This is a genomic window from Nocardia sp. NPDC051981, assembly GCF_040680715.1.
In the GTDB taxonomy this organism is placed as follows: domain Bacteria; phylum Actinomycetota; class Actinomycetes; order Mycobacteriales; family Mycobacteriaceae; genus Nocardia.
This window is the reverse complement of sequence record NZ_JBFAXK010000002.1, coordinates 57,503-171,217: the sequence shown is the minus strand read 5'-3', so window position 1 is coordinate 171,217 and position 113,715 is coordinate 57,503. Positions and strand designations below refer to the sequence as shown.

The 113,715-nt window shown below is 68.2% G+C and carries 111 protein-coding genes and 4 pseudogenes (1 of these 115 running past the window's edge); 60 read left to right on the top strand and 55 right to left on the bottom strand.

From position 1 onward, the window contains the following. Positions 1-328: 328 nt before the first annotated feature. On the bottom strand, positions 329-1,123 hold the full coding sequence (locus tag AB0L60_RS04740; protein WP_364607286.1) for an enoyl-CoA hydratase/isomerase family protein: 795 nt from the start codon (positions 1,121-1,123) through the stop codon (positions 329-331). A gap of 122 nt (positions 1,124-1,245) precedes the next feature. On the opposite strand from AB0L60_RS04740, the gene AB0L60_RS04735 reads away from it, so the two are divergent. Then, entirely contained in the window at positions 1,246-2,307 is a 1,062-nt protein-coding gene (locus AB0L60_RS04735; RefSeq protein WP_364607283.1) for a glutathione S-transferase C-terminal domain-containing protein, read from the top strand. Here the strand turns inward: AB0L60_RS04735 and AB0L60_RS04730 are convergent. Together AB0L60_RS04730 and AB0L60_RS04725 are read right to left on the bottom strand one after the other, a co-directional pair. Then, on the bottom strand, positions 2,283-2,702 hold the full coding sequence (locus AB0L60_RS04730) for a VOC family protein (protein WP_364607280.1): 420 nt from the start codon (positions 2,700-2,702) through the stop codon (positions 2,283-2,285). The genes AB0L60_RS04735 and AB0L60_RS04730 overlap by 25 nt on opposite strands. Before the next feature lie 4 nt (positions 2,703-2,706). After that, positions 2,707-3,546 (bottom strand): helix-turn-helix transcriptional regulator, encoded by an 840-nt coding sequence (locus tag AB0L60_RS04725; RefSeq protein ID WP_364607278.1) that lies wholly within the window; start codon positions 3,544-3,546, stop codon positions 2,707-2,709. Positions 3,547-3,675: 129 nt separating this feature from the next. Between AB0L60_RS04725 and AB0L60_RS04720 the strand changes: the two genes are divergently transcribed. From AB0L60_RS04720 to AB0L60_RS04710, 3 genes are all read left to right on the top strand, one after another. Beyond that, positions 3,676-4,392 (top strand): hypothetical protein, encoded by a 717-nt coding sequence (locus AB0L60_RS04720; protein ID WP_364607276.1) that lies wholly within the window; start codon positions 3,676-3,678, stop codon positions 4,390-4,392. After that, positions 4,389-5,336, top strand: coding sequence for an ABC transporter ATP-binding protein (locus AB0L60_RS04715; RefSeq protein ID WP_364607274.1), 948 nt, complete (start codon positions 4,389-4,391; stop codon positions 5,334-5,336). The genes AB0L60_RS04720 and AB0L60_RS04715 overlap by 4 nt, the downstream gene beginning before the upstream one ends. Before the next feature lie 79 nt (positions 5,337-5,415). Next, the gene (locus AB0L60_RS04710; RefSeq protein WP_364607271.1) at positions 5,416-6,204 is read left to right on the top strand and encodes an ABC transporter permease; all 789 of its coding nucleotides are present in this window, start codon (positions 5,416-5,418) and stop codon (positions 6,202-6,204) included. Here the strand turns inward: AB0L60_RS04710 and AB0L60_RS04705 are convergent, their stop codons facing one another. After that, positions 6,205-6,738: a VOC family protein gene (locus AB0L60_RS04705; RefSeq protein ID WP_364607268.1), complete on the bottom strand. Its 534-nt coding sequence runs from the start codon at positions 6,736-6,738 to the stop codon at positions 6,205-6,207. It lies immediately after the preceding gene. A gap of 142 nt (positions 6,739-6,880) precedes the next feature. Between AB0L60_RS04705 and AB0L60_RS04700 the strand changes: the two genes are divergently transcribed. Beyond that, on the top strand, positions 6,881-10,627 hold the full coding sequence (locus AB0L60_RS04700; RefSeq protein WP_364607265.1) for an ABC transporter ATP-binding protein: 3,747 nt from the start codon (positions 6,881-6,883) through the stop codon (positions 10,625-10,627). A gap of 112 nt (positions 10,628-10,739) precedes the next feature. Beyond that, on the top strand, positions 10,740-14,531 hold the full coding sequence (locus AB0L60_RS04695; protein WP_364607262.1) for a multifunctional oxoglutarate decarboxylase/oxoglutarate dehydrogenase thiamine pyrophosphate-binding subunit/dihydrolipoyllysine-residue succinyltransferase subunit: 3,792 nt from the start codon (positions 10,740-10,742) through the stop codon (positions 14,529-14,531). A gap of 177 nt (positions 14,532-14,708) precedes the next feature. Here the strand turns inward: AB0L60_RS04695 and AB0L60_RS04690 are convergent, their stop codons facing one another. Then, on the bottom strand, positions 14,709-14,831 hold the full coding sequence (locus AB0L60_RS04690) for a hypothetical protein (RefSeq protein ID WP_364607259.1): 123 nt from the start codon (positions 14,829-14,831) through the stop codon (positions 14,709-14,711). 253 nt (positions 14,832-15,084) lie between these two features. On the opposite strand from AB0L60_RS04690, the gene AB0L60_RS04685 reads away from it, so the two are divergent. Beyond that, positions 15,085-15,774 (top strand): PadR family transcriptional regulator, encoded by a 690-nt coding sequence (locus AB0L60_RS04685; RefSeq protein WP_364607256.1) that lies wholly within the window; start codon positions 15,085-15,087, stop codon positions 15,772-15,774. A gap of 14 nt (positions 15,775-15,788) precedes the next feature. Next, positions 15,789-17,285: a DHA2 family efflux MFS transporter permease subunit gene (locus AB0L60_RS04680; RefSeq protein WP_364607253.1), complete on the top strand. Its 1,497-nt coding sequence runs from the start codon at positions 15,789-15,791 to the stop codon at positions 17,283-17,285. A gap of 99 nt (positions 17,286-17,384) precedes the next feature. Here AB0L60_RS04680 and AB0L60_RS04675 read toward each other — a convergent pair whose 3' ends face one another. Further along, on the bottom strand, positions 17,385-18,959 hold the full coding sequence (locus AB0L60_RS04675) for a molybdopterin-dependent oxidoreductase (protein ID WP_364607250.1): 1,575 nt from the start codon (positions 18,957-18,959) through the stop codon (positions 17,385-17,387). Positions 18,960-19,016: 57 nt separating this feature from the next. On the opposite strand from AB0L60_RS04675, the gene AB0L60_RS04670 reads away from it, so the two are divergent. Further along, the gene (locus AB0L60_RS04670) at positions 19,017-19,142 is read left to right on the top strand and encodes a hypothetical protein (protein WP_364607247.1); all 126 of its coding nucleotides are present in this window, start codon (positions 19,017-19,019) and stop codon (positions 19,140-19,142) included. A gap of 1 nt (position 19,143) precedes the next feature. Here AB0L60_RS04670 and AB0L60_RS04665 read toward each other — a convergent pair whose 3' ends face one another. Further along, complete coding sequence (locus AB0L60_RS04665) at positions 19,144-19,572, bottom strand: VOC family protein (RefSeq protein ID WP_364607244.1); 429 nt, start codon at positions 19,570-19,572, stop codon at positions 19,144-19,146. 124 nt (positions 19,573-19,696) lie between these two features. Next, positions 19,697-20,257, bottom strand: a complete 561-nt coding sequence (locus AB0L60_RS04660) for a CGNR zinc finger domain-containing protein (protein WP_364607241.1) — start codon at positions 20,255-20,257, stop codon at positions 19,697-19,699. An 88-nt stretch (positions 20,258-20,345) separates the two neighbouring features. Here AB0L60_RS04660 and AB0L60_RS04655 point away from each other — a divergent pair, with 88 nt between their 5' ends. Next, positions 20,346-21,245 carry an alpha/beta hydrolase gene (locus AB0L60_RS04655; RefSeq protein WP_364607238.1) on the top strand — a complete coding sequence of 300 codons (900 nt, stop codon included), beginning with the start codon at positions 20,346-20,348 and terminating at the stop codon, positions 21,243-21,245. Positions 21,246-21,321: 76 nt separating this feature from the next. On the opposite strand, the gene AB0L60_RS04650 is transcribed toward AB0L60_RS04655, so the two are convergent. From AB0L60_RS04650 to AB0L60_RS04630, 5 genes are all read right to left on the bottom strand, one after another. Continuing rightward, positions 21,322-21,519, bottom strand: a complete 198-nt coding sequence (locus AB0L60_RS04650) for a hypothetical protein (RefSeq protein WP_364607235.1) — start codon at positions 21,517-21,519, stop codon at positions 21,322-21,324. A 166-nt stretch (positions 21,520-21,685) separates the two neighbouring features. Next, positions 21,686-23,482 carry a long-chain fatty acid--CoA ligase gene (locus AB0L60_RS04645; RefSeq protein ID WP_364607232.1) on the bottom strand — a complete coding sequence of 599 codons (1,797 nt, stop codon included), beginning with the start codon at positions 23,480-23,482 and terminating at the stop codon, positions 21,686-21,688. A gap of 112 nt (positions 23,483-23,594) precedes the next feature. Then, entirely contained in the window at positions 23,595-24,512 is a 918-nt protein-coding gene (locus tag AB0L60_RS04640) for an alpha/beta hydrolase (RefSeq protein ID WP_364607229.1), read from the bottom strand. A 28-nt stretch (positions 24,513-24,540) separates the two neighbouring features. Further along, positions 24,541-25,371 carry an SDR family NAD(P)-dependent oxidoreductase gene (locus AB0L60_RS04635; RefSeq protein ID WP_364607226.1) on the bottom strand — a complete coding sequence of 277 codons (831 nt, stop codon included), beginning with the start codon at positions 25,369-25,371 and terminating at the stop codon, positions 24,541-24,543. A 32-nt stretch (positions 25,372-25,403) separates the two neighbouring features. Beyond that, entirely contained in the window at positions 25,404-26,924 is a 1,521-nt protein-coding gene (locus AB0L60_RS04630; protein WP_364607223.1) for an NAD(P)/FAD-dependent oxidoreductase, read from the bottom strand. A 114-nt stretch (positions 26,925-27,038) separates the two neighbouring features. Between AB0L60_RS04630 and AB0L60_RS04625 the strand changes: the two genes are divergently transcribed. Further along, positions 27,039-27,665 (top strand): TetR/AcrR family transcriptional regulator, encoded by a 627-nt coding sequence (locus AB0L60_RS04625; RefSeq protein WP_354833769.1) that lies wholly within the window; start codon positions 27,039-27,041, stop codon positions 27,663-27,665. Positions 27,666-27,956: 291 nt separating this feature from the next. Here the strand turns inward: AB0L60_RS04625 and AB0L60_RS04620 are convergent, their stop codons facing one another. Both AB0L60_RS04620 and AB0L60_RS04615 read right to left on the bottom strand, forming a co-directional pair. Next, on the bottom strand, positions 27,957-28,619 hold the full coding sequence (locus AB0L60_RS04620) for a Crp/Fnr family transcriptional regulator (protein ID WP_364607219.1): 663 nt from the start codon (positions 28,617-28,619) through the stop codon (positions 27,957-27,959). Positions 28,620-28,795: 176 nt separating this feature from the next. Beyond that, entirely contained in the window at positions 28,796-29,767 is a 972-nt protein-coding gene (locus AB0L60_RS04615) for a glycine betaine ABC transporter substrate-binding protein (RefSeq protein ID WP_364607216.1), read from the bottom strand. Between the two features lie 357 nt (positions 29,768-30,124). Between AB0L60_RS04615 and AB0L60_RS04610 the strand changes: the two genes are divergently transcribed. From AB0L60_RS04610 to AB0L60_RS04575, 8 genes are all read left to right on the top strand, one after another. Continuing rightward, a complete protein-coding gene (locus AB0L60_RS04610; protein WP_364608498.1) occupies positions 30,125-31,021 on the top strand; it encodes an ABC transporter substrate-binding protein in 897 nt (298 codons plus the stop codon). Between the two features lie 15 nt (positions 31,022-31,036). Next, on the top strand, positions 31,037-32,182 hold the full coding sequence (locus tag AB0L60_RS04605) for an ATP-binding cassette domain-containing protein (RefSeq protein WP_364607213.1): 1,146 nt from the start codon (positions 31,037-31,039) through the stop codon (positions 32,180-32,182). After that, positions 32,179-32,820, top strand: a complete 642-nt coding sequence (locus AB0L60_RS04600) for an ABC transporter permease (protein ID WP_364607210.1) — start codon at positions 32,179-32,181, stop codon at positions 32,818-32,820. The genes AB0L60_RS04605 and AB0L60_RS04600 overlap by 4 nt, the downstream gene beginning before the upstream one ends. A gap of 70 nt (positions 32,821-32,890) precedes the next feature. Continuing rightward, positions 32,891-33,601 carry an ABC transporter permease gene (locus AB0L60_RS04595; RefSeq protein ID WP_364607207.1) on the top strand — a complete coding sequence of 237 codons (711 nt, stop codon included), beginning with the start codon at positions 32,891-32,893 and terminating at the stop codon, positions 33,599-33,601. A gap of 50 nt (positions 33,602-33,651) precedes the next feature. Next, positions 33,652-34,074, top strand: a complete 423-nt coding sequence (locus AB0L60_RS04590) for a CBS domain-containing protein (RefSeq protein ID WP_364607204.1) — start codon at positions 33,652-33,654, stop codon at positions 34,072-34,074. A 59-nt stretch (positions 34,075-34,133) separates the two neighbouring features. Beyond that, complete coding sequence (locus AB0L60_RS04585) at positions 34,134-34,805, top strand: response regulator transcription factor (RefSeq protein ID WP_364607201.1); 672 nt, start codon at positions 34,134-34,136, stop codon at positions 34,803-34,805. After that, entirely contained in the window at positions 34,802-36,163 is a 1,362-nt protein-coding gene (locus tag AB0L60_RS04580; RefSeq protein WP_364607198.1) for a HAMP domain-containing sensor histidine kinase, read from the top strand. Before AB0L60_RS04585 ends, AB0L60_RS04580 begins: the two co-directional genes overlap by 4 nt. Positions 36,164-36,291: 128 nt before the next feature. Further along, on the top strand, positions 36,292-36,624 hold the full coding sequence (locus AB0L60_RS04575) for a hemophore-related protein (RefSeq protein ID WP_364607195.1): 333 nt from the start codon (positions 36,292-36,294) through the stop codon (positions 36,622-36,624). A 69-nt stretch (positions 36,625-36,693) separates the two neighbouring features. Here the strand turns inward: AB0L60_RS04575 and AB0L60_RS04570 are convergent, their stop codons facing one another. Both AB0L60_RS04570 and AB0L60_RS04565 read right to left on the bottom strand, forming a co-directional pair. Then, the gene (locus AB0L60_RS04570; protein WP_364607192.1) at positions 36,694-36,906 is read right to left on the bottom strand and encodes a DUF397 domain-containing protein; all 213 of its coding nucleotides are present in this window, start codon (positions 36,904-36,906) and stop codon (positions 36,694-36,696) included. Next, complete coding sequence (locus AB0L60_RS04565) at positions 36,903-37,784, bottom strand: helix-turn-helix transcriptional regulator (protein ID WP_364607189.1); 882 nt, start codon at positions 37,782-37,784, stop codon at positions 36,903-36,905. The genes AB0L60_RS04570 and AB0L60_RS04565 overlap by 4 nt, the downstream gene beginning before the upstream one ends. Positions 37,785-38,146: 362 nt before the next feature. Here AB0L60_RS04565 and AB0L60_RS04560 point away from each other — a divergent pair, with 362 nt between their 5' ends. Both AB0L60_RS04560 and AB0L60_RS04555 read left to right on the top strand, forming a co-directional pair. Continuing rightward, positions 38,147-38,620 (top strand): hypothetical protein, encoded by a 474-nt coding sequence (locus AB0L60_RS04560; protein ID WP_364607186.1) that lies wholly within the window; start codon positions 38,147-38,149, stop codon positions 38,618-38,620. A 546-nt stretch (positions 38,621-39,166) separates the two neighbouring features. Further along, complete coding sequence (locus AB0L60_RS04555; protein ID WP_364607183.1) at positions 39,167-40,303, top strand: NAD(P)/FAD-dependent oxidoreductase; 1,137 nt, start codon at positions 39,167-39,169, stop codon at positions 40,301-40,303. Positions 40,304-40,434: 131 nt separating this feature from the next. Here the strand turns inward: AB0L60_RS04555 and AB0L60_RS04550 are convergent, their stop codons facing one another. Beyond that, positions 40,435-40,821 carry a cupin gene (locus AB0L60_RS04550; RefSeq protein WP_364607180.1) on the bottom strand — a complete coding sequence of 129 codons (387 nt, stop codon included), beginning with the start codon at positions 40,819-40,821 and terminating at the stop codon, positions 40,435-40,437. A gap of 243 nt (positions 40,822-41,064) precedes the next feature. Here AB0L60_RS04550 and AB0L60_RS04545 point away from each other — a divergent pair, with 243 nt between their 5' ends. Continuing rightward, a complete protein-coding gene (locus AB0L60_RS04545) occupies positions 41,065-41,709 on the top strand; it encodes a TetR/AcrR family transcriptional regulator (protein ID WP_364607177.1) in 645 nt (214 codons plus the stop codon). A 113-nt stretch (positions 41,710-41,822) separates the two neighbouring features. Here the strand turns inward: AB0L60_RS04545 and AB0L60_RS04540 are convergent, their stop codons facing one another. Beyond that, positions 41,823-44,219, bottom strand: coding sequence for a LuxR C-terminal-related transcriptional regulator (locus AB0L60_RS04540; RefSeq protein ID WP_364607174.1), 2,397 nt, complete (start codon positions 44,217-44,219; stop codon positions 41,823-41,825). A gap of 314 nt (positions 44,220-44,533) precedes the next feature. Next, a complete protein-coding gene (locus AB0L60_RS04535) occupies positions 44,534-45,121 on the bottom strand; it encodes an XRE family transcriptional regulator (protein WP_364607171.1) in 588 nt (195 codons plus the stop codon). A gap of 87 nt (positions 45,122-45,208) precedes the next feature. Between AB0L60_RS04535 and AB0L60_RS04530 the strand changes: the two genes are divergently transcribed. Further along, complete coding sequence (locus AB0L60_RS04530) at positions 45,209-46,237, top strand: alpha/beta hydrolase (RefSeq protein ID WP_364607168.1); 1,029 nt, start codon at positions 45,209-45,211, stop codon at positions 46,235-46,237. 283 nt (positions 46,238-46,520) lie between these two features. Here AB0L60_RS04530 and AB0L60_RS04525 read toward each other — a convergent pair whose 3' ends face one another. Continuing rightward, positions 46,521-47,183 carry a GntR family transcriptional regulator gene (locus AB0L60_RS04525; protein ID WP_364607165.1) on the bottom strand — a complete coding sequence of 221 codons (663 nt, stop codon included), beginning with the start codon at positions 47,181-47,183 and terminating at the stop codon, positions 46,521-46,523. Between the two features lie 51 nt (positions 47,184-47,234). Continuing rightward, positions 47,235-48,650 carry an MFS transporter gene (locus tag AB0L60_RS04520; protein ID WP_364607162.1) on the bottom strand — a complete coding sequence of 472 codons (1,416 nt, stop codon included), beginning with the start codon at positions 48,648-48,650 and terminating at the stop codon, positions 47,235-47,237. Positions 48,651-48,821: 171 nt separating this feature from the next. Between AB0L60_RS04520 and AB0L60_RS04515 the strand changes: the two genes are divergently transcribed. The 7 genes from AB0L60_RS04515 (at position 48,822) to AB0L60_RS04485 (ending at position 56,745) form a co-directional block, all read left to right on the top strand. Next, on the top strand, positions 48,822-49,733 hold the full coding sequence (locus AB0L60_RS04515) for a dihydrodipicolinate synthase family protein (RefSeq protein ID WP_364607159.1): 912 nt from the start codon (positions 48,822-48,824) through the stop codon (positions 49,731-49,733). 41 nt (positions 49,734-49,774) lie between these two features. Then, on the top strand, positions 49,775-51,238 hold the full coding sequence (locus tag AB0L60_RS04510) for an aldehyde dehydrogenase family protein (protein WP_364607156.1): 1,464 nt from the start codon (positions 49,775-49,777) through the stop codon (positions 51,236-51,238). A gap of 26 nt (positions 51,239-51,264) precedes the next feature. Further along, positions 51,265-52,455: an FAD-binding oxidoreductase gene (locus AB0L60_RS04505; RefSeq protein WP_364607153.1), complete on the top strand. Its 1,191-nt coding sequence runs from the start codon at positions 51,265-51,267 to the stop codon at positions 52,453-52,455. Further along, entirely contained in the window at positions 52,452-52,766 is a 315-nt protein-coding gene (locus AB0L60_RS04500) for a (2Fe-2S)-binding protein (protein WP_364607150.1), read from the top strand. Before AB0L60_RS04505 ends, AB0L60_RS04500 begins: the two co-directional genes overlap by 4 nt. Next, complete coding sequence (locus tag AB0L60_RS04495) at positions 52,763-54,235, top strand: FAD-dependent oxidoreductase (protein ID WP_364607147.1); 1,473 nt, start codon at positions 52,763-52,765, stop codon at positions 54,233-54,235. The genes AB0L60_RS04500 and AB0L60_RS04495 overlap by 4 nt, the downstream gene beginning before the upstream one ends. Further along, positions 54,235-55,236: a proline racemase family protein gene (locus AB0L60_RS04490; RefSeq protein WP_364607144.1), complete on the top strand. Its 1,002-nt coding sequence runs from the start codon at positions 54,235-54,237 to the stop codon at positions 55,234-55,236. The genes AB0L60_RS04495 and AB0L60_RS04490 overlap by 1 nt, the downstream gene beginning before the upstream one ends. A 63-nt stretch (positions 55,237-55,299) precedes the next feature. Then, a complete protein-coding gene (locus AB0L60_RS04485; protein WP_364607141.1) occupies positions 55,300-56,745 on the top strand; it encodes an amino acid permease in 1,446 nt (481 codons plus the stop codon). Positions 56,746-56,889: 144 nt separating this feature from the next. On the opposite strand, the gene AB0L60_RS04480 is transcribed toward AB0L60_RS04485, so the two are convergent. Beyond that, positions 56,890-57,507 (bottom strand): hypothetical protein, encoded by a 618-nt coding sequence (locus tag AB0L60_RS04480; protein WP_364607138.1) that lies wholly within the window; start codon positions 57,505-57,507, stop codon positions 56,890-56,892. 337 nt (positions 57,508-57,844) lie between these two features. On the opposite strand from AB0L60_RS04480, the gene mraY reads away from it, so the two are divergent. Continuing rightward, entirely contained in the window at positions 57,845-58,921 is a 1,077-nt protein-coding gene (mraY, locus tag AB0L60_RS04475) for a phospho-N-acetylmuramoyl-pentapeptide-transferase (protein WP_364607135.1), read from the top strand. A gap of 237 nt (positions 58,922-59,158) precedes the next feature. After that, on the top strand, positions 59,159-59,932 hold the full coding sequence (locus tag AB0L60_RS04470) for an ATP-grasp domain-containing protein (protein WP_364607132.1): 774 nt from the start codon (positions 59,159-59,161) through the stop codon (positions 59,930-59,932). A 96-nt stretch (positions 59,933-60,028) separates the two neighbouring features. On the opposite strand, the pseudogene AB0L60_RS04465 reads toward AB0L60_RS04470, so the two are convergent. Together AB0L60_RS04465 and AB0L60_RS04460 are read right to left on the bottom strand one after the other, a co-directional pair. Continuing rightward, a pseudogene (locus AB0L60_RS04465) lies at positions 60,029-60,255 on the bottom strand (IS30 family transposase); the annotation flags it as partial. Between the two features lie 61 nt (positions 60,256-60,316). Beyond that, a pseudogene (locus AB0L60_RS04460) lies at positions 60,317-60,442 on the bottom strand (helix-turn-helix domain-containing protein); the annotation flags it as partial. Between the two features lie 249 nt (positions 60,443-60,691). Here AB0L60_RS04460 and AB0L60_RS04455 point away from each other — a divergent pair. Then, positions 60,692-61,108 carry a hypothetical protein gene (locus AB0L60_RS04455; protein ID WP_364607129.1) on the top strand — a complete coding sequence of 139 codons (417 nt, stop codon included), beginning with the start codon at positions 60,692-60,694 and terminating at the stop codon, positions 61,106-61,108. Positions 61,109-61,700: 592 nt separating this feature from the next. On the opposite strand, the gene AB0L60_RS04450 is transcribed toward AB0L60_RS04455, so the two are convergent. Then, positions 61,701-62,102 carry a heme-binding protein gene (locus tag AB0L60_RS04450; protein ID WP_364607126.1) on the bottom strand — a complete coding sequence of 134 codons (402 nt, stop codon included), beginning with the start codon at positions 62,100-62,102 and terminating at the stop codon, positions 61,701-61,703. A gap of 116 nt (positions 62,103-62,218) precedes the next feature. Between AB0L60_RS04450 and AB0L60_RS04445 the strand changes: the two genes are divergently transcribed. Beyond that, positions 62,219-63,070 carry a helix-turn-helix transcriptional regulator gene (locus tag AB0L60_RS04445; protein ID WP_364607123.1) on the top strand — a complete coding sequence of 284 codons (852 nt, stop codon included), beginning with the start codon at positions 62,219-62,221 and terminating at the stop codon, positions 63,068-63,070. A 299-nt stretch (positions 63,071-63,369) separates the two neighbouring features. Here AB0L60_RS04445 and AB0L60_RS04440 read toward each other — a convergent pair whose 3' ends face one another. After that, a complete protein-coding gene (locus AB0L60_RS04440) occupies positions 63,370-63,831 on the bottom strand; it encodes a hypothetical protein (protein ID WP_364607120.1) in 462 nt (153 codons plus the stop codon). A 49-nt stretch (positions 63,832-63,880) separates the two neighbouring features. After that, complete coding sequence (locus AB0L60_RS04435) at positions 63,881-64,354, bottom strand: nuclear transport factor 2 family protein (RefSeq protein WP_364607117.1); 474 nt, start codon at positions 64,352-64,354, stop codon at positions 63,881-63,883. A gap of 61 nt (positions 64,355-64,415) precedes the next feature. Between AB0L60_RS04435 and AB0L60_RS04430 the strand changes: the two genes are divergently transcribed. After that, positions 64,416-65,003, top strand: coding sequence for a TetR/AcrR family transcriptional regulator (locus AB0L60_RS04430; RefSeq protein ID WP_364607114.1), 588 nt, complete (start codon positions 64,416-64,418; stop codon positions 65,001-65,003). 26 nt (positions 65,004-65,029) lie between these two features. Here the strand turns inward: AB0L60_RS04430 and AB0L60_RS04425 are convergent, their stop codons facing one another. Further along, positions 65,030-65,257, bottom strand: a complete 228-nt coding sequence (locus AB0L60_RS04425) for a hypothetical protein (RefSeq protein ID WP_364607112.1) — start codon at positions 65,255-65,257, stop codon at positions 65,030-65,032. 376 nt (positions 65,258-65,633) lie between these two features. On the opposite strand from AB0L60_RS04425, the gene AB0L60_RS04420 reads away from it, so the two are divergent. Next, positions 65,634-66,080, top strand: a complete 447-nt coding sequence (locus tag AB0L60_RS04420; protein ID WP_354833680.1) for a DUF4189 domain-containing protein — start codon at positions 65,634-65,636, stop codon at positions 66,078-66,080. Positions 66,081-66,703: 623 nt separating this feature from the next. Further along, positions 66,704-67,174: a hypothetical protein gene (locus AB0L60_RS04415; RefSeq protein WP_040863499.1), complete on the top strand. Its 471-nt coding sequence runs from the start codon at positions 66,704-66,706 to the stop codon at positions 67,172-67,174. Between the two features lie 211 nt (positions 67,175-67,385). Here AB0L60_RS04415 and AB0L60_RS04410 read toward each other — a convergent pair whose 3' ends face one another. Next, positions 67,386-67,811, bottom strand: a complete 426-nt coding sequence (locus AB0L60_RS04410) for a hypothetical protein (RefSeq protein WP_364607109.1) — start codon at positions 67,809-67,811, stop codon at positions 67,386-67,388. A 77-nt stretch (positions 67,812-67,888) separates the two neighbouring features. Between AB0L60_RS04410 and AB0L60_RS04405 the strand changes: the two genes are divergently transcribed. Further along, positions 67,889-68,509, top strand: a complete 621-nt coding sequence (locus AB0L60_RS04405; protein ID WP_364607106.1) for a gamma carbonic anhydrase family protein — start codon at positions 67,889-67,891, stop codon at positions 68,507-68,509. 360 nt (positions 68,510-68,869) lie between these two features. Here AB0L60_RS04405 and AB0L60_RS04400 read toward each other — a convergent pair whose 3' ends face one another. Together AB0L60_RS04400 and AB0L60_RS04395 are read right to left on the bottom strand one after the other, a co-directional pair. Then, entirely contained in the window at positions 68,870-69,529 is a 660-nt protein-coding gene (locus tag AB0L60_RS04400) for a response regulator transcription factor (RefSeq protein WP_364607103.1), read from the bottom strand. A 34-nt stretch (positions 69,530-69,563) separates the two neighbouring features. Next, the gene (locus AB0L60_RS04395) at positions 69,564-70,724 is read right to left on the bottom strand and encodes a histidine kinase (RefSeq protein ID WP_364607100.1); all 1,161 of its coding nucleotides are present in this window, start codon (positions 70,722-70,724) and stop codon (positions 69,564-69,566) included. 140 nt (positions 70,725-70,864) lie between these two features. Between AB0L60_RS04395 and AB0L60_RS04390 the strand changes: the two genes are divergently transcribed. Then, complete coding sequence (locus AB0L60_RS04390; RefSeq protein ID WP_364607097.1) at positions 70,865-71,746, top strand: sterol desaturase family protein; 882 nt, start codon at positions 70,865-70,867, stop codon at positions 71,744-71,746. Positions 71,747-71,809: 63 nt separating this feature from the next. Here AB0L60_RS04390 and AB0L60_RS04385 read toward each other — a convergent pair whose 3' ends face one another. The 4 genes from AB0L60_RS04385 to AB0L60_RS04370 form a co-directional block, all read right to left on the bottom strand. Further along, entirely contained in the window at positions 71,810-73,018 is a 1,209-nt protein-coding gene (locus tag AB0L60_RS04385) for an NADP-dependent malic enzyme (RefSeq protein WP_364607094.1), read from the bottom strand. A 523-nt stretch (positions 73,019-73,541) separates the two neighbouring features. Further along, entirely contained in the window at positions 73,542-75,098 is a 1,557-nt protein-coding gene (locus AB0L60_RS04380; RefSeq protein WP_364607091.1) for an FAD-binding protein, read from the bottom strand. Positions 75,099-75,149: 51 nt separating this feature from the next. Continuing rightward, on the bottom strand, positions 75,150-75,416 hold the full coding sequence (locus AB0L60_RS04375; RefSeq protein ID WP_364607089.1) for a hypothetical protein: 267 nt from the start codon (positions 75,414-75,416) through the stop codon (positions 75,150-75,152). Further along, positions 75,413-76,267 carry a PHP domain-containing protein gene (locus AB0L60_RS04370; protein WP_364607087.1) on the bottom strand — a complete coding sequence of 285 codons (855 nt, stop codon included), beginning with the start codon at positions 76,265-76,267 and terminating at the stop codon, positions 75,413-75,415. The genes AB0L60_RS04375 and AB0L60_RS04370 overlap by 4 nt, the downstream gene beginning before the upstream one ends. Before the next feature lie 71 nt (positions 76,268-76,338). Between AB0L60_RS04370 and corA the strand changes: the two genes are divergently transcribed. Then, on the top strand, positions 76,339-77,409 hold the full coding sequence (gene corA, locus AB0L60_RS04365; protein ID WP_364608495.1) for a magnesium/cobalt transporter CorA: 1,071 nt from the start codon (positions 76,339-76,341) through the stop codon (positions 77,407-77,409). A 146-nt stretch (positions 77,410-77,555) separates the two neighbouring features. Next, entirely contained in the window at positions 77,556-79,118 is a 1,563-nt protein-coding gene (locus AB0L60_RS04360; RefSeq protein ID WP_364607085.1) for an alpha/beta hydrolase, read from the top strand. Between the two features lie 17 nt (positions 79,119-79,135). Here AB0L60_RS04360 and AB0L60_RS04355 read toward each other — a convergent pair whose 3' ends face one another. The 3 genes from AB0L60_RS04355 to AB0L60_RS04345 are packed head-to-tail and all read right to left on the bottom strand — an operon-like array spanning position 79,136 to position 81,195. Beyond that, on the bottom strand, positions 79,136-79,711 hold the full coding sequence (locus AB0L60_RS04355) for a suppressor of fused domain protein (RefSeq protein ID WP_364607082.1): 576 nt from the start codon (positions 79,709-79,711) through the stop codon (positions 79,136-79,138). Positions 79,712-79,715: 4 nt separating this feature from the next. Beyond that, complete coding sequence (locus AB0L60_RS04350) at positions 79,716-80,207, bottom strand: general stress protein (RefSeq protein WP_354833658.1); 492 nt, start codon at positions 80,205-80,207, stop codon at positions 79,716-79,718. A gap of 52 nt (positions 80,208-80,259) precedes the next feature. Further along, positions 80,260-81,195: a CoA ester lyase gene (locus AB0L60_RS04345; RefSeq protein ID WP_364607078.1), complete on the bottom strand. Its 936-nt coding sequence runs from the start codon at positions 81,193-81,195 to the stop codon at positions 80,260-80,262. Between the two features lie 61 nt (positions 81,196-81,256). Here AB0L60_RS04345 and AB0L60_RS04340 point away from each other — a divergent pair, with 61 nt between their 5' ends. The 10 genes and pseudogenes from AB0L60_RS04340 to AB0L60_RS04295 form a co-directional block, all read left to right on the top strand. Further along, positions 81,257-82,582, top strand: coding sequence for a CBS domain-containing protein (locus tag AB0L60_RS04340; protein ID WP_364607075.1), 1,326 nt, complete (start codon positions 81,257-81,259; stop codon positions 82,580-82,582). Beyond that, on the top strand, positions 82,579-83,166 hold the full coding sequence (locus AB0L60_RS04335) for a DUF1003 domain-containing protein (protein WP_364607072.1): 588 nt from the start codon (positions 82,579-82,581) through the stop codon (positions 83,164-83,166). Before AB0L60_RS04340 ends, AB0L60_RS04335 begins: the two co-directional genes overlap by 4 nt. 138 nt (positions 83,167-83,304) lie before the next feature. Beyond that, a complete protein-coding gene (locus AB0L60_RS04330) occupies positions 83,305-84,768 on the top strand; it encodes a lytic murein transglycosylase (protein ID WP_364607069.1) in 1,464 nt (487 codons plus the stop codon). Positions 84,769-84,926: 158 nt separating this feature from the next. Further along, positions 84,927-85,814: a lytic murein transglycosylase gene (locus AB0L60_RS04325; RefSeq protein WP_364608492.1), complete on the top strand. Its 888-nt coding sequence runs from the start codon at positions 84,927-84,929 to the stop codon at positions 85,812-85,814. Positions 85,815-85,914: 100 nt separating this feature from the next. Beyond that, on the top strand, positions 85,915-87,051 hold the full coding sequence (locus AB0L60_RS04320) for a P-loop NTPase (RefSeq protein ID WP_364607066.1): 1,137 nt from the start codon (positions 85,915-85,917) through the stop codon (positions 87,049-87,051). Between the two features lie 158 nt (positions 87,052-87,209). Further along, positions 87,210-87,629, top strand: coding sequence for a DivIVA domain-containing protein (locus AB0L60_RS04315; RefSeq protein ID WP_364607063.1), 420 nt, complete (start codon positions 87,210-87,212; stop codon positions 87,627-87,629). Continuing rightward, positions 87,626-88,198, top strand: a complete 573-nt coding sequence (locus AB0L60_RS04310) for a DNA-3-methyladenine glycosylase I (RefSeq protein ID WP_364607060.1) — start codon at positions 87,626-87,628, stop codon at positions 88,196-88,198. Before AB0L60_RS04315 ends, AB0L60_RS04310 begins: the two co-directional genes overlap by 4 nt. A 165-nt stretch (positions 88,199-88,363) precedes the next feature. Continuing rightward, positions 88,364-88,531, top strand: a complete 168-nt coding sequence (locus tag AB0L60_RS04305; RefSeq protein ID WP_083869218.1) for a DUF3117 domain-containing protein — start codon at positions 88,364-88,366, stop codon at positions 88,529-88,531. Between the two features lie 189 nt (positions 88,532-88,720). Then, a pseudogene (locus tag AB0L60_RS04300) lies at positions 88,721-88,963 on the top strand (putative RNA methyltransferase); the annotation flags it as partial. 453 nt (positions 88,964-89,416) lie between these two features. After that, a pseudogene (locus tag AB0L60_RS04295) lies at positions 89,417-89,983 on the top strand (methyltransferase domain-containing protein); the annotation flags it as partial. Here AB0L60_RS04295 and AB0L60_RS04290 read toward each other — a convergent pair. Next, on the bottom strand, positions 89,955-90,893 hold the full coding sequence (locus tag AB0L60_RS04290; protein WP_364607056.1) for a LysR substrate-binding domain-containing protein: 939 nt from the start codon (positions 90,891-90,893) through the stop codon (positions 89,955-89,957). The pseudogene AB0L60_RS04295 and the gene AB0L60_RS04290 overlap by 29 nt on opposite strands. Positions 90,894-90,962: 69 nt before the next feature. On the opposite strand from AB0L60_RS04290, the gene AB0L60_RS04285 reads away from it, so the two are divergent. Next, on the top strand, positions 90,963-91,472 hold the full coding sequence (locus AB0L60_RS04285; RefSeq protein WP_364607053.1) for a GNAT family N-acetyltransferase: 510 nt from the start codon (positions 90,963-90,965) through the stop codon (positions 91,470-91,472). A gap of 12 nt (positions 91,473-91,484) precedes the next feature. On the opposite strand, the gene glgA is transcribed toward AB0L60_RS04285, so the two are convergent. Further along, positions 91,485-92,654 carry a glycogen synthase gene (glgA, locus tag AB0L60_RS04280; protein ID WP_364608489.1) on the bottom strand — a complete coding sequence of 390 codons (1,170 nt, stop codon included), beginning with the start codon at positions 92,652-92,654 and terminating at the stop codon, positions 91,485-91,487. Positions 92,655-92,801: 147 nt separating this feature from the next. Between glgA and glgC the strand changes: the two genes are divergently transcribed. Both glgC and AB0L60_RS04270 read left to right on the top strand, forming a co-directional pair. Then, positions 92,802-94,016 carry a glucose-1-phosphate adenylyltransferase gene (gene glgC / locus AB0L60_RS04275; protein ID WP_354833640.1) on the top strand — a complete coding sequence of 405 codons (1,215 nt, stop codon included), beginning with the start codon at positions 92,802-92,804 and terminating at the stop codon, positions 94,014-94,016. A gap of 126 nt (positions 94,017-94,142) precedes the next feature. Continuing rightward, the gene (locus tag AB0L60_RS04270; RefSeq protein ID WP_364607049.1) at positions 94,143-95,327 is read left to right on the top strand and encodes a hypothetical protein; all 1,185 of its coding nucleotides are present in this window, start codon (positions 94,143-94,145) and stop codon (positions 95,325-95,327) included. A gap of 222 nt (positions 95,328-95,549) precedes the next feature. On the opposite strand, the gene AB0L60_RS04265 is transcribed toward AB0L60_RS04270, so the two are convergent. From AB0L60_RS04265 to AB0L60_RS04245, 5 genes are all read right to left on the bottom strand, one after another. After that, complete coding sequence (locus AB0L60_RS04265; protein WP_364607046.1) at positions 95,550-95,768, bottom strand: hypothetical protein; 219 nt, start codon at positions 95,766-95,768, stop codon at positions 95,550-95,552. 213 nt (positions 95,769-95,981) lie between these two features. Continuing rightward, the gene (locus AB0L60_RS04260) at positions 95,982-97,643 is read right to left on the bottom strand and encodes an ABC transporter permease (RefSeq protein ID WP_364607043.1); all 1,662 of its coding nucleotides are present in this window, start codon (positions 97,641-97,643) and stop codon (positions 95,982-95,984) included. Then, positions 97,640-98,575, bottom strand: coding sequence for an ABC transporter ATP-binding protein (locus AB0L60_RS04255; protein WP_364607040.1), 936 nt, complete (start codon positions 98,573-98,575; stop codon positions 97,640-97,642). The genes AB0L60_RS04260 and AB0L60_RS04255 overlap by 4 nt, the downstream gene beginning before the upstream one ends. Positions 98,576-98,608: 33 nt before the next feature. Beyond that, positions 98,609-99,241, bottom strand: coding sequence for a TetR family transcriptional regulator (locus tag AB0L60_RS04250; RefSeq protein WP_364607037.1), 633 nt, complete (start codon positions 99,239-99,241; stop codon positions 98,609-98,611). 229 nt (positions 99,242-99,470) lie between these two features. Further along, positions 99,471-100,118, bottom strand: coding sequence for an O-methyltransferase (locus AB0L60_RS04245; protein WP_354833627.1), 648 nt, complete (start codon positions 100,116-100,118; stop codon positions 99,471-99,473). A 233-nt stretch (positions 100,119-100,351) separates the two neighbouring features. Here AB0L60_RS04245 and sigE point away from each other — a divergent pair, with 233 nt between their 5' ends. From sigE to AB0L60_RS04220, 5 genes are all read left to right on the top strand, one after another. Beyond that, on the top strand, positions 100,352-101,044 hold the full coding sequence (gene sigE / locus AB0L60_RS04240; protein ID WP_354833625.1) for an RNA polymerase sigma factor SigE: 693 nt from the start codon (positions 100,352-100,354) through the stop codon (positions 101,042-101,044). Positions 101,045-101,136: 92 nt separating this feature from the next. Further along, on the top strand, positions 101,137-101,541 hold the full coding sequence (locus AB0L60_RS04235; RefSeq protein ID WP_354833623.1) for a hypothetical protein: 405 nt from the start codon (positions 101,137-101,139) through the stop codon (positions 101,539-101,541). 10 nt (positions 101,542-101,551) lie between these two features. After that, positions 101,552-103,099 (top strand): trypsin-like peptidase domain-containing protein, encoded by a 1,548-nt coding sequence (locus AB0L60_RS04230; RefSeq protein WP_364607032.1) that lies wholly within the window; start codon positions 101,552-101,554, stop codon positions 103,097-103,099. A 176-nt stretch (positions 103,100-103,275) separates the two neighbouring features. Further along, positions 103,276-103,713 (top strand): Sec-independent protein translocase protein TatB, encoded by a 438-nt coding sequence (gene tatB / locus AB0L60_RS04225; protein WP_364607029.1) that lies wholly within the window; start codon positions 103,276-103,278, stop codon positions 103,711-103,713. Between the two features lie 59 nt (positions 103,714-103,772). Continuing rightward, positions 103,773-104,609 carry a hypothetical protein gene (locus AB0L60_RS04220; RefSeq protein ID WP_354833617.1) on the top strand — a complete coding sequence of 279 codons (837 nt, stop codon included), beginning with the start codon at positions 103,773-103,775 and terminating at the stop codon, positions 104,607-104,609. A gap of 89 nt (positions 104,610-104,698) precedes the next feature. On the opposite strand, the gene AB0L60_RS04215 is transcribed toward AB0L60_RS04220, so the two are convergent. The 6 genes from AB0L60_RS04215 to dapE all read right to left on the bottom strand — a co-directional run bounded on the left by AB0L60_RS04215 (position 104,699) and on the right by dapE (position 111,060). Further along, on the bottom strand, positions 104,699-105,622 hold the full coding sequence (locus tag AB0L60_RS04215; RefSeq protein WP_364607025.1) for a glucosyl-3-phosphoglycerate synthase: 924 nt from the start codon (positions 105,620-105,622) through the stop codon (positions 104,699-104,701). Next, the gene (folP, locus tag AB0L60_RS04210; protein WP_364607022.1) at positions 105,619-106,494 is read right to left on the bottom strand and encodes a dihydropteroate synthase; all 876 of its coding nucleotides are present in this window, start codon (positions 106,492-106,494) and stop codon (positions 105,619-105,621) included. The genes AB0L60_RS04215 and folP overlap by 4 nt, the downstream gene beginning before the upstream one ends. 74 nt (positions 106,495-106,568) lie before the next feature. After that, positions 106,569-108,338: a long-chain-acyl-CoA synthetase gene (locus AB0L60_RS04205; protein ID WP_364607019.1), complete on the bottom strand. Its 1,770-nt coding sequence runs from the start codon at positions 108,336-108,338 to the stop codon at positions 106,569-106,571. A gap of 82 nt (positions 108,339-108,420) precedes the next feature. After that, on the bottom strand, positions 108,421-108,972 hold the full coding sequence (locus tag AB0L60_RS04200) for a TIGR00730 family Rossman fold protein (RefSeq protein ID WP_364607016.1): 552 nt from the start codon (positions 108,970-108,972) through the stop codon (positions 108,421-108,423). Then, positions 108,966-109,769: a TIGR00730 family Rossman fold protein gene (locus AB0L60_RS04195; protein WP_364607013.1), complete on the bottom strand. Its 804-nt coding sequence runs from the start codon at positions 109,767-109,769 to the stop codon at positions 108,966-108,968. The genes AB0L60_RS04200 and AB0L60_RS04195 overlap by 7 nt, the downstream gene beginning before the upstream one ends. Positions 109,770-109,944: 175 nt before the next feature. After that, the gene (gene dapE / locus AB0L60_RS04190) at positions 109,945-111,060 is read right to left on the bottom strand and encodes a succinyl-diaminopimelate desuccinylase (RefSeq protein WP_364607010.1); all 1,116 of its coding nucleotides are present in this window, start codon (positions 111,058-111,060) and stop codon (positions 109,945-109,947) included. Positions 111,061-111,157: 97 nt separating this feature from the next. Between dapE and dapD the strand changes: the two genes are divergently transcribed. Then, on the top strand, positions 111,158-112,120 hold the full coding sequence (gene dapD / locus AB0L60_RS04185) for a 2,3,4,5-tetrahydropyridine-2,6-dicarboxylate N-succinyltransferase (protein WP_364607007.1): 963 nt from the start codon (positions 111,158-111,160) through the stop codon (positions 112,118-112,120). 59 nt (positions 112,121-112,179) lie between these two features. Here dapD and AB0L60_RS04180 read toward each other — a convergent pair whose 3' ends face one another. From AB0L60_RS04180 to AB0L60_RS04170, 3 genes are all read right to left on the bottom strand, one after another. Beyond that, positions 112,180-112,494, bottom strand: a complete 315-nt coding sequence (locus tag AB0L60_RS04180; protein ID WP_364607004.1) for a hypothetical protein — start codon at positions 112,492-112,494, stop codon at positions 112,180-112,182. A 104-nt stretch (positions 112,495-112,598) separates the two neighbouring features. Next, complete coding sequence (locus AB0L60_RS04175; RefSeq protein ID WP_364607001.1) at positions 112,599-112,967, bottom strand: PPOX class F420-dependent oxidoreductase; 369 nt, start codon at positions 112,965-112,967, stop codon at positions 112,599-112,601. 34 nt (positions 112,968-113,001) lie between these two features. Beyond that, positions 113,002-113,715 carry the 3' portion of an acyl-CoA synthetase gene (locus tag AB0L60_RS04170; protein WP_364608486.1) on the bottom strand. The gene runs 696 nt beyond the window's last position, so the window shows 714 of its 1,410 coding nt (coding positions 697-1,410); its start codon lies beyond the right edge, outside the window — the gene reads right to left on this strand; the stop codon is at positions 113,002-113,004.

Here is a 113,715-nt window from a genome sequence, read left to right as displayed (position 1 = left end):
CCCTGCAGGCAAGAGTGACTATATGATGCAGATCACATCGGTGGGCGGATTGTCGGCAAACGGATGTCAGGCTTTCACACCACGGAAACAGATCGCCGCCCGGTCGACCCCACGTTCCCCCGATCGAGCCTGCGGAAACATCGATTTTGCGGTGGCTTCGCAACAGTCGCACCGGGATTCCCCGCCGGGCGGTCTCGTGCCACCCCCGATCCCATACCAGTGCAGGTAACAGGCTTGACACGCCCGGGCGGCAGCCGACACGCCCGGACGCGCACGGTCGATCCTGTTCTTCGAGCAGAAGCGCGGCCGCGGCCCGGCCGATCGACGCCTACCGACCTGTGTACGTGGCCTTTCCGGGGCCGACCTCGAGGAAGCTGCGCACCGCCCCCCGCAGATCCGCGGTGCCGAAAAGTTGCCCGGACACCTCCGGAGTCACCGAATCCGCGTGCGCCACACCACCGGAGCGCCAGGCCTCGATGATCGCCTTGGTGGCGGCGTGCGCGCGGGTCGGGCCCTCGGCGAGCCGGGCCAGCAGCGCCCGGGCCGCGGTGTCGACATCCTCGTGCACCGCATTGACCACCCCCCACTCGGCCATGGTGGCGGCGGAGTAGGTGTCACCGGTCATGACGAACTCACGGGCGCGGCCGGAACCGGCGCGCTCGGCCAGCCGCTGCGGGCCGCCCATCGACGGAGTCAGGCCGACCACGGTCTCCACCAGGCCGAACTTGGCCTTGGGCGCGGCCAGGATGATGTCGCAGGCCAGCGACATCTCGAAGGCCGCGGTCAGGGTCAGCGAGTGCGCGGCGAAGATGACCGGGCAGGGCAGCGCCTCGAGCGGGTGGATGATGCGCGCGAACAGGGTCCGCCACAGCTGCGCGCCCTCCTCCTCCGATAGGCCGTCGAAGACGTGCACGTCGACGCCACCGGAGACCAGCTTGCCGTCGGCGCGGATCAGCAGCGCCCGGGGCGGATTCGCCGACAGCTCGTCGATATCCGCGGCCAGCGTGTCCATCAGGGCCTTGTCGAAGAGGTTCAGCGGCGGATTGTCGATGGTGAGGATCGCCGCGTCCGCGCCGCCGTCGGTGACGATGCGCTCCAGGCGGGTGGGCTTCGAGTCAGTCATGACCCTGAATGTATGCGGACGCTTACTTCTGCAAAGGGTCGAGCACGAAATCGGCGATGCCGACCGAGTAGTAGATCAGCCAATGGCCGCGAACCCGCCCCGGAGCGAAGCGGAGGGGCAAAATGAACACAGTGACCTCGAAATCCGAGCCGGGGACCTACGTCGAACCGGGCGAATTCAAACGCGATACGAACTACATCGACACGCGGATCACCGCCGACGGCCGAGACGGGTATCCGGTCGAGCCCGGCCGGTATCGGCTGGTGGCGGCGCGGGCTTGTCCATGGGCCAACCGCACGCTCATCGTGCGGCGGCTGCTCGGACTGGAATCGGTGCTGTCGCTGGGACTGTGCGGGCCCACCCACGACAAGCGCAGCTGGACCTTCGACCTGGATCCGGGCGAGGTGGATCCGGTGCTGGGCATCCACTTCCTGCAGGACGCCTACTTCAAGCGGTTCCCCGACTATCCGCGCGGCATCACCGTGCCCGTCATCGTGGACCAGCGCACCGGCGCGGTCGTCACCAACGACTACGCGCAGATGACGCTCGACTTCTCCACCGAGTGGGCGGAATACCACCGGCCCGGCGCACCGCGGCTGTATCCGGAAGACCTTCGCGCGGAGATAGATTCGGTGAACCGCCGCGTCTACACCGAGGTCAACAACGGCGTGTACCGGTGCGGGTTCGCGGGCGGGCAGGACGCCTACGACGCCGCCTACGACCGGCTCTTCACCGCACTGGACTGGCTGTCCGAGCGACTGGCGACCCAGCGGTACCTGGTGGGCGACACCATCACCGAGGCCGACGTCCGGCTGTTCACGACACTGGCCCGGTTCGATCCGGTCTATCACGGCCACTTCAAGTGCAATCGGCAGAAACTCACCGAGATGCCGGTGCTGTGGGCCTACGCCCGCGACCTCTACCAGACCCCCGGGTTCGGCGACACGATCGACTTCGTGCAGATCAAGCAGCACTACTACATCGTGCACGCCGACATCAACCCGACCCGGGTGGTGCCCAAGGGGCCCGAGCTCGGCAACTGGCTGACCCCGCACGGCCGGGAAGCCTTGGGCGGCAGGCCCTTCGGCGACGGCACCCCGCCGCCCCCGCCGGTTGAGGCCGAGCGCGTGCCCGCGGGACACGCCCCGGCCCGACCCGGCTACTCGCCGGCCGCGCCCCGGTAGGTGCCGAAGCTCCAGTAGACGCCTTCGGGGTCGCGGCAGGTGAAACCCCGTGACTCGTAATCGGTTTCATCGCGCAGCTCGCGGGTGATGGTGGCGCCCGCAGCCTGCGCCCGGGCGTACAGGGCGTCCGCGTCGTCGACCGCGATGTACACCGAGCCGACGCCGGGCGGCTGGCAGTCCAGTGCCATGCCCTCGCGGACGCCGCCGAGCATGATGGCGCCGCCGCCCGGCCAGGCGAGTTCGGCGTGCGCGACGGTGTCGCCCTCGTCGTAGCGGGCGGTGGTCTCGAAGCCGAAGGCCCGCTCCAGGAATGTGATGGCGGCCGGGGCGTCGCGGTAGACCAGGGTCGGCCAGACGACGGTGCCGGTCGCGATGGGGGTTGTCGTTTCGCTCATGGGACTAGCCTCCGGTCTCGGCGGCCTGCTGGTCTTGGACGAATGGGAACTCCTCGCGTTCCCGCCACACCGACGGCGGCATGCCCGCGAGTTCCCGCCATTCGCGGGCCATGTGCGCCTGGTCGTAGTACCCGGCGGCGGCCGCCACCTCCGCGAGCGAGGGCAGAATCGGGTCCCGCAGCAGGCGGTGCGAGCGTTCGAAGCGCGCCACCCGGGCGGCGTCCTTGGGGGTGATGCCGAATTCGGCGCTGAAGCGGCTGCCGAGATGTCTTCGGCTCCAGCCGATCTCGTCGGCCACGGCGGCCACCCGCACCGCCGGGCCGGGGCCCGACAGCAGCGCCCAGGCGTGGGTCAGCTCGGCATCCCAGCGCACCGGATCCACCTGGCGCAGCAGGATTTCATCGATGACGGCGAAGCGCCGCGGCCACGAGCGCACCGACGACAGCCGCTCCCGCAACTCCGTCGCGCGCGGCCCGAGCACGTCGGCCAGATCCACGATCCACGACCCGAGCGCCGCCGCGGGCATCCCGAACAGCGCCCGGCAGCCCAGCGGCGTGAGGTTCAGCTGCACCCCGTGCTGGAACCCGTTGTGCGCGATCACCGCCGGCCGCACCGTGAGCCCGCTGGCCAGCATGTCCCAGTGACCGCCCGCCTGCTCCGGATGCGAGGACACCGGCACGTGGATGGGCTCGTCGATGGTGATGATCACGGTCAGCGCCGCCGCGGGCATCCCGACATGCGTACCCGGCGCGAAGCCGTGCAGCAAATAGCCCTCGTATCCGAGGACGTACGCGCGTAATCGCGGGTCGGGCACTCCCGACGCGCCTTCGGACACGCCTGCCACGCCGTCCACCCTAGGCCGATGATCTCCGGCGTGGGACCCTCCCGTCCGGAACCGGTCTATCTCGCGAATCGTTGTCGAGGTGCCATAGAGTTCGGTCTGGAGGACCGCACGAAGAAGGGGTTGTCGTCGATGTTCAAGACCGGGCTCGAAAAAGCGGTCGTCTCGTTGCTCGACAACGGGTCCCAGGTACAGGCCCCGGCTGTCACGAAATACGTGGGCAAGCTGCGGGATGCGCATCCGGGTGAGACGCCCGGGCAGATCATCGCCCGCATCGAGAAGCTCTACCTCAATACCGTGACCACCTCCGGCACGGCGGTCGGCGCGACCGCGGCGGTGCCGGGCGTCGGGACGGTGGCGTCGCTGGCGGCCATGAGCGCGGAGACCGCCTTCTTCCTGGAGGCGTCCGCGGTGTTCACCCTGGCGGTGGCGGCCGTGCACGGAGTCGCGCCCGAGGACAAGGAGCGCCGCCGCGCCCTGGTGCTGGCCGTGGTGCTCGGCGAGAGCGGCATGGAGATCGTGCAGAAGAGCGTCGGGCACTCGGCCGCGAACTGGGGCGGGCTGCTGGCGGGCAAGATCCCGGGCCTGAGCGCCATGAACGATTCGCTGCTCAAACGCTTCATGATCCAGTTCATCGCCAAACGCGGCGCGCTCATGGTCGGCAAGGTGATTCCGGCCGGAATCGGCGCGGCCATCGGCGGATTCGGCAACCGGGCGATCGGGCGCGGCGTGGTCGACAATGCCCGCAGGGCGTTCGGCGCGCCGCCGCTGACCTGGCCCCAGCCCCTGGTCATCGACGCCGATCCGCTGCCCGCGGTGGAGGCGCCGACCCGGGCCCGGCAGCCGTGAACGCGCGGCCGCTCGCCTTCGCCGCCGGGGGCCTGACCAAGACGTTCGAGAACGTCACCGCGGTCGAGGACGTGAGCTTCGTGGTGCCCGCCGGCAAGGTGGCCGCCCTGGTGGGCCCGCACGGCGCGGGCAAGTCCACGGTGCTGCGCATGCTGCTCGGACTGCTCACCCCCACCGCCGGCACCGCGAGCGTGGGCGGACCCGGCTCCGGCGTGCGGGCCGGACGCCAGGTGGTGGGCGCCATGCTGAATCCGCGCGGCCTGCACCCGGCCCGCCGGGTGTTCGCCCAGCTGCGCGTCTATGCCTCCGCCGCAGGCGTTTCCGATGCCCGGGCGGAGGAACTGCTGGCGCTGGTGCGGCTCACCGAGGCCGCCGACCACCGCATCGGCGGCCTGCCGGAGGGCATGCGGACCCGGCTGGCGCTGGCCGTCGCGCTGCTCGGCGATCCGCCGCTGCTGGTGCTCGACGATCCGGCCACCGGGCTCGATATCGGGGAGACCGCCTGGCTCAACGACTATCTGCGCGGCCACGCCCGCCGCGGCGGCACCGTGCTGCTCACCTCTCGCATGCTCAGCACCGTGCTGCCCATCGCCGACGAGCTCCTGGTACTGGACCGCGGCCGCATCGCCTACCAGGGCAGCCCGGCCCGGCTGCGCCGCAGCCACCCGGACCGGCTGCTGGTGAAGGCCTCCAGCCCGATCGCGCTGGCCACCACCCTGGCCGCACAGGGCTTCACCGACGCGGTCATGCGGCCCGACGGCCGCCTCGCCATCGCGGAAGCCTCGCTCTCGCAACTGGAATCGGCCGCCTCCACGGCCCGCGTCCAGCTCACCGAGATCACCCCCGAACACATTCATCCCGACCAGGTCCTGGCCGCCCTCACCCACAGCGGACCCCCGTCGCCCGCGTACCCGGGCCCGGCCGCCTACCGGAGCTACCGGTGAAGTCGTTGCGCCACACCGCTATCCGCCATGGGAGCACGGTCCATCGCCGGGCCGACGACCTCCCACGAAAGGACATTCGATGATCCTCACTGTGCCGCCGGTGGTGGCCCGGGCCGCGAATTCCGAAGTGCGGAAGGTGACTTCGGTGCGGTCGAACTGGCTGATCGGCGGCGGGGTCATCGTGGCGGGCGTGATCGCGTTCGTGGCGCTGGGCACCGGATTCCAGCCCGGCGACCAGCATGCGCAGGGCTTCAGCTCCGGATCCGGCTGGGCGGCGCTGCTGACCACCTGGGTGCTGGTGCTCACGGTCGCGGCGGCGGCCACCTTCGGGGCGCTGGGCGCCGGCACCGATTTCCAGTCCGGATCGCTGGCGATGAGCTCGCTGTACACCCCCGACCGCACCCTGCTGCTCGGCGCGAAACTCGCGGTGGCGGGGGCGTTCTCGCTCGGCACCGTGCTGCTGATGGAGGTGCTGGGCGGGGCCGCCATGCGGCTGGCCGGCGGCTCCCGGGTGCCCCTGGACGGCGGTTTCTTCGGCGTGCTGATCGGGGTCGCGCTGGCGGCGGTGTGCTGGGCGGTGATCGGCACCGCGATCGGTGTCGGGCTGCGCTCGCCCACCCGGGCGCTGGCCGCCGTGCTGGGCTGGGCCGTGCTGGAGCCGCTGATCTGGATCACCGCGCGCGCCATCGGATTCGGCGGGCTGGCGGCCATCCTGCCGGTGTCCTCGACGGTCGGGGCGATCAGCGGCGGCCGCTACGCCAAGAGCGCGCTCATCGCGCCGACCCCGGCCGCCATGGCGCTGCTGGTGCTGTGGAGCGCCGCGGCGGGTGCGGCCGCCTGGTGGATGCTCACCCGCCGCGACCTCTGATCAGGCGCGGCCGGAGAACAACCGCCGCCACACCTCGTGATCGGTGCGCGGACCGCCGGGAGTGTCCGCGCCGTACTTCGCGATGAGGCCCGGCAGGTCCAGTGGGAGGCTCGGCGCGGTCATGGCGGCCAGCTCCGCTTCCACCGCGGCGTCGGGAACCAGCCAGCAGACCTCGAATTCGATGCCGTCGGGGTCGGCGGCGTAGAGGGCCTTGGTGGAGGCGTGGTCGGACGCCCCGGTGAGCGCGCCCGCCGCGACCAGGGCGTCGCGCACCCGCTGCAGTTCGCTCAGCGTGTCCACCTCCCAGGCCAGGTGATAGAGGCCGACCCGGCCGGTGCGGTGCGGGACCGACGGGTCCGGCGACTGGAACAGGCCGAGGTCGTGGTCGTTGGCCGACCCGGCCGCCTGCAGGAACGCCCCGCCCGGGAAGCCGCCGGGCAGCCGGCGAAAGCCCAGCACCTCGCTGTAGAAGGCGACCGAGCGCTCCAGGTCGGAGACGAACAGGACGGCGTGATTGAGACGCTGAATCGGCATGGGGGCGACTCCGTTTCGAAGGACCGTGACCATCCAGCCGACCACGGCGTGCCGCGCCGCACAAGCCACCGTCCCGGCACACTGGTCAGGGCGGCACGACGACGGGAACAAAGTGGGGGTGGGGAGACGGTTGTTCTCCGGGATGACTTCGAAGGATGTAAACAGGGTGCGTGGCTGGCTGCGCAGGTTGTGGGAGCGTTGCGCCGGGCACCCGTGGGTGCTGTCCGGGCTGGGGCTGGCCATCGTGCTCGGCGCGATCGTGGAGGTGACCGGGCCGCTGCTGGCCAAGCGCGCCCTCGACGGCGCGACCGCCGGGAACACCGGCATCATCGCGGCCATGGCCGTGGCGCTGGGCGTGCTCGCGGTCGGCCGCTTCCTCGCCTCCTTCGGGCGGCGCATGCTCGCCGGGCGGCTCGCCCTCGACGTCCAGCACGAACTGCGCGTGGATCTGCTGTCCGCGCTGCAACGTCTGGACGGGCCCGGACAGGACGGGCTGCGCACCGGGCAGGTCATCTCGCGCTCGATCAGTGACCTGACCCTGGTGCAGGGCCTGCTGGCCATGGGCCCCTGGTCGGCGGTGGCGGCACTGCAATTCGTGCTGGCCGCGGGCGTCATGCTGTGGCTCTCGCCGCCGCTGGCCCTGGCCGCGCTGCTGGTGGTGCCGGTGCTGGCGCTGGTGGTCTACCGGGTGCGGCCGCGGCTGTACGCGGCCACCTGGTCCGCGCAGCAGCGCGCCGCCGACCTGGCCCAGCACGTCGAGGAGACCGTCACCGGCGTGCGCGTGGTGAAGGGCTTCGGGCAGGAGGCCCGCATGGTCGACGTGCTCGAGCAGCACGGCCGCACGCTGTACGCCGAGCGCATGCGCGCCGCCCATATCGACGCCCGCTTCAGCCCCACCCTGGGATCGATTCCGCAGGCCGGGCAGGTCGCGGTGATCGCGGCGGGCGGGCTGCTCGCCTTCCACGGCAGCATCGGGCTCGGCACCTTCCTGGCCTTCGTCGCCTACGTGTCGACGATGACCAACTCCACCCGGATCGTGTCGTACGTGGTGGTCATGGCGCAGCTGACGCGCGCGGCGGCCGAACGCGTGAACCAGGTCATCGACAGCGCGCCCGAACGCATCGATCCGGAGCACCCGGTGGCGGTGCCCGAGGGACCGCTCGGCATCGAAATCGACGATCTCACCTTCGGTTTCGAGCCCGGCCGGCCCGTGCTGCGCGACTTCACGCTGAACATCGCACCCGGCGAGACGGTGGCCGTCATCGGCCCGGCGGGCTCGGGCAAATCCACCCTGAGCCTGCTGCTGCCCCGCTTCTACTCCCCCGGCTCCGGCCGGATCACCCTGTACGGCAAGGACTCCCGCGCCGACATCGCCGACCTGCGCGCCGCCGACCTGCGCTCGGCGGTCGGCGTGGTCTTCGACGAGGCCTTCCTGCTCTCGGACACCATCGCCGCCAATATCGCCCTGGGCCGGCCGGATTCCACCGAGGCGGAGATCCAGGCCGCCGCCGAACAGGCCGCGGCCGACGACTTCATCAACGCCCTGCCCGACGGCTACGAGACCGTGGTCGGCGAACGCGGCCTGACCCTCTCCGGTGGTCAGCGCCAGCGCATCGCGCTGGCCCGCGCCCTGCTCGCCGACCCGCGCATCCTGGTCCTCGACGACGCCACCTCCGCGGTGGACGCCGTCACCGAGGCCGCCATCTTCGCCTCCCTCCCCGCCGATTCCGCACGCACCACCCTCATCCTGGCCCACCGCGAATCCACCCTCGCCCACGCCGACCGCGTGATCCGGCTGCCCGCACCGGAATCCGGCGACGAGCAGGTATCGGTGATTGCGGACGCGCGGGACGTGATCGCGGAAACGGCTGCCGGAGGCCGGCACCCGGTCGATCGGGACACCCCGGCGGAGGTGCGGCGGGTGCTGGGGAAGCTGCCGCCCGCGACCGAGCGGCCGGGGCTGGACGCGGCCGAGCTGCGCCGGCCCGACCCGGGCTTCCGGCTGAGTCATGCGCTACGGCTGGTGAAGTGGCTGGTCGCCGGCACCATGGTGCTGCTCGCGCTGAACGCGGTGGTGGGCGTGGGCTTTCCGTCCGTGGTGCGGTACGCGGTCGATTCGGGCGTCGGCACGCACAACGGCTGGGCGCTGGTGCAGGCCACCGTGATCGGGGCCGTGCTGGTCGGGCTCGGCTGGCTGGTCGCCTCGACCTCACTGTTGTGGAGCAACCGGGCCGGGGAGCGCGTGCTCTTCGGGCTCCGGGTCCGCAGCTATGCCCACCTGCAGCGACTCGGGCTCGACTTCTACGAGCGAGAACTGTCCGGCCGCATCATGACCCGGATGACGACCGACATCGACGCTCTGTCCACCTTCATGCAGACCGGGCTGCCGGACGCGCTCGTCGCGCTGCTGACGGTGGCCGGCATCGCGGTGGCACTGCTGGTGATCGACTTCCAGCTGGCGCTGGTCGTGTTCGTGACGCTGCCGCCGTTGCTCCTGGCCACCTGGTGGTTCCGCAAGGTCTCCGATTCCGCCTACAGTGCGGCGCGGGAACATTCGGCCACCGTGAACGCCGACTTCGCCGAGAATGTCGCGGGTCTGCGGGTGGTGCAGGCCAATCGGCACGAGGCCATCTCCGCGCGCCGGTTCGCCGGGTACTCCGACAATTTCCGGGTCAGCCGGATGCGGGCCCAGCGGGCCATCGCCACCTTCTTCGCCTTCGTCGGCATGTGGGCGGATCTGGCGCTGGCGTCGGTGGTCTTCACCGGGGCGTGGGCGGTCGCGCACGGGTCCACCACGCCGGGCACGCTGGTGGCGTTCGTGCTCTATCTGCAGCTGCTGTTCGGGCCGATCATGCAGCTGTCGCAGCTGTTCGACGGGTATCAGCAGGCACGAGTCGGGTTGCGACGCATCGGAGGACTGCTGCGGACCCGGTCCTCCATCGCGCCGGATCCCGCGGACGCGGCGCCCATCGACGGGCGGCTGCGCGGGGAGGTCGTCTTCGACAATGTCCGCTTCCAGTACCCGGGCGCGGTGCGGCCCGCGCTCGAGGGCGTCAGCCTGACCATCCCGGCGGGCGGCAGCCTGGCGCTGGTCGGCGAGACCGGCGCGGGCAAGTCGACCATCGTGAAGCTGCTCGCCCGGCTCTATGACATGCCCCGGACACCGGATGACCACACAGCCCGGACAACGGGTGACGGGAATCACGAACTTTCCGGCAGTGTTACGCCGTTCTCCATAGCGGATATGCATGACAGGGGCCATGATCCGGACGGCACCGGCGCAATTCGCGTGGACGGCGTCGATATTCGCGACTATCGGCTCGCCGAGTTCCGCTCGCGGCTCGGCGTGGTCCCTCAGGAAGCTCACCTGTTCACCGGCGACATCGCCAGCAACATTGCATTTGGCAAACCTTTTGCGAGTCCCGGGGAAATCGAGGCGGCCGCCGCCGCGGTCGGGGCACTGGACACCATCACCGCCCTCCCCCAGGGCATGCGGCAGCCGGTCGGCGAACGCGGACGCGGGCTCTCCGCCGGTCAGCGGCAGCTCATCGCCCTGGCCCGCGCCGAACTGGTCCGCCCCGATCTGCTGTTGCTCGACGAGGCCACGGCCGTGCTGGATCCGGCCGCCGAGGCATCGGTGCTGGTCGCGAACGAATCGGTAACGCGCGGCCGCACCTCGGTCATCGTCGCGCACCGGCTGGCGACCGCCGCCCAGGCCGATCGGATCGCCGTCGTGCAGCACGGCCGGATCAGCGAAATCGGCAGCCACGACGAACTCCTCGCGGCACAGGGCGCTTACTCGCGCTTGTGGGCTGCGGCGCAGGCGACGGAAGGAATATTCTCGGGCGAAGACGAGTCGTCATCAGAGAATGTGTCCGCTCGGTGGTAGCCATGCCCGACGGCGAACAGGGGTGGGCATATCCTCAGTGGGGGCGCATCGGCGCGCATCCGCCGATTACCCGTGCCGGGCACGTCACAAACGTCGCAGCGCGAAGAACGAAATGAGGCGAACACCTGCTGTGAGCAGCTCAACAGACCAGTTCGGACAGAACCAGTGGCTTGTCGACGAGATGTACCAGAAGTACAAGCAAGACCCCTCGTCCGTCGATGAGAGCTGGCACGAGTTCCTGGCGGACTACACGCCGGAGAACACTGCCGAGATTGGTAACAACAGCCAGGCGGCCGCCGCCGTCGCTCCGGCACCCGCCGCAGTGCCTACTGCCCCCGGACCCGCCCAGAGCGCCCCCGCCGTGAATTCCACCCCCGTCGCCACCCCCGCCCCGGCCGCCCCCGCCCCGGCTCCGGCCCCCGCCCAGGTGCGCACCCCCCAGACCACTCCCGCCCCCAGCTCCAACGCGGCCCCGACCTCGGGCGGCCCCAAGCCCACCGCCGAGGACGAGACCAAGGTGCTGCGTGGTCCCGCCGCGGCCGTCGTCAAGAACATGTCGGCGTCGCTGGCCGTCCCCACCGCGACCTCGGTGCGTGCCATCCCGGCCAAACTGATGATCGACAACCGCCTGGTCATCAACAACCACCTGGCCCGTACCCGCGGTGGCAAGATCTCCTTCACCCACCTGCTGGGTTACGCCATCGTGCAGGCCATCAAGGCCTTCCCGAACATGAACCGGCACTTCGCCGAGGTCGACGGGAAGCCGAACGCGGTCACCCCGGCGCACACCAATCTCGGTCTGGCCATCGACCTTCCGGGCAAGGACGGCAGCCGTGCGCTGGCGGTCGCGGCCATCAAGAACGCCGAGGGCATGACCTTCGCGCAGTTCCACAGCGCGTATGAGGACGTCGTGCGCCGCGCCCGTGACGGCAAGCTGACCAACGACGACTTCACCGGTGTCACCATCTCGCTGACCAACCCCGGCACCATCGGCACCAACCACTCGGTGCCGCGCCTCATGCTGGGCCAGGGCGCGATCATCGGCGCGGGCGCCATGGAGTACCCGGCCGAGTTCCAGGGCATGAGCGATCAGCAGCTCGCGGAGATGGGTATCGGCAAGCTGATGACCCTGACCTCCACCTACGACCACCGCATCATCCAGGGCGCGGAGTCCGGCGACTTCCTGCGGACGGTCCACAACCTGCTGATCTCGGACGAGTTCTACGACGAGATCTTCCACGGCATGGGTGTCCCCTACGAGCCGGTGCGCTGGCGCAAGGACATTCAGGAACGCGGCATCGACAAGTCGACCCGCGTGCAGGAGATGATCAACGCCTACCGCAGCCGCGGCCACCTGATGGCCGACACCGATCCGCTGCGGCTGGTGAAGGACAAGTTCCGCTCCCACCCTGACCTGGATGTCACCCAGCACGGCCTGACCCTGTGGGACCTGGACCGCGAATTCAATGTCGCGGGCTTCCACGGCCAGGAGCGCATGAAGCTGCGCGACGTGCTGTCCATCCTGCGCGACGCCTACGCCCGCCACGTGGGTGTGGAGTACACCCACATCCTGGATCCCGAGCAGCTCAAGTGGATTCAGGACCGCGTGGAGCAGAAGCACGCGAAACCCACTGTGGCCGAGCAGAAGTACATCATGTCCCGGCTCAATGCGGCCGAGGCGTTCGAGACCTTCCTGCAGACCAAGTACGTGGGCCAGAAGCGCTTCTCGCTGGAAGGCGCCGAGTCGGTCATCCCGATGATGGATGCCGTCATCGACCAGTGCGCCGAGTACGCCCTCGACGAGGTCATCATCGGTATGCCGCACCGCGGCCGCCTGAACGTGCTGGCCAATATCGTCGGCAAGCCCTACTCGAAGATCTTCACCGAGTTCGAGGGCAACATGAACCCGGCCGCCACCCACGGCTCCGGCGACGTGAAGTACCACCTCGGCGCGCGCGGCACCTACCTGCAGATGTTCGGCGACAACGAGATCGAGGTCTCGCTGACCGCCAACCCCTCGCACCTCGAGGCCGTCGACCCGGTGCTGGAGGGTCTGGTCCGCGCCAAGCAGGACCTGCTCACCAAGGAAGACATCGTCACCAAGGGTGAAGAGGCGCGGTCGTTCTCGGTCGTGCCGCTCATGCTGCACGGTGACGCGGCCTTCGCCGGCCAGGGCGTGGTGGCCGAGACCCTGAACCTGTCGGGTCTGCGCGGCTACCGCACCGGTGGCACCGTGCACATCGTGGTGAACAACCAGATCGGCTTCACCACCGCGCCGGAGTACTCGCGTTCCACCGAATACTCCACCGACATCGCGAAGTTCATCGGCGCCCCGATCTTCCACGTGAACGGCGACGACCCGGAAGCCTGTGTGTGGGTGGCCAAGCTGGCCGTCGACTACCGGCAGAAGTTCAACCGCGACGTGGTCATCGACATGATCTGCTACCGCCGTCGCGGCCACAACGAGGGCGACGACCCGTCGATGACCCAGCCGGGCATGTACGACGTGATCGATACCAAGCGCTCGGTCCGCAAGGCGTACACCGAGAGCCTGATCGGCCGTGGCGACATCTCCATGAAGGAAGCCGAAGACGCCCTGCGTGACTACCAGGGTCAGCTGGAGCGGATCTTCAACGAGGTGCGCGAGCTGGAGAAGTTCCCGCCGGAGCCGTCGGAGTCGGTCGAGGACGAGCAGCAGCTGCCGCCGAACCTGGTGACCTCCGTGGACAAGACGGTGCTGCAGCGCATCGGCGACGCGTTCGTGAACGTGCCCGAGGGCTTCAGCGTGCACCCGCGCGTCAAGCCGGTGCTGGAGAAGCGCCGCGAGATGGCCTACGAGGGCAAGGTCGACTGGGCCATGGCCGAGCTGCTGGCCTTCGGCACGCTCATCGACGAGGGCAAGGCCGTCCGCCTGACCGGTCAGGACTCCCGCCGCGGCACCTTCTCGCAGCGGCACTCGGTGATCATCGACCGCAAGAACGGTGACGAGTACACCCCGCTGCACAACATCGGGTCGAAGAACCCGGGCTGGTTCGCGGTGCACGACTCGGCGCTGTCCGAGTACGCCGCCGTCGGTTTCGAGTACGGCTACTCGCTGGGCAACCCGGACGCACTCGTCCTGTGGGAGGCGCAGTTCGGTGACTTCGTCAACGGCGCGCAGTCCATCATCGACGAGTTCATCTCCTCCGGTGAGGCCAAGTGGGGTCAGCTCTCCGAGGTCGTGCTGCTGCTGCCGCACGGTCACGAGGGCCAGGGCCCGGACCACACCTCGGGTCGTATCGAGCGCTTCCTGCAGCTGTGCGCCGAGGGTTCGATGACGGTGGCGGTCCCGTCCACCCCGTCGAACTACTTCCACCTGCTGCGCCGCCACGCCCTGGACGGCATCCGCCGCCCGCTGGTGGTCTTCACCCCGAAGTCCATGCTGCGCAACAAGGCCGTGATCTCCGAGGTCGAGGACTTCACGGACAACAAGTTCCGCACCGTGCTCGAGGAGCCCACCTACGAGTCGGGCGACGGCGACCGCGCCAAGGTCAAACGCGTGCTGCTCACCTCCGGCAAGATCTACTACGAGCTGGTGGCCGAGAAGAAGAAGCACAACCGCGACGACGTGGCCATCGTGCGCGTCGAGCAGCTGTACCCGATTCCGAAGTTCCGCCTGAACGAGGCGCTGGAGCAGTACCCCAACGCCGTCGATCTGGCGTGGGTCCAGGAGGAGCCGGCGAACCAGGGCGCGTGGCCGTTCTTCGGCCTGAACCTGCCGGAGATCCTGCCCGCCCGCTTCGGCAAGCTGCGCCGCATCTCGCGTCGCGCCATGTCGGCCCCGTCCTCGGGTTCGTCCAAGGTGCACGCGGTGGAGCAGCAGGAGATCATCGACGAGGCTTTTACCGCCTCCCCGGGACTTTAGCGCCCGGCCAGGAGCCGTTGACCGCCGTGCACGCGTGCCGGCGGTCACGTGCCGAACCGATTTCGGGGGTGCCCGAGGAGTTACCCTCGCCTCCCGAAATCAGTTGTTACGTATGAATGAACAGGAGCCCCGGCGCTTTCAGCGCCGGGGCTCGCTGCTTTTCCGTTGCCAGAGCGCTTACTTGTCCTGCGCGTCCGCTTCACCCTTGGCGGAATCGTTGGCGCCCTTGAGGTCCCAGACCGCCATCATGGCGGCGATGCCCTCGGCGGCTGCGTCCTGGGTCGATTCCTGGTCGGACATTGCGTGCACCTCTCTCTGCTACTTCCGTAACGAAAGTTGATGCTACCGGCCGGAATTACTTGCGGCCTGTCGGGAAATGGCCTGCGACAAGGCATTTCGCCAAAGTCGTGATGGTCATCACAGCGAGGGACGGGCGGCGGGGGCGGGGATTGCCCTCGACATCCTCCGCATCGTATATTCCACGTGGAATATTTGGTGCGGAGGATGTCGGTGACCGGCGCTAGCGTCGAACGGTCACGAGAACGGAGGACCGGTGACGAAACGGCAGGCGATACCAGCGTTGACGCCTTTGGCGATCGCGGTGCTCGCACTGCTCGAAGAACGGCCCATGCACCCCTACGAGATGTATCAGCTCCTGATCAGCCGCCACGAGGACGAGCTGGTGAAGATCAAGCCCGGCTCGCTGTACCACACCGTGGCCCGGCTGGCCGAGCAGGAGCTGGTCCTGGCCGAGGGCACCGATCGCGCCGGTAACCGGCCCGAACGCACCACCTACCGGATCCGCACGGCCGGCCGCGCGGCGCTGCGGGCCCGCATCTCGGAATTACTGCGGCAGCCGGTGAAGGAGTATCCGATCTTTCCGGTCGCGCTGGCCGAGGCACACAACTTGCCCGCGGGCGAAGTCGCCGCCGTGCTGCGCGAACGGATCGCCTGGATCGAGAGCCGGATCACCGAACTGGAGGCGCTGCGCGAGTGGGCGAGCAACCGCCAGGTCCCCAGGCGTTACTGGGTGGCCATCGACTATGTCCACGACCTGTCCGTGACCGAGGCCCGCTGGCTGCGCGGGTTCATCGACGACCTGGACAGCGGCGCACTGGAGTGGGAGCCCTTCGATGCCGAAGGCGAACGCTGCGCCATCCCCGAGGAAAACAAGGGCCATGACTGGGGCGCGGGCCTCACCGCCGAGGACCTGGCCGCCGTCCGCACCCACCACCCGAGATAGGAAACCCGAATTCCATGTCCACTCAACGTAATCCATGGCTGGCGCTGTACGCGCTGGTCGTCGGGTTCTTCATGATCCTGCTGGACATGACCATCGTCGCGGTGGCCAATCCGGCGATCATGAAGGACCTGCACGCCGATGTCTCCCAGGTCATCTGGGTCACCTCCGCCTACCTGCTGGCCTACGCGGTGCCGCTGCTGGTCACCGGCCGGCTCGGAGATCGCTTCGGCCCCAAGAACATCTACCTCGGCGGCCTGGTCGTGTTCACCCTGGCCTCGCTGTGGTGTGCCGAGTCGACGAGCATCAACATGCTGATCGCGGCCCGCGCCGTGCAGGGCCTGGGCGCGGCGCTCATGACGCCGCAGACCATGGCGGTCATCACCCGCACCTTCCCGCCGGACAAGCGCGGCGCGGCCATGGGTCTGTGGGGCGGCGTGGCCGGTCTGGCCACCCTGGTGGGCCCGATCCTGGGCGGCGTGCTGGTGGACTGGCAGGGCTGGCAGTGGATCTTCTACGTGAACGTGCCGATCGGCGTCATCGCCTTCGCCCTGGCCTTCTGGCTGGTGCCGTCGCTGCCCACCAACGAGCACAAGTTCGACCTGGTCGGCGTGGCACTCTCGGGCGTCGGCATGTTCCTGCTGGTGTTCGGCATCCAGGAGGGCAACAGCCACCACTGGGACGCCTGGATCTGGGCCATGATCATCGCCGGCGTGGCGGTGCTGGCGCTGTTCATCGTCAACCAGGCTCGCAATACCGGTGAACCGCTGGTGCCGCTGAGCCTGTTCAAGGACCGCAACTTCGCGCTGTCCAACCTGGCCATCGCGGCCATGGGCGCGGCGGTGACCAGCGTGTTCGTGCCCGCCTACTTCTATCTGCAGCAGGTACACGACATGACGCCGACGCGCTCGGCGCTGGTGTTCGCGCCCATGGCGATTCTGACCGGTGTGTTCGCGCCGATCATCGGCAAGATCTCGGACAAGGTCGCGCCGCGCGTCATTCCGACCATCGGTTTCGCGCTCTTCGCGGCGACCCTGTTCGGGTTCGGCGTCCTGATGAAGCCGGACGGCTCGATCCCGCTGTTCATGATCGTCGGCGGCATCTCCGGTATCGCCAATGCCTGCATCTGGGCGCCGCTGGCCACCACCGCCACCCACAACCTGCCGGTGCAGCAGGCCGGTGCGGGCGCGGGCGTCTACAACACCACCCGTCAGATCGGTTCGGTGCTCGGTTCGGCGACGATCAGCGCACTGCTCTCGGCTCGCATCTCGGCGCAGGGCCTGCCCAGCGGCCCGATCGGCGAGGGCGGCGGCGGCAAGAGCCTGAGCAGCCTGCCGGCCGAGGTCCGAGGTCCCATTCTGGAGAAGCTCAGCACCGCGCTGAGCCAGTCCATCTACCTGCCCGCCCTGATCCTGTTGATCGGCGTCGCCGCCTCGGCGCTGTTCATCGGGCACGGCAAGGCGGAGGGCGATGAGCGCGACGATATGGCGAAGGCCGATATCGGGGTGCACTGATCCGCTGATATTCGAAAAGCGCTGCCCGCCGGGGCTTTCCCGGCGGGCAGCGCTGTCCGTGCGGTCGGAGCGGCAGGCTCGCTGAACTCCGCTGTGCCCTCAGCCGATTCGCACGGTGAGCGAGGGATATCCGGTCGCGCCGTCGGGCACGACGTCCTGCTCCCTGTCGGTCTGGGTCTCCCCGGTGCCGTCGGTCGCACGCGCCCACACCGTGTGCACGCCGGTGCTGCCGGTGGCGTCCCAGTCGTAGGCCCACTGCACCCAGGTGTCGATGGACGGGGCCACCGCCAGCCGGGCGGGTCGCCAATCCCCTTGGTCGATGCGGACTTCCACGCCGCGAATGCCGCGATGCTGCGCCCACGCCACGCCCGCGATGGTGACCTTGCCCGGGGCGATGGTGCCGCGGCCGCGGGGGGTGTCGATACGGCATTCGGTCTTGATCGGGCCCTTGGCCGACCAGCCGCGCTTGGTCCAGAACGCCTCGGCGCGATCGAATCTGGTGATCTCCAGCTCGGTCACCCATTTGGTGGCCGACACGTAGCCGTACAGCCCGGGTACCACCAGCCGCGCGGGATAGCCGTGCGCGGTGGGCAGCGGTTCGCCGTTCATGCCCACGGCCAGCATGGCGTCGCGGCCGTCCAGCAGCACGGCGAGCGGGCTACCCGCGGTGAAGCCGTCGATGCTGCGCGAGAGCACCATGTCGGCGTCGGGGTGCGGACCGGCGGCGGTGATCAGCTCGTCGAGCCGATAGCCGAGCCAGCGGGCATTGCCGACCAGATCGCCGCCGACCGGATTGGACACGCAGGCCAGCGTGACCAGCCGTTCGATGGGGGTCTTGGCGGCGAGATCGGCGTAACTCAAACGGATCTCGCGATCTACCATGCCGTGGATACGCAGTGACCAGTCGTCCTTGCTGACCTGCGGCACGGTGAGTGCGGTGTCGATGCGATAGAAGTCGGCGTTCGAGGTGAGATACGGCGTCAGGCCTGGAATCCGCAGATCCGCGCCGGGCTCGATGGACGGCTCCGCGCCGGTGGGCGTCGGCAGCTGCACGTCCGCACGCTCGGCCGACACATCCCGCGACCGCAGCCCAATGATCCGTCCCGCGATACCGCCGACCGCCGCGGCCACGCCCGCGATCACGATCCCGCGCACCACCAGCCGCCGCTCCACCGCCAGCTCGGCGGGCGAAAGCCGCTGCGGCTCGGCCGTTTCCGCGTCCGCGGCGGTCGCGGCGAATTCGCCGAACCGGGTGACCCGGCCGATCAGGCTGCGCAACACCAGGATTCCGGCGACCATGCCGAGAATGGAAGGGAAGGCCCAGGTCCAGGTCGCATTGGGGCGACCGAGCGCGGCGATGGTGGACAGCAGCCCGAAGATCGCGAACAGGATCGACCCGAGCGGCCGCCGCTCCCGCTCCACTATCCCGGCGACCGCGGCCAGCACCACCGCGACCACACCCATGCATACGAACAGCAGCACTTTGTCATTGGTGCCGACCAGGCCGATGATCCACTCCCGGAACCCGTCCGGCGTATGGTCGACGATCCACGCTCCGACCGCCTGCAAGGGCGTGCTGTCGGGGCTGACCAGCACGGACACCAGCTCAGCCACACCCAGGGTGACACCGCCGGCGACAATTCCGCAGGCCGTCCGTAATCCGCGATCCGCCACGAAACCGACCCTACTGCGCGGGTCGGCTCGTGGAACGGCTCGAAGGATTACGGAAGCGTGACGCCCGGGGGCCGCAGCGCCACGGCGGCGATCACGGCCATGACCAGCATGGCTGCCACCCGCCACCGCGAAGGCGTGGTGCAGGCCGGTCACGCTGAGGTCCGGCCCGGCGGGCAGGAGTGAATCACATCTGCGCGCTGCCGGTGTAGTTGATCATCCACGGCACCGAGAACTTGTCGGTGACCATGGCGAACGCCTCGGCCCACTGCACCCGGTCCAGCGGCATCGACACGGATCCGCCCGGCGCGAGCTCGTTGAACAGCCGCTCGGCCTCGGCGGCCGACTCGACCTCGACCTGCACGGTGAAACCCGGCTTGGAGTTGTCGATCTCGCTGCCGGGCGGGCAGTCGGAGACCATGAGGATATTGGTCTCGCTCAGCGGCAGCTGGGCATTGGCGACCCGGTTCAGCACGTCCTCGGGCATCTGCGGCGGGGTCTCACCCATATCACGGAAACGGACGATGGTCGCCTCGCCGCCGAAGACGGACTGGTAGAAGGTGATGGCCTCTTCGGCATTGCCATTGAAGAGCAGGTACGGGTTCAGCGCGGGCATGGGTTCCTCCTCGATCGTTTTCGGGCAGGTGCGGCTGCACCCGGAAGGTAGGACTCGGGGGCCACGCGAAAATCATCGGCCCCCGCCGGGGAGATTCGGGTGAACCGGCGGGGAATTCGGTGAATCAGTCGGTGGCCCGGTGGCGCTGGTAGTAGCGGGCGACCCGGACGCGGTTGCCGCACCGCTCGGGCGAGCACCACTGGCGGCGCGGATGTGCGGGCAGGAAGAGCATGACGCAGTCCTCCGCACCGCACTGCCGCAGGCGATCGATGGCCGGATCGGTGAGCAGGGTCGCGGCGGCATCGGCCAGGTGCGCGGCCAGCCGGGCGCCCGGATCGCCGAGACGCGCCACGGTTTCGGTGACCGCGTCGCCGTTCCAGTCCAGGCGGCGGACGGCGGGCGCGGCCGATTGCGCCTCGGCGAGGCCGCGCAGTGCGGCGGCCGGCGGGCGGCGGCCGTGCAGCATCGCGTCCAGCGCCGCGGCGGTGTGGTCGCGCACCGCGCGGACGGCGGCCAGGTCGGCCCCGGTGAGGTGCTGGGGTGGCGGCTCGGGTAGGCGATCGGCCTCCAGGCGCAGCCAATCCGCCAGCTGCTCAGGGGTTTCCAGCAGGTCGGCACCGGTGGGCCGAGTGTTCACCAGGTCCAGTGCGAGGGGTTCACCGATCAACGGTTCGAGATCAGCCACGTCGCTAATGCTACCTCGAGCCGTTGACGCATTAGCCGGTCTCGGCGTAGAACTAATGCAACATCGCCGACAGAAAGCATGTGAAGCCGTGAACGCACCCACTCAGGTCCTACACCCGCTCTCCGCCATCCGGCACGGCCGCCTCGAGGTCGATGGCGTCGAGGTCTTCTACCGGGAGTCGGCGCCCGCCCGCGCGGACGCCCCGGTCCTGTTGCTACTGCACGGTTTTCCCACCGCGTCCCACCAGTTCCGCCGCCTCATCGACGCCCTGGGCGACCGCTACCGCCTCATCGCCCCCGACTATCCCGGTTTCGGAAACACCGTCGCCCCCGCGGATTTCGATTACAGCTTCGACCACCTGGCCGACATCGCCGAGGGTTTCGTCCAGCGGCTGGGCCTGACCAGCTTCACCATGTACATCTTCGACTTCGGGGCGCCCATCGGCCTGCGCCTGGCCACCCGGCATCCGGAGTGGATCACTGGTCTCATCGTCCAGAACGGCAATGCCTACGAAGCCGGTTTGTCCGAGGCCGCACAGGGTTTCGTGGCCCTGCGCCCCGACCATGAGGGCGACGAGGAGGTCATCCGCGGCCTGCTCACCCTCGAGGGCACCCGCGGCCAATACGAGACCGGCGTCCCCGACCCGGCGCTGCTCGACCCCGATGCCTGGACCCTGGACCAGCACTACCTCGATCTCCCCGGCCGCAAGGAAGCCCAGGTCGCCCTGGCCTTCGACTACAAGTCGAACGTGGCGCGCTACTCCGAATGGCAGTCCTGGCTCCGCACCTACACTCCCCCCACCCTCATCACGTGGGGCGCGAACGACCCCTTCTTCCCCGCCCCGGGCGCGCACGCCTACCTGGCCGACCTCCCCGATGCCGAACTCCACCTGTTCGATACGGGCCACTTCGCCCTGGAAACCCATGTCTCCGAAATCGCCGGGCTCATCACCGATTTCCTCGACCGGCTACCCACACCCGCACGGTGAGGCGAGAGACCTCGCCCCTGCCATGACGACAGGCCCCGCGCGGGCGGGGCCTGTCGAATGATGTTGGCGGCGTGGATCAGTGGGCCTCGCGGGGCGCGTGCGGGAGCAGGAAGGCCAGGCAGAAGGCCGTGACGCCGAGCCCGATGCCGATGAGCGTGACGTGCTCCATGCCGATCAGCGCATTGCCGCGCGGGGTGCCGCCGAGGTGGGTGAAGTGGTTGAAGAACACGGTGCCCAGCACCGCGACGCCGAGCGCGCCGGCCAGCTGCTGCACCGATTCCAGCAGCCCCGAGGCCGAGCCGACCTCGTCGTCCTCGATCTCGCCGATGATGATGCTAATCCGCGGGCCCCTTCGTGCACTTGCGGCCGTGACCTGGGAACGCGAAGGGGCCCGCGGAAATCCGCGGGCCCCTTGCCTTTCCGGATGTCTCCGGAGCCGATCAGGAGTTGTAGATCGCGTCCACGTCGGCCGCGTACTGCTTCATGACGACGGCACGCTTGAGCGACAGCTTGGGAGTGAGCTCGCCGCCCTCCTGGGTCCAGTCGACCGGCAGGATGCGGACCTTCTTGATCGCCTCGGCGTGCGACACCAGCTTGTTGGTGGCCGCGACCGCGTCATTGATCTCGCCGACCAGGGCCGGGTTCTCGATGACGTGCTCGATCGGGGTGTCGGCGGGAATCCCGTTGCGCGCCTTCCACGCCGGCAGAGCCTCCGGGTCGAGGGTGACGAGCGCGCCGATGAAGGGCTGACCGTCGCCGACCACCATGACCTGGCTGATCAGCGCGTTCTGGCGCAGTGAGTCCTCGAGCATGGCCGGGGAGACATTCTTGCCGCCGGCGGTCACCAGGATTTCCTTCTTGCGGCCGGTGATCGAGACGAAGCCCTGCTCGTCGATGGCGCCGAGGTCACCGGTCTTGAACCAGCCGTCGGCGTCGAAGGCGTCGGCACTGGCCTCGGGGTTGTTCCAGTAGCCGCCGAACACGACCGGGCCGCGGATCAGCAGCTCGCCGTCCTCGGCGACCTTGGCGCCGTGGCCGGGCAGCGGGCGGCCGACGGAACCGACCTTGATGAACTTGGGGGTGTTCACGCTGACGGCCGCGGTGGACTCGGTGAGACCGTAGCCCTCGTAGATGGTGACGCCGGCGCCGCGGAAGTAGTGGCCCAGGCGCGCGCCCAGCGGGCCGCCGCCGGAGACGGCGGACTCGCACTGACCGCCCATGGCCTCGCGCAGCTTGGCGAAGACCAGCTTGTCCAGCACCATGTGCTGCAGCTTGAGCACGATGTTCGGGCCGCCGTTCTCCAGCGACTGGCTGTACTGGATGGCGATCTCGGTGGCGTAGTCGAAGATCTTGCCCTTGCCGCCGTCGTGCGCCTTCTGCTTGGCGCCGTTGAACACCTTCTCGAACACGCGCGGCACCGAGAGGATGAAGTGCGGCTTGTACTGCCCGAACTGCTCGACCAGGGTGGACCAGTCGGCGGTGTGGGCCACGGTGACACCGGCGTCGAAGGCGGCCAGCGCGACCGCGCGGGCGAAGACGTGGGCCAGCGGTAGGAACAGCAGCGACTTGCGGCCGGGCAGCAGGAACTCGCTCATGGCGGAGCGGTCGGCGGCCGACTCGGCGTACAGGTTGGCGTGCGAGAGCATGACGCCCTTGGGCCGGCCGGTGGTGCCGGAGGTGTAGATGAGGGTCGCCGGGGAGGCGGCTTTCACCTGGGCGCGGCGCTCGTGCACCACGGCGTCGTCGAGGTCGGCGCCGCGGGTGACGAGGTCGGCGATGGCGCCCTTGTCGATCTGCAGGACTTCCCTCAGGCTGTCCAGTCCGCCTTCGATTTCCGCGATCGTGGCGCGGTGCTTGTCGTTCTGGACGACGGTGAGCTTGGTGGCCGAGTCCTCGAGGATCCAGCGCGCCTGCTCGGCGGAGGAGGAGTCGTAGATGGCGACGGTGCAGCCGCCGGCCGCCCAGATGGCGAAGTCGAGCACGACCCACTCGTAGCTGGTCTGGGCCATGATGGCGACGCGGTCACCGAGCTCGATGCCGGAGGCCACCAGGCCCTTGGCCACCTCGGTCACGGTCTTCGCGAACGTCGCCGCCGTGACGTCGTTCCAGCCGCCCTTGCCATCCGGGGTGTTGAAGACGACCAGGTTGGGGGTCTTCTCCGCATGCCGGAACGCGCCGTCCGACATGTTGGCGTTCTCCGGAATGGTGTAGGTAGCCGGGACTTCGAACTCTCGCATCGCTGCCCTTCCACAGTGGGTTTACTGGCGGGTAATCTACGCCACGCTCAGGGGTAACTCCCGGCGGACCGTCCGAACCTGTTATCGGACGGTCGCACGTTATGTCTTTTCCCTATCCTATTGACCGGCTCTGTGCTGGTCGAAGGGCATGCCCCCGGAGGAACTGCCCGAGCTCGGCGGTCACGGCCGCGGCGGGGGCCACGAGACTGGCCTGCAGCTGGGCGACGTGCCACAGTCCGCGGGTCTCGGTGAACTCGACCGGCACCCCGACCGCCCGGAGCTGCGCGACCAGCCGCGTGCACTGGGCGTGCAGCAGTTCGTCCACGTCGGCCTGGACATAGGTGGGCGGCAGCCCGGACAGGTCGGCGAGCAGCGGCGCGTACCCGGTGTCGGTGCGGTCGCCAGCACCCAGGTAGGCGGCGGCACAGGCCCGCGACCACGGCTTGTTGATGACCAGATCGCGGTTCCGGACCGGTAGCTCGTTCGGATCGGCCCAGGGCGCGATCAGGCCGAGTGCGGCCGGAACCAGCCGGTGCCGGTCGCGCAGCCGCAGCGCCAGCGCCAGGGAGAGCCCGCCGCCTGCCGAATCACCGGCCACCGCAATGCGTTCCGGCCGGTAGCCGGCGGCCACCAGGTCCAGGAAGGCCGCCTCGGCATCGTCGAGCGCCGCCGGGAACGGGTGCTCGGGAGCCAGCCGGTAGTCCAGAACCTGGACGGCGCAACCGGTTTCCCGCGCCAGATAAGCCGCCAGCGACCGGTGCGTGGCCGGCGAGCAGACGGTGTAACCGCCGCCGTGCAGGTACAGCACGGTGGCGTTGTCGGAGACCGGCCCGACCGTCACGCGTTCGGCGGGGCGGCCACCGAGTTCGACGTGCTCCACGTGGGTGCCCCGCGGCGCGCGCTGCGCCACCGAGCCCCAATCCATCAGCGCCCGTTGGACGCTGAACGGCAGCCGGTGGTTGAGCATGATCCGGAAGAGCAGATTCAACACGGCGCGGACGATGGGCAACGGCGGTGTCACATCGGGCATGACCGAGCGTCCTTTATTCGTCTCTGGCTTACGGCAGGAAGCGCTGCTGCACCACGGCGGAGATGCGCTGGTAGTACGAGGCGGTGGTGCGCACGAACAGGTCGAGGGCTTTGGCCTCCCAGCCGATGAGCACCCGGCCGTGACCCTTGCGAACGGCCTCGGTAATGGTCTGCGCGGCCATTTCCGGGGTGTGCAGGGCCAGCTTGCTGTCGAAGAGAGCGGCCAGGTTCTTCTGGTTGAGACCCTCGGAGACGGTGGCATTGCGGGCGACCGCGGTCTTGATGCCGCCGGGGTGCACGCAGGTCACCTTGACCGGGGTGCCGTTCATGAGCATTTCCTGGCGCAGCGCCTCGGTGAAGCCGCGGACCGCGAATTTGGCCGAGTTGTAGGCACTCTGACCGGGGACCGCGATCAGGCCGAAGAGGCTGGACACGTTCACCACGTGGCCGTCGCCGGATTCGATGAGGAACGGCAGAAACGCCTTGGTGCCGTTGACGACGCCCCAGAAGTCGACGTCCATGATGCGCTCGATGTCCTTGAAGGCGGTGTCGAGCACATCGCCGTGGTGGGCGATACCGGCATTGTTGTAGATCTGGTTGACCTTGCCGAAGTACTTCTTCACGTCATCGGCGTAGAGCAGCACGGCCTCACGCTCGGCCACATTGAGCCGGTCGGATTTGACCTTGACGCCGTATGTCTCGCAGCGTCGCACGGTTTCGGCGAGGCCCTCGTCGTCGATGTCGGACAGCGCCAGGTGTGCGCCGCGCCGGGCCAGGTTCTCGGCCAGGGCGCGGCCGATGCCGGAACCCGCACCGGTGATCACGCAGACCTTGTCCTTGAAGTAAGCGTCATTGCTCACGGTTACCGCCTTCGGTTGTCTGGGTTGGGTGACTAGTCGGCCTGTGCGACAGGCTCGGTGGTCGTGTCGTACGCCGAGACATCGAAGTGCTCGAGCAGGGTGCGGAACCGGAAGGTGAAATCCGGCCACAGTGTGGTGTTGTTGCCGTGCTTGTCGAGATACCAGGAGGCGCAGCCGCCGGTGCTCCACACCGCACCTTCCAGTTTGCGCTGCAGGCCGGCGTTGTATTCGTCCTGCACGTTCTTGCGGACCTCAACGGTGCGCAGGCCCAGCTTGTCGAACTGCGCGATGGCGTCGGAGATGTAGTTGATCTGCGACTCCAGCATGAACACCATCGAGGTGTGCCCCAGGCCCACGTTCGGGCCCAGCATGAAGAACATGTTGGGGTAGTTGTTGATGGCCGAGCCCTTGTAGCCCTGCTGGCCGATGGCGTCGAAGACCTCGGAGAGCGTGCGGCCGTCGCGGCCGGTGACGGTGTCGTAGACCGGCGAGTCGGTGACGTGGAAGCCGGTGGCCACGACGATGGCGTCGACCTCGCGCTCGGTGCCGTCCTTGGTGACGATGGAGCCCGGACGGATCTCCTTGATCCCGTCGGTCACCACGTCGACATTGTCGCGGCTCAGCGCCGGGTAGTACTCGTTGGAGATCAGCATGCGCTTGCAGCCGATGCGGAAGTTCGGGGTGACCTTGCGGCGCAGCTCCGGATCGCGCACCTCGGCGAACAGCTTGGCGCGGGCGATGGCCTCGAGGCCGAGCATGGCGGGCGGGAACTTGGCCAGCCCGACCACCTGGGTCTCGCGGGCGGCGTAGATCCCGGCGCGGTAGAGGCTGCGCAGCGCGGGGATGTGCTCGAGCGCGAACTTCTCCGGGGCCAGGTACTCGCGGTCCACGCGGGGCAGCAGCCAGGGCGCGGTGCGCTGGTACACGTCCAGGTGCGCGACCTGGCCGGCGATGCTGGGGACGATCTGGATGGCGGAGGCGCCGGTGCCGATGACGGCGACGCGCTTGCCGGTCAGGTCGGAGTCGTGGTTCCAGCGGGCGGAGTGGAAGATCTCGCCCTGGAAGTCGTTGATGCCCTTGATGTCCGGCAGGTTGGGCTCGCAGAGCGCGCCGACGGCGGAGACCAGGATGTCGGCGGTGAAGGGGCCCTGGCTGGTCTGGAGCTCCCAGCGGGCGTCTTCGGCGTTCCACCGGGCGCCGGTCATCTCGCAGTCGAAGATGTGCTGGTCGCGCACGCCGTACTTGTCGGCGACGCCCTGGATGTAGCGCTGGATCTCCGGCTGCTTGGAGAACGAGCGGGACCATTCCGGGTTGAGCGCGAACGAGTAGGAGTACAGCTGGGAGGGCACGTCGCAGGCCGCGCCCGGGTAGGTGTTGTCGCGCCAGGTGCCGCCGACGTCGCTGCCCCGCTCCAGCACGAGGTAATCGGTGCGCCCCTGCTGGCTCAGCCGGATGGCCAGGCCCAGGCCCGAGAACCCGCTGCCGACGATGATCACGCGGGAGTGCCGGACCGGCCGGTTGCCGACAGCTTTGTCTGTAACCTTGCGACTCATGTATCCGAGCGTAGGGTCTTATTGAGCGAGAGTCAACAGTATTGACTCACGTTCAGTAAGGCCTGGGACATGACAAGATGACCTGACGTTGGACCGATGACCAAGGAGCGCGCCGTGAGCAGCAGACCGGACAGCCGGGGCAAACGCGTGCGCCTGAGCCCCGCCGAACGTCGCGAGCAGTTGATCACACTCGGCGCCCGCATGCTGGGTGAGCGTGCCCTGGACGACATCTCCATCGGCGAGATCGCCGAGCAGGCCGGCATCTCGCGCGGCCTGCTGTTCCACTACTTCCCCACCAAGCAGGATTTCCACCTCGCGATCATCCAGCACGCCAATGCCGAACTGCTGGAACGCACCTCGCCCGACCCGACGCTGGCGCTGTTCGACATGCTCCGCGACTCGGTCGAGCGCTACATCGACTACGTCACCGAGAACCGCACGTCCTACCTGGCCCTGCTCCGCGGCCCGGCCAGCGCCAGCCCCGAACTGGTCGCCCTGGTCGACGCCACCCGCATGGCCCTGGTGGACCGCATCATCGCCGAGGCCCCCATCCCCGCCGACGACCCCGACCGCCCCCGCCTGGGCCTGGCCGTTCGCGGCTGGATCGCCTTCGTCGAGGAAACCACCCTGACCTGGCTCCGCGAGGAACCCATCACCCGGGAGTCCCTGGTCGATATGCTCGTCGCCTCGCTCCCGGCCCTGGCCCTCAACGCGGATCTCGCGGCGGCCCTGCGGCAGTGACGCGGGAACCTAACGAACTCTGACCGCGAACGCGGTCGCCGCGTCCCGGTCCGGCCACCGCCCCGTCACGGCGGCGACGATGAGCGCGGCCGCCACTGAGCTGTGGACAAGGGTCAGTGCGCGATAGAGCTCGTCGACCGCTGTACATCCGGACGGTATTTCGGGTGCCGACATCGGTCACACCTCCCGAGGGTTTTGCCCCAGATCCATGATGGGGAGACTCCTCGAGGGTGACACGGTGCGGGTGTACGAACGCCTGAAAAATCAGGTCTCTCAGAAGGATTTCGGGAATCACTCATCCAATTCCGCGAATCGGCGCAGTTTTTCGAGGTCCCGGACGTGGACGTGCCGGTTGTTCAGGCGCACCAGGTCGGCCTCCCGCATCTCGCGCATGGCCAGCCCCACCGCGTCCACACCAGCGCCGACGAGATTGCCGAGCTCCTCGTAGGACAGTCGCACGGTGATCTCCCACCCCGCTTCCGCACGCCGCCCGCAGGATTCGACGAATTCGACCAGCAGACGCGCCAGCCGGATGTGCACGTGGCAGCCGCCGAAGTCCAGGCGCCGCTGATCGGACCAGGCCAGCCGGTCCGCCAGCGAGCGGCACAGCACCAGCGAACCGTCCGGATGGGATTCCAGGAACGCCATGAACACCGATCCCGGAATGCGGTGCGCGATGGTGGCGGTGCACACCGTCGCGGTATTGGACCGTGGCGAATCCGGTACCAGCGCACCCAGTTCGCCGATCACGTCGCCGCTGACCCGGATCGCGAAGAGCTTGCCGTCGGCGGCGGTGATCTTCACGCACGCCGACAGTGTGCGATCCCGCGAGCGCAGCAGGTACACCGTGGTGCCGGGTTCGCCCTGGCGCATGAGCACGGTGCCCGGCGGGCAGTAGGTCTGCACGCCGAGCTGGAGCAGGTCCTGGCGGCTGCGCGCGCACAGCCGTTCCATGAAAGTTCCCGTAGGCCAGGGCCAATCGCCCAGATGCCCGCCGCCTGGTGGGTTCACAGTCGTATCCGGTTCCGTACCGCCGTGGGAAGCTGCCCCGATCCATCCACGGTAGGCGAGCGAAACCGGTTGCGACGCAGGGGACGCCGAGGTGTTACGGATTCACGACCGGACGGGGGTCACAGAGCGTGCGCGTCGAGCCAGACCCGGGCGACGGCTGCGGGGACGGCGCCCTGGTCGCGGACCTGGTGGATCATGTCGGCCAGGTCGGTGGTGGTGAGTTCGCCGGCGACATAGTTGAGTTTGCGGAGTTGCTGGTCGGTCAGGGCGGATTTGCGCATGACCGGGAGGACCATGGCGGCGCGGAACGCGTAGTCGGGGTCGGCGAGTGGGGCGAGGCCGGCGCCGCCGTCGGGGAGGAAGGCGGGCGGGCCGGGTAGGACGGCCAGCTGGATTTCCCCGTCGGAGAGGGCTTTTCGCAGGTCGGCGTCGGTGTCGAAGGTGACCGGGTGGGTGATCGCGCAGTGGTAGACCGTGCGCAGCGGGTCCAGGACGTCGCGTTGCGGGTCGAGCGGGGCGCGCAGGGCGTCCAGCGGCGAACCGGTGTCGATACCGATGATGAGCTCGGCGCAGCGCGCGCCCAGGTCCTTCAGCGAGGATGGCAGGCCGTCGAGGCGGGCGGCGGCGACCACGGTGGGGCGCAGGTCGGTGCCGTCGGCGGCATCGGAGTCGACGACGCCCTCCGGAAGCGCCTTGGACAGAGCCGGATTCACCTCGTCCGGTTTGGTGGCGGTCGCGGTGGAGTCCAGAGCGGTCAGCAGATCTCCGCTGACATCGCCGAACAGCGCGATTCGGTCGGCGTCGAGAGCCGCGAGCAGATCCGTGCGCTGTCCGATCCGATCCTCGACCCGGGTGCGCAGTCCGGTGCGGGCCAGCGCGCCCGCGTAGATCTCGGCGATCATCATCGATTCCACCGAATTCCCCGCTCCCACTGTCAATACCGGTCCGGTGCCCGAGCTGCCGCAGGCCACCGCGGCCGCGGCGACCGCGACGACCAGCAGCGCCGACCCGAGGCGGGGCCGCCGCGCGAGGCGGAGCGAGCGGACGCGACGGCCGAGGGCGCGCGGTGCGGAGGAGTCTGTGCCGGACACGCGCAACAGTCTGCCGCCCCACCCCTCCCCCGCGCGAAACCGACCCGCGCATGAGCGCACCGCGGAGTTCCGCGCAGCTCGAGCCGAGACGTTCCGCCGCTGGAAACGACCCGGCAGGATGGCTCGACCGTATCCGCCAAATGCACGAAACCGACCACAGGTAGGCAACGTTCGCAGGAACAGCCGGGCAATATGGACAGTTGAGTCTGTTTCAGGGGTGGAATCCGCCCCGCCCGCGCAGGCACCCCGCTCGGAAGGACGACAGTGCACTCGCTCATCACCACCCGCGCCGACGGCAGGCGCACCGCCCGGACCGTACTCCGAATTCTGGCCGCGTCGGTGGCGCTGGCCGCGGCCATGGCGCTGTCCGCCTGTGGCGGCTCCAAGTCCAATCCGCTCGGCGGTGGCGGCGACTGCGGCAGCGACGCCAACAAGGTGACTGTCGGCTCGGCCAACTTCCCGGAATCCGAGACGGTGGCCGATGTCTACGCGGAAGCGTTGCGCGCCAATGGTTTCGGCATCGAGACCAAGCTCAATATCGGCAGCCGCGAAGCCTACGTGCCCGCGCTGAAGCAATGCGCCATCACCCTCATCCCGGACTACACCGGCAATCTGCTGCAGTACCTGGACAAGTCGAGCACCGCCACCACCCCGGACGAGGTGAACGCGGCACTGGCCAAGGCGCTCGGCGATCAGCTCGCCATCGGCACCCCCGCGCCCGGTGAGGACTCCGACGCCGTCGTGGTCACCAAGGCCACGGCCGAGAAGTGGAGCCTGACGAGCATCGCCGACCTGGCGGCGCACTCGGCCGAGGTGAAACTGGCCGCGCCCGCGGAGTTCTCCGAGCGGCCCGGCGGCCTGCCCGGCCTGAAGAAGAACTACGGCCTGGACATCGCGGCCGCGAACTTCGTGCCGATCGCCGACGGCGGCGGCCCCGCCACCGTGAAGGCGCTGACCGAGGGCCAGGTCACCGCGGCCGACATCTTCACCACCTCCCCCGCTATCGCCGCCAACAACCTGGTGGTGCTGACCGACCCGAAGCACAACTTCCCGCCGCAGAACGTGGCGCCGCTCTACAACACCGCCAAGAAGAGCGACAAGCTGACCAAGGTGCTCGACGCGGTGTCGGCGAAACTGACCACCGCCGAACTCATCTCGCTCAATACCGCCGTCTCCGGCAGCAGCAAGACCGAACCGGCCGCCGCCGCCAAGCAGTGGGTGGCCGCGCAGGGGCTCGACAAGCCGATCGTCTAGGGAGGGCCGAACACGGTGTCCGCCATCGAATTCACCGGCGTCAGCAAGACGTATCCGGACGGCACCACCGCCGTCCACGACCTCGACCTGCGCATCGAATCCGGGTCGTTCACCGTGTTCGTCGGGCCGTCCGGCTGCGGCAAGACCACCTCCATGCGCATGATCAACCGCATGATCGGCCCCACCACGGGCACCATCACCGTTGGCGGGCAGGACATCTCGCGCAGCAATCCGGTCGAGCTGCGGCTCGGCATCGGCTACGTGATCCAGAACGCGGGCCTGCTGCCGCACCGCACCGTGGTCGACAATGTGGCCACCGTGCCGGTGATGCGCGGGCAGTCCCGTCGCGCGGCCCGCCGGGCGGCGCTCGAGGTGATGGACCGGGTCGGGCTGGATCGCGGCCTGGCGCAACGCTATCCGGCACAGCTGTCGGGTGGCCAGCAGCAGCGCGTGGGCGTGGCCCGGGCGCTGGCCGCAGACCCGCCGATCCTGCTGATGGACGAACCGTTCAGCGCCGTCGACCCGGTGGTGCGCACCGAACTCCAGAACGAGATGTTGCGGCTGCAGGCCGAACTGCACAAGACCATCGTCTTCGTCACCCACGACATCGACGAGGCCATCAAGCTCGGCGACCACATCGCCGTCTTCGGCCCCGGCGGCTACCTCCAGCAGCACGATGTGCCGCGGACCGTACTCGCCCAGCCCGCCACCGATTTCGTGGCCGGCTTCGTGGGCCGCGACCGCGGCTACCGGGAGCTGTCCTTCCGGACCGCCGATACCGTTCCGCTGCACGGACTCTCGACGGTCACGCCGGAGGAGGTGCCCGGCATCCGGCTGGCGCTGGGCGAATGGCGGCTGGTCATCGACCGGGCCAAGCGGCCCATGGGCTGGATCGACACCACCGGCGTGGAGGGCGTGCGCGCCGGGCACGCGCTGACCGACAGCATGGCCGCGGGCGGCTCGCTCTTCCCACAGGACGGCGATCTGCGCCAAGCGCTCGACTCCGCCATCTCCTCGCCGTCGGAAATCGGTGTGGCGGTGGATGATTCCGGGGCGGTGGTGGGCGCGATCTACGCGCGCGACGTGCTGGAGCAGCTGCACCGGCAGCGCACCGCCGAGGAGGCCGAACGCAATCGGGTCTTCTTCGAGGAGCCCCGGTGAGGTACCTGATCGACAATTTCGACGAGATCACCGGATACGCCCGCACCCATCTGTATCTGGCCCTGCTGCCGCTGCTGCTGGGCCTGGTGATCGCGATCCCGGCGGGCGCGCTGGCGCATCGGGCGCGCTGGCTGCGGCGGATCACCACCACGGCGGCCAGTGTCGCGTACACGATTCCGTCGCTGGCGCTGTTCGTCATTCTGCCGCCGCTGCTGGGCCTCGGCGTCATCGATCCGCTGAATGTGGTTATCGCGCTGACCATCTACTCGGTGGCGCTGCTCATCACGGCGGTCCCCACCGCCCTGGATTCGGTGCCCGCCGACACCCTCGACGCCGCCGACGCCATCGGCTATCCGCGCTGGCGGCGGGTGCTCACCGTCGACTTCCCGCTCGCCCTACCGGTTTTCATGGCCAACCTGCGGGTTGTGGCCGTCACCAATATCTCGATGGTGACCGTCGGCGCGCTGATCGGCGTCGGCGGGCTCGGCAAGCTGTTCACCCAGGGCTATCAGCGCGACTATCCGGACGAGATCGTCGCGGGCATCATCGTGGTGCTGGGGCTGGCCCTGATCGTGGACCGCCTGCTGTATCTGCTCGGCCGGGTGGCGACGCCGTGGCTGAAAGGGCGTGCGGCATGAGCGGTCAGGCCGCGGAGGAGGCAGCTCGTGTAACCACGCAGCTTCCCCGCCCATGCCGAATGGAGTCAGCATGAACCTCTTCCTGGATGCCTGGCGCTTCCTCACCGACGGCGCGAACTGGTCCGGCCCGGCCGGCATCGGACGCCGCATTCTCGAACACCTCTGGTACAGCCTCCTGGCCGTGGGCCTGTCGGCGGTGATCGCGGTGCCGATCGGGCTGCTGATCGGGCACACCCGCCGCGGGTCGGCGCTCATCGTCGGCTTCGCCAACTCCATGCGCGCTTTGCCGACCCTGGGCGTGCTGACCTTCGTGGTGCTGCTCATGGGTCTGGGCCTGACCCCGCCGCTGCTGGCGCTGCTCACCGTCGGCATTCCGCCGCTGCTGGCGGGCGCGTACGCGGGCATCGCGAATGTGGACCCGATCGTGGTCGACGCCTCGCGGGCCGTGGGCATGAGCGAAGCCCGGGTGCTGCTGCGGGTCGAGCTGCCCAATGCCATGCCGGTACTGCTCAGCGGCCTGCGCGCGGCCACCCTGCAGGTGGTGGCGACCGCGACCATCGCCGCGTACGTGAACCTGGGCGGGCTGGGCCGCTACATCTTCGACGGCATCAGCCTCTACCGCTACGACAAGGTGCTCGTGGGCGCGATCCTGGTGGCCGCGCTGGCGCTGATTCTGGACGGTCTGCTGGCGTTCGTGGTGTGGCTGAGCGTGCCGGGAACCGGCCGGTTGCGGCGGGTCACGGGTCGCTTCAGAAACGTGCGCATTGACCTTCCGGTGTGATCGGGGTCACGATGTCTCCTGGCACACCCATCCCGAGACAGGAGGTTGCAGTGAAGGCTCGCGACATCATGCACCGGAGTGCGGAATGCATCCCCGCTGATGAAACCCTGGATCGCGCCGCTCAGCTGATGCGCAACATGGACGTCGGCGCGCTCCCCATCTGTGAGGGCGACACGCTCATCGGCATGCTCACCGACCGTGACATCGTCGTGCACTGCGTCGCCATGGGGCACGACCCCAGCCGGGTCCGAGCCGGCGATCTGGCCCAGGGCCGCGTCTGGTCGGTCGATGTCGACACGGATATGAGTACCGTCCTGGACGTCATGGAGCAGAACCAGATCAAGCGCATGCCGGTGCTCGACATGCGCAAGGGCAATCAATTGGTCGGCATGATCTGTGAGTCCGACCTCGCCAAGAACATCACCGACAAGCAGCTGGCCGAGTTCATCACCGCCGTGGCTGTCCCGCACTAGAACCAGGGAGGCGTCCCGGTTCGCAGCGGATTCACAGGCGCAGGCCTGAGAATTGCCGGGTGCAACCGGGACGCATTCTTGTCATCGAAGACGCCGAGGCCATTCGGGCCGCGGTAGGAGCCGGACTGTCCGCCGCCGGGCACGAGGTGCTCACCCGTGCGGACGGCGGCTTGCTGGAACAGGACCTGGCCCAGTTCCGGCCCGATGTCGTGGTCCTCGATGTGATGCTGCCCGGCCGCGACGGTTTCGCCCTGCTGGAATCGGTGCGGGCCCGCTCGGCGGCGGGGGTGGTCATGCTCACCGCCCGCGACGGCGTCGAGGACCGGGTGCGTGGACTGCGCGCCGGCTCCGACGACTACGTGGTGAAACCCTTCGACCTCGTCGAACTGGTGGCGCGAGTGGACGCGCTGCTGCGGCGGATGGGAAAACTTCAGAGCCGCATCGTGATCGGCGACCTCGAGGTGGACGTGGACGCCGGCGGCGCGCGGCGAGCCGGGCACGAGCTCACCCTGACCGCCACCGAATTCAAGCTCCTGGCCTACCTGGCCGCGCAGCGGGACCGGGTGCTCACCAAGACCCAGATCCTCACGGCCGTGTGGGGATACGAGGACTACGACCCCAACCTGGTCGAGGTGCACGTGAGCGCGCTGCGCCGCAAACTCGAGGAACACGGTGAGCGGGTGGTGCACACCGTGCGCGGCCTCGGCTACACCCTGCGGGTGCCGCGGTGAGGACGGTCTCGCTGCGCGGCCGCGTAACCCTCACGGCCGCACTGGTTTCCGGCATCGTCCTGGTGCTGGTCGCGCTGAGCGTGCACGCGCTGTTCGGGGTGGTGGTGACCCGCAGCGAGAACACCGTGCTCACCGACCGCGCCCAGCTGGCCAGACAGCTTGCGCAGGAAGGGGTTTCGCCGGAGAACCTGATCACCCGGGTGGACACGCATTCGGTGCGGGTCCGGCTGGTGCTGCCCGACGGCCGCACCTTCGGCAGCCTCGACCACCGGCTGGCCGAGGACAGCACCACCAAGACCCGCCTCATCAAACTCACCGGGCCCGGGACGCTCAACGACAGCCGGCTCACCCTGCAGGTGGACACGCCGCTGATCGCCCGGGTGCAGTCGCGGCTGGGACTGCTGCTGGCCCTGGCCACCACCGGGGCCATCGCGGTGATCTCGCTCGCACTCTGGCTCGGGGTGCGCCGTGCGCTCGCGCCCCTGGACGCCATGACCCGGCTGGCCCGCGATATCGCGCACGGCCACCTCGGCCGCCGCCTCGAGCCCTCCCGCACCGACACCGAATTGGGCCGCACCGCAGCCGCTTTCGACGAGATGCTCGATGCCCTGGAGGGCGCGCTGCGCGATACCGCCGCCGCCGAGGCCCGCGCCCGCGCCTCCGAACAGCGCATCCGGGTGTTCGTCGGCGACGCCGCCCACGAACTGCGCACCCCTATCACCGGCGTGCGCTCGCTGGCCGAAGCGGTGTTCCAGCAACCCGCGGACACCGATCCCGAGGACCGCCAGCGCATGCTGCTGCTCCTGGTCCGCGAGACCCAGCGCGCGGGCCGCCTGGTCGACGACCTGCTGGACCTGGCCCGCATCGACGCCGGCCTGCAGCTCCGGCTCGAACCGGTGGACCTGTACGAGCTGACCGCCACGCATCTCGACCGCATGCGAATGCTGCACCCGCACACCGAATTCCGGCTCACCGGCGAGGCGGCCACGGTGCCCGCCGATCCCGAGCGCATCACCCAGATCCTCACCAACCTGTGCAGCAATGCCTGCCAGGCCATGAAGGACGACGGCGGCGTCACCGTCGAGCTGCGCGCGTATGCCGATGCCGTCGACGTTGTCGTCTCCGACAGCGGCCCCGGCATTCCGGCCGGGGATCGCGAGCGTATCTTCGACCGCCTGGTCCGTCTCGACCATGCCCGCCATCACCGCCCGGACGGTTCGGGTCTGGGCCTGGCCATCGCGCGCGGCCTGGCCCGGGCGCACGGCGGCGATCTGACCTGTGCCGACCCCGCCCCCGGCACGACCGGAGCCGTCTTCGTCCTCCGCCTGCCCCGCAGCGCACCCCCGGCTCGCCCGTGATCACCGGGGTTGCCGAGGTTGCCGGAGTATGGCTGAAGATCACCTGAAGATGGCCGTCCGATTCAGGCCGCCTTCAGTTTTCGCGGGCAGATTCGGTGGGGACCACAACCCACGAACCTGGAGTGAGAATGAAACGCACCCTTGCCGCGGCCCTGGTCGGCGCCGCCGGAGCGGCCGCCATCGCCCTGGCCGTGCCGGGTACCGCCTCCGCCGACACGCCGCAGTGCAGCCCGCAGGCCGCCGCCGCGGCCCGCGCGGACGCCGCCCCCAAGGTGGCCGCCTACCTGGCGCAGCACCCGGATGTGGCCGCCGAGATCGCCAAGGTGAAGACCCTGCCCAAGGACCAGCGCCGCGCCGAACGGCAGGCGTGGCGGCAGGCCAACCCGCAGGAGGCGCAGGACCTGAAGGCCGCCCGCCAGGCCGTGATCGACTACCACCAGGCCTGCGGACGCCACAGGTAAGCGGTCACCACGTCAGGGCCCGGTCGAAATGACCGGGCCCCATGCGCATTTCGGCGCGCTTCCGATCGATCAAACGCGGGACAGATCGAACTTCCCCGCCGTGACCGCGCCCACGAACGCATCCCACTGACCGGCGGTGAAGACATGCGCCGGCCCGGCGGGATTCTTGGAGTCACGGACACCGACCCGGCCCCCGACCAGGAACGCGGCCTCGACGCATTCCTTACTGCCGCCGCTTCTGCTGCTCTTGAACCAACGTGCACCGTTGAGTTCGTAGTTCACGCGTTGTACTCCCTTGCTATCTCGCGCACCAGATCTCTGCTGCTCGACTCATCCAGCGCAGCCCGCTGGAGGACTCTGTACGCCTCGATGTAGCGGTCGACGACATCGTGCTTCTCCGAGTACATGTCGCTCGAGTAGCCCTCGCTGTAGATCGTGGTCGGCGCGATGGGCTGGCCACGTCCATCCGGTCCGAAATCGATGATCACGAATGGTCCGGTCTGATCACCGGTCGGCATCCCGGCGGAGAACGGAAGGATGCGGAGGGTCACATTCGGCAAAGTACTTGCCTCGGCGAGACGTTTGAGTTGGTCTGCCATTATCTTCGGCCCGCCGATCACTCTGCGCAACGCAGTTTCTCCGAGCACCATGTTCAGCTGAGGCTTCTTGAGGTTGTGGGTGAGGAGGCGCTGCCGCCTCGCCTTCAACTCCAATCGCCCTGCGAGAGCGGCTTCTCCGTCCTCCGGGTTAGCGGTGTAGGCCAGTACGCGTGCGTAGGGACGCGTCTGGAGGAGTCCGGGGATGAGGTCGGGCTGGTAGGTCGTCAGCATCGTGGCAGCGGATTCCATATCCACGTAGATGCGGAAGTCCTCCGGAAGAACGCGGCTGAACTCGTGCCACCATGATTTCCCGGCAGCGGTTTCCGCGAGACCCCTCAGGTGCGCGGCCTGGCGATCGTCTATCTGGTACAGCCGGATCAGGAGGTCCAGATCGGGACGGCGGATCTTCGCGACCTCTCCGGCCTCGTGTCGCTGGAGCTTGCTCTTGCTCCAGTCCATCTGTCTGCCAGCCTGTTCCAAGGTAAACCCGGCCTCCTCACGGGCCGACTTCAGGTACCGGCCGAGCTGGCGGCGGGTGAGAGTGCTTTCGCTTTCGGACATGGAATTTCCCGTTCTCGGGTCATCATGTTTCCCGCTCCGAGACGACGATGATTCCCGAAGCGGGAAAATCATCTCACGATCTGAGGGTCGAATCCTGGTGAAACAGTGAGAAAATCCGGATTCCCGCTTTTCACTTCCCACGTCCTCGTCGCCTCGATGCACTTGACGCATGACAACCCAGCAACCGAGCAAGGAGCCCGAGCACACGAGATCCTGGGTCGACGACGACTGCCTGAACGGTTCGATTCACCCCATCACCCGGGCGCGGGCCGAAGGCATCAGCGCGATCCACGCCAACTGCGAGCCGCCGTGCCCGCGCGCGGAGAGCGCCCGAAAGTACCTGACACGGGAAGGAATTCACCATGCCGGTGCAGCGCATGACCGGTGAGAGTCCGGTCGAACGGCGGATGTGGCTGTACCGGGAGCTCTACGGTCTGCCCTGTCGGATATCGGGCACCCGAATCACGCTGTCCACCAGCGATGTCAGCGCGATCAATGCGCCGAGCGGCCTGGCCGCGCTGATCGACGATGAACTGTTCTGGAGCAAGAAGGTCACGCCGATCCTGGACGAGGGCACCGGCACCGGCGACCTGATCCTCCTGGCCGCCCCGAGCCCCCTCGACATGACCGGCTGCGCCGCCGATCTCCGCCGCCGCGCGCAGTGCGAGTTCCTGCCGCCGGGAAAGCAAATCACCCTCCCCTCCACGCTCCCGCCCAACGGACCCGAGCCCCACTGGTTCAGATACCCGCAGTCGGAGAGCCTCCAGCCCATCACTGCGGTCCTACGCGCGATCCGCATCGTCCTCCGCGACATCCCCCGCACCTACCCCGGCTAGCCACGAGAGGACGCCATGCTCACCGAAATCATAACCACCACAACAACTTTCATGTTCCTCGCATGGCATCTCGCCCAGACCGGCCGACGATACCTCCCCAGCCCACGCCTCCCCGACCACCACTCGGTCGCCGCCATCCGATCCCGCATCGAAGGCGAAAAGCGCGTCGCCGCAGCCTCGAGACGCGAGGCCGCCCTATTGGCGACCCAACTCACGACCACAACATGACAACCCACCCGACCGCCACCCCAGAACCGTTCCACCTTCGGCATACAAGGCTTGGGCAACGGCGTCCACGGCGGAATCAACATCTTGTTCGGCGGGGCCTACGGAGGCGGCGGCAAACCCCTTCGGATCCGACCAAGGAACCTGGTGGTATCAACTCGGCAAACAGATCGGCACTTGGAGCCAGAACTGCAACCAGCGCGGAAACCGCACCTGCTACGACGGCAACACCCGTACCCCTGCGGATAGAGCTACCGCCCCACGAAATTGTGCCTTCGGCAGGTCCTGTCCACCGCGAACCCTCAGGCGCATACTCGAACGATGCACACCGTTCTGATCCTGGGTGCGGGATTCGGTGGGCTCGAACTCGCCGCCAGCCTGTCCTGGTCCGTGCCGGACGAGGTCCGGGTGACACTCCTCGACCGCGCCGACGGATTCGTATTCGGTTTCTCCAAGTTGGACGTGCTGTTCCGGGGCCGCACTCTCGACGACGTCCGGATTCCGTACGACACTCTCGACCTTCCGGCCGTGGAGTTCCGGCGCGAAACGGTCACCGCGATCGATCCCGCCAACCGAAAGGTCACCACCGACCGTGGCGGGTACGCGCCGGACACGCTCGTCGTCGCGCTGGGTGCGGAGTACGACTGCGGCGCCACCCCCGGATTCGTCGAGGACGGTCACGAGTACTACTCGCTCGAGGGAGTTCACCGGCTGCGTGAACGCCTCGACGCCTTCACCGGCGGCACCGTCCTGCTGTCGATCCTCAGCGTCCCGTTCAAGTGCCCACCGGCACCGTACGAAGGTGCATTGCTGCTCCACGAGGAACTCGTGCGACGCAACCTGCGCGGTGCGACCCGCATGCGAATGCTCACCCCGATGGACTCCCCCATCCCGGTGTCCCCCAGCTCCAACACCGCGATCGTCGGCGCACTCGCGGACCGCGACATCGAGTACACGACCGGAACGCGGGTGCGCGCCCTGGATCCGGCCACGCACACCGCGTCGACGCGCGGTGGCGACCTCGCCTATGACCTGTTCGTCGGGGTCCCCCGCCACCGGGTTCCGGATGTCGTGCAGGCCTCCGGACTGACGGAGGGCGGGTTGGACGGCTGGATCCATGTCGACGCGGCCACCCTTGCGACCCCGTACCCGGGGGTGTACGCGCTGGGCGACTGTGCGGACGCTCCCGTCCCCCGGGCGGGCGTGTTCGCCGAGACGGCGGCACGGACCGTCGCGGCGGACATCATCGCCCACCTGCACGACAGCCCGCACGAGGGCAGATACCTGGGACAGGGCACATGCCACATCGAGTTCGGCGGCGGCCTCGTCGGAAAGGTGGAAGCGGACTTCCTCTCCGGCCCGGCCCCGGTGGCTCCGTTCCTCGGACCATCCGTCGAATTCGCCAGGGAGAAAGCGGAGTTCGCAGCAGACCGCCGCAGGCGCTGGTTCGGGTCGTGAGATGAACGGCCCGGCCCGCCGTCCCACCCGCTGCGGTCGGCGCGATGCCGCCAGCCTGCTTGCGTGCGGTGAACTTCGGCAACAGCAGCTCTGCCGGCAGCGGCACCCGCCGGCGAACGCGCTATGAGTCGTCACACCGCGCAGCGCTCCAGTTGGGTACCGCGGCGCGGACCGATCGACATCAGGTCGCTCGGCTCGTCGAGTTCCAGACGGTGCCAACGGCCGCGCGGTACGACGTAGGCACGGCCGGCTGTCAAACGGACGAGATCCTCTGTCGCGCCGACGGTCTCGGGCCGGAGATACATTCGGATGCCGCCGGTCAGCACGCTCACCAGTTCGTCGCCTGCGGGATGCATCTCCCACAGGTCGCCATGGACATCCGCATCGGTCTCGGCGTGGAACATGGCTACCGTCCAGCCGTCCATATCGCCCTGCATGCGGCGTTGCTCGGTCAGCAGTCGCCCGTCGGCGAGTAGTCGCACGCCGCGCTCGAACAAGTTGACGACGTCGGATTCCATTGGTGTTTCCCTTCTTTCGAGTCGGTCCGCCGCGGGGAGTCGGCAGTTGGAATCAGTGTGCTCAGCAGGGCGCGGTGGCCGGGATAGCCAATCCACCTGCCAGCGAGGCCTTCCCGAACGCCAGTCATGAACCGTGCCATGGCGATCGCACCCGGCGCAGCAGATCCGAGCACTTTGTATACACGTACACAAAGTACCCGACGCATCCTCTACATGTCGATACCCTCGTGCCAAGATGATCGAGTGAGCACCCGCACCGGACGCCCCTCCCGCCTGTCGCGCGCTCAGATCGTGTCCGCGGCACGCGACCTCGTCGAGGCGCAGGGCGTCGAGACGCTGACCATGCGCCGCCTTGCGACCGAACTGGGCGCGACCCCGATGGCCGTATACCGGCACGTACGCGACAAGCAGGAACTACTCCTGCTTGTCCTCGAGGACATCGCCGCAGGAATGCGCCGCCCCGAACTCCCCGTCGACCCGCGGGACCGCGTCGTGGTCACAGCGCTGGCCATGCACGCCACCCTGGCCGAGGTGCCCTGGATCGTCGAGGTCCTCACCGGCGACGAGTTCTTCGCCCCCGCAGCGCTCTGGTACAGCGAGACGATCGTCGACGCCGCCATGACCTGCGGCCTCAGCGCCGACGACGCGGTATACGCCTATCGAACGATCTGGTACTACACCGCGGGGAACCTGATCGTCCGCGCCTCCACAGCCAGCCGTGACACGGACCGGATCACCTTCCGCGACAAGGTGTTCGCCGAATTGGACCCGGAAACCCTGCCGCGCTTGGCCGCACTGGGCGCACGTTACGTGGAACTCGCCGCCAGGGACACCTACGAGCAGGGTCTGCGCGCCCTGGTCGCGGGTTTGCTCGCACCGCCCACCTGAACCCGCACCGCATACCGCGCTGACCGAACCAGCCAGTGCGAGCGCTCCAAAGATCAACGAGCTCAGATCATCTCGCCCGACCGGGCCCGCCGGCACTAGCAGCGGGCACGCGATCAGCTCTCGCGCCGGGCCGCGTCCACGATCCACGCCGCGATCTGAGCGCGAGAGGTGAACCCGAGCTTGGTCAGGATGTGCTCGACGTGGGCATCTGCGGTGCGCTGGGAGATCACCAGGCGGGATGCTATCTGCTTGTTGGTGAGCCCTTCGGCGACCAGGTCCGCCACCTGGCGTTCGCGTTTGGTCAATGTCGTCCCGCCGGCCGACGGGGTGCCGGTCGATTGTTCTTCGTTCAGCGCGTAGGCGACCACGGCGTTGATTCTCATTGCCTGGCCGCGTCGCCACGCCGCATCGAAGCGCGTTTCACCGAGCGCGCGGCGCACGACACGCTCGCAGTCGAGGTGGGCCTCGACCATCTGCGGGAAGTAGATCGCCACGCCGGGGGCGGTCTGCATCATGTTTGCCGCGGCGCCCATCAGCACGGCGGATCGCTGGTCGTCGGTGCCGGCCGCGAGCCACGCCAGCACTTCGAGATCGAGCGCCGCGACGAGCAGGCTGCGCATGCACTGGTTGAGCCGCAGCGATTCCCGCAGCAAATCCTCTGCGCGGGCGCCCTCACCCTGCTGCCACGCCGCGATCCCGGTCATCCCCAGAACGGTCGACCGGAACAACGACTCGCCGCACGCCTCGGTAATGGACAGGATCCGCTGATGGCACTCGGCCGCCCGCCTGGAGTCGCCCTGCTGCGCGTGCGCCACACCGAGCAACAGCAGCGCGACAACGTGCAGACATCCTCGCGGGTCGGAGCTCAGCACCCCGATGGCTCGATCGATACACGACACCGCGCGCGCGGGCTCCTCGAGATAGAGAGCCAGATCACCCTCCGCGAAGGCGATCAGTGCCTGGTTCATGGGCGTGGGATCGCGCTCGGCGAGCGCACGCCCCTGCGCGAGCAGGGTGGCTGCCGTCTCGAGGTCCCATTGCCGCGTGGCCATGAAGACGCTGGCGTGCAGCGCCCGGACCCGGTCGGTTGTCGAACGTGCGCAGGGATGGGCCAGGGCGCGATCGAGCCAGCGGCGGCCTTCACCGAACAAGCCACGGAAACTCCAGAACACGAAGGAGGCGGCGGTGATGCGCAGCCCCGCTTCGGCTGACTGCTCGGTCTGGTCGGACATGCAGAATTCGAGCACCGCACGGATGTTCCCCTGCTCGCGGTCGAGCCGGGCCATCCAGTCGAGTTGCCGGTCGCTGATCAAGTCGGCCTCGGCATCGAGCACCAGCCGTCGGTACCAGTCCCGGTGCCGCCGCCGCAGATCCTCGTCCGCGCCGGCCTCCCGCAGCTTGTCCTGCCCGTAGGCCCGTACGGTGTCGAGCATCCGGAAGCGGACCGCACCCGCGGGTTCTTCCCTGATCACAACCGATTTGTCCACCAGCCAGGACAGCACATCGAGCAGCTCTGCCGCCTCGGTATCGGCACCGCACACCGCCTCGGCGGCGTCGAGTTCGAAACCACCGGCGAACACCGACAACCGGGCCCACAGCCGCTGCTCGGCCGGAGTGCACAGCTGATAGCTCCAGCCGATGCACCACCGCAGGGTCTGCTGCCGGGTCGGCGCGGTGCGGTGGCCCCGGGTGAGCAGCGCGAACCGGTCGGTGAGCCGCTGCAGAATCTGGTCCGGCGACATGGTGCGCATCCGGGCCGCCGCGAGTTCGATCGCCAGTGGCAACCCGTCCAGCCGGGAACAGATCCCGACCACCGCGGCCTTGTTCTCCTCGGTCAGCGCGAATCCGGGCACGACCGCCGCGGCGCGATCGCCGAACAGCACCACCGCATCGTATTTGCGCAGCTCTCGCAGCGTCGGCTCGCGGCCGGCGGCAGGAACGCTCAGCGGTGACAGCCGCCGCACCGCTTCTCCGCTGATGTCCAGCGGCTCGCGGCTGGTGACCAGGATCCGCACTCCCGGACACCCTGACAACAACGTCTGGGCCAGGCTCGCCATCGACTCGGCAACCTGCTCGCAGTTGTCCACGACGAGCAGGGTTTCACGGGATCGCAGAAACTCGACCAGAGTGTCGTGGACCGGCCGGGCCGAATCGACCCGCACGCCGAGCGAGGCGGCGACGATGGGAGCCACCAGCGACGGATCACGCACGTCGGCCAGATCGATCGCCCAGACTCCATCGGCGAAGTCGCATCGAACAGCCGAGGCCGCCTGCAGCGCCAGCCGGGTCTTGCCCACGCCGCCCATTCCGGCCAGCGTCACCAGCCTCGACACGGTCAGCAGGTTCTTGAGCTCGGTCAGCTCGGCGCGCCTGTTGACGAAGCTGGTCAACTCGGGCAGCACATTGCCGCCGCGGCCTATGCTGCGCGACGAGGTTCCGACGGCACGCAACTCCTCCGCTACCGTCATGCTCACGTCACGGCGGGTACGGTTCGCGGCGTCGTCGATCATCAGCCGCGCGCAATCCTCTCGGTATTGCTGTGAGCACCGGACATGATCAACTCACCTTTCGACGGTGCCCAGCCTATCGCCCGTGACGAGCGGACATCCAGCTATTCGACGGTTGCGGGCACGGCTATCCACGGATGCCTCCGCGCCGACCGCGAACACCGGGAAGCAATCCCATGGCGTCGATATCCGAGATCCTCACCCTCGTACATCGCGACCCCGACCGCGGACGGCGCGATGCCACCGACGGCGGCATGGCCGCGTTCCGCACAGCGGACCTGAACGTCCTCCATTGGCTCGAGAAGATCCGTTGGCGGTCAACGGTTCTCGTGCTGGTCGGCACGCACATGCGCGCGCATCCCTTGGAGGCCGAACAGGATGAGTAGTTCGACCGTTCCGCCGTCGGCGCTGCCCAGCCAGTGCGGCAACGAGGTGTCGAACTCTGCGGCTTCACCGGGCGGCAGTGTCAGGTCGCGTTCGCCGACCACCAGCCGGAGGCGACCGTTGAGCACGTACAACCATTCGAAGCCGTCGTGCTTCTGCGGTGTCGGGTCGAGCGGTTCCGTCTGGGCGGGGATGACCATTTTGAACGCCTGTATGCCACCCGGTCGCCGGGACAGCGGCACGAAGGTCATCCCGGACCGCCGGATCGGCTTGAGGTGGATCCGCGGATCACCGGTGCGCGGGGCGCCGACGAGGTCGTCCAGGGGAACGTCGTAGGTGCGGGCCAGCGGCAACAGCAACTCCAGGGTGGCGCGGCGCTGCCCACTCTCCAACCGGGACAGCGTGCTCTCCGACACCCCGGTCCGCGTCGCGAGGTCGGCGAGGGTGATCCCGCGGGCGCGGCGCAGCGCACGCAGTCTCGGTCCCACTGCGTCGAGCACATCGTCGATTTCGCGGTCCACGAGGCCATCTTGCCGGAACCGCAAGTTTGCGTGCCAGATCCGGATGGCCGCGGCGAGACTGGGCGCGCCCCGACCGAAGGAGTCCCGATGAACGCCAGCACTGCGAAGCGCCTGACACGCCGCAAAGACACCCCGCCGCCTCGCACGGTGGCGGTCGCCGCGCTCGCCCTGCTGATCACGATGGGCGCGGCGGCCTGCGCTCCGGCCGCCTCCGATGTCGCCCCCTACGCTGTCGCCACCCAGGGCGACCCCGCGTTCGAGAGCACCTTCCGGCACGAGTTCGCCGACGTCGATGGTGTCCGTATGCACTATGTGACCGGAGGCAGCGGCTCGCCGGTGGTGCTGATCCACGGTTGGCCGCAGACCTGGTACGGCTGGTGGCCGATCATGCCGGCACTCGCCGAAGGACACACCGTCTACGCCGTCGACCTCCCCGGACTGGGCGACAGCACCGGCTCACCGACCGGCTACGACAAGGCCACCCTGGCCCGGTATGTGCACGCCCTCATCGCCGATCGGCTCGGAGTGCGGGATGCCCGCGTTGTCGGGCACGACTTCGGCGCCGCGGTGGCCTTCGAGTACGCCGCCCAGTACCCCGCCGACACCGCGCGCCTCGGCTACCTAGACCTACCGCTACCCGGGCCCGCGATCGACGCGCCGACCTACCGCTCATTGAGCTGGCACATCGCCTTCCACTCCCAGCGTCGAGTCCCCGAAACCGTCGTCGGCGACCACGTCCGCGAGTACCTGGCCCTGTTCTACCCGCAGGTCTCCTTCGGCGGCACGGCATTCGGCGGCGCCTCGGACCGATCGCCCTTCACCGACACCGAAATCGACGAGTACGCAAGAACATACAGTCGGCCCGAGAAACTGGCGGGCGGCTTCGACCTCTACCGCGCCCTGGACAAAGACGTTCGCGACACCGTGGCAGCAATACCCACTTCCGTCCCGACCCTCCTCATGACCGCTCAGGGCCAACTCGACGCGATCCGAGCGACCGTCGCACCGCGCATAACCAATATCGTGCGCGCGGTCGACGTGCCACACGCAGGGCACTGGCTCGTCGAGGAGAACCCCCAATTCGTCGCGGCGGAACTACAGCACTTCCTCTCCTGACGACCCCACCCGAACTCCCCTCCCCTTTCGACATATATCGCTTGCGGCAAGATCCGGGAGTGCCGCACAATAGGCGGCCGATGCCAGGGACCTGCGGAAATGCGGAAGCAGCAGCGACTGGGCGGGAGAGAACCGGGCGAATGGTGGCCGAAATCGGTTCCGGCGATGTCACGCAACCCTCGTTTGAAATCCTCGAGGGTGGGTGGTTCCGCGCGACCACCTCGCCCGCTGGTTCGGCAAGCCCGCCAACTGATTTCGACCGGGCAGCCGAAAGCCCGGTTCGCTACTCCTGGGGCATCGCCCAGCGGCCGCGGGCCTGCTGGATGTGGTCGCGCAGGAAGTGTTCGACGGCGTCCTGATCGCGGGATTCGAGGAGGTCGACGATTGTGAGATGCTCGCGGGCGACGTCGACCAGTTCGCCTTTCTGGGCCAGGGAGGCGAGGCCGAACAGGCGGGTGTGGTCGCGCAGGTCGGCGACCAGGGCGTTGAGGCGCGGGTTGTCGGCGTAGCCGAGCAGGGTCAGATGGAAGATCTGGTCGGCCGCCGTGTATTCCACCAGGTCTCCGCTTTCGGCACCTTCGACGATCTTCTCGGCGAGGGCGCGCAGGTGCGGTATATCCGATTCGGGAATCAGCGGGGTGACCTCGCGGACCACCGGCGGTTCCAGCAGCAGCCGGATGCGGGTGATGTCGTCGAGGTCTTTCTCGGCCACCTCGGTGACCCGGAATCCCTTGTTGGGCACAATCGAGATGAGGTTCTCCCGGGCCAGATCCTGCATGGCCTCGCGGACCGGGGTGGCCGATACTCCGAACCGCGCGCCGAGCGTGGGTGCGGAATACACTACGCCGGGCTCCATTTCACCGGCGATGATGGCCGCGCGCAGTGCCCGCGAGACCTTCTCGCGCAGGCTGACCTTCTCCACCTGGGTGAACTGGTCGATACTCACGTGGTCGGCTCCCGTGCCCGTGATCGATGGATTCGATCGGTTCCCGACATTCTATGCCATGTCACGTTGCATAGCCGTCACGCCCTCGACACCCGGCCCGGAGTCGGCGCATGCGGCCTCGGCATCGACCGACCGCAGCGACTTGCCCGCGGTCTCCTTGGCCAGCCCGACCGCCAGCACCGAGATCGCCGCGGCCACAATCAGATACAGCGAGATCGGCACCGAGCTGTGGAAGCGGTCGAACAGACTGATGGCGATCAGCGGGGCCAGCGATCCGGCCAGAATCGGCGCGGCCTGATAGCAGAACGACAGGGCCGTATATCGCACATGCGTGGGGAACATCTCGGTCATGAGCGCGGAATACGGTGCGTAGGTGAGGGATTCGACGGCCAGACCGAGGGTGATGGCCACGATGATGACGGCGTAGTTTCCGGTATCCATCATCGGGAAGGCCAGGAAACCCCAGCCGGCGGTGAGCACGGCCCCGGTGAGATAGACCGGCCGCCGCCCGATCACATCCGACAGCAGGCCTGCCGCCGGAATCATGAAGAAGTGCAACAGGTGCGCCACCAGCATCAGCGCCAGGATCGGCGCGGTGTCCACGTGCACGGCGAGCTTGAGATAGGTGATCGAGAAGGTCACCACCAGGTAGTAGAGGATGTTCTCGGCGAAGCGCGCGCCGATGCCGATCAGCACCTGTCGCCAGTGATGGCGCAGCACTTCGACGATGCCGAGCGCGTGGCGCCGGTCGGCGTCCAACCGCTGTTGCGCCTCGCGGAAGATCGGTGCGTCGTCGACGCTGGAGCGCACCCAGTAGCCGATCAGCACGACGACGGCCGACAGCCAGAAGCCGATCCGCCAGCCCCACGAAAGAAACTGCGCGTCGGACAGATTCGCCGACAGCACCAGCATGACCACGGTCGCCAGGACATTGCCCAGCGGCACGCCCGACTGCGGCCAGCTCGCCCAGAACCCACGCCTATGGTCGGGGCTGTGCTCGCTGACCAATAGCACCGCCCCGCCCCATTCGCCGCCGAACGCGAAGCCCTGGATCAGGCGCAGCGTCACCAGCAGCACCGGGGCCCAGTAGCCGACCGTGGCGAAGGGGGGCAGGCAGCCCATCAGGAACGTGGTGATGCCCACCACGACCAGGCTCAGCTGCAACAGCGCCTTGCGTCCGACGCGATCTCCGAAGTGCCCGAACAGGATTCCACCGAAGGGCCGGGCCAGGAACCCGACGGCGTAGAGCGCGAAGGCGGCGATGATCCCGTCGACGGCATTACCGTTGGAGCGAAAGAACACCTCCCCGAAGACCAGCGCGGATGCCGTGCCGTAGAGGAAGAATTCGTACCACTCGGCGACCGCGCCGACCATGGCCGCGGCCACGATCCGGCGCAGTCCGGTCGGCGAGGTAGTCGGGCTCGGATCGGATTGCCGTGCTGTCGCGGAGTCGTCAACTGCGGTCATGCGCCACCCTCATCTGTGATGTGTGACATTGCACCATAGGGTGGTGATCCGGATCACGCAAGTGGTTGACCGGGCATGACTCCATCACTTACCGTCAGTGCAATGTCACACGTCACATGGTGACAAGCGGCCGGGGCGCTCACCCCGGACTCTCACCCGATGGAGGCTCACATGTCCGAAACCACCACGTCGCCGGCGAACAAGCCCTGGCACGGGGTGATCGTCGCGACCACCCTGCCGTTCACCGAGGATCTCTCGGTCGACTACGACGCCTACGCCGAGCACGTACGGTGGCTGGCGGCCAACGGCTGCCACGGCGTGAGCCCCAACGGCTCGCTCGGGGAGTACCAGACCCTCGACGACACCGAACGCGCCCGGGTGGTGACCACCGCCATCGAGGCCGCACCGCCAGGCTTCACGGTCATGCCCGGCATCGCCGCCTACGGCGCGCTGCAAGCGCGTAAATGGGCCGAGCAGGCCGCCGAGGCCGGCGCCCAGTGCGTCATGCTGTTGCCGCCCAACATCTATCGGGGCAATCGGGAGGTCGTCCTCGATCACTATCGGACGGTGGCCGCGGTCGGTCTACCCGTCGTGGCCTACAACAACCCGATCGACACCCGCATCGACCTCACCCCGGACCTGCTGGCCGAACTGCACGCCGAGGGGCTGATCGTCGGCGTCAAGGAGTTCACCGGCGATGTCCGGCGTTTCTACGAAATCAAGGAACTGGCACCGGAACTCGACGTGCTGATCGGTTCCGACGACGTGGTGCTGGAACTGGGCATCGCGGGCGCGGTCGGCTGGGTGGCCGGCTACCCCAACGCCATTCCGCAGGTGACCGTCGAGCTGTACAACGCGGCGGTCAACCGCGATCTGGACAAGGCCCTGCCGCTGTACCGGGAACTGCATCCGCTGCTGCGCTGGGACTCCAAAACCGAATTCGTCCATGCCATCAAGCTGTCGATGGACCTGGCCGGGCGCCCCGGCGGCGCGTGCCGACCGCCGCGGATTCCGCTCGCCCCCGGGCTGACCGCCCAGATCACCGCCGACACCACGGCGGTGCTGGCCAAGGGTTACCGGTAATCCGCAGGCGAGCAGGCGAATACGGAAACGAGGACAACACGATGATCGACACGACAGCCGGATCGATCGCCGACACCACGGCGGCCGAGGTCGACGCCACGGTCGCCGCCGCGGCCGGGGCCGCCCCGGCGTGGGCGGCGCTGGGTGCGGCCGGTCGCGCTCTGGTGCTGACCGACCTCGCCGACCGGCTCGACGCCCGCGGCGCGGAGCTGATCGCCATGGCGCGCAACGAAACCCGGTTGACCGAGGCGCGGCTGACCGGCGAGTTGCGGCGCACCACGTTTCAGCTGCGCCTGTTCGCCGAGACCGTCCGCGACGGCGGCTATCTCGACGTGCGCATCGACACCGCCGACGCCGCGTGGCCGATGGGTGCGCCGCGCCCGGATCTGCGCCGGATGAACATTCCGCTCGGCCCGGTCGTCAATTTCGCGGCGAGCAATTTCCCCTTCGCCTTCTCCGTCGCCGGTGGCGATACGGCCGCCGCGCTGGCCGCCGGGTGCCCGGTCATCGTCAAGGCCAGCCCGGGCCATCCATTGCTGTCCCGGGCAGTCGGCGCGATCGTCACCGAGGCGCTGACCGAAAACCACGCTCCGAGCGGAACTTTCGGCCTGGTGTTCGGTGTCGACGCGGGTGTGCGGGTACTGACCCATCCCGCCGTCACCGCGGCCGCGTTCACCGGCTCCACCCGAGGCGGGCGCGCACTGTTCGACATCGCGGCCACGCGACCGGTGCCGATTCCCTTCTACGGTGAATTGGGTTCCGTCAACCCGGTTTTCGTCACCTCCGCGGCCGCGAGATCACGGGCCGCTGAGATCGCCGCCGGGCTGCTCGGCACGCTGTCGGCCAGTGCCGGGCAGCTGTGCACCAAGCCGGGGATCATCGCGGTCCCGGACGGGTCGCCGCTGCTCGCCGAACTGGCCGGGTCGGCACCCGAGCCGACCGGTGAGATGCTCAATGCCGCAATCGAGGCCGGATTCGTCGGGGCCGTCGAACAATTGCGCACGCACCCGCGGGTGCGGATCCTGAGCGGCGGCGCGGCGGGGCGCACCCTGCTGCTGACCACCACCGCCCAGGACGTGCTCACCGATCCGGAAACTCTGATACACGAGATGTTCGGCCCCGCAGCACTGGTGGTGACCTATCGGGAGACCGCCGAACTGCTCGAGCTGGCCCGCGCGGTGAGCGGGCAGCTGACGGTCTCGGTCTTCGGCGACCAGGCCGACGGTACCGCCCGCGCCCTGCTCGCCGAGGCGGCGGGCGCGGCGGGCCGGGTGTTGTGGAACAGCTGGCCCACCGGCCTGTCGGTGACCTACGCGCAGCAGCACGGCGGGCCGTATCCGGCGACCACCGCGCCCGCGTCGACCTCGGTGGGCACCGCCTCGATCGCCCGGTTCCTGCGTCCGGTGGCGTTCCAGTCGGTGCCGCCGGAGCTGTTGCCGCCGGAATTGCGCGACGACAACCCGCTGGGTGTGCCTCGATCGGTGAACGGGACACGGGCGCAATGACATTCGACACGTCAGGCACATCGTCCATGAGGGGGACCGATGTGCTGATCATCGGCGGCGGCGTGATCGGCTGCGCGCTCGCCGACCGGCTCGCCGTGGCGGGCCTGTCGGTGCGGATCTGTGAGGCGGGCGGAGTGGCGTCCGGGACCACGGCGCACGGCGAGGGCAACGTGCTGGTCTCGGACAAGGGCCCCGGTCCGGAGCTGGAGCTGGCGCGACTGTCGCGGCGGCTGTGGCCCGAGACGCTCGCGCGCATCGCCGAACGGCTGCCCCGGGCGGTCGCGGCCGTCGAGTGGGAACCCAAGGGCGGCATCGTCGTTGCGACCACCGACGCGGGTGCGTCCGCACTCGCCGCCTTCGCCGACGGCCAGCGCGCGGTCGGTGTGCACTGCGCCGATCTCGACGCGGCCGCGCTCGCGGCGGCCGAGCCGGCGCTCACCACCGAGGTGAGCGGCGCGGTCCATTACCCCGACGACGCGCAGGTCCAGCCGGTCGGCGCGGCCTCGGCACTGCTCGCCGCCGCGACCGCGGGCGGGGCGGTCGTCGAAACCCGGTGCACTGTCACCGGTTCGATCGTCAGCGGCGATCGGCTGCTGGGCGTGCGGACCACGCGCGGCGACCGGTTCGCCGATGTGGTGATCAATGCCGCCGGGCCGTGGTCGGGTCCGGTGGCGGCGGTGCTGGGCGCGCCGATCGCGGTCAAACCGCGCCGCGGCGATGTGCTGATCACCGCTCCGCTGCCGCCGACCGTCTTCCACAAGGTCTACGACGCGGATTATGTCGGCGCGGTGGGCAGTTCGGATACCGCGCTGCAATCCTCGGCCGTGGTGGAGTCCACCCGGGGTGGCCCCCTACTGATCGGATCCTCGCGGCGGCAGGCCGGATTCGACGACCGGATCCGCCCCGACAGCCTCGCCGCCATCGCACGCAAGGCACTGCGCCTGTTCCCGATGCTCGCGGACGTCGCGATCATGCGCGCCTACGGCGGTTTCCGTCCGTACGTCGACGACCACCTCCCGGTGATCGGCCCGGATCCGCGCCTGCCCGGACTGTGGCACGCGACCGGCCACGAGGGCGCGGGCATCGGGCTCGCGCTCGGCACCGCGCAACTGGTCGCCTCCGCCCTCACCGGCCGGCCCGACGAGGTCGACATCGCGGCCTTCACCGTCGACCGACCGGCAGTCATCACCTCGAGCCCGGAGTACGTCTCACCATGAGCCCCAATCTGATTCCCCCGGGCCGCGACCGCCTCGGCCGCGCGGACCGGCCGCTGACCATCCGCGCCGACGGCGTCGAGGTGGCCGGCGTGCACGGCCAGACCCTGGCCACGGTGTTGCTCGCCGCCGGGCGCACACACTGGCGCACCGCGCGCGACGGCGGTGGCCGCGGCGTGTTCTGCGGTATCGGCGTCTGCTTCGACTGCGTGGCGACCGTCAACGGCGTGCCGGACGTGCGCCTGTGTCGCCGCCCGGCGCGCGACGGCGACACCGTCACCAGTCAGAGCCGAGCAGGCGGGAGCGAGCGATGAACCGGCATGTGGTGGTCATCGGTGGTGGTCCGGCAGGCACGGCGGCCGCCGAAGCGGCGCTGCGGCACGGCGCGGCGGTGACGCTGATCGACTCCAACGAAGCGCTCGGCGGTCAGTACAACCGCCGCATACCGGCGGCCTATGGAGTCCGCCGGCCGCTGGCCATCGGGCACGGGTACGCGGCCGCCGAGCGCCGGGCCCGGCTCCTGGCCGAGCATCCGCGCTGCGAGTATCTGGCCCGGGCGGCGGTGTACCACCTCGAACGCCACCCCGAGGGCGGTTGTCCCACAGTGCGATTGCTCATCGGCCTCGAGGGTGATCGCCGTACACATCGGGCGGTGCGCGGGGACGCGCTGATCATCGCGACCGGAGCCTACGACCGCGTGTGCCCGTTCCCCGGCTGGGATCTGCCCGGCGTCTACACCGGCGGGGCCGCGCAGACCCTCGCGAAAACCCAGCGGCTGCTCATCGGGCGGTCCGTGCTGGTGTCGGGCACCGGGCCGTTCCTGCTCCCGGTCGCCCACTCCCTGGCCGATGGCGGCGCGCGGGTCCGGGCGGTGCTCGAGGCCAATCCGGCCCGGGCGATCCTGCGGCACTGGGCCGCCCGGCCGTGGGAGCTGCGGCACAGTGCCGGCAAGGCGGCGGAACTGATCGAGTACGCGGGTTCCGGTCTGCGCCATCGGATTCCGGTGCGCACCTCGACCGCGGTGGTCGCGGTCGCGGGCGACGGCCGGGTGGAAGAGGCGACCGTGGCCCGGCTCGACGAACACTGGGCACCGGTGCCGGGCAGCCATACGACCGTCGCGGTGGACGCGGTCGCGGTCTCGCACGGCTTCACCCCGCAGCACGAACTCGCGGTGGCCGCGGGCGCGCGCCTGACGGCCGACGGGTTCGTCAGCGTCGACCGGGATCAGCGGACGAGCGCCGACATGGTCTGGGCGGCAGGTGAACTCACCGGAATCGGTGGGGCGCAGGTCGCGGCGGTCGAGGGCGTCGTCGCCGGGATCGCGGCCGCGGGTGGCGATCCGAGCGCCGAGCGCGGCGTGCGCACCCGCCACCGCACCGCCCGGCGGTTCATCGCCCGGCTCGCCGCCGCGCACCCGATCGGCACCGAGGCGGTGGCCTGGTCCCGCCCCGAAACCGTGATCTGCCGGTGCGAGAACACCACCCGGGAGGAGCTGACCACGGCCTGGGCGGGCGCTGCGGGCGACAGCTATCGGGCCACCAAACTGGCCACCCGCGCCGGGCTCGGGCCGTGCCAGGGCCGCATCTGCGGGACCGCCGTCGCTGCCCTGCGCGCCGCGCAGTCCGCCGGTACCGACGATGCGGCCACTGGCGGCCAATGCCGCTACGGCACAGCGGATCTCGCTCCCATCGGCCTGGCCGCCGCCACTCCCGCCTGGCGTCCGCTGGCTGCCGTCGTGCGATTGCGCGAACTCGCCGAACTCGACACCGAAGGGCAATCCTGATGCACAGCAGCAGAATCATCTCCGCCATCGACACCCACACCGAGGGTATGCCCACCCGGGTGGTCACCGGCGGGGTCGGTCCGATTCCGGGTGACACCATGGCCGATCGGCGCGACTACTTTCTCGAGAATCTGGACGGCCTGCGGAAATTCCTGGTCAACGAGCCGCGCGGGCACGCATCGATGAGCGGGGCCATCCTGCAACCGGCCACCACCGCCGACGGGCACTACGGGGTGCTGTTCATCGAGGTGAGCGGGCTGCTGCCGATGTGCGGGCACGGGACCATCGGCGTGGCGACCGCGCTGGTGGAGGCAGGCATGGTGCCGGTGACCGAACCGGTCACCGAGATTCGCCTGGACACTCCCGCCGGACGCGTCGTCGCGACCGTGAATATCACGGCGGGCCATGCCGATTCGGTGGCACTGCGCAATGTCCCGGCCTACTGCGACAGCCTCGACAACGAGGTGAAGGTACCTGGGATCGGCACCGTCCGCTACGACATGGCCTACGGTGGAAACTTCTACGCCATCGTCGATCTCGGCAAGCTCGGGATACCGTTCGAACGCGCCCAACAGGATCGGATCCTCGACGCCGGCCTGCGAATAATGTCCGCTGTCAATGAATTCCGGCGTCCGGTGCATCTCGAGGACGAACGGATCGGCGGATGCAAGCACGTCCTGTTCCTGGATCCGGCCTCCGAACCGGCGCACACCCGCAATGCCATGGCCATCCACCCGGGCTGGTTCGACCGCTCCCCCTGCGGCACCGGCACCTCCGCGCTGCTGGCCCGCCAGCACGCCCGCGGTCTGCTCTCCGATAGCCGAGTGCTGCGCAATGACTCGTTCATCGGCACCACCTTCCACGCCCGCGCGGTCGAGACCGTCAGCGTCGCCGGACATCCCGCCGTGGTGCCGGAGATCACCGGTCGCGCGTGGTTGACCGGCACGGCCAATTATCTGCTCGACCCGGCCGATCCGTTCCCCGAGGGCTTCGTCTTCTGAGGCTCGCGACTCCCCGCCGTCCACCACCCCTAGTTGAAGAATCACCAGTTGAAAGGCGCGACAATGTCTGTCGTCACCCGCCGCCCACGCCCGCCCATCACCCTCGCCGGAGTCATGCGGCGAATGCCGGTCACCGATGCCGATTCCGGCGATTTCACCAAGAGCATGGGCCTGTGGCAACTGGTCGCGCTGAGCCTGGGTGGCCTGGTCGGCGCGGGAGTGTTCTCTCTGGCCGGCGTCGTGGCCAACCAGGTGGCGGGTCCGGCCGTGCTGATCTCCTTCGCCATCGCGGTCGTGGCCTCCGGCGCGGCGGGACTCTGCTACGCCGAATTCGCGGGCATGGTGCCGAAAGCCGGTTCGGCCTACACGTATTCGTATGTGGCGCTGGGCGAGATCATCGGATTCATGATCGGCTGGGACCTGCTGCTCGAATACACCGCCATCGTGTCGGTGGTGGCGATCGCGGTCTCGGGCTACCTGAACTACATCACCCACTACATCGGATTCGATCTGCCGACCTGGGCGCTCGGCGCGCCCGGCACCGGCGAGGGCCGCAAGATCGACCTGTTCGCGGTCGCTCTCTGCCTGCTGCTGGCCTATCTGCTCTCGCGTGGCACCCGTGAATCCGCCCGTGTGCAAACGGGATTGGTCGCGGTGAAGGTGTTGATCGTGGCCATCGTCGTCGTCGCCGGAGCATTCCACATCAAGGCGGGCAACTACACGCCGTTCTTCCCGTTCGGGGTCGGCGGCGCGGTTTCCGGTGCGGCGCTGGCGTTCTTCGCGGTCTACGGTTACGACGCCATGAGCGCGGCCGCCGAGGAATCCAAGGACGGCAAGAAGCTGCTGCCCAAGGCCATCCTGATCAGTCTCGGCATCGCCTCGGTCGTCTACCTGCTCGTGTGCCTGGTCATCGTCGGTATGGTCAACTACACCGATATCGATGTGGCCGCGCCGTTCTCCAGCGCCTTCGACACCGTGGGCATGGGCATCCTGGGCCTGGTCATCGCGGTCGGCGCGGTCGTCGGGGTCACCACCTCCGCGTTCGCCAATATGCTCGCCGTCACCCGCGTCGGCTTCGCCATGAGCCGAGACGGCCTGCTGCCCAACTACTTCGGCAAGACCGGCGAACGCAAGGTGCCCACCCGCGTCATCTGGCCGGTCGGCATCGTCTCCGCGCTCATCGCCGGCTTCCTCCCGATCCGCGAGGCCGCCGAACTCACCAACGTCGGCATCCTCATGGCCTTCATCGTGGTGGCGATCGGCGTCATGCGCCTGCGCCGCACCCGCCCCGATGTCGAGCGCACCTTCCGCACCCCCTGGGTGCCGGTCGTCCCCCTCATCGGCATCGGCTTCTCGATCTGGCTCATCAGCCACCTCGACATCGTCACCTGGATCCGCTTCGTCGTCTGGCTGCTCCTCGGCCTCGCTCTCTACGCCACCTTCGGCTACCGCAACTCGACGCTGAACCAGACCGGGATCGACACCGCCCAGGTGCCGATCGAGGACTGAGCCCCGCCCCAGCACAGTGTCGCCCACGGGACAACTGCCCGTGGGCGACACGTGGATCCGCCGACTCCGCAGCGGCCGGCCGTCGGCAATCCGGCACCGCACCTGGGGATTGCCGTTGGCCGCACCGCTTTCACCTGCCCGTGGTCACGGCTGGTTGGTGACCCACCCCTGTACCGCCTCGATGAAGTCCGGGCCGCCCATGACGTATCCGCCGACGGTTGCACCGATCAGCGCACCCACGGGGATGCTGAGACCCCAGATCAGGGGAATCATCGCCCCGAGGATGCCGCCCACGATGGCGCCGACCGCGATGCCGGGCAGGTTCTTGTTGACCTGCTCCTTGAGCCGGTCGTAGGAGTTGATGTCCTTCAGTTGCGCAATGTCTTCCGCCGTCGGAGTCGGCGTCAGCGTCAGGGTGCGGCCGTCCGCACCGATGTGCTGTGCCATCGCGATCGAACGCCCGTCGACGGCGAGCGATTGCGGCACTTCGGTCACCGCCGCTCCGTCGGCGGACTCGAGCACCACCGCACCGTTCTGCGAGACCTCGAACTTGCCATTCTCGACAGTGGTGACAACTGCCCTGTCGACCGGCGAAACGGTGATCTGGTAATTGATTCCATGATCCACACCGGAAGTCGTGTCCTCCGCGGTCACCGCAGTCGGCTGCTCCGTTAGGGCCGGTTCTGCATGGGCGGTTGCCGCGCTGATACCCACGGCCGAGATTGCCATGAAAACGGCAGCGGTGATTTTCCCGAACGTCATTCGTCGAACCCTCCACTCAGCTACCCCTGATGGGCGGACCGAGTCAGAACCTTAGACGTCGAATTCAATGGTGTGTGGTACGCCACACGCAGTTCGAAGTCGCCGCACTCCCGTTTCCCATGCGACCGGCCGAAAAGCCGCATTCCGCGCGGTCCGAATCGGACAGAGCGGGCGCGACCGACAGCGAGACCAAGTGCGGCCCACGACATCCTCCTTCTGCCGAATGCCGTGCGCCACGCAGGCAGCGGTCGCTCTCGGTCATGTGCTTGGCTAACATCTGACCGCTCGAGTTGTGTCGATACGGCGGGTCGCGATGGGAAGACTCGCAGGGGGGCAGATGAGGCAGATCTTGTTCGCGGCGATGATCGCTCTGGCGGTGTCGATCACGTTGACGCCGCTGTTGATCCGGTTGTTCACCCGGAAGAAACTCGGTCAAGAGATCCGCGCCGAAGGGCCCAGCAGCCACCAAGCCAAACGCGGAACGCCCACCATGGGCGGGATCGCGATCGTGATCGGCATGTGGGCGGGATACCTGGGCTCGCATCTGATCGGCTTGCGCTATAACGCATCCGGAGTCACGGCCTCCGGACTGCTGGTTCTGGGGCTGGCCACCGCGCTGGGTGCGGTCGGATTCCTCGACGATTTCATCAAACTCTACAAACGGCGCAATCTCGGGCTGACCGCCCGCGGCAAGTACGTCGGCCAGTTCGGTGCCGCGATCATTTTCGGTGTGCTGGCACTGCGTTTCCCCGATAGCACCGGCCTGACCCCGGCCAGCAGGCACCTGTCGATCCTGCGCGATGTCGGCTGGCTGTCGTTCGTCCCGGCGTTGTTCCTGCTGGCGGTGTGCATCATGGTGGTCGCGTGGTCGAATGCCGTGAACATCACCGACGGGCTCGACGGTCTGGCCGCGGGATCGATGGGCCTGACTCTGGGTGCCTATGTGCTGATTACGTTCTGGCAGTTCACCAACGCGTGCACGACCCGTCCCGGGGTGGGGTGCTACACGGTTCGCGACCCGCTCGATCTGGCCCTGGTCAGCGCTGCGGCGGGCGGGGCCTGCGTCGGGTTTCTGTGGTGGAACGCGGCACCGGCGAAGATCTTCATGGGCGATACCGGATCGCTGGCGTTGGGTGGGCTGCTGGCCGGGCTGTCCATCACGACCCGCACCGAACTACTCATGGTCGTGATCGGTGCATTGTTCTGCGCCGAGATCCTCTCGGTTCTGTTGCAGATCATCGTCTTCCGGACCACTCGCCGGCGCCTGTTCCGCATAGCCCCGATGCACCACCACTTCGAACTCAGCAGCTGGCCCGAGACCACGGTATCGATCCGATTCTGGCTTCTCACAGCAATTTCCGCAGCCACCGGCCTGATGCTGTTCTACGGAGAACACCTCGCAGCCACCCGATAGTGAAACCGTCCGCAACCGCCGCGCCGCGCGCTGTTCTCGAAATGGCCGACCATGTCGGGACGACGACAGTGGTCGCTGGCGGGCGTCTTAGCACCGCAACCTGATTGCAGCGCCCCGCGGCGGAATCGGTCGCTTCCTCTGAATGATCCACAGAGCCGCTCGGTGATCACCTCTGGTCCCTGTCGCGAAAGGAAGTAACCCGGAGGAGCCTCGCTCGGCGCGAAATAGCATCGTGCCATGCGACCGCAATGGCTCATCGATCTCCACAAGGAATTCCCCGGCTCCGCTCTCGTCGCGGCCGCGCTCGACGATGCCCTGATTGTCGAACCGCATGATGCGATGACGGGACGCTGGCCCGTCGTCCAAGAGGGCCGCCCGATCATCGGGTACGGGACCATGCCAACGATGAGGAGCCTGCGCCGCGCACCGCAGCTCGGAGAAGCGGTATTCGACGACTACGCGATGCTGCGCTGCTCGTTCTACTACCGACACGTGTACGACCTCCTCGGACGCACCGCCCTCCTCGTGCCATTCTCGGCGGTTCCCGGTTTACCGCTGCGGCGCATGTTCGACAGTGACCAGGTCTTCATCCGCAGCGATACGAACTACAAGCTGTTCCCCGCAGGCGTTCATGCGATCGCGGAGCTGGGTCACTGGCTCCAGATTTACGACCAATACCGGGACGAGCTCGTCGTCGTGTCCGAGGTCGTGACCTTCGAGCGCGAGTACCGCTGCTTCTGCCGCGACGGCCGTTTCGTTTGCGGCAGCTCCTATCCGATCGAGCCGTACCTCCCCGTCCCCGAACACGTACGTGACTTCGCGGAGACTGCGGCGGCGCGACTACTCGCTCACGGCTGCACCATGATCACCGTCGATGTCGGTGTCGGCCTCGACGGCGTACTCCGCCTCGTCGAGCTCGGCGGCGTGAACAGCTGGGGCATCTATGGCTCGAACGTCGCCGACTTCATCGCCGCGACGGAAGCCGAGGCCCTCGCTCGCGCGGACGTGTGACGAGGACGATTCCGCGCATTCGTAGCTTGCCAACGAATCACGAGGCGACGTTGCACCACGCTTGGAACGCACTATTTTGCCTGCGGACTCAGGCGGTCATCGCAACGCCTCGTTGAGTGCTTCTGATTGTGTGCGGAATCCGAGAGTTTGTCGAAGGCGGCCGTTGAGTTCGTCGGCAATGGCGTCCAGGTCGTGCTGGGGCAATAACGCATGTCGGTAGTGCGCGGAAGGTATTGGCGGACAAGTCCGTTGGTGTTCTCGTTGCCGCCGCGCCGCCAGGGGCTCTTGGGATCCCAGAAGTAGACTGGGATGCCTGTGGCGACGCGCAGTTCGCCGCGGGCCTGGATGAACAGCTCCGGTAAATCGTCTCATGCCGACGACCTCGCGCGAGATCGTCGAGGGCGACCGGCCCAATCCTCGGGCAATCCCGCGTAGTGAGTCTCCCGTAAGAATGATCGCCGACAGACATGACGCAGGGATCTGGGTACTGGCCAGCGGATGGAGATTCATCTAGACCTGCCGAAACGTCCGCTTCTGCCGCGACCCGGGCGGTTCGAAGGGGCTGGCGCGAGAAGTCTTGTGCACCAGTGCGGGTGAGGTTTGGAGTTCGGTGGCCTGCGTGCCCATGAGAGTAGGGGCGCAACGGTTTTCGCCTCGGAGGCGAAAGACACGGTAGTGCCGGATGGAAGAACCTCCGGCCGAACGAGCGGACGCCGATGTGGCGTAGCGCTGTCCGATACATCGAATTGGGGAAACCTCATGACTGCCTTTGCCACGGCCACCCGTAAAGCGGCCGTCGCCATGATTGTGATCGCGGCGGCGCTCTTCCTCCCCTTGGCAGGCGCGGGTGCCGCCAATGCCAGCGGGGTCAATGCCGAGATCAAATTCGCGCTCGGCACCGACCGCGGCGCCGTGGACGGCTACATCAACCGCGGATACTCCGACACCTGGCACTTCGACGCCCGCGCCGGTCAGCAGCTGAGCACCGACATCACCTCGCACTACACCTCCGCCTCAGGAACCGCTGTCTACACACTCACCTCGCCCGACGGCCAGCAGCTGGCCATCGACACCACCGGAACCCAGCTCTACCTCCCGGCCACGGGCACCTATTACCTGACCATTACCTCGCCCGAGCACGACGCCTCGTACACACTGAACCTCCAGATCGACTGAGCGTCCCTGGGTACGGGTACGAGGGGAGGTCGAGAATCGATCGATTCTCGACCTCCCCTCGTGCGTTCCCGCGCTGTTCGGCTCGAGCTGCGCAGTCAGCCGAAGATCAGTCGGCCGTCCTGATTCGAGGCTGGCCGAACACACCCTCATGCCCCATACCGCGCTAACAGAATCGGCCATCGCGCAGGTTCAGCGAAACGAGCCCAGGTGTATCGAGGCCCTCCGCCGCTGGTCACGCGTGTTCCGCTGAGGTGTTCTGCGAGTGAACTCCGGTCATGTGGAACGGCGCCGATCTCGTATCTGATGCGAGTGCTGCGGTTGCGGCGGGGGCCCGTGCCACAGTCTGGGCCGACGCCCCCGCTCCGCATGACCAGGCATTCCCTTGCTCTCAGGTGCCAGGTGGCGCGATCCTCACCTATGACGGCAAGCTTCTGGCGGTCCTCCCGCGTAATCGGTTGCTATCCAGCGGATTACGGCATCTCTGTCCGATTTCCAGCGAAAGCTACCGCGATCCCTGGCTGTCGCGGCGCGCCTACACGAAAAGGGCATCGCGGGCGCCGTCGCGTTGCCCCGGACAGAATCGTCACGGTGGTCAGAGGGCGGCCAGGCAGGCTCGGGCGACCTCGACGTCCTGGTCGGCGGTGCCGCCGGAGACGCCGACCGCGCCGATGACTCGACCCTCGGGGTCGGTGATGGGGAGACCTCCGCCGAAGGAGATCAGGCCGCCGTTGCTCCATTCGATGCCGTAGATCGGGCCGTCGGGACGGGAGATCTCACCCAGCGTCGCCGTGGGCATGCGAAAGAGTAGGGAGGTCTTGGCCTTTCGCTGGGCCAGGTCGATACAGCCGAGCAGGGCGTCCTCGTTGCGACTGAAGTGCAGCAGGTGTCCGGCCTGATCGACGATGGCGATATTCATGGCGACATCGATGGTGGCGGCGGCCTTGTGACCCGCGGTGGCGAGGCGGGCCGCGGTGTCCATGGAAAGCATTGTCATGCAATCAGACTCGGCTCGGCGACCGGAGGGAGCCAGGGGGCGTCATGGCCGGGGATCGCGTGCCTGGGGATGACACCACCAGGGACCGGACGGTCGGCGGTGTCAGACTGGAGTGTGTGAGCGAGGTCGGCGAATTTCTGAAGGCCAAGCGGGCGGCGGTGTCTCCCGAGGAGGTCGGGCTGCCCGCGGTGGGCAATCCGCGTCGAGTGCCCGGGCTGCGCCGCGAGGAGGTCGCGCTGCTGGCCTCGGTCAGCGTCGATCACTACACCCGCCTGGAGCAGGGGCGCGTCTCGGCGGCCTCGGAGAACCTGCTGGCAGGGATCGCACGGGCGTTGCGGCTCACTCCGGAGGAACACGAATACTTGCGCATGCTGGTGCAGGCACGGCCGCGGCGGAGGCGGGCGGCCGAGCCCGAAGTCGGTGCACCGCTGCGAGATCTGCTCGCGGCCCTCACGGCCCCCGCGCTGGTGCTGGGTCCACGCACCGACATTCTGGCGTGGAATGCCGGAGCGGCCGCGCTCTTCTTGGACTTCGCCGAGATACCCCCGCCTGAGCGGGCCTTGGTGCGCATGGTCTTTCTGGAACCTCGGATGCGCGGACTTTTCGTGCACTGGGACCAGGTTGCCGCCGAGGCCGTCGACCGTTTGCGGGTGGCCGCCGCGCGCATGCCCGGCGATCCACAGCTCGCGCGTCTGGTGGGGGAGCTGTCGGTGCGTGACGCGGACTTCCGGCGCTGGTGGGCCGGGCATGGCGTGCGCACGCTGGCGGGCGGCCGCAAGCGGCTGTGGCATCCGACAGTCGGCGAGTTGGAACTGGATTGGCAAGTGCTGCAGGTACTTACGGCACCGGATCAGACGCTGGTCACCTATACCGCGTCCGAAGGGTCGCCAAGTCACCTGGCCCTGCGAATCCTGTGCTCCTGGAACGCCGATGCGCCGGTGTATCGCCCGGACGTGATCGATCTCTAGCCTGATTCGGGCAAACCTCTGCTACGTGCCGTCGTTTTCAGCCTGGGATGAGCACACACCGGTGCCCCACTTGGCCAACTCGGCCTGATCCAGGCGCCAGCGCGGCCAGACGGACTACACCGCCAGCAGCGAATCTGCCGCCGAATCCGGCTGCTGGATAACGAATTCGCCGCGTCGTTCAGCGAGTGAGGCGGACCATCGCGAGTCTGATTGGTGGATTCGGGTTGTGGCTTGTCCGAAGGATCGGTGTGCGGGTTGGAGCCGGTCGCGCTGGAGTCAGCAGTCGTCCGGCCCCGCTGTCAGAACTGCCCGGCGAGAAACCCGCTGAACAGCACCAGAAAACCGCCGACCTCACCCACGATCAGCAACCCCATCGAGACTCGAGTGCCGACCTTGTCCGTCTGCCCGTGAAACTGATTGGTGGCGTCGCGCCGCCATCCGTGATAGATGTACGCCGCGATCGCGGCGACGAAGAAGAAGAGGACCACCACATCGGCAGTCAGATTCACTGCTGTCGACCAGGCACTCAGCTCGGTGAACACCGCGAGCAGCAGGGTCGCGAACGAGTACAGCAGGGTAGCCCGATGCGCGATATCGACATACACATGTGCACTCGCATCCGGAGATGCACTGACCTGCTGGTACTTCCATACTCCCAGCAGCAAAGCCAAGACGAACAGCAACCCCGCCGCCACCAACGTGACCCGGGTATCGATCCCGAGCTCGATGCTCACCGCCGCCGCCTCAATCTGTCCCACCATCTTTTCCCTCCGTCGTATCAGACATCAAGTGCCACTGCTTGATTCGGAGTTACGCCGTTGTTTTTGCAGTCTCGTGCCGTTCGGCCGGCTCGTTCTCTACGACGCTGTCGGTGTCGGCGAGGGTGATGTTGGTTGAACCCCAATGTGCCCGCATCTGGATGATGTTGCCCGCCCGATCGAAGCTCATGACATCGACGACGTCGATGGTCGCCGGCGTACCGTGCAACATCATCCGCAATGTGAACGCCATCGCCGCCGCGCTGCCGTCGTCAGCCGCCGATACCGGCGATACGAGTTCGACCCGAGGACGGCTGGGGAACGGTGCGGCGAAGAACTCGTGAGCCGATTTGGTTTCACTTCCGACTGGATCCTCGACGATTGCATCCGCCGCGAACAGCCGCAGGACGGCGAGGTTGTCGCCGCTGTTGATCGCGTCGAGGTACTCGTGCATCACCGCTGTGATTTCGTTTGCTGAGGCCATACACTCCAGATTCGGACTTCTGAAATAGACCGGCAAGTTCATTCTCTGCGGGAAGGTAGCCGCCCAGATGGCCAGACCACGCACAGCCAAGGGCGAGTCCGCGATGAACCGGATTGTCGAGGCCACCGCAGAACTCATCAGCCGCCATGGCCTGTCCGCGACCACCCTCGACGATGTCGTTGCGGTGTCGGGAACCAGCAAAGGGCAAGTGTTCCACTACTTTCCCGGCGGCAAGGACGAATTGCTGCTCGCTGTAGCGCAATACGAGGCCGACCGTGTTCACGTGGGCATGGACGAGCGGATGCCGGAGTTGTCGTCCTGGTCGGCCTGGAGTCAATGGCGTGACCAGTTGGTCGGTGAGTACGACATGCATGGAAACGACTGCCCCATGACCACTTTGGTCGTCGACCTGCATCGAGCCGGGCCCGGGGCGCGCGCATTGATCGCGGAGACTGCCGGACGACTCCAAAGCCGTATTCGGACGGGGATCCATCAGATGCAGGCCAAGGGACTCGTCGGTGCACACGTCGACGCCGACGCTATCGCCCATTCACTGGTGGCCGGTATCCACGGCGCAACCTTGCTGCAACTCGCAACAGGAGCCGACTCCCACATCGGCAATGTCATCGACACGGCCGTCCAACAACTCAAGAGCACGGCGCCCCAGCGCACAGCGGTGCAGCCGACATGATCGCGGTCGAAGTGATGCGTGCGCGCTCATGCCGATGAGCGTGCGTTCAACTGGAGGTTCTTCCTGTGTTTCGAGTGCTCACGCAATAGCCGCCCGATGACCTCCATTTCGATAAGTGTCCCCTCGATCCCCGGACCGAACAGTTGGTCAGCGAGGCAACGTGATTCGGCCGGCGAGAGCGATCGCGCAGCGCGGAGGGCCTTCATCGCCGACGCTGTCACGACACTGCCTTTCTCGACCTGAATCACCGTCATACCATTCGCTCCAATGAGCGCGCCACGCATGTCGGATGGCACCGGATCGATACCACATTCCCACCAGCTGCTTCCGCAATTCGGGCACTGACTCGGTAGTAGGCTGCTTCGCCCTTCGGGCAACATGGCGATTACATCGGAAGATCAACCAGCAGAGGCCGTCCGGCCGCCGGTAGCGCACTTATGCCGATTCAGCAGTTGCGGTCAACCGTTTGTGACGTCGCGCCGACTCGACTTGCCTAACCATTGAGCACGTCCGCGATCTCGAGGAGACTCGCAGGCGGGGTGTGTGACTTTAGGCCTTTTGGCGAATCTGACAGTGATCAGCCATGATTCGTCGGGTAAGTCTCTCCATACGTTGACAGGGAAATGCTTGATGAAGTTCATGGGTAAGGCCGTCGTCGGGGTCGCGGCGGTGGGCCTTGCGGCCGGGTCGGCGATCGGTGCTGGTACGGCGAATGCGGCCGATCTCCACGGTGCGATCGCGTTCAGTGTCGAGAACTGGAGCTACGGCACCAGTGTCAATGCGGGCAGCCGCGGCGAGGCGATCGACGAGGCGATGGCCAACTGCAGTTACGGCGGCATCTCCGACTGCGCCGTTCTTGTGGCCTGGTCGGACGGCTGTGGCGCACTCGTGTACCGGAACGACGCTGGAGACGACGTCGCGGTAGGCAGCGGCGCCGGCCGCGACCGGGCGTCCGCGCTCCGCGAGGCCTATTCCAGTCTCTCCCGAGTCTATCCGCGGGCCATGCTGGCCAATGTCGGTTCCGCGGACCTGTCGGCGACGGCGATTAACGATGTAATCTGCACCGCCAACGCATGATTCGCGGGTGGCACCGCCGAAACCTCGGTGCCGGACCTGACAGTGACTGTGCCCCGCCTGGTAATTCGGTTGGGGGCACAGTGGTTTCTCGATCGAACCGCAGCCTCTCGAGACGGCGTCGCACGGCATTGTGGTGTAGACCAGGATCTTCAGGCCTGCCGGGGCTGCCTTGTCACCGCGAACGCACGCTATTGCCGCATCCCGCGCTGACCGAACCGGCTACAACGGGCGGGCGAAGCTCAACCGGCCGCGCCGATCCGAGGCCGGGCCGAACGCACCGGCGCTCCCTCGACAATTCGTCTTCTTCGGTATCTGGTCGGCGAACTGGCCTGCGGCGCGCCGCAGCCGGTGAACGTCACCGCCGCCCAGCGCTACACCACCGACGGGACCACCGGCCTCTTCGAGGGCACCACGCCCAGAGCCGACTCTGTGGAAGCCGCTCCCGGCGTCCAGGCGCTCGCGGCGCATGAAGAAGCCACTATGACGCGCATGCGAAGCGCAGGGACATATTGAAGTACAGGCTTTTCAATTTGAACGCGCGGGGCCTCACTACGCGGTTACCGTCGGAGCGGCACTCAGGTGCCGGTAACGACTACTCCAACGGGAAAGTACAGATGAGGCAAATGAGTTGGGCCGCCGTCACGGTGGCCATGCTGGCGATACCGGTCGTCGCGGCGGCATCGGCGTCGGCCACGGTCGACAATGTGAATCTGACACAGGTCGACACCGGCATCGGCGGATGTGAAGGGGCAGGCAATACCTGCACGATATTGGTGACCACCAGCGGCGCGGACGCCCTGGCACCGGTCACGGTCACCTTGGACGGGCAGAACGTCGGCACCTTCACCCCGCAAGCCGGATCCACGGCCGGCACCGGGATCATCCAGTACGTCTATCGCTCGAAGCTTCCCGAAGGCGTCTACAGCCTCACCGCCACGCAGGGCTCGTCGACCAAGTCCATGACGGTGCAGAACTGCGGCAGCCAGCCGACCGGCAGCTCCAGCGCCTCGGCCCAGTGCACCGGAAACGATATTCTCGGCGCTCTGATGATGCCGCTGATCATCCTCACCGGCTCCGGGCACACGCAACTCTGACCGACCAGTTGGGACAATGGGTCGGTGGACGGTATGGAGTGCAGTGGTCGACGCCCCTCCGGACACACAAAGTGAATCGAACGCCGTTACGCAGCAATGGTTTTTGGCCTATCGGCGAGGTCGATCTTCTTCATCGACTCCAGTGCGCACGCAAATGGCACTAACGGCCGGTCATCGCAACACCTGCGATGACCGGCCGCTTCCTGTGGCTCTAGCTGAAACCGGCCAGCGCGGTCCTGTGGAAGATCAACGGCCCGAGACAACTCGGGCCGTTCCTGTGTCCGCACATGCCGATTATGGGGCGGCTCGGACCGGCGGGGCGCAGTCGGCCGAAGGCGCCATCATGCCGGTTAGGGGCTCCCAAGCCGATGAACGGCAACGACATCGCGGTGACCAACGCCAGGAACAGCAGCGGACGCCGCCCGGAATCGAGCTCATAACCCATCGCACCAGCTTGCCGCACAACTAAATCGCTGCCGGCGCAGGACACCAGGGCAACGCCGCTACATCCGCTGCTGCCGCATACCGAGCTGACCGAACCGGCCAGGGCGGGGCATCGGAAAATCAACTGGCCGTGCCGATCCGAGGCTGGCGGAACGTCGGCAACTACCGATAACAGGCTCAAGCCCTGCTTCAACGCCGAATTCTGATGCCTCGAGACGTTGTGAGAGGCTCCGGAACTGACCGGGGCCGCCCGGGGGAACAGGAGTGGGTATGCCCAGCTATGAAATCGACGGAGTTATACCGGTTGTAGCCGCCGACGCGTTCGTGCACCCGTCAGCGGTGCTGATCGGAGATGTCGTGGTCGAAAGCGGCTGCTACATCGGCCCGGTGGCCAGCATCCGAGGCGACTTCGGCCCGATCGTCATCGGTGCGGGATCCAATGTTCAGGATGGCTGTGTGCTGCATACGTTTCCGGGGCGAGAGTTGTTGCTGGAGACCGAATCCCACATCGGGCACGGTGCGGTACTGCACGGTTGCGTCATCGAGTCGGGGGCGATGGTCGGCATGAACGCAGTCGTGATGGATGGCGCACGGGTGGGAGCACGCGCGCTCGTGGGCGCCGGAAGCATGGTTCGGGCGGACACGACGATCCCCGCAGAGCATCTCGCGGTCGGTAACCCGGTCACCGAGACCCGGCCGTTGGATGAGCAGACGTTGCGGTGGAAAGCCAACGGCGTGAAGGTCTATCAGGAATTGGCCAAGAGGTCGTTGGCTTCGATGCGGGAGACCACACCGCTGGCCGAGATTCCGATCAACCGGCCGCGCCTCAGCACCGGCCGCGACGTATCGACTCCCTTGCACGAATTGCGCCGCAGTGGTGGCAGTAGCTAGTCGTCGAGAAAGGTTGCCGGGGAGCGGCGGCGACGGTCTACGGTGACCGAGAAGACATCGGGGCGGGAGTAGTGCCCGTGTTGTTCGCGGCGGTCCTAGCCGCGGGTGCCATCGGTCAGGCAACAGCAATGTGGCTCGGCCTCACGGTGTTCTTCGCAATTCTGATCGGCGGAATCATGTTCGAGAACCGCGTCATTCGTCGCAAGCTGAGGTGGCCGACTCCGACCCGGCCAAGCACGACCGCTCGGACGATCAACCCGCGGAGCGCCGTACGGCCCGCCAACAGTGCGCGCTACTGGCTCCCACTCGTGGGGTCAACCCGGTGGGTGGGTCGGGCTGTCTCTGGATACCGTGATGTCGTCAGTGGGGACGGTCGGGGTGTACGAGGCCGTGTTGGTGGGCGTAGACGACGGCGTGGATGCGGTCGCGCACACCGAGTTTGGCGAGGACCCGGGAGACGTGGGTTTTGACCGTTTCCTCGCCGACGCCCAGGGCGGCGGCGATCTCGCTGTTGCTGCGGGCATCTGCCACCAGTAGGAGTACCTCACGTTCGCGGGCCGTGAGTTGTGCCAGCTCCGGTGGCTCGACCGGCGGGGCGATGCCGGTCAGCAGGCGGGTGGCCAGGCGGCGTGTCATGGATGGATCGATGACGGCGTCGCCGCGTACGGCCACCCGGATGGCGGCCACGAGTTCCTCGGGCGGAAGGCTTTTCAGCAGGAAGCCACTGGCCCCGGCCGACAGCGCGCGGTGCAGGTTGGCCTCGCTGTCGTAGGTGGTGAGCACGAGCACCCGGGTGCCGCCCGCCGCCACGATGGCGGCGGTGGCGGCCAGCCCGTCCAGTTTCGGCATGCGCACATCCAGGATCGCCACGTCCGGATGGGTGCGGGCGGCCGCCTCGATGGCGGCGCGGCCGTCGCCCACCTCGGCCACGCACTCCAGATCCGGGTGCGCGTCCACCACCGCGCGCAGACCGGAACGGAACACTGTGTGGTCGTCGGCGATCAGGATGGTGATGCTCATGCGGCTCCGATCGGCAGTGCGGTCCCCATGTGCATCATGCGGACCCGATGGGCACGGAAACCCGGATGACCCAACGGGTTCCGGACGGGTCGGCACCGTAGGCGACGGTGCCGTCGAACAGTTCGACCCGGCGGCGGATCCCGTCCAGGCCGCGCGACACCCCGGCGTTACTCTCCAGGGCCGCAATGGGATTCGTCTCGCGCAACTCCACCGCGCCCGGGAGATAACCGATCTCCAGCGCGGCCGCATCACGCCCGTGCCGCAGCGCATTGGTCAGCAGCTCCTGGACCACCCGGTAGAGCATGACGTCCAGCGACTCCGGCAGCACCGGCGGCGCACCCGAAACCGTCACGTGCACAGTCAATCCTGCGTCCTGCACCCGCTGCACCAGATCCTCGATATCGGCCAGGCCGGGCTGCCGCTCCCCCTCGTCGTCGCGGCCGTGCAGCAGATCCAGCTGCCGGCGCAGATCCACCATGGCGGCGCGGCTGCTCGACTCCACCGCGGACACCGACCGCGCCGCCGCCTCGGTATCGGTGCGGGACAGCGCTATTCGCGCCACCCCGGCATGAATACCGATGGCGCTCACATGATGCGAGATGACGTCGTGCAGATCCCGGGCGATGGCCTCGCGCTCATCGGCCAGCGCCCGGTCCAGCGCCGCCCGCTGCTCCTGCTGCCGCAGGCTCTCCCGCTGCTCCAGCTCCGCGATATAGGCCCCGCGCGCCGCGGTGTACCGGCCCACCAGCCAGGGCACCACGCCCGCGCCGAGCGCGAAGATCGCCAGCCGGATCGGATTGTTGACGCTCGCGATGGCCGCCACCAGGTTCACCGTCAGCGAGCCGCCGGCCAGCAGCAGCACGGTCAGCACCGAGCTGAGCCCGCTCAGCCACGCACCCGCCTGATACCCCGCGACCAGGAAGCCGACATCGAAAACCCGTGCGGTGATGCCGTAGTGGTGGGCGAACAGCGCCACCGCCACCTTCACCACCACCTGCGCCACCGCCACCGCGGCCGCCGTCGAGGCGGGCGCGGCCAGCGCCAGATCCGCGGCCACCGTGGCCAGCGTCAGGATCGCGGCCAGCGCGGGCGCGGCGCCGAAGGCCCCGCACATCACCATCTGGGCCCCATCCAGCGCCGCCGCGACGGCGGCCACCAGCAGCGACTGCCGGGCCAGCGACCTGGTCACATCCATGGCCGCACGGTACCCCGGGGACCAGCCGTCCCCCGTGTGGGGGACGCGGAATCCCCCGTCGGCGCGACGATCCGCGCGCGCCGCCGAACTAGCGTCGAGCACATGCCAGCAGCCCGACCGCCCCGCCCAGGAGCACGCCCGTGAATGCCGACCTGTTCATCTACGCCCTGCCGGCGTTCGCGCTGCTCATGTTGATCGAATGGATCGACAACCGGCGCGACCCGGACCGCCCGGCCAATGGCATCGACCGCCGCGACACCACCTCGAACATCGCCACCTTCGTGCTCGGTCGTATTGCCAAACCGATTCTGGCGCAGTTGATTCCGTTCTCCGGCGTGGTGCTGGCCGCGCACTTCACCCCGCTGCACCTGTCACCGGCGCACTGGTGGGCGTGGGTGCTGGGCCTGATCGTCACCGACTTCTGCTACTACTGGGCACACCGCGCCGACCACCGGGTGCGGCTGCTGTGGACCTCGCACAGCGTCCACCACTCCAGCCGGTTCTTCAACTTCTCCACCGCCATCCGGCTGCCCTGGGCGCATCCGGCCGCCAATATCGTGCGCGGCCTGTGCTGGGTGCCCGCGGCACTGCTGGGCTTCCCGGCCTGGATGGTGTTCGCCCTGCAGTCGCTGGGGCTGCTCTACCAGTTCCCGATCCACACCCAGCGCGTGAAAACCCTGTGGCGGCCCCTCGAATTCGTGTTCAACACCCCGGCCCACCACCGTGTGCACCACGGCTCCAACCAGCCGTATCTGGACACCAATTACGGTGGCATCCTGATCATCTGGGATCGCCTGTTCGGCAGCTTCGCCGCGGAAACCGAACCGATTCGCTACGGGTTGACCAAGGACATCGAAACCGACAATCCGATCAAGGTCAATTACACCGAACTCGTCGATCTCGTCCGTGATGTCCGGACTGCTCGAACCTGGCGCGGCCGTCTCGGATATATCTTCTGCCCGCCCGGGTGGCAGGAGAATGCCGCCATCCCCGACCTCGAAAAGGTCTCGGCCGCGGTCTAGTCCAATACGAAAAGGGGCGCTTCGTCTTACGACGAAGCGCCCCTTTCGTTGCTCGGTGAGTGGCTACGCCACACCCTCCGCGCGAGCCGCGTCGCCGACGGCCTCGGCGACGGCCGGCGCGACCCGCGGGTCCAGCGGGCTCGGGATGATCTTGTCCGCGGACAGCTCACCGGCCACCACGTTGAAGATCGCCTCGGCCGCGGCCACCTTCATGCCCTCGGTGATCCGCCGCGCGCCGGCATCCAGCGCGCCCTTGAAGACGCCCGGGAAGGCCAGCACATTGTTGATCTGGTTCGGGAAGTCGCTGCGGCCGGTGGCCACGATGGCGGCGTACTTCTTGGCCACCTCGGGGTGGATCTCCGGGTCCGGGTTCGACATGGCGAACACGATGGACTCGGGAGCCATCGACGCGATGAGCTCCTCGGCGATGGTGCCCGCCGACAGGCCAAGGAACACGTCCGCGCCCGCCAGCGCCTCGGCCGCGCCGCCGGTGAGGCCGCGCGGGTTGGTGCGCTGCGCCAGTTCGGCCTTGACGCTGTTGAGGTCGCCGCGATCCCGGCTCACGATGCCCTTGGAGTCGAGCACGACGATGTCGGAAACCCCGGCGGCCAGCAGGATGTCGGTGCACGCCACACCGGCCGCGCCGGCGCCGGACACCACGACCTTCAGACCGGACATGTCGCGGCCCTGCACCGCGGCCGCACCCTTGAGGGCGGCCAGCACCACGATGGCGGTGCCGTGCTGGTCGTCGTGCATGACCGGGCAGTCGAGGGCCTCGACGACGCGCTTCTCGATCTCGAAGCAGCGCGGCGCGGAGATGTCCTCCAGGTTGACCGCGCCGAAGCTCGGGCGCAGGCGGATCAGGGTCTCGACGATCTCGTCGACGTCCTTGGTGTCCAGCACGATCGGGATCGAGTCCAGACCGGCGAACTTCTTGAACAGCGCCGCCTTGCCCTCCATCACCGGCAGCGAGGCGCGCGGGCCGATGTCGCCCAGGCCCAGCACGGCGGTGCCGTCGGAGACGACCACGACCAGGCGCTCGGCCCAGGTGTAGGTCTTGGCCAGACTCTCGTCCTTGTGAATGCCGCGGCAGACCTGCGCCACGCCCGGGGTGTAGGCGATGGACAGATCACGCTGGGTGTCGAGCGGAGCGGTGAGTTCGACCGAGAGCTTGCCGCCAAGGTGCCCGGCGAAAATTTCTTCCGTGGTGATGTCGGACAGGTTCGCCCCATTGGACGCGGGGGCCTCGGTGGCATTCACTGCTTCAGTCACGGGTGACACGATTTCACTCCTGATCGGTTCGGACTCAACCGTTTGACGGTTACCGTTCGGTAATAGCGGAATTTGTGGTTTCGGTGCTCATATATCTTTTGCCGCAGCCGCGTTCAGCGACGTCGACATCACTTCCGAGCCACTTCGTGGAAACCTTGCCACCTCATCGTGGCGACGCATACAAAGTATTACGGCATTGCGAGAAGTGTGTCGCGGCAGCGCAGATCGTCGAGCGAGAACCGGAGGGGTGTGTCCGGGCGATACAGCCGGGGTGACCTCGTGTGAACCCGCGAGTCGGGGTCCGTGATCACCGAGTGTCCCGGGCCGGGCGGTGGCTGCGGCCGGGATCGGCCCATTCTGCCAGTAGCTGCGACAGCCTGCCAAATCGCCCCCGGGTCCGTCGCGTCGCCTCACCATCGTTGAAGGGTAAGGCAGTCGAATCACGCCGAGATGAACAGGAACTCGCTGGTCGGAACCTGAACTCGGAGAACTGTCACAACGCGGCCGCGGCGGCTGTGAGCTGTCAAGCGGGGGTTGCACCCACCGCCGTGAGGTCCGGGCGGACCCAGACACTGCCGAGACCCCCGGAGAGCAACCGTACGCGCCAGTCGTTTCCGGCGCCCGGATGGTCGGTGCGGCGATGCATGCCGCGGGTCTCGGTGCGGGCCAGGGCGGAGTACTTGGTCCAGCGGGCGACGGCCAGCAGCGCGGCCGCCTGCCGGGCGGGCAGGCGATCGGGTCCCTTTCCGCCGAGCGCCAATTCGACGCCGGGCCACATGCCGTCCAGTTCGCCGATGCTGTCGCGCAGGCTGCCGTCGCTGCGCCAGTAGCTGCGCCGCAGCGGCAGCGTGTGCTCCTGGACCAGACCGACCACCGCGCGCGGATCGAGGCGCGCCCGATCGCCCAGGCCCGCGCCCGGCACCGGGCGCGCCTTGCCGAGCTTGCGACGGCCCACGGCGAAATCGGCCGCACCCGCGCCCGCCCAGACGCCCGAGGAGATGGCCCACGCGCCGTTCTGGCCGCCGAACCCGCTGACCGCCCCGGTGATGGGCTCCCGGGTGGTGACGTCGCCCGCGCCGTAGAGGCCGGGAACCGTGGTCGCGCAGTCGGGTCCGGTCAGCCGCAGCCCGCCGGTGCCGCGCACCGTGCCCTGCAGCACCGCGCACAGCGGCACCTGACCGGTCAGGCTGGGCCCGTGCCGCAGCAGCTCCGTGCGCACCGCCTCGGGCAGTTCGTCCAGTGCGGCGTAGACCCGCCGCCCGTCGGCGATGGCCGCGAAAGCCTGTGCCCGCGAACCGCATCCCTGCCCCCACAGCACCGCCCGCGACTCGTCGTAGAGCGTGGCGAAGTGCATGACCTGGTCGGAGGCGAATACCGCGGCCACCGGGCGGCCGCCCAGCAGACGCGAATCGGCCACCGGGGTCAGCGAATACGCATTGGAGAACTCCATGCCGGACAGTTCGGCCCCCGCCTCGGCCCCCATCAGCAGCCCGTCACCGGTGTCCACATCGGTGCCAGCGCCACCGGAGAGGAAGGCACAGCCGCCGGTGGCCAGCACCACCGCGCGCGCCCGGACGGTCCAGCCGCGGAACTCGCCACCCTGCGTCACACCCGCCGCGCCGGACACGACGCCGTCACGGTCGGTGATGAGCTGGAGTGCGGGATGGTGGTCGAGGATGCGGATTCCCGCGATCACCATGCTGCGCCGCAGCCGGCCCAGATACTTCGCGCCGTCGAGATAGACCCGCGCCGGGCGCTCGGCGTGTTCACCCCGGAACCGGAAGCCGCCGGTCACCAGCTGGCCGACACGCCGATGGGTCTCCTCCAGCACCCGGTACATCCACTCCGGGTCGCCCAGCCCGCCGCCGTGCGCGAAGTTCTGCCGCACGGCCTCCTCCCGAGCCGGACCGGAGGGAATGTTCCACAGCGTGACCCCGCCCCGCGCCGTCGGGCCGCTGCTGCCGCAACGGCTCTTGTCGGCGACCAATACCCGTGCGCCCGCAGCGGCAGCGGCCAGCGCGGCCCAGGCTCCGGCCGGGCCACCTCCCAGCACCAGCACATCGGCGTCGAATTCGGTCATAACGACAAATGTTCGACGACGGTTCACTCACTCGCAACCGTTATGGGTATTTCAATTCCACCACTGCGCCCAGAGCAGATATCCGGCTATCACGAAAACGACCAAACATCCGAAAAAAGCCGCAAAACCCCGATGTCTATCCGCATAAATTTGGGCGGCCAGCACGGCTGCCGCCGCGGTCACATGCCATGCCACCGCCGCCCATCCGGGGCCCGGAAAACCACGCCGAGCACCGATGATCGCGGTGATGGCGACCGTGGCCGCCAGCACCAGCGTGCCCCCCGCGACGACTCCGCTCAGGCCCCGGACCACTCTCATGCGGTGATCACCGGGACCCCGCTCGCTTTGCCCACGATTTCCTCGAATTGCGTTGGGTCGGTGGTGAATTCGCCGAGCCGAATGGTCTTGTTGGCGCCGTGGTAATCCGAGGAGCCGGTCGTCAGCAAACCCAGCTCGGCGGCCAGCCGGCGCAGCACCTCGCGGTCGTCCGCACTGTGGTCGGGGTGATCGAGTTCCAGGCCGCCCAGCCCGAACTCCGTCATCTCGCGAATGTGGTCCAGCGCCAGCAGCCGCCCGCGCTTGCGAGCCCGGGCGTGCGCCACCACGCTGACGCCGCCGGCCGAGGCCACCATTTCGACGGCCCGCCGCAGCGGCGTGTCGGCCTTCTCGACGTAGTAGCGGCCGTGTGGGGCCAGCAGATCGTGGAACGCGGCGTCCACGCTCGGCACCACCCCGGCCTGCACCAGCGCCCGGGCCAGATGCGGGCGACCCGCAGACGGGCCCACCGACGCCATGACCGCGTCCGGATCGATGGGCAGGCCGTCGGCGGCCATCTGCTCGGCCATGGCCCGCAGCCGCACCACCCGCTCGGCACGCAACCGCTCACGCTCCTGCGCGAAGGACTCGTCCTCGGGGTCGAACAGGTAGGCCAGCAGGTGCACCGGCACCGGATAGCCGTCCTCCCCCAGCCCGACACACGACATCTCCATGCCGCGCACCAGCGTCAGGCCCGGAGGGAGCGCGGCGGCGGCCTCGGCCCAGCCGGAGGTGGTGTCGTGGTCGGTCAGGGCCACGACGTCGAGACCGGCAGCGGCGGCGTTCGCGATCAGTTCGGCCGGGGTGTCCGTGCCGTCGGACGCGTTGGAATGGGTGTGGAGATCGATGCGCACGCCCCCTATATTGCCTGCGGCCCGAACCGTCGCCAGGGGGCGGGACGATTAGCATCCTTGATGTGTCCTCGATACCGCCGCTGCCGTCGTTCCACTGGCCCGGGCGGTCCGGCGAGCCGCGAGACCCCGCCAAGATGCCTGTCCATCACGGCCGGATCGTCGACTGCGCGGTCTACGTCGAGGGGGTGCGGCTGTTCGAGCACAGCTCCTACAAGAACGCGCTGGCCGAAGTGCGCGAACGCCACGAAGGATTCGTCTGGCTCGGACTGCTCGAACCCGGCAAGGAACTCATGGCCGATATCGCGCAGACCTTCGGCCTGCACGAACTCGCCGTCGAGGACGCGGTCAAGGCGCAGCAGCGGCCCAAACTCGAACGCTACGACGACATCCTGTTCCTGGTGCTGCGCACGGTGCGCTACGTCGAGCACGAGCTCAGCACGGTCAGCGAGATCGTCGACACCGGCGAGATCATGGTGTTCGCGGGACCCGATTTCGTAATCAGCGTCCGCCACGGTGAGCACACCGAATTGAGCGGTGTGCGCAAGGATCTCGAAGCCGACCCGCGCCAGCTCGCGCTGGGGCCCGGCGCGGTCCTGCACGCGGTGGCCGACCGCGTGGTCGACTCCTATGTGGAGGTCACGGCGGCGATCGAGGAGGATGTGGACGCCATCGAGGAGGCCGTCTTCACCCCTGCGAACAAGCTCCAGATCGACGCCATCTACCAGCTGAAACGTGAAGTGGTGGAACTACGCCGGGCCGTCAAGCCGCTCGGGATGCCGCTGCAGGTGCTCACCCACGACACCACCCTGCCGCTGCCCAAGGAGATCCGCCGCTACCTGCGCGATGTGACCGACCACCACACCGCGGTCACCGAGCAGATCATCGATTTCAACGAATCCCTCAGCGCCCTCATCAACGCCGCGCTGGCCAAGGTGAGCATTCAGCAGAACACCGATATGCGCAAGATCTCCGCCTACGCCGCCATGGCCGCCGTGCCGACCATGATCGCGGGCGTCTACGGCATGAATTTCGAACACATGCCGGAACTCTCGTGGACCTACGGATACCCCATCGTGATCGCGGTGATGGTCGGCCTGTGCGCCCTGCTGTACGCGAATTTCCATCGCAACAACTGGCTTTGAGCACCGAACGCCACCAGCGGCTTTGCCGGCCGCCTCGACGCGCCCGCCGCCGGGTTGCTATGAATTCGGCTGTGTTCGTGATGAGGACTGCGCCGGTCCGCGGCCGGATGGCTTGGTGGACAGCAATATTCGGGCTTCTCCTGGCCGTGCCGGTGCCCGCCGCGGCCGGCCCGGCAACCGACTCCTACGTCGACGCCCTCGCCGATGCCGCACCAGCACCCACCCTGCGGTGGACCGACTGTGATTCCGGATTCTCCTGTGCGACAGCGCGAGTGCCACTGGACTACGAGCATCCCGAGGCGCGATCGATCGACCTGGCCGTGATCAAACTCCCCGCCGCCGACCCGGCCCGGCGGATCGGCACGCTCTTCGTCAACTTCGGCGGCCCCGGCCGGTCCGGGGTGCAGCGGCTGCGGGAACGGGCGCACTGGTCGTGGCTGTTCTCCGACGAGCTGCGCGCCCGCTTCGATCTGGTGTCCTGGGATACCCGCGGCAGCGCGAACAGCGCGCCGGTGCACTGCTTTCCGGACGCGACCGCGCAGCAGCTGTTCTTCGCCACCTATCCCCCGATGCCGGGCACGCCCGACACGGAGCCGCCGTTCTTCGCGGCCGCGAAGACGCTGGCGGACAACTGCGGACAGCGCGCCGCCGACCTGCTGCCGCACCTGTCGACCGAGAACACCGCCCGGGATCTGGATCTGCTGCGCCGGGCCGTCGGCGACGACAAGCTGACGTACCACGGCATTTCGTACGGCACCTACCTCGGCGCGTTGTACGCCAACATGTTTCCCGGCCGGGTCCGCGCCCTCGCGCTGGATGGCTCGATGGACTTCCGCGGCAACGCCCTCGGTCTCGACGACGCCGCCGCCGACCAGCCCATCGACACCCGCCAGGACGTGGCCACCGGAATCGCGGGCGCGTTCGACGCCATGCTCGACGCCTGTGTGGCGGCCGGGACCGAATGCGCCTTCTCCCAGGGAGATCCGCGGGACAAATGGCAGCGGATTCTGGAACGGGTACGGCGCGAACCGATCTCGTGGGACGGCAAACGCTACGACTACGGCACCGTGGTGGCCGCGGCGGGCCAGCTGTCCAATCCGGCCGGCTGGCCGCAGGTCGCCGCCACCCTGCAACTTCTCTACGACCTGCGCGACACACCGTATCGGCCGACCGATGTGCTCGCCGAGACCGCGGCCCTGGTGCGGCAGGTGGCCGACATCGGCACGGGCAGCTCGCAGGGCCTGGGCGGCACCGGCGCCAACACCTACGACGACAACTACACCGAGGCCTTCCACGGCGTCCAGTGCGCCGACAGCCGGGTGCCGCGCGACGAGCGGCGCTACAGCGCCCTCGCGATCAGTGAGGACCAGCGGGTGCCCGTCTTCGGCCGGCTCGGCGTCCTGGACGCACTGACCTGCGCCTACTGGCCGCAGACCGCCGTGCACCCCTACTCCGGACCGTGGAATCGGCCGACCGCCCCGATCCTGGTGATCAACAGTCGCAATGATCCCGCGACACCGCTGGCCGGAGCCGCCGCCGGCGCGGCGGAACTGTCGGACGCGCGCCTATTGGTGGTGGAGGGAGCCGGTCACAGCAGCATGTACGTGCACAGCACCTGCTCCGAGGCCGCGAAACGCGACTATCTCATCGCGGGAACGCTTCCGGCCGACGGCGCGACCTGTCCGATCGACGGCAACCCGTTCGATTAGAGCGAAGCGGCGGTCGATCAGAGCGACGCGGCGGCCCGGGCGGGATCGCGCACATCGATTCCCGCCTCGGCCCAGGCGTCGCGCAACGCCGCCGCGCCGCGAATCCGCACCCATGCCGCCTCCGTCGCGGTGATCGGCGCGATCGTCAGGAACCGCACGGGCTCAGCGGGTTCCGGCAGCTCCACCTCCGGGATGTCGCTCGCGTCCAGCAGCACCGCGGTGAACGGCGCGTTGGTCCACAACGGTTCTCCCAGATCGAGCAGCGCATCCGCCTGCAGCACAACACCTTCCACCGCGGGCGCCGCCACCAGCACGCCCAGCGTGCGGGTCAGCCCCGAACCCGCGCCCGCACCACCGCGCAGCGTCAGCACCAGCTCCGCGCGCGGCCCGCGCACGGGATCGGCCAGCGCCGCGGCCGGATCCGTCATCGGATGCCGGGAACCGCCCAGCGTGGCGTAGTGCACGAACTCACCGTCCGGGATGCGCAGGATGTCGATGGGCTCCAAACCCAGGAACGTCACCGACGCCGCGTCCGCGGACTCCACCTCGAAATGACCGAGCACCGCGGCCCGGACCTGATCCAGTACCTCCATGGACCTAGATGGCCAGCCTGGCGAGCATGTCGCGCGCCTGCTCGGCGGTCTTCGGGTCGCACAGCACGTCGTAGCGACCGGCCACCAGCTGCATGGTGGAGGCGAAGTCGCGCTGGCCCCGGGTGGCCGCGTACGGGATGGACGCGGAGATGAGGCCGAAGATGATGCCGCCGACCAGGCCGACCACCAGCGGGCCGATGGCCCCGCCGGAGGTGAACATGCTCAGCAACAGACCCAGGAACAAGCCCAGCCAGGCGCCCGAAACCATGCCGCCGCCAATGACCTTGCCCCAGGTCAGCCGGTACAGCACCCGCTCGACCTGCATGAGGTCGACGCCGACGATGGTCACGCCCTCCACCGGGAACTGGTTGTCGGCCAGGTAGTCGACCGCCCGCTGCGCCTCGGCATAGGTCGGGTAGGAGCCGACCGGCCAGCCCGACGGTGGCGTCGGCAGGCCGGGACGGCCCCGGCTCGGATTCCCCATGGGATTCGTCATGACTCCATCATGCTATTTCGCATCGACGGACGCCGATTCGCCGTGCCCCGATTCACAGAGCAGACGTGGTTCGCGCCATTCCGGCCGCCCTGCCCTTGTCAGCGATCACCTGGGCCATCTTCGCGCTGGCCTCGTCGATCATCTCGTCGCCGAGCATCACCGCGCCCCGCGCGCCGCCCTCGGCCGAGGTGTGGAACGCGTAGGCGTCGAGGATCTCCTCGGCCCGGTCATAGTCGGCCTGGCGCGGGCTGAAGATCTCGTTGCAGGCGGTGATCTGATCCGGGTGCAGCACCCACTTGCCGTCGAAACCCAGTGCGGCCGTGCGGGATGCGTTGCGGCGGAAGCCGTCGATATCGCGAACCGCCAGGTAGGGGCCGTCGATGGCCTGCAGGCCGTGGGCGCGGGCCGCCAGCAGGATCGTCATATAGATGTGGTGGTAGGCGTCACCCGGCTCATAGCCCTCGGGCTGCTCGCCCACCACCAGGGTGCGCATATTGATCGAGGCCATGAAGTCGGCGGGCCCGAACACCAGGGTCTGCACCCGCGGGCTCGCGGTGGCGATGGCGTCGATATTGCGCAGCCCGAGCGCGTTCTCGATCTGCGGTTCGATCCCGATCCGCCCGACCGGCAGCCCGTTGGCCTTCTCCAGCTGGGTCAGCAGCAGGTCCAGGGCCTGCACCTGCCCGGCGTCGGTGACCTTCGGCAGCAGGATGGCGTCCAGCTCCGAGCCCGCGCCCTCCACCACCGTGATGACATCGGCATAGGTGTGCTCGGTGGTCCAATCGTTGACCCGCACAACGCGGATCTGGGCGCCCCAGCCACCGGAGTTGAGGGCCGCCACGATGTTCGCCCGCGCGGCCTCCTTCGCCGCCGGCGCGACCGCGTCCTCGAGATCCAGGAACACCTCATCAGCGGACAGTCCCTTGGCCTTCTCGATCATGCGCGGGTTGCTGCCGGGGACGGCGAGCACCGATCGGCGCGATGTCATGGCTCACTCCTTCACGTGGCGCGACATTTAGGACGCGTTTGACCCACTAGCCTTACCAAACATGGCAGCGACGAAGGTTTTCGCCGCCCGGTTGGCGGGCTTGGTGGTACTGGGACCGGACGGCGAGTCTATCGGCCGCCTCCGCGACATCGTGATCTCGATACGTTATGACCGCCAGCAACCCCGAGTCCTGGGCGTTCTCGTCGAATTGCCCACCCGGAAGCGGATTTTCGTGCCCATGCTGCGGGTGCAGACCATCGACCCCGGCGCGATCACCCTCACCACCGGCACCATCAGCGTGCGCCGCTTCGAGCAGCGGCCCGGCGAGCTGCTGGCCATCGCGCAGATTCTCGACTCCACGGTCCGCGTCTCCGACCCCGAGCTGCCACAGCTGGCGAGCACGGACGTGGTGGTGGTCGACCTCGGTATCGAGCAGGGCCGCACCCGCGACTGGGTGGTGTCCCGGGTCGCCGTGCGCGAACGCCGCCGCCTCGGCGTGGGCTTCGGCCGGCGCGGCGCGGTGCACGTGGTCGACTGGGCACAGGTGCGCGGCCTTACCCAGACCGAGCTGAACCTGCCCGGCCAGGATGTCACCCAGCTGCTCGGGCAGTTCGAGGGCATGCGACCCGCCGACGTCGCGCACATGCTGCGCGAACTGCCGCTCAAGCGCCGCATCGAGGTGGCGGCCGCCTTCGACGACGAGCGGCTGGCCGACGTGGTCCAGGAGCTGCCCGAGAACGACCAGGTGGAACTGCTCGAGCAGCTCGGTGTGGAACGCGCGGCCGACCTGCTCGAGGCCATGGACCCCGACGACGCCGCCGACCTGCTGGGCGAGCTGCCCGAGGGCGAGGCGGAATCGCTGCTGGCGCTGATGGATCCGGAGGACTCCGAACCGGTGCGCCGCCTGCTCGAGCACGCTCCCTACACCGCCGGTGGTCTGATGACGCCCGACGCGATCGTCATCACCGCCTCGACCACGGTCGCCGAGGCGCTGGCCCGCATCCGCGATCCCGAGCTGACCCCGGCCCTGGCGTCGATGGCCTTCGTGGTGCGTCCGCCCACGGCCACCCCGACCGGCCGCTACCTGGGCTGCGTGCACTTCCAGCAGCTGCTGCGGGAACCGCCCGCGAACCTGGTCGGCGGCATCGTCGACACCGATCTGGTGCAGCTGCGGCCCGATGCCCCGCTCACCGCCGTGACCCGCTACTTCGCCACCTACAACCTGGTGTGCGGGCCGGTGGTGGACACGGAGAATCATCTCTTGGGAGCCGTCACCGTCGATGACGTGCTCGACCACCTGCTGCCCGAGGACTGGCGCGAACAGGACGAAGACCATCACGATGCGCACGGCATGCCCGTGATCGAGGGGACGGGAGGCCGCGCATGAGCGAACGGCTCGAAAAACTCAGCGCCCGCCAGCGTTTGGAGACTCCGGTCCAGAGCCGCTTCCGCGGCCTCGACTGGGATCCCGAGGCGATGGCCCGTTCCAGCGAGAAGGTGGCCCGCTTCCTGGGCACCGGCCGCTACCTGGTGATCCAGACCGTCATCGTGGTGGTGTGGATCCTGCTCAATGTGTTCGCGCTGCGGCTGCAGTGGGACCCGTATCCGTTCATCCTGTTGAATCTGGCGTTCTCCACCCAGGCTGCCTACGCCGCGCCGCTGATCCTGCTGGCGCAGAACCGCCAGGACAATCGCGACCGGGTCTCGCTCGAGGAGGACCGGTCACGAGCGGCCCAGACGAAAGCCGACACCGAATTCCTGGCGCGTGAGCTCGCCGCGCTGCGCCTGGCCGTGGGCGAGGTCGCCACGCGCGACTACGTGCGCCGGGAACTGGACGACATCAAGGAATCCCTGGTCAGGTTGGAGAAACTGACAGTCGGCGACGAGCTCGCGAAGCCCAAGAAAGCAAAGAAAGGTACCGATCGGAAGCCTGATGAGGTCGCAATTTCGCCACAAAAAGATGGCGACTGACCACCGAAGTTGTTCCGATCTAGCTGACTCATGGGTAACCTGGATCACGTTGTTCCGAGCGACCGACCCAGACACAGCCGCTGTATGAGTGTCACCACGGGGCACCGGCCGCACGACTGAGGGGATTGTGTGGTGGCGATGAGAATTTCTGCTCCGGTAACAGCGTCGGCACTGTTGATCGCGGGCCTGGTCACCGCCGGTTCTGCCACCAATACGACCGTCCACACGGTGGCCCCGCAGGCCACGCCGGAGGCATTGCTGGCAGCCGCCTCCACGCACAACGCGAGCGTGAACGGTCCCGCCGACACCCCCTCTGATCAGACCGTCGGCCTGGTTCCGGCGGCTCCGGAGGCCCCCCGCAAACTCAGCGCAATGACCCCGCCCGCCGACGGCTCGCCACTCTTCGGCGGCACCGTGCCGCTGCAGGACATCGCGCTGCCGGGCGGCAGTGGCGTGCTGGGCATTCCGGAGATCGTGCTGGCCGCCTACCGCAATGCCGAACTGGCGCTGCAGTCTTCGGATCCCAACTGCCATCTGCCCTGGTACCTGCTGGCCGGCATCGGCCGCATCGAGTCCAACCACGCCAACAACGGCCACACCGACGCCGCCGGCACCACGGTCTCGCCCATCTACGGCCCGGCCCTGGACGGGACACTGCCCGGCAACGAGATCATCAAGGCCAGCGACGGCAGTTTCGTGCGGGCCATCGGCCCCATGCAGTTCCTGCCCAGCACCTGGTCGGTGTACGCCGCCAATGGAAAGGGCAGCGGCACACCGGATCCCAACAATGTCTTCGACGCCGCGCTGGCGGCGGGCAAGTACCTGTGCTCGGGCGGCATGGATCTGGCCGATCCGCAGCAGCAGCTCAGGGCCGTGCTGCGCTACAACAATTCGGTGTCGTACGCGGCCAACGTACTCAGCTGGGCCAACGCCTACCGGACCGGCGGCGCCCCGCAGCAGGTGAGCATCTCGCCGGATCTGGTACCCAACAACTACGTTCCGGTCAACGGCCCCGATATCTCGGTGGCCTCCACCACGATTCCGGCCACCGAGGCGCCCGGCACCACGCAGCAGTCCACCACCACGCCGACGCCGACCCAGGTGATGATCACCATCCCGGGCCTGCCGCCGATCCCGTGCGGGATCTTCTGCCCGGCTCCGCTGGTGCCCGCGAATCCCTGTGAGCAGGTGATGGTTCCGGCGCAGCAGCCGGATCAGAAGGCCGACAAGGTCCCCGGCGACCCGGCCACCGATGACAAGACCAAGCCCGAGGACGCCGCCAAGCCCGAGAACGGCAAGCCGGCCGAGCAGCAGTTCGGACCCGACGGCAAGCCGGTGGTCAAGGATCAGCCCGCCGTCACCACCTGCAACACCCAGACGGGTCAGCTGGGCCAGAAGCCGCAGGATCAGCCGCAGCAGGCCGTCCAGCAACCGCAGGACCAGCAAACGGTCACGCCCTCCGGGACACCCGAACCCGGGGCCGGGGTCCCGGCCGAAACCACTCCGGACGCCCCCACGACCACCGCCCCGGCCCCCGGCATCACGCTGCCGTTCGGCATCACGATTCCGCTTCCGGCGCCGGCCCCCGCGCCCGCCCCGTAACGAGTGTGTGATTCGCGAGTTACGGCGCGCCGCTCCGGAACTCGCGTCTGACTTGCATTTCCTTCAAATCATGAGAGTTGGTCACGAAGGGGTAACAGGAAGGTCTCGGATAAGGTAACGTGACCTTCGTTGCATCACCCCGGTATCAACCGATGGCAATGGAGGGTCACCACACAGTGGGTCGTCACCGCAAACCCCCGGTCCCGAAAGTTCGCCGTGGATCGGTCATCGCATTGACCGGGCTCGTGCCCGCCGGACTGGCCACAGTTACCGGAGCCGGCGACGGGAACATCGCCGACAAGCTCGCGGCTACCGTCCAGCACCAGCTGTCGAACGACAGCGAGGAACAACTACCCACACCCGAGGCAGCCGTAATACCGGCCGCCGCACCGGAACCGCTGCTGCACGAGGCCAAACAGGTTGCGCCCGTTGGTCCTCCGGAGGTCAAGTCCGTCGCGCAGCCGGACGGCCGGGTGCCGTCGGCGCGCGCCGCCGGGCCGCTCGGCATGCCGGGCGTCGCGCAGGACGCCTACGAGAACGCGGAACGCATTCTCGCCGTGGAGAATCCGACCTGCAATATGCCGTGGAACCTGCTGGCCGGCATCGGCCGGGTCGAATCCACCCACGGCTACGGCAAAATCGACGACAACGGCTATCCGCTCGAATCCGTCTACGGCCCGATCCTGGACGGCAGGCTGGCCGGGAACAACGTGGTCGCGACCTCAGACGGCGGCGACCTGGACGGCTTGTCCGGCAGCTACCGCCGCGCCGTGGGCCCCATGCAGTTCCTGCCCGAGACCTGGCGCAAGTACGCGGCCGACGGCAATGGCGACGGCGTCGCCGATCCGCAGAACATGTACGACGCCGCGCTCACCGCCGGCAAGTACCTCTGCTCGGGCGGCCTCGACATGCGTGATCCGGGCCAGCAGACCCGGGCCATCCTGCGCTACAACAACTCCATGGCCTACGTCGCGAACGTCATGGCGTGGGAGACCGCGTACGGCTCGGGGATCTCCCCGGCGGCCGCCGCGCTGCCTCGCATCTAGACCACACCACCCACGCGTCCGACCATGCCCTGTACACCCGCCCCGGGTATAACCGGAGGGCGAAAACGGCACGGTCGACGGCGCTCCTAGACTTGGGCGCATGCCAGTGGTTATGGAATCGGATGTGCGGGTCGCGCTCGCGAAGGTGATCGACCCGGAGATCCGGAAGCCGATCACCGAGCTGGGCATGGTGAAGAGCGTCGAGGTCGGCGCGGATAGCGGTGTCCACGTTGTGATCTACCTGACGACATCGGCCTGCCCGATGAAATCCGCCATCCAGGAACGGGTCACGAAGGCCGTCGCCGACGTGGCCGGAGTGGGCGCCATCACGGTCGAGCTGGACGTCATGAGCGACGAGCAGCGCACCGAACTGCGCCGCAAGCTGCGCGGTGATGCCGCGGAACCGGTCATCCCCTTCGCCCAGCCCGGTTCGCTCACCCGCGTCTACGCGGTCGCCTCCGGCAAGGGCGGCGTCGGAAAGTCCTCGGTCACCGTCAATCTCGCCGCCGCCATGGCCGCCAAGGGCCTCTCGGTGGGTGTGCTCGACGCCGACATCTACGGCCACAGCGTGCCCCGCATGCTGGGCACCGAGCAGCGGCCCACCCAGGTCGAGCGCATGATCCTGCCGCCCATCGCGCACGACGTGAAGGTCATCTCGATCTCCATGTTCACCAAGGGCAACACCCCCGTGGTGTGGCGCGGCCCGATGCTGCACCGCGCGCTGCAGCAGTTCCTGGCCGACGTCTTCTGGGGCGACCTCGACATCCTGCTGCTGGACCTGCCGCCCGGCACCGGCGACGTCGCCATCTCGCTGGCCCAGCTCATTCCGAACGCGGAGATCCTGGTCGTGACGACCCCGCAGCTGGCCGCCGCCGAGGTCGCCGAGCGCGCAGGCTCCATCGCCCTGCAGACCCGCCAGCGCATCGCCGGTGTCATCGAGAACATGTCCTGGCTCGATCTGCCCGACGGCACCCGCATGGAGCTCTACGGCGCCGGCGGCGGCCAGACCGTGGCCGACAACCTGACGCGCGCCATCGGCGCGAATGTCCCGCTGCTGGGCCAGATCCCGATCGAGCAGCAGTTGCGCGAGGCCGGCGACGAGGGCACCCCCATCGTGCTGCGCGCCCCGGAGAGCTCGTCGGGCAAGGCCCTGCTCGACATCGCCGACAAACTGTCCGTCCGCCGACGCGGCCTGGCCGGCATGTCCCTCTCCATCGACACCACCCGCCACCTGTAGCAATCACGATCGGGGAGCTCTCAGCCCGGAATTCGCCCGAATCCCGCGCCGAGAGCTCCCTGACTTTGTTCTCCCTTTGGGGGAGTGCGGAATTCGAGGGCGCGTTTCCGCCAGGGGTACGGGCGGACTGCACTGCGGGCGGGCCCTAAGCTCGGGGCATGCTCACGATGCTGCTGTACGTGCTGATCGTCGGATTGGTCGCCGCGCTGCTGTTCCTGGTGGCCAGCGCGATCTTCGGGCGGTCGGAGGAGCTCGGGCCGCTGCCGGAGGGGACGACCGTCACGGTGCTACCCGCGGCGGGGATCAGCGGCTGCGATGTGCGGGCGCTGCGCTTCCAGCAGGTGTTCCGGGGGTACAAGGCGGGCGAGGTGGACTGGGCCCTGACCCGGCTCGCCGCACGCATCGACGAACTGGAGGGCGAACTCGCCCGCGCGACCGGAGCGGAGGCCGCGGCGGAACCGACGGCCGAGCCCGGCGCCGATTCGCAGTCCGGGCCGAGCGAAGCAGCGGTCCCCCAGATGCCCCCGGCCGAACCGGCCGTCCCGGCGGAGCACGGCGAAGAGCCCGGCGCACGATGACCGCGGACGCGAGCACCGACGGACTGATTCGGTGCGGATGGGCGGAAGGCTCCCAGCTTTATCGGGATTACCACGATCAGGAGTGGGGACGACCGCTGCACGGCGATGACGCGCTATTCGAACGAATGTGCCTCGAGGCGTTTCAGTCGGGGTTGGCGTGGATCACGATTTTGCGGAAGCGGCCCGCCTTCCGGACCGCATTCCAGGGCTTCGCGATCGAACGGGTGGCGGGGTTCGGGGATGCCGATGTGGAACGCCTCATGGCGGATCCCAGCATTGTTCGCAATCGGGCCAAAATACTGGCGAGCGTCCACAATGCGCGGGTTGCCCGCGATCTCGGCGAGAGCCTGGACGCCCTGCTCTGGTCCTTTGCCCCGATCCCGCGCAAGCGCCCGCGGAGCATGTCCGACGTGCCCGCTGTCACCACCGAAAGCACCGCTCTCGCAAAAGAACTCAAGCGACGCGGGTTCAAATTCGTGGGACCCACGACCGCATACGCACTCATGCAGGCGACGGGGATGGTAGACGATCACATCGCCGATTGCTGGGTGAATGTCGGTACTCGCTGAACGCCACGACGGTCGGTTTTTGGAACTCAGGTACCCGCCTCGATCCGCGATAGGGAAGAATGGGCATGGTGTAGCCCGCCACATGCCGGCGGGCTGCCTGGTTGGTGACAACTGGAGTTCCATGAAAGTGCGCAGCAGACCGCGCAGATCTGGAGGGAGCAGAGGATGGCGGCCATGAAGCCCCGCACCGGGGACGGTCCCCTCGAGGCAACCAAGGAAGGGCGTGGAATCGTGATGCGGGTTCCACTCGAGGGTGGCGGGCGTCTGGTCGTCGAGCTCACGCCGGATGAAGCCGCGGCGCTCGGTGACGAACTCGTCAAAGTCACCAGCTGATCGATCGACTCGCCGGTGCCGGTGAGCCCAACTCCCGGGACTCTCAGGGGCTTCGCCCCCGAACCCCCTCGAGAATCCCGGGGGGCTCCCAGGCTTACCGGTACCACGGTGAACAACAACTCATATCCCCCCATAGTCGGCACTGCCGAGCCCTCCCCCGCGGAACGGCTCCTGGCCTGCGCCGACCTGCTGGCCTGCCCGCAGTGCGGCCTGCCCCTCACGGCTCCCGTCGCCGACCCCGCGGCCGGCGACCCGCCCGCCCGAACCCTGCGCTGCCCGCACGGCCACAGCTTCGACCTGGCCAAGCAGGGCTACATCAGCCTCCTCACCGGCGCGTCCACCAAAATGACCGGCGACACTCCGGCGATGCTCGACGCCCGCACCGCCTTTCAAGCCGCAGGGCATTTCGCCCCGATCGCCGCCGCCCTGGCCGAGACCGTCGCAGCGGCCCTCCCCCACCGCGACGCCACCTCCCGCCCCGTAACCGATTCCGACACAGCAGTATTCGGAGCGGACTCGCCCACGGCTGCCACCTCGCCCACGCACCTACCCGCAGCCCAGCAACGCGGTGGCACCGCCGACCCGGCGAGCTCCCACATTCCACGCGAACCCGGCCCAGCCACGCCGACCCGGCATCGACGCCTCCGCCCCGGAATCCTCACACCCGGAATGACCGCCACGTCGGCCTCCGCAGCACGGCTCGCCACCACCCTCCTGTCCGAAGGCGGGACCCCCGCACCCGAATCCCATCGGGCTGCGGAGAGCGCAAGCCGTGGGAAGGCGCACGCCGCGCCTCGGGAGTCCGCCCTCGACCGGCCCGCGACGGCGGCGGAGAATCCGTCGGCCGGCCCGAATTCGGCCGTGCGTGAGGGCACTACGGGCGGCCCGGCACTGCTCGAGATCGGGGCGGGGACAGGGTATTACTTGGCGGCCGTATTGGATGCCGTGCCGGAGGGTCGGGGAGTTGCCCTGGATGTGTCGAAGGCGGCGGCGCGGCGGGCGGCTCGGGCGCATGCGCGGGGCGGGTCGGTGCTGGCCGATGCGTGGCGGGGGCTGCCGGTGCGGGATGGCGTGATGGGGGCGGTGGTGTCGGTGTTCGCGCCGCGGAATGCGGACGAGGTGGCGCGGGTACTGGGGGACGAGGGGCGGTTCGTGGTGGTGACGCCGACCTCGCGGCATCTGGGTGAGCTGATCGAGCCGCTCGGAATGGTGAGTGTGGATGCGGCCAAGGCGGATCGGCTCGCCGAATCGCTCGGGGAGCGGTTCGAACTGGTGGGACACGATGCGGTCGAGTACACGATGGAGCTCTCGCACGAGGATGTGGCGAACGTGGCGGCCATGGGGCCGTCGGCGTTTCATGCGGCCGAGGGGCGGGCGGAACGGATTGCGGCCCTGCCTGTTCCGATGCCCGTGACCGCGTCGGTCACGATCTCGGTGTATCGCCCACGCTGAGCCCGAGCGGTTCCGGAGGTTTCGGGCGGTTCGGGAGCAGGTCGAGGAGGTTGTGGACCAGCGGGCGGTCGTCGTCCGCCCGGGTGGCGATGTAAATCGTTGTGGCGGCGTCGGTTTCGGCGAGGGGGATGATGCGGACCGAGTCGGGGGCGGTGAAGGTGGCGCTGCGTGGGGCGATGGTGACGCCGAGGCCCGCGGCGACCAGGTAGAGGATGATGGTCCAGTTGGTGGCCTCCTGGACGATGCGAGGGGGGCGGCCGGATTCCAGGAGCGGCGCGAGGTTCTTCTCGTAGGCGAGTCCGCCCGCGGCGCGCGGGAAGAAGACCAGCGGGTTCTCGGCGAGTTCGGCGCCGGTGAGGGTGGCGCGTCCGGCGTCGGGGTGGTCGGCGGAGAGGATCGCCACGAACGGCTCGGTCATGAGGGGGACGGTGACGGTGCCGGGTTGCTCGTCGGGGTCGCGGACGATGGCCATGTCGAGAGTGCCGTTGGCGAGGCGATCCATCAGGTGGCTGGTGAACCCTTCGACCAGGTCGACCTGCACGAGCGGAAAGCGTTCGCGGAATTCGCGGACCCCGCGCAGTGGTTCGAGCGGCAGCACCGAGGGAACGAAGCCCAGGTAGAGCGTGCCCTGACCGCCCTGGCCGATGCGGGTGACCTCGGCCAGATCGCGTTCGGCGTGGCCGAGCAGGGCGCGGGCGCGCTCGCGCAGCACGATTCCCGCGGCAGTGAGCGCGACGGTGCGCGAGGTCCGGTCGAAGAGCCGGGTTCCGAGCAGGGTTTCCAGGCGCTGGATCTGCTGGGTGAGGGCGGGCTGGGCGATGTGCAGGCGGGCGGCGGCCCGCCCGAAGTGCAGTTCCTCCGCGACCGCCAGGAAGTAGCGCAGGTGCCGCAGCTCCACACCGGGGTTCATAAGTTGATCATATCGATCGCAGCTATCAAGTATTGGACGTTATGGTTCGACGTCCGACATGCTTTCCTGGTGACTCCGCAGACGGAAGCCCGCGCCCCGGAACTCGATTCGATCGTGGTCGCGCCGATGTCCTCGCCCGACGACGCCCGCGCCTTCAAGGACCTGAACCTGGAGTGGATCGAGACCATCTTCTCGGTCGAGCCCGCCGACCTGGCCACCCTCGACAATCCGCAGGCCATCGTCGATCACGGCGGCGAGGTGCTGATCGCCCGGCTGGACGGCGAGGCCGTCGGCTGTGTCGCCCTGGTCCAGGAGGAGCCGGGTGTGTTCGAACTGTCGAAAATGGCCGTGTCGCCGCGCTTCCGGGGCCGCGGCATCGGCCGGGTGGTGCTGGCCACCGCCATCGAGCGGGTGCGCGATCTGGGCGCGATGGAGTTCTTCCTGGCCAGCAATGCCCGGCTGGCCAGTGCCGTGCACCTGTACGAGGCCATGGGTTTCGTACACGTGCCGCCCTCGGAGCTGCCGCCCAGTCCCTATGACCGGGCCGATGTGTTCATGCGGTATCCCCTGACCGCCTGAACCGGCGCCCGGCTATCCCTTGCGGACCAGGTCGTAGATGTGCGCGGTGCGCGCGGCGATCCGGTTCCAGTCGAAGGCGCCGATCGCCCGGTCGCGGCCGGCCGCCCCCATCGCCGCGGCCGTGACCGGGTCCGCCGCAACGGTGTTCACGGCGCGGGCCAGGCCGCGCTCGTAGTCCCGGGGCGCGGTCTCGTCATAGTGGACCAGCCGCCCGGTCTCCCCGGGCACCACCACCTCCGGAATCCCGCCCACATCCGAGGCCACCACCGCGGTCCCGCACGCCATGGCCTCCAGATTCACGATGCCCAGCGGTTCGTACACCGACGGGCACACGAAAACCGTTGCGGCCGCGAGCACCTGCCGCACCAGCTCGGTGGGCAGCATCTCCTTGATCCAGAACACGCCGTCGCGGTCGGCCCGCAGCGCCCGCACCGACGCCGCCACCTCGGCCTCCATGGCGGGTGTGTCGGCGGCCCCGGCCAGCAGCACCAGCTGAATGTCCGGATCCAGATGCCGAGCCGCGGCCAGCAGATGCGAGACGCCCTTCTGCCGGGTGATGCGCCCGACGAATGCCGCGATGGGCCGCCCCTGGGACACGCCGAGTTCGGTGAGCACGTCCCGCGAGCCGGACGCGGGACCGCCCGGATGCCAGACGTCGGCGTCGATGCCGTTGTGCACCACGTGGACTTTGGCGGGGTCGATGTCGGGGTAGGCGGCGAGCACATCGGCGCGCATGCCCGCGCTCACCGCGATGACGGCGTCGGCGTGGGTCATGGCATTGTGTTCCGACCACGAGGACAGCCGGTAGCCCCCGCCGAGTTGCTCGGCCTTCCACGGCCGTCGCGGTTCCAGTGAATGTGCGGTCAGCACGTGCGGAATCCCGTACAGCTCCCCGGCCAGATGCCCCGCGAGCCCGGTGTACCAGGTGTGCGAGTGCACCACGTCGGCGAAGCTCGCGGCCTCGGCCATGCGCAGCTGCGCGGACATCATCTGCAACGCGGAATTCGCCGCGTAGAGCATCGGATCCGGTTGGTGCACCACGGCATCCGCGCGCGCGACCCCCATGCAGTGCACGGTGACATCGCACAGCCGCCGCAACCGCGGTACAAGTTCGGTGACGTGCACTCCCGCCCCGCCGTACACCTCCGGCGGGTATTCGCGGGTCATCAGGGCCACTCGCAGTCCGCGAGCTCCGTCCGCGCGGTAACTCACCGGTCCAAACTAAACGTTAGCCAGCGGGCTAACCAATCGAGGTGGCCCGCAAGATCGCGATGAACACGGCACCAGCTGGACATTCCGTGTTCGGGCACAACCGGTAGTTTCAGGGGTGTGAGGAGCCAGCCGCACGTACTCGGGATCGTGCTCGCCGGTGGCGAGGGCAAGCGACTCTTTCCGCTCACCAAGGACCGCGCCAAGCCCGCGGTTCCCTTCGGCGGCGCGTACCGGCTCATCGACTTCGTGCTGTCGAACCTGGTGAATGCGGGTTACCTGCGCATTTGCGTACTGACGCAGTACAAGTCGCATTCGCTGGACCGGCACATCTCCCAGACCTGGCGGCTGTCGGGCTTCGGCGGGGAGTACATCACCCCGGTGCCGGCCCAGCAGCGGCTGGGCCCGCGCTGGTACACCGGCAGCGCGGACGCGATCATGCAGTCGCTGAACCTGATCTACGACGAGGACCCGGAGTACATCGTGGTCTTCGGGGCGGACCACGTGTACCGAATGGATCCGGAGCAGATGGTGCAGGCGCACATCGACTCCGGTGCGGGCGTGACGGTGGCGGGCATCCGGGTGCCGCGCAGTACGGCGAGCGCCTTCGGCTGCATCGATTCCGACGAATCCGGCCGCATCATCGGCTTTCTGGAGAAGCCGGTGCATCCGCCCGGAACCCCCGACGATCCGAATGTCACCTTCGCGTCCATGGGCAACTACGTGTTCAGCACCAAGGTACTGGTGGACGCCATCCGCGCCGACGCCGACGACAACGACTCCGACCACGACATGGGCGGCGACATCATTCCGAGCCTGGTGCGGTCGGGCGCGGCCGCGGTCTACGACTTCTCCACCAATGTGGTGCCCGGCGCGACCGAGCGCAGCCGCGGTTACTGGCGCGATGTCGGCACCATCGACGCCTTCTACGAGGCGCACATGGATCTGGTGTCGGTGGATCCGGTCTTCGATCTCTACAACAAGCACTGGCCGATTCGCGGTGCGGCCGAGAATCTGCCGCCCGCCAAGTTCGGCCGCGGCGGCCTGGCCCAGGAGTCGATCGTGGGCGCGGGCAGCATTCTGTCGGCGGCGACGGTGCGCAATTCGGTGCTGTTCTCGAATGTGCTGGTGGAGGACGGTGCGACGGTGGAGGGCAGTGTGCTCATGCCGGGCGCGCGGATCGGCCGGGGTGCGGTGGTGCGGCACGCCATTCTGGACAAGAACGTGGTGGTGACGGAGGGCGAGATCATCGGTGTGGATCTGGACCGGGATCGGGAGCGTTTCGCGGTGAGCAATGGCGGCGTGGTGACCGTCGGCAAGGGCATCTGGGTCTGACTACCAGGCGTTTCAATCCATCCGTCCGAGCGAGCGACCCGGATAAGAGTGGACATCCTGCCGATGCTGGTCCGAAAATCTGTGCATGGAGCGCCGCCGCCGACGGGCCGCGCGGGAGGGATCACCATGCGCCGTCCGGCACGTGTCGTCACCGCCATCACCTGCCTCACCTTGACCGCCCTGCTGTCCGGATGCGGTAGGTCCGGCACCCCGGTCGCCGGTGAGCTGGATGTCCGCACCCTGGACACCGGGTCCTATCCGGTGAACCGCTACACCTACGACCGCGACAACGGCGGCAAGGGCAACACCCTCGAGGGCATCCGCATGACCGCGGCCGTCGCCCCGGCGGTGAAGATCGACTCCCATCTCAATATCGGCCGCGGCGGCGTGGTGCTGTCCACGGTCGACGATGTGGTGAATGTCAGCCACCTGTCCTCCGCGGTCAAGGGCGTGCTGACCAACCGCGGCTTCGTGGCCGGTTTCGCGGCCAGCGGCTCGGACCGCGAGGACGTCAACGACAATCCGGATCCGAACGGCACCACCATCACCACCCGCGTGCTGCGCTTCCCCTCCGCCGACAATGCCAAGCTGGCCGCCCGCGAACTCGAGGACGCCGACTTCAATGTCGCGCTGAACGTGAACCAGAAGCTCACCCTGCCCGACTATCCGGACGCCTACGCGCACTGGCGGCCGGGCGTGCCGAACATCGGATTGACCATGGCGCGCAAGGACTTCGTGATCTCGCTGTTCATCCTGCGCCCCAGCGCCGATCAGAGGGATCTGCTGTCCTGGGCCAAGAAGACCCTCGACGCCCAGGTCCCGACGCTGGACGCCTTCCAGGAGACCCCGAACGACCAGATCTCGCAGCTGCCGGTCGATCCCGATCGCCTGCTGGCCCGCACCCTGGTGACCGACCGCGACCACAAGACCGTCGATCCCGACAACTTCGCGGTGTTCCCGGCCAATTGGCTCATCCTGCCCTCCGACGACATGGCCTACTGGACCAAACTGGTGTCCGATGGCGGTGCGGACGAAATGTCCAGTGCCGACGGTAATTTCGTCATCCGGCTGCGAGATGGCAAGGCGAGCACGGATTTCGTGACCGGCATGATCAGCAACCTGCAGGAGTCCGCGACCAGCGGGCCGGACAAGGTGCCCGACGCCAAGTGCGTGCACCGCACCTCGGACAAGACGCCGAGCCGCTGCTACGTCAGCTACAAGCAGTACGTGGGCGTGGTGAACGGGACCAGTGATTCCGACGCCCAGAAGAAGGCGGCCGCGCAGTACGCGCTGCTGGCCAACAGCCTGTAGCGAATCCGTTGCGGGCGACCAGTCCTTCGACCGGGTCCACCGTCCGGAAGGTGGCGCGACCGTCCGCGGCGAGCCGGAATTCGGCGATGCGCCGCCACTGCCCGGCCTCGCGGAAGTACAACCCGACCACGGCCGGGATCCGCTGCCCCATGAGTACCCCACTCGTCGAACTATTCCCGTGGAGTATCCGCGCCGACGGTCCGGAAACCTCGATACGACCGTTCAGTTCGGATACCCGGGCACGGGAGTACGCGCACCGCAGAACGGTTCACACGTACTGGTCGTCGTGGGCACGTACCGCGACGCGTGGTCGTCGAAACGGGCTCCGCTGATCAGTAGCAGTACCAGTAGCCCCAGGCAGATGATGCTGCCGAAGAAAACCAGTGCGGGCCAGAGCCATCCGGCCGGTAGGTGTACCCCGAGGGCCAGTCCCTCGAACATATCCCCCACCTCCTAGCAAAAATCGATCCCCCTCTGCTGTACCACCGCGTCACCGGCCGAATCCAGACCTCAGCACTGCCCCTGCACCGCCCACCCCGCCCGATCGCCGTACCCGCACCGGCAACCGGGGATTCGCTGTCGCAAGGCCATGATGGCGGATATACGAACGGCCGCCCCCGATACCCGGGACGGCCGTTCGCGGAGGGTTCGCCCTCAGGCGGAGTGGAGATCTCGGCGGCGGAACGCGATCAGCCCCACCGTGAGCAATGCCACGTCCACCAGGAGCAGAATGACCAGCGGGGTGCCGGTGAACGGTTCGCCGGGCAACTTCGGCGCGTGCTCGAAGGGGTTGAGATCGCGGAACCATTGCGGCGCACCGGCCAGTGAGCCCAGCAGGAAGACGGCGATCGCGGCGGTCAGGAAGCCCCAAGCGACCGTGGTGAAGCGCGGCAGCAGGCCGAACAACACGACGGTGAGGCCCACGAAGGTCCATACCGCGGGCACCTGCACCAGCGCGGCCCCCATCGTCCACCCCACCTTGCCGCCGACATCACCTGCGGCACGGCCGTAGATCAGGCCCGCGAGCAGACCCGACACCGTCAGCGCCAACACCGGGCCGAGCAGCGCGAAGGTCAGATGCGAAGCCACCCAACGGGTTCGGGAGACCTCGCCGGTGAGTACGGTTTCCGCGTGCGCGGTGCTCTCCTCGGCGTGCAGCCGCAGGGCCGCCGACACCGCGTAGGCGGCCGCACCCACCGCGACCATGGTGAAGGCATAGCTGATCAGGGACTTCTCCAGCGATTCCGAACCGCCCATGCGGGTGATCAGATCTCGAATGGTCTGACTACTGCCCAGCTGATCACCGACGCCATGGGTGACGCTGCCGATCATCAACCCGTACAACCCGAGTCCGACCGTCCAGGACAACAACATCCCGCGCTGCAGCCGCCAGGCCAGTCCCAGCGGACCGGCCAGCGCGGACCCGGCCACCAGCGCGCCGGGCCGTTCGGCGATCAGACCCGCACCCGTATCGCGGTGTGCCAGAAGGTAATACGCGACGACGGTCAGCACGACCGCAGTGAGCACGTGCAGCCCCAGCACCGCGAAGTGGTCGCCCGCGAACGGCCGCACCTGCAGCGACCAGCCCTGCGGCGCCATCCAGGTGAGCGGGCTGGTCGGCCCGGCCGCGGAGCGCACGTCACCGATGGCCCGCAGCGTGAACGTCACGCCCAGCACCGCGAAGGCGATGCCCCGCGCGGTCCGCGCGCTGGCGGACAGCTGGGCGGCGACCGCCGCCACCGAGGCGAATACGATGCCCGACCCGGCCAGCGCCAGCCCGAACGCCAACGATCCCGACTTCGGCACGGACGTGCTCGCGATGCTGGCGTATCCGATCAATCCGGTGAGCAGGGCCCCGCCGTAGGCCACGATCAGCGCGGCGGTCAGTCCGGCGAATCGCCCGACCCGGGTGGAAGCCAGCAGCTCGGTGCGCCCGGTCTCCTCGTCGGCGCGGGTGTGCCGGATGACGGTGAGGATGGTTGCCACGGCGATGAGCGTGTAGAACATCCCCGCCTTCCAGATACCCGCCGCACCCAGGCTGCTGTCGTTGTATATCGGCCCGTACATGGCCAGCTCGGCCGGGTTGGACAGGACGCCGTTGGCGAAATCGTGGAAGTCGGAGGGCTGGTGGTAGAGCTTCTGGATACTCTTGACGTACACGCTGCCCAGCGGCAGCGACAGCAGCAGAATCCACAGCGGCAACACGATCCGGTCGCGCCGCAGATACAGCCGCAGCAGCTTCCCGGTCCCGGTGAAATCCGCCGCGAATGCCGGTGTTTCGAAGGTGCGCGGCGCAGCGGCGGTGACGGCGGTCATTTCGACACCTTCTCGCGCTCGTCGGCGGAAGCCTGCCCGTCGAGCGAATAGTGGCGCAGGAACAGTTCTTCCAGCGTCGGCGGCTGGCTGACCAGGCTGCGCACCCCGGCGTCGCCGAGCACCCGGATGAGCTCGCCGAGGTGCTCGCTGTCCACCTGGCAGTGCAGGGTGTGGTCCTCGATGCTGATGTCCTCGACACCGGGAATGCGACTGAGATCACCAGGGCTGCCGATCATTTCGGCGGTGATGGAGGTGCGCGACAGATGCCGCATCTCGGCCAGCGTGCCGGTTTCGACGGTCTTGCCCGCTCGGATGATGGTGACCCGCTCACACAGCCGCTCCACCTCGGACAGGATGTGGCTGGACAGCAGCACCGTGGTGCCGCGCGCTACCGCCTCGGCCACGCACTCGTTGAACACCTGCTCCATCAGCGGGTCCAAGCCGGAGGTCGGCTCGTCCAGCAGGAGCAGCCGCGCGTTCGACGAAAAGGCCGACACCAGAGCGACTTTCTGCCGATTGCCCTTGGAATAGGCGCGCGCCTTCTTGCTCGGATCCAGCTCGAACCGCTGGATGAGCTCGGCCCGGCGCCGCTGGTCGATACCGCCGCGCATGCGCGCCAGCAGGTCGATGGTCTCGCCGCCCGACAGCGACGGCCACAACGTGACATCGCCCGGCACATAGGCGATATCGCGATGCAGTGCGACCGCGTCGGTCCACGGGTCCCGCCCCAGCACCACGGCCTCGCCGGAGGTGCGGGTCAGAATGCCCAGCAGAATGCGGATGGTGGTGGACTTCCCGGACCCGTTCGGCCCGAGGAAACCGTGCACCTCCCCCTCGGCGACCTCGAGGTCGAGACCGTCCAGGGCTCGCACCTGCCCGAAGTTCTTGTGCAGATCCCGGACTTCGATCACGGGATTGGCAGGAACGTTCATCGAATCTCCTTGTAGGAAAACGACGTTGATGGGTTATTGCGCAGTACTGGTCAATGCGTCCAGCGCCGTGGAATCGGTGAGCAGGCCGTGGGTGTAGATCTCCAGCGCGGGCAGCATCATCCGGTCGGCGTATTCGCGCAGCGCCTTGCGGAAGTCGATGGGACCCGGCTGTTCGGCCGCGTAAAGCTGCAGGAACATCATCATCCCGCCGCCGTTGTTGGTGGCCACGTAACGCGCGGTGGCCCGCACGTCGCGCATCGGCTTGATGGACCCGCCCGCGACGCCCGCGCGCAGGTACTGCTCGGTGTCCTCGACCATGTGCTCGAAGAAGGTCTTCATCAGCGACCCGCCCGCCTGAAAGCTGCGCATCAGGTAGGCCATGCCCGGGGCGAACTCCTCGATCTCGGCCAGCTGGCGCATGAGCCCGCCGGGCGAGGGGTTCTCGATGTACTCCATCTTGGCGGCCCGGATCGTTTCCCGGACCCACTCGTCGCACGCCTCCCGCAGCCCGTCCTTGGACCCGAAATGGTGATTGACCAGCCCGGCAGAGACTCCCGCCGCGGCCGCGATGGCCCGCACGCCGACCCCGAACCCTTGCTCCCCGAACACGGTGATCGCGGCGTCGCGAATCCGGGCCCGGGTTGTCAGATCGTCGGTTGAACGCATGTTTAATACTCTAAACACGTGTTCAAGCGGAGGGCAAGGGCCTTTCTGCTCGAGCCGCGAGGATTTACGAAATCCAGACGTCCGGGCACTTCGTCACCGGAGACTTTCCGCACCAGGAAAGCCCTTCTGCCGCAGTTGTTGCCACGCGAACTATCGCCGCGCGGAATGCCGCGGCGGAATCGAATTCCACACCGGGCGTTGAGTTTTCACCCGCGCGAAGCGCTGAATCTCACCCGCGCGCAGCGCAGAGCAGCCCGTCGCCGACCGGGATCAGCACACTGGTCAAGTCCGGATCCTCGGCGATCGCGCGGGTCGCCGCCCGCACGGCCATGGTCTGCGGGTCGCGCTGGGCGGGGTCCGGGACCCGGCCTCCGAGCAGGGCATTGTGCAGCAGGATCGCGCCGCCGTCCCGCAGCAGCCGCACCGCCTGCTCCACATACTGCGGGTGCTCGAGCGGCGCGGCATCGATGAAGACCAGGTCGTAGGCCCCATCGGCGAGCCGCGGCAGCACATCCAGGGCCCGCCCGTTGATGAGCCGGGTGCGCGCCGGCGCGATCTCGGCCGACCGGAACGCCTCGCGGGCCGCGCGCTGATGCTCGGGCTCGGAGTCGATGGTGGTCAGGGTGCCGTCCTCGCGCATGCCGTCCAGCAGCCACAGCCCGCTCACCCCGGCCCCGGTGCCGACCTCGACCACGGCCCGCGCCCCGAGCAGCTGGGAATACATGCTGAGGAGCGCGCCGACCGCCGGCGCGACCGGGGCCGCGCCGAGTTCGAGGGCGCGCTCGCGCGCACCGACGAGGATGTCGTCCTCGGCGACGGATTCCTCCACGTAGGCGAGGTTGCGCTGCAGGTTCTGTGCCGCGGGAGTCTGGCTCACGAAGTAGAGGCTAATGGCGATACACCGGTAAGGCGTGGCGGTGACCGGCTGGTGTGGCGATTTTTCTCAGGTGTCCCTCAGCCTCTGCATACAGCGGCCACATCACAACCGACCAGAGTAATGCTCACGCCAGGCCAGCGACCGCTGGCTCGGAATCGGGAACAGCTGATCCGGCAGATTGGTTGTCCCCGATATCGGGTCCACGGTCCCGAGTAGGAGGTAACCCCATCCACATGGTCGACGCGGCGCGTGAACACGCCAACACTCTGCACCCGCAGATCAAGCCGCTGGACAGCGACACCACGCTGGACAGCGACCTTCTCCTGTCCCCCGCCGATGACGAGGCCGCCCTGTCCGGGACCGCAGCCTTCGACGCCACCGGCGATCGCTCCGTGATGCCGACCTGGGACGAGCTGGTCCGCGAGCACGCCGATCGCGTGTATCGCCTGGCCTACCGCCTCACCGGTGATCCGCAGGACGCCGAGGATCTGACCCAGGAAACCTTCATCCGGGTCTTCCGGTCCCTGCAGAACTATCAGCCCGGCACCTTCGAGGGCTGGCTGCACCGCATCACCACCAACCTGTTCCTGGACATGGTCCGCCGCCGCAACCGCATCCGCATGGAGGCGCTGCCGGAGGACTACGACCGGGTGCCCTCCGAGGGTCCGGGTCCCGAGCAGGCCTATCACGACGCCAACCTGGATCCGGATCTGCAGTCCGCGCTGGACTCGCTGGCCCCCGAGTTCCGTGCCGCGGTCGTGCTCTGTGACATCGAAGGTCTGTCGTACGAGGAGATCGGCGCGACGCTGGGCGTCAAGCTGGGTACCGTGCGCAGCCGCATCCACCGAGGACGTCAGGCACTGCGCGAGCACCTCGAGCATAATGGGATTGAGCGGCGATTCGCCGCCACCGAAAACGTCGGGTGAGCCGCGGGCACTGCGCCCGCGCTTCCTGGACACCACGCCCGCGGGCAGGTGTCGCCCGAACAGCTCGAGTCGTCCGGAAGGGTGTGCAGCGTATGAGTGGCGAGGACCGACCGCACCGTCGTCCCCCGCGTTTCGCCCCCACCGAGCATCTGGCCAGTGAGGCCATCGCCGCCTACGTCGACGGCGAGCTGCGGATGAACGCGTACCTGCGTGCCGCCCACCATATTTCCGTGTGCCGCGAGTGCGCGGCCGAGGTGGATGCCCAGCAGCAGGCCCGGATCGCGCTGCGGCAGTCCTCGGATCAGATCTCCGCGCCGCTGAGCCTGCACGACACGCTCAGCCGGATTCCGCGGGCGTTGCTGCAGGAGTGCGGCAATCACCAGACTCCCGACCCCGCCGACCGCGATCGGGGTCCGCTGGCGCGCGGCATGAGTTCCTTCGGCCTGCGCCAAGATTCGTTCGACAGCAGGCGGTGGACCTCATGGTGGCGCAAGTAGAGTCCATAGCGTGACCACCGAATCGAAGAACACGGGCCCCGGGCCCGAGCGGGATGCGGTTTCCGATTCGGCGGCCAATCGGGGGAACCTGAGGCCGTCGGACGCACCGGTGCTGGGGCCGCGGCCGGTCCTGCGGCCACATGTGGACACTCACACCGCGCGTGCCTTCCGCCGCCCGAACGGTCAGCACGGCTCGTTCGCGGCGCGGCCGGCGGGTGCCGCGGGGGCGGCGCCGCAGGGGGATACCGAGATTCAGAATCGCCCGCCGGACGCGGTGCTGGCGGAGGCGTTCGGTCGTCCGGAGGGCTCGACCGACCTGTTGCAGCGGGACCCGGAGGCGAAGACCGAGACGACCGCCCCGGCCGCGCCCGCCGATCCGTGGCGGGACCCGAATTCGGCCGCGCGCCTGGGCACTCCGGCCGTGGCGCAGGCCCGGCCGCAGGCGCTGACGCCCGGACCCAAGCTGGGTGCGCGGGAGGTGCTGTTCGGTGGCCGGGTGTCCTGGCAGGCGCTGGCGCTGCTCGCGGTCATCGCGGCGGTCATCGGTTTGCTCGGCGGGTTCGTCGGGGCGTTCGCCGGCTCGTCGACCTCCGCGCTGACCTCCCGCAAGGTGGCGCTGCAGTCCGCGCCCGCGGCCAGCGAATCGCACAACCAGATCACCAAGGTGGTCAATGCCGTCATGCCCGCGGTGGTCACCGTCCGGGCGTGGCTGGGCGACACCGGGTCCACGGGGTCCGGCGTGGTGATCGACGGGGCCGGCTACATCGTCACCAACAACCACGTGATCTCGCTGGCCGCCAATGACAAGTCGGGCAAGGCCAAGCTGGATGTGGTGTTCTCCGACGGTTCCCGGGTGCCGACCCAGATCGTGGGCCGCGACACCAAGTCGGACCTGGCGGTGCTCAAGGTCGACGTGAAGAACCTGTCGGTGATCCAGCTCGGCAGTTCCAATGACGTGCAGGTCGGCGACGACGTGCTGGCCCTGGGTTCGCCGCTGGGTCTGGAGAAGACGGTCACCTCCGGCATCGTGTCGGCGCTGCACCGGCCGGTGAAGGTGGGCGGCGAGGGCACCGACACCGATGCCACCCTGGACGCCGTGCAGACCGACGCCGCCATCAACCACGGCAACTCCGGTGGCGCGCTGGTGGACATGCAGGGCCGGCTGATCGGCATCAACTCGGCCATCAAGTCGGAGAGCGGCGGTTCGGTCGGCCTGGGCTTCGCGATTCCGGTGGATCAGGTCAAGCGGATCTCGCAGGCACTGATCCGGGACGGCTCGGTGCACCACCCGCGGCTGGGAGTCAGCGCCAAGACCAAGATCGTCGCCAATGACGTGATGAGCGGCGCGGCGGTGGCCGATGTGCAGGCCGGTAGCCCGGCGGCCAAGGCGGGCATCGTGGAGGGCGACGTGATCGTGAAGGTCGGCGACCGTGATGTGTCGGGTCCGGAGGAACTGACGGTTGCGGTGCAGTCGCACGAGATCGGGCAGACCGTGACGGTGCGCCTGATTCGCGACGGCCGCGAGGTCGATGTCCCGGTCACCCTGGAATCGGACTGATGGACCGCGCCTGAAAAATAGAACGACCCAGAGTTCGCGGCCCGCCCCGGTCTGGACTGACGGAGCGGGGGAGCGAACGGCTCCATAGACCTGCGCCTTGGAGGAGCGGAGGAGGGAAGACCGGGGTAACAGGGCCGCGAACCGCCTGGAGCGAAGCGGAAGGCAAAATAGACACTGTGTTCAGCAATATCGGCTGGGGCGAGATGCTCATTCTGCTCGTCGCCGCACTTGTGATTCTGGGTCCGGAGCGTCTGCCCGGCGCCGTTCGCTGGACCGCGCACGCTCTCAAACAGGCGCGCGATTACGCCACCGGCGCGACTCAGCAATTGCGCAATGAGCTCGGCCCGGAATTCGACGAGATCCGGAAACCGTTGGAGCAGTTGAACGAACTGCGCAGTATGAATCCGCGATCCATGGTCACCAAACACCTGCTCGACGGGGACGACTCGATCCTGAACAGCTTCAATGACCTGACCAGTTTCGACAAGCCGGTGAGCTCCCCGAACAGCGGAAACGGTTACACCAACAGCGGATCCGGCCCGGTTTCGATGCCGAAGGAACAAAAACCGCTGGAGCGCAACGAACGTCCGCCGGTGGATCCGGACGCCACCTGAGATCAAATATGTCGACCGGACTTGACGCATGATGCTGTCCAGCTATCTAGACTGCGCACATGTCGGCCGACGAGGTGGCCCGGGTATTCGCGATCGAGGACAAGGTCGAACGCCTGAAAGCCGCCACCGAAGGCGTGGCAGCCGCGCAGCAGCAGATCAATGAGCTGACTCGCATCCGCCGCGCCGTCATCCGCGAACTGCATGCCGAGGGCTGGACGTTCGCGAGAATAGGTGCGGCCGCGGGACTTTCCCGCGCCCGCATCCACCAGGTGAGTACCCAAGGGCCAGTACCGGAAGGTCTGTTCTTCGGGCACGGACCGCTCACCATCCTCACCCCGGACGTCCGCAGCACGACGCGCGCCATCGCCCTCGTGGGTGCGCCCGATGCCGCGGCGCCGCACCGGCTGGTCGAGCTACTGCGGGAACTCGGCTTCACCGCCAACGTCCAGCGCTTCCTGCCGGGTCGTCCACTCGACCTCGACCGGGACGGCCTGATCGTGCTCGGCGGACCCGAATTGTCGCCCAGTCTGCGGTATCTCGTGGCCGCGGACCCGCGCCTGCGCCGCACGGTGGCGCGCGCCGGGCGGGTACGCCGGGGCATCGAGGACCGGGCCGCCCGGCGCGTCTACCGCCCGGGCGGCACCGAGCCCTACGACATCGCCTATCTGGCTCGCCTCCCTCGCCCGGACGGCAAGGGCAGCGTGCTGGTCATCGACGGCCTGCATCCGCCCGCCTCGCTGGGCGCGATCCGGTTGCTGGCAACCAGACTCGCGACCCTGCACGAGCGCGCGAGCACCCATCCGTTCTCGGCGGTGGTCGGTGTCCGGTACGACCGCTCCACCGGCGAACCGATCGAGGCCGACCTGCTGACGCCGATCTACCGCCACGACCGCTAGCCCGATCCATGGCCGGCATGATGGCGCGCAACGGAATCCAGCGAGGCGGCCCGGCCGAGGGCAGTGCGCCGCCGCCCGGCCCCTCGAGGTCAGGCGGCGGCCTCCTCCGGGCGAAGGGTGTTCATCGGGGGCCGGTCGGCCAGCGAGACTTCGGTGGCGTGGGCGATGAATTCGCCTGCGACCATGGGGAACTGGGTCAGGGCCGCGCCGGAGTCCTGAATTCCGCTGCGGCCCAGGACGGTGCCCAGGATCTGGCGGCTCATGACGCCCAGGTCGGCCAGCGGGCGGTTGCGGTGCTGACGGACGCCGAGATTGACCTGGCCGATACTGGACAGGCCCAGCAGGTCGTAAGTATCGAGCAGCAGGCCGATTTCGACGCCGTAGCCCGGCGCGAACGGTACCGAGGTGAGCAGTTCGCGGGTGCCGGCGTACTCACCGCCCAAGGGCTGCAGCACATTCGACAGTTCGGGCCGCAGCGCGGCCAGCAGCGGGCGGGCCACCAGTTCGGTGACGCGGCCGCCACCGTGGTGGTCCACCGATTCGCCGGTGCGCAGCGGGCGGCGGTAGTACGCCTTGACCAGGTGCATGCCCTCGACGGTGAGCAACGGACCCAGCAGCCTGGGGACGAAGTTGGGGTCTGGGTCGATGAGGTCGGAGTCCACGAAGGCGATGATGTCGCCGCTGGTGACGGCCAGCGAGCGCCACAGGCATTCGCCCTTGCCGGGGACGGGGTCGAGTTCGGGGACGGCTTGTTCGCGGGTCACCACGGTGGCTCCGGCCGCCTGTGCTCGGGCGGCGGTGGCGTCGGTGGACCCGGAGTCGAGGACGACGAGTTCGTCCACCAGCGTGCCGAGCAGGGGCCGGATGCTGGCCACCACGGCGGCGACGGTGGCTTCCTCGTTGAGGGCGGGCAGCACCACCGAGACGGTGCGGTCGCCCTTGGCGGCGGTGAGTTCCGCTACGGTCCAGTCGGGGCTGTCGAAGGTGTTGGTGTTCACCCAGTCTGTTTTCATGCGAGACCTCGCAGGGTACGGGCGGGTGGGCGGTGACCCTGGATGGCGGCGATCATGTCCACCACCCGGCGGGTGTGAGCCACCTCGTGCACTCGAAAGACGCGAGCACCCGCGGCGGCCGACCAAGCAGTCGCTGCCAATGTGCCCTCCAATCGTTCGGACAGCTCGACGACACCAAGAGTCTCTCCGATGAAATCCTTATTGCTCAGCGCCATCAAGACGGGCCATCCGGTTTTCACAAGAACGTCTATCGCACGCAACAATTCGAGCCCGTGATAGGTGTTTTTGCCGAAATCATGGGTCGGATCGATCAAAATCGAGTCCTTGGCCACCCCTGCCGCCGCAGCATTTTCGGCCGCGGCCACCACCGTCTCGGTGACCTGGGTCACCACATCCGTGTACCGGACCCGGTGCGGACGGGTCCGCGGAATCGCACCCCCGGTGTGTGAGCACACAATTCCTACGCCCAGCTCGGCGGCGACGCCGACCAGTTCCGGATCCGCCCCCGCCCAGGTGTCGTTGATCAGATCCGCGCCCTCGGCGACCGCGGCCCGGGCCACGTCGGCACGCCAGGTGTCCACGCTGATGAGCAGATCCGGGTAGCGCTCGCGAATGGCCGCCACGAACGGCACCACCCGGCGGGCCTCTTCGACGTTGTCCACCTCAGCGCCCGGACCGGCCTTGACCCCGCCGATATCGACCAGATCCGCGCCCTCGGCGACGGCCTTGTCGACGGCCCGCATGGCGGCCTCGTCGCTGAACGTCGCGCCTCGGTCATAGAAGGAGTCCGGCGTCCGGTTCACGATCGCCATGACAAGCGCCCGATCCGTCGCCACCGGCTTCCCGCACAATGTCGGCAACGGCGCACACATGCCCTCGACTGTACCGAGGGCTGTGGTGCGACTGCTGGGCAGCCGACCGGAACCGGGCTCCGACCGGCTGCTGCTCAGTTGCCGGGCGCGCGCCCCGCGGCGACGTCGGCGGCGTATTCGGAGTACGCGGGAAGGTAGCCCTCGGTGCGGCCCGCGAGAACGTAGAGGGTGCTCTCGCCGTCGGGGGTGTAGCCCTGCTTGCGCAGTTCCACCTTCCGGTTCTTGAAGGTGGAGGTCTGCTCCAGCTCCGGCACCACGCGAATGAACAGCGGCACGGCGTAGGTCGGCAGATGGTCGTAGAGCACCTTGGCGGCGACCTTGCCGTCGAAGTGCCCACCCTCGTGCAGCGTCACCGCGGCCATGCCCGCCTTGCCGTCGGTGCCCGGGATGTCGACGCCGAAAACGACCGCCTGCATGACGGAGTCGATGCCGTCGAAGGCGCCCTCGACCTCGGTGGTGGCGACGTTCTCGCCCTTCCAGCGGAAGGTGTCGCCGAGGCGGTCCACGAACGCGATGTGGCCCCAGCGCTGGTCGCGCACCAGGTCGCCGGTGTCGAACCAGCAGTCGCCCGGCTCGAAACCGTCTCGCACGAGCTTGGATTCGGTGGCGGAGGCGTCGGTGTAGCCGTCGAAGGGCGAGCTCGTGGTGACCTTGGCGAGCAGCAGCCCGACCCCGCCCGGCGGCACCCGGCGCAGGCGGCCGTCCGGGTGGCGCAGGGCCTTGCCGGTGGCGTCGTCGTATTCGACGATGGCGAAGGGCAGCGGGGTGAAGCCGGCGGTCCGGGCAACCGAGAAGGCGTTGATGAAGGCGACGTTTCCCTCACTGGCCCCATAGAACTCGACGATCCGCTCGATACCGAAGCGCTGCTGGAACTCGTCCCAGAGCTCGGGCCGCAGGCCGTTGCCGACGCAGAGCCGGACGGTGTGCGCGCGGTCGGCGGGCCTGGCCGGCTGGTTGAGCAGGTAGCGGCACAGCTCGCCGATGTAGATGAAGGCGGTGGCCCGATTGGCGATGGCCTCGTCCCAGAAGCGGGTGGCCGAGAACTTGCGGCCCAGCGCGAAGGTCGCACCGCCCGCGATCACCGAGGACAGCGCCACCGTGAGCGCGTTGTTGTGGTACAGCGGCAGACAGCAGTACAGCGTGTCCCGGCCCTCGAGCCGGACGCCGAGCCCGCCGATGCCGGCCATGGACTTGGTCCAGCGCAGGTGGGTCATGACGCTGGCCTTGGGCAGCCCGGTGGTACCGGAGGTGAAGATCAGGTAGGCGCGTTCCTTGGCGGTGATCTGTTCGGTCACAGCCGGATTCGAGGCGTCGGCGGTGCGGGCCTCGGCGGCCAGCTGCTCGGACCAGAGCAGGGCGGGCCGGGCCTCGGTGAGGGTGTCGAGGGCGTCGGCACACTCCTCGCCGATCACGTCCAGCACCGAGTTCAGCAGCCCGAAGCTGTGCTGCAGCACCACGTCCCGCTGATTGTGGTTGAGCAGGCCCGCGGTGGCACCGAGTTTCACGGTGGCGAGCACGGTGAACAGCGCCTCGGCACGATTGACCATCAGGATGCCGACCACGTCGCCGCGCTCGACCCCATGCGCGGCGAGCACCTTCGCGTACCGGTTGACTTCGGCATTCGCCTCGCCCCAGGTGTACACGCGCCCTTCGAATTTCAGGAAGGGCCGGTCCGGGTGCCTGGCCGCGCCGCGCTGGAAGAACAGCCCGATAGATGCCTTGTCGCCGGATTTCACCAGCATGTGCACGACATTGCGGAGCATGCCCGGGGCCTGCATCGCCATGCCGGGCAGACCGCGGACCAGGTCGAGCAGGCTCACCGTCGAACGGACATCGGTATTCACTTCGCTGTGCTCCTCGCGCTCACGTCCCCGCTGCCACCCTTACCGATTCGCCCGATCTTGTCGAGTGAAACCATCCGGTTTCTCAACGGCCGGGGCGCAGCGCCTCGAAAGCGGAGTCGAAATCCTTGGTCACCAGTACCCGATCGACCGCTTCACGGCCGGCGTACCCGCGCAGCCGCAGCCCCTCGACCCACTCGAACAGGCCCGCGTAGTGGTCCTGCGGATCGAGCACCACCACCGGCTTGGCGTGCACGCCCAGATAGGCCCCGGTCCAGGTCTCGAAGAGTTCCTCGAGCGTGCCGATGCCGCCGGGCAGGGTCAGGAAGGCGTCGGCGCGGTCGTCCATGACCTGTTTGCGCTCGCGCATGGTGTCGGTGACGATCAGCTCGTCGGCATCGGTGTCGGCGACCTCGCGGTGCACCAGCTTCTTGGGGATCACCCCGACGGTCCTGGCCCCGGCGGCCCGCGCCGCCTGCGCGACCGCGCCCATCATGGATACATTGCCGCCGCCGGACACCAATTGCCAACCGCGACGGCCGATCTCGTCGCCCACCCGGGTGGCCAGCTCCAGCGCCACCGGATCGTCCACGCTGGCCGAGCAGTACACGCAGACCGCGTAGGCGGTGCTCACCACTGATCCTCCACGCCCGCCTCGTCCAGCTCGCGGCGCGCCTGCGCGGCCTCCACCACGATCCGCACTACCTCGTCCACGCTGTCGGTGACGTGCAGCAGCCCCAGGTCGCCGGGGGCGACCTTGGCCGAGCCGAGCAGCGAGTCGCGCATCCAATCCATCAGTCCCGACCAGTATTTGGTGCCGAACAGAATGATCGGGAAGCGGGTGATCTTGCGGGTCTGCACCAGGGTCAGCGCCTCGAACAGTTCGTCGAGGGTGCCGAAACCGCCGGGCAGACAAACGAATGCCTGGGCGTACTTCACGAACATGGTCTTGCGCGCGAAGAAGTACCGGAAGTTGATGCCCAGGTCGACCCACTCGTTGAGGTGCTGCTCGAAGGGCAGCTCGATACCGAGGCCGATGGAGTATCCGCCCGCCTCCGACGCACCCCGGTTGGCCGCCTCCATGGCGCCCGGTCCGCCGCCGGTGATGACCGCGAAACCGGATCGGGCCAAGGCACTTCCGATGGCCATACCGGCCTGGTACTCGGCCGACTCGGCGGTGGTGCGGGCGGAGCCGAAGACCGCCACCGCGGCCGGCGCCTCCGCCAAAGCTCCGAAGCCCTCGACGAATTCGGCCTGGATGCGCAGTACGCGCCAGGGGTCGGTATGCACCCAGTCGGCCGGCCCGCGCTCGTCCAGCAGATGCTGATCGGTGGTGCCTATGCCCTTCTTGCGATCCCGCCGCAGCATGATCGGCCCGCGGAATCGTGGCGTCTTGGGCGAGCGCACACCTTCATACTCGGCGTCAGCAGACATGCAGGCAGTATCTAATTTGCCCTCCGCTGCGCTCCGGGCGGGGTTCGCGGCGCTGAAAGTCTCGATCCTTCCCTCCTCCGCTTCGCTCCCCCGCTCCAAGGCGGAGGTCGATTCCAGCCGCAGTCCAGAATCGAGACCCGCCGCGAACCTGAGAATGTATCTACCTGCAGGTTTGCTAAGCCTTGGCGCCCGTCAGATAACTGCGCAGCATTGATGTGACCTCGGTGATCTGGTCGACGGGCAGGTGCTCGTCGCGCTTGTGGGCCAGATTCGGGTCGCCCGGGCCGAAATTGACGGCCGGGATGCCGCGGGCGGCGAACCGCGAGACATCGGTCCAGCCGTACTTGGCGCGGACGCCGCCGCTGCCGTGCGCGTGCACGATCTCGATGAGGTCCTTGGCGGCCGGATTGGACAGGCCGGGCAGAGCGCCGGGCGCGCCGTCGGTGCGCTCGAAATCCAGTTCCAGACCGGCGAATACCTCGCGCACGTGCTCGGTGGCCTGATCCAGGGTGCGGTCGGGGGCGAAGCGGAAGTTCACGTCCACGGTGGCCACGTCCGGCACCACATTGCCGGCCACGCCGCCCTCGACGCGGACCGCGGACAGGCCCTCGCGGTAGGTGCAGCCGTCGATCTCGACCGTCCGCGCCCGGTAGCGGGCCAGCCGGTCCAGGATCGGGGCGAGACGGTGAATGGCGTTGTCCCCCAGCCAAGCTCGCGCGGTGTGCGCACGCACGCCGGAGGTGGTCAGCCGCACCCGCAGGGTGCCCTGGCAGCCCGCCTCGATCCAGCCGCCGGAGGGCTCGCCGAGAATGGCCAGATCGCCCGCGAGCCACTCGGGCAGTTCGCGTTCGATGCGGCCCAGGCCGTTGAACTCGGCCGCGATCTCCTCGCAGTCGTAGAAGATCAGGGTCAGGTCGTGGACCGGATCGGCCACGGTGGCCGCCAGGTGCAGGAAGACCGCGTCACCGGACTTCATGTCGACGCTGCCGCAACCCCACAGCTGCCGTTCGCCGTCCGCGGTGGTCTCGAAGTGGCCGGGGACATTGTCGGCGATGGGCACGGTGTCCAGATGTCCGGCGAGAATGACCCGGGTCGGCAGCCCCCGATTGGTGCGTGCCAGCACGGTATTGCCGTGCCGCAGGATTTCGAATCCGGTGGTCTGTTCGTGCAGCGCCGTTTCGACGATGTCGGCGATGACCTTCTCGTTCTTCGACACGCTCGGAATGTCCACGAGCGCGGCGGTGAGTGAAATGGGGTCGGCACTCAGATCGATGGTCACTTGATCCACCATAAAGGAGGAATAACCTCCATTCTTCGCACGGTCGCTGCCTTGGCACAAATCGGCACCGCATGCGGTATGAATTCACAGCCCGGTAACGTAGGGGGACGTGAGTACACAGGGAGCATCTGCAGTCGGCCTAGCCACCATCACCGTCAACGGCACAGTCCTGGACACCTGGTACCCGTATCCCAGCCTCGGGACCTTCTCCGCCGACGAGGTCGGCACCGTCCGGCTCGATTCCTCGGATCCCGAATTCGCGAAGTTCGCCGCGTCGGTCGGCACGGACGAGGCACGCCGCGTCGAGATCGTCGCGGTGCGTACCGTCATCGCCGATCTGGCCGCCGCGCCGATCGACACGCACGACGCGTACCTGCGCCTGCACCTGATCTCGCACCGGCTGATCCGCCCGCACGGCGCGAACCTGGACGGCATCTTCGGCCTGCTGGCCAATGTGGTGTGGACCAACCACGGCCCCTGCTCCAACGAGGAATTCGAGCTGACCCGGCTGAAGCTGCGCGCCCGCGGCCAGGTCACCGTATACGGCGTGGACAAGTTCCCGCGCCTGGTCGACTACGTGCTGCCGTCCGGGGTGCGCATTGCCGACGCCGACCGGGTGCGGCTGGGCGCGCACCTGGCCTCGGGCACCACGGTCATGCACGAGGGCTTCGTCAACTTCAATGCCGGCACGCTCGGCAATTCCATGGTGGAGGGCCGGATCTCGGCCGGCGTGGTGGTCGGCGACGGCTCCGACGTCGGGGGCGGCGCGTCCATCATGGGCACCCTGTCCGGCGGCGGCAAGCAGGTCATCTCGCTCGGTGAGCGCTGCCTGCTGGGCGCGAACTCGGGCCTGGGCATCTCGCTCGGCGACGACTGCGTGGTGGAGGCGGGCCTGTACGTCACCGCAGGCACCAAGGTCGCGCTGCCGGACGGCGCCGTCGTGAAGGCCGGTGAGCTGTCGGGCAAGTCGAACCTGCTGTTCATCCGTAACTCGCTGACCGGCGCGGTCGAGGTCCGGCCCCGCAAGGGCACCGGCATCGAGCTGAACGCGGCGCTGCACGCCAACGACTGACTCCAGTGCCGCGAAAACCCCTGTCGGCTTGCGCCGCAGGGGTTTTCGTCATTTCGCGCTCAGTGGTAGAGGCCGCACCAGGGCGCCGCAGAGCCGTCCATGACGGGGAACGGGATGCCGCCGGAGTTGCACTGGCCCGACCCGGTCTGGAAGGCCTTGATCAGGTTCGACGAGCCGGTGGGCGACGGGTCGAAGGATCCGGTGCCGGTGGGCCCGGTGTTCACCGAGCCGGTCCCGGTGGTGCCGGCGATCTGCTCGGTCGGCTGCTGCATGGGGGTGAGGGGCAGCGCATCGGCGGTGGCCGCGGCGGCGGGAGCGAGCAGGCCGGCGAAGACGGCGGCGGCCGCCACGGTGGTGCGCAGAGAGGTGTGCATCGAGCGAATCTCCTTGAGAACGTGACTGTTTCGCTTCACGTAAGCTAGACGTTCGCTCATGGACCCGACGAGACCCCGAAACCTCCAGCACCGGAACTCCGGTGTCAGAGGCCGAAGGCGATGGCCCGTTCGGGGGTGATGCGGATCAGCTCCGGGGACAGACCCGGGTACCACGGCTCCACGTCCCGCAACGCCTGCGCGGTGCCGCGAATTTCGAGGCACCGCACCGTCCAGGGGTCGACGGAGGGGACATCGTCGACCACGAAGGCGACCCGCTCCTCCTTCAGCAGATTGCGGAACTTCTGGCTCGCGCCCAGATCGCGTCCACCGATGTCGATGGTGCCCAGGGCCGCGTTGTAGCGGAAGCCCACCGGATTGTTCTGCGGTGAGCCGTCGGGACGGATGGTGGCCAGCCGCCCCAGTCGCTGGCTGTTCAGGTACTCGATCTGGGCGGGCGACAGAGATGCGGTCATACCGATCACGGTAGGACCTCGAGTGCACTCGAGGTCAAGACAGCAGTTTCTTCTGGACCTTGCCCATGGCATTGCGCGGCAGGCCGTCCACCACGCGCACCTCGCGCGGCCGCTTGTGCGCCGAAAGTTCGCTCGCCACATGGGCGATGAGCTCGTCGGCGATCGCCGCGCCCGCCCCGGGGCGGAGCACGACATAGGCGACGATGCGCTGCCCGAGATCGTCGTCGGGGACGCCGACGACCGCGGTCTCGGCCACCGCCGGATGCCCCAGCAGCGCGGTCTCGATCTCGCCCGCGCCGATGCGATAGCCGCCGGACTTGATGAGGTCCACCGATTCCCGGCCCACGATGCGGTGGAAGCCCTCGGCGTCGATGACCGCCACGTCGCCGGTCCGGAACCAGCCGTCGGCGGTGAAGTTCTCGGCGGTGACCTCCGGCTTGTTCAGATAGCCGTCGAAGAGCATGGGGCCACGCACCTGGAGTCCGCCGACGCTCTCCCCGTCGTGCGGCACCGGGTCGCCCGCCTCGTCGCGCAGCCGGGTCTCGACGCCCGCCACCGGGGTGCCGACCCAGCCCGGGCGGCGTTCGCCGTCGGGCCGGGTGGAGAGGGTGATCATGGTTTCGCTCATGCCGTAGCGCTCGATCGGGGCGTGCCCGGTGAGCTCGGCGAGCCGCTCGAACACCGGCACGGGCAGCGGCGCACTGCCGGAGATCAGGATCCGCGCCTTCGCCAATTCCCGTGCGGCGTC

Coding starts and splice junctions, on each gene's coding strand:
- AB0L60_RS04740 (WP_364607286.1), bottom strand. CDS start 1,123: ATGACTGACTCGAAGCCCACCCGCCTGGAGCGCATCGTCACCGACGGC.
- AB0L60_RS04735 (WP_364607283.1), top strand. CDS start 1,246: ATGAACACAGTGACCTCGAAATCCGAGCCGGGGACCTACGTCGAACCG.
- AB0L60_RS04730 (WP_364607280.1), bottom strand. CDS start 2,702: ATGAGCGAAACGACAACCCCCATCGCGACCGGCACCGTCGTCTGGCCG.
- AB0L60_RS04720 (WP_364607276.1), top strand. CDS start 3,676: ATGTTCAAGACCGGGCTCGAAAAAGCGGTCGTCTCGTTGCTCGACAAC.
- AB0L60_RS04710 (WP_364607271.1), top strand. CDS start 5,416: ATGATCCTCACTGTGCCGCCGGTGGTGGCCCGGGCCGCGAATTCCGAA.
- AB0L60_RS04705 (WP_364607268.1), bottom strand. CDS start 6,738: ATGCCGATTCAGCGTCTCAATCACGCCGTCCTGTTCGTCTCCGACCTG.
- AB0L60_RS04700 (WP_364607265.1), top strand. CDS start 6,881: ATGACTTCGAAGGATGTAAACAGGGTGCGTGGCTGGCTGCGCAGGTTG.
- AB0L60_RS04695 (WP_364607262.1), top strand. CDS start 10,740: ATGAGGCGAACACCTGCTGTGAGCAGCTCAACAGACCAGTTCGGACAG.
- AB0L60_RS04690 (WP_364607259.1), bottom strand. CDS start 14,831: ATGTCCGACCAGGAATCGACCCAGGACGCAGCCGCCGAGGGCATCGCC.
- AB0L60_RS04680 (WP_364607253.1), top strand. CDS start 15,789: ATGTCCACTCAACGTAATCCATGGCTGGCGCTGTACGCGCTGGTCGTC.
- AB0L60_RS04665 (WP_364607244.1), bottom strand. CDS start 19,572: ATGCCCGCGCTGAACCCGTACCTGCTCTTCAATGGCAATGCCGAAGAG.
- AB0L60_RS04645 (WP_364607232.1), bottom strand. CDS start 23,482: ATGCGAGAGTTCGAAGTCCCGGCTACCTACACCATTCCGGAGAACGCC.
- AB0L60_RS04640 (WP_364607229.1), bottom strand. CDS start 24,512: ATGCCCGATGTGACACCGCCGTTGCCCATCGTCCGCGCCGTGTTGAAT.
- AB0L60_RS04630 (WP_364607223.1), bottom strand. CDS start 26,924: ATGAGTCGCAAGGTTACAGACAAAGCTGTCGGCAACCGGCCGGTCCGG.
- AB0L60_RS04620 (WP_364607219.1), bottom strand. CDS start 28,619: ATGGAACGGCTGTGCGCGCGCAGCCGCCAGGACCTGCTCCAGCTCGGC.
- AB0L60_RS04610 (WP_364608498.1), top strand. CDS start 30,125: ATGGCGCTGTCCGCCTGTGGCGGCTCCAAGTCCAATCCGCTCGGCGGT.
- AB0L60_RS04595 (WP_364607207.1), top strand. CDS start 32,891: ATGAACCTCTTCCTGGATGCCTGGCGCTTCCTCACCGACGGCGCGAAC.
- AB0L60_RS04575 (WP_364607195.1), top strand. CDS start 36,292: ATGAAACGCACCCTTGCCGCGGCCCTGGTCGGCGCCGCCGGAGCGGCC.
- AB0L60_RS04565 (WP_364607189.1), bottom strand. CDS start 37,784: ATGTCCGAAAGCGAAAGCACTCTCACCCGCCGCCAGCTCGGCCGGTAC.
- AB0L60_RS04560 (WP_364607186.1), top strand. CDS start 38,147: ATGCCGGTGCAGCGCATGACCGGTGAGAGTCCGGTCGAACGGCGGATG.
- AB0L60_RS04555 (WP_364607183.1), top strand. CDS start 39,167: ATGCACACCGTTCTGATCCTGGGTGCGGGATTCGGTGGGCTCGAACTC.
- AB0L60_RS04550 (WP_364607180.1), bottom strand. CDS start 40,821: ATGGAATCCGACGTCGTCAACTTGTTCGAGCGCGGCGTGCGACTACTC.
- AB0L60_RS04540 (WP_364607174.1), bottom strand. CDS start 44,219: ATGATCGACGACGCCGCGAACCGTACCCGCCGTGACGTGAGCATGACG.
- AB0L60_RS04530 (WP_364607168.1), top strand. CDS start 45,209: ATGAACGCCAGCACTGCGAAGCGCCTGACACGCCGCAAAGACACCCCG.
- AB0L60_RS04520 (WP_364607162.1), bottom strand. CDS start 48,650: ATGACCGCAGTTGACGACTCCGCGACAGCACGGCAATCCGATCCGAGC.
- AB0L60_RS04515 (WP_364607159.1), top strand. CDS start 48,822: ATGTCCGAAACCACCACGTCGCCGGCGAACAAGCCCTGGCACGGGGTG.
- AB0L60_RS04510 (WP_364607156.1), top strand. CDS start 49,775: ATGATCGACACGACAGCCGGATCGATCGCCGACACCACGGCGGCCGAG.
- AB0L60_RS04505 (WP_364607153.1), top strand. CDS start 51,265: ATGAGGGGGACCGATGTGCTGATCATCGGCGGCGGCGTGATCGGCTGC.
- AB0L60_RS04500 (WP_364607150.1), top strand. CDS start 52,452: ATGAGCCCCAATCTGATTCCCCCGGGCCGCGACCGCCTCGGCCGCGCG.
- AB0L60_RS04495 (WP_364607147.1), top strand. CDS start 52,763: ATGAACCGGCATGTGGTGGTCATCGGTGGTGGTCCGGCAGGCACGGCG.
- AB0L60_RS04490 (WP_364607144.1), top strand. CDS start 54,235: ATGCACAGCAGCAGAATCATCTCCGCCATCGACACCCACACCGAGGGT.
- AB0L60_RS04485 (WP_364607141.1), top strand. CDS start 55,300: ATGTCTGTCGTCACCCGCCGCCCACGCCCGCCCATCACCCTCGCCGGA.
- AB0L60_RS04480 (WP_364607138.1), bottom strand. CDS start 57,507: ATGACGTTCGGGAAAATCACCGCTGCCGTTTTCATGGCAATCTCGGCC.
- mraY (WP_364607135.1), top strand. CDS start 57,845: ATGAGGCAGATCTTGTTCGCGGCGATGATCGCTCTGGCGGTGTCGATC.
- AB0L60_RS04470 (WP_364607132.1), top strand. CDS start 59,159: ATGCGACCGCAATGGCTCATCGATCTCCACAAGGAATTCCCCGGCTCC.
- AB0L60_RS04455 (WP_364607129.1), top strand. CDS start 60,692: ATGACTGCCTTTGCCACGGCCACCCGTAAAGCGGCCGTCGCCATGATT.
- AB0L60_RS04450 (WP_364607126.1), bottom strand. CDS start 62,102: ATGACAATGCTTTCCATGGACACCGCGGCCCGCCTCGCCACCGCGGGT.
- AB0L60_RS04440 (WP_364607120.1), bottom strand. CDS start 63,831: ATGGTGGGACAGATTGAGGCGGCGGCGGTGAGCATCGAGCTCGGGATC.
- AB0L60_RS04435 (WP_364607117.1), bottom strand. CDS start 64,354: ATGAACTTGCCGGTCTATTTCAGAAGTCCGAATCTGGAGTGTATGGCC.
- AB0L60_RS04430 (WP_364607114.1), top strand. CDS start 64,416: ATGAACCGGATTGTCGAGGCCACCGCAGAACTCATCAGCCGCCATGGC.
- AB0L60_RS04425 (WP_364607112.1), bottom strand. CDS start 65,257: ATGACGGTGATTCAGGTCGAGAAAGGCAGTGTCGTGACAGCGTCGGCG.
- AB0L60_RS04420 (WP_354833680.1), top strand. CDS start 65,634: ATGAAGTTCATGGGTAAGGCCGTCGTCGGGGTCGCGGCGGTGGGCCTT.
- AB0L60_RS04415 (WP_040863499.1), top strand. CDS start 66,704: ATGAGTTGGGCCGCCGTCACGGTGGCCATGCTGGCGATACCGGTCGTC.
- AB0L60_RS04405 (WP_364607106.1), top strand. CDS start 67,889: ATGCCCAGCTATGAAATCGACGGAGTTATACCGGTTGTAGCCGCCGAC.
- AB0L60_RS04400 (WP_364607103.1), bottom strand. CDS start 69,529: ATGAGCATCACCATCCTGATCGCCGACGACCACACAGTGTTCCGTTCC.
- AB0L60_RS04395 (WP_364607100.1), bottom strand. CDS start 70,724: ATGGATGTGACCAGGTCGCTGGCCCGGCAGTCGCTGCTGGTGGCCGCC.
- AB0L60_RS04380 (WP_364607091.1), bottom strand. CDS start 75,098: ATGACCGAATTCGACGCCGATGTGCTGGTGCTGGGAGGTGGCCCGGCC.
- AB0L60_RS04375 (WP_364607089.1), bottom strand. CDS start 75,416: ATGAGAGTGGTCCGGGGCCTGAGCGGAGTCGTCGCGGGGGGCACGCTG.
- AB0L60_RS04355 (WP_364607082.1), bottom strand. CDS start 79,711: ATGGAGGTACTGGATCAGGTCCGGGCCGCGGTGCTCGGTCATTTCGAG.
- AB0L60_RS04350 (WP_354833658.1), bottom strand. CDS start 80,207: ATGACGAATCCCATGGGGAATCCGAGCCGGGGCCGTCCCGGCCTGCCG.
- AB0L60_RS04345 (WP_364607078.1), bottom strand. CDS start 81,195: ATGACATCGCGCCGATCGGTGCTCGCCGTCCCCGGCAGCAACCCGCGC.
- AB0L60_RS04340 (WP_364607075.1), top strand. CDS start 81,257: ATGGCAGCGACGAAGGTTTTCGCCGCCCGGTTGGCGGGCTTGGTGGTA.
- AB0L60_RS04335 (WP_364607072.1), top strand. CDS start 82,579: ATGAGCGAACGGCTCGAAAAACTCAGCGCCCGCCAGCGTTTGGAGACT.
- AB0L60_RS04330 (WP_364607069.1), top strand. CDS start 83,305: ATGAGAATTTCTGCTCCGGTAACAGCGTCGGCACTGTTGATCGCGGGC.
- AB0L60_RS04325 (WP_364608492.1), top strand. CDS start 84,927: ATGGAGGGTCACCACACAGTGGGTCGTCACCGCAAACCCCCGGTCCCG.
- AB0L60_RS04320 (WP_364607066.1), top strand. CDS start 85,915: ATGCCAGTGGTTATGGAATCGGATGTGCGGGTCGCGCTCGCGAAGGTG.
- AB0L60_RS04315 (WP_364607063.1), top strand. CDS start 87,210: ATGCTCACGATGCTGCTGTACGTGCTGATCGTCGGATTGGTCGCCGCG.
- AB0L60_RS04310 (WP_364607060.1), top strand. CDS start 87,626: ATGACCGCGGACGCGAGCACCGACGGACTGATTCGGTGCGGATGGGCG.
- AB0L60_RS04305 (WP_083869218.1), top strand. CDS start 88,364: ATGGCGGCCATGAAGCCCCGCACCGGGGACGGTCCCCTCGAGGCAACC.
- AB0L60_RS04290 (WP_364607056.1), bottom strand. CDS start 90,893: ATGAACCCCGGTGTGGAGCTGCGGCACCTGCGCTACTTCCTGGCGGTC.
- AB0L60_RS04270 (WP_364607049.1), top strand. CDS start 94,143: ATGCGCCGTCCGGCACGTGTCGTCACCGCCATCACCTGCCTCACCTTG.
- AB0L60_RS04265 (WP_364607046.1), bottom strand. CDS start 95,768: ATGTTCGAGGGACTGGCCCTCGGGGTACACCTACCGGCCGGATGGCTC.
- AB0L60_RS04260 (WP_364607043.1), bottom strand. CDS start 97,643: ATGACCGCCGTCACCGCCGCTGCGCCGCGCACCTTCGAAACACCGGCA.
- AB0L60_RS04255 (WP_364607040.1), bottom strand. CDS start 98,575: ATGAACGTTCCTGCCAATCCCGTGATCGAAGTCCGGGATCTGCACAAG.
- AB0L60_RS04250 (WP_364607037.1), bottom strand. CDS start 99,241: ATGCGTTCAACCGACGATCTGACAACCCGGGCCCGGATTCGCGACGCC.
- sigE (WP_354833625.1), top strand. CDS start 100,352: ATGGTCGACGCGGCGCGTGAACACGCCAACACTCTGCACCCGCAGATC.
- AB0L60_RS04235 (WP_354833623.1), top strand. CDS start 101,137: ATGAGTGGCGAGGACCGACCGCACCGTCGTCCCCCGCGTTTCGCCCCC.
- AB0L60_RS04220 (WP_354833617.1), top strand. CDS start 103,773: ATGTCGGCCGACGAGGTGGCCCGGGTATTCGCGATCGAGGACAAGGTC.
- AB0L60_RS04215 (WP_364607025.1), bottom strand. CDS start 105,622: ATGAAAACAGACTGGGTGAACACCAACACCTTCGACAGCCCCGACTGG.
- folP (WP_364607022.1), bottom strand. CDS start 106,494: ATGTGTGCGCCGTTGCCGACATTGTGCGGGAAGCCGGTGGCGACGGAT.
- AB0L60_RS04195 (WP_364607013.1), bottom strand. CDS start 109,769: ATGTCTGCTGACGCCGAGTATGAAGGTGTGCGCTCGCCCAAGACGCCA.
- dapE (WP_364607010.1), bottom strand. CDS start 111,060: ATGGTGGATCAAGTGACCATCGATCTGAGTGCCGACCCCATTTCACTC.
- AB0L60_RS04180 (WP_364607004.1), bottom strand. CDS start 112,494: ATGCACACCTCTCTGCGCACCACCGTGGCGGCCGCCGCCGTCTTCGCC.
- AB0L60_RS04175 (WP_364607001.1), bottom strand. CDS start 112,967: ATGACCGCATCTCTGTCGCCCGCCCAGATCGAGTACCTGAACAGCCAG.